Below are 115,343 nucleotides of genomic sequence, written 5' to 3' on the forward strand. Positions count from 1 at the left end.
AGTATACATCAGGCTCAAGAGTAACCAGTTCAGAGACCTATGAAAGATATATGGAAATTAATTATGCGAGAGATATCCAAGATGTCTTAACGTACAATTATTCGAAGTATACGTTCATTAATGATAGTCCAGATCGTCAACTTGAAGAAGATACGATCGAGTTCAGGCTGGACGGCGAAGTAACATGGACCGATACTATTACAGCAGAAGAAATCGCAGAACAAAACGCGTCGTATTTGAATCGTAACTTCGCCATGCCGGGTGATATCGACCACCATACAACCACACCAATATGGGCAGAAGCGTCTTATGATACCCTTCATGACACGGGGCATATGTCTACTGATGGTATGGTGAGAGACATTAGAAGACAAAATGCTGCTGAAGCGAAGCATCAAAGTGTTTTGCAGATGGAAGGACAAAATAGGTCTGCTTTTGAATATGCACAATCACAACAAGATGCAGGCTCATCAGCGAGGGATGCAATATCCAATGCGGTATCTACAAGTCTTAATAGCTTCCAAGAAATGGGCGATGAACTTGCAGAATCAATTCAACCAGAACATGTTTCGTTAGGTGCTGACCTTACTCCTTATATAGGGAATGCAAAGGGTGTTATAGAAGGAATCAGCGGAAAAGACTTAATCACGGAAGAAGAACTAGCCTGGTGGCAAAGGGCATTCGGATTTACAGGTCCAGTCCTTAAATTAGGAGAAAAGGGAGTAGGGTTTTTCTTCCGTGGTGGTAAGGGAAATGTATCATTTACCTATGATAGTAAAATTGCTAAACAAATGAATAATAGAGGGTGGAACGATAATCTAATTCAAAATACTTTACAAAACCCTCATAGAACTCAAGTGACAAGAGATACAAGATATAGACCTGATGGTACAAGAAACAATGACCCTGCTACTGCTTATATTAGAGATGATGGAAGTTATGTGGTAAGGAACGATAGAACAGGAGATATAGTCCAAGTTAGTAAAAGAAATGACCCAAATTGGGTACCTCCTTGGGATTAGGATTAAGGTGGTGAGTAGATGACAATAGAAGAAAACCTTTATGAAAAATATTCTAAAATAACTCATGTATCAGCAGGTGAATTGTATTTTGACAAAAATATTGCAGTTGATTTTATCGAGCAGTGTACCGAATTAGGTATTGCTATTATTGGAGTAGAGTTCTTCTACATTAAAAAAAATGGAATTATTCCTGTTATTCCCCCAAACGGGATAGACACTAGTGATATACTTGAAGAAAATGTTGATTGGAAAGAAGTTTTAAAAAAATGCAATTCATTTGCTCATTCTGTAATTTTAAAAGAGTTTTCGAATAATAGTGACCAATATTGCATATTCATAACTTTTGATAAAGCTGAATGGAAAAAGAAGTGATTCTATACCTTGATTGGCTCTATGCCTTTCAAGGTTTCTTTTTGACTTAATAGATGTTGAGTTAAAAAATATGGGTTATTGATTAGAGGGATTAACCGAAATCTGTCGAATCATCACTTAGTATAGAAGCGAGGTTTTATGATACATCAGGTCCAAGAGTAATAGTTTTAAGAAATTGGAGCCGACATTTGTAAGAGGGGATGTTTAAAGTGAAGAAAATACTCATTGTAATAAGCATTTTTCTTTTAATATTAGTTATTATTTTAGGAATAAGGTTAATTACAAACCCATTAGTACAATCGGAAGAAGAAATAAGAGAAAATATGTTGAAAGAAACTCCTATGGGAACGCAAATGGAAGATGTTATTGAATTTTTAGAGGGTAACGAAGAATGGGAAATTAAATCGATAAGGTACGAAAATGGTTTTTATCATCAAGGAATAACCCCAAGGAGAGAAATTGGCGAGAAATCAATAAGGGTTCATATGGGTTACTATAGAGCTTTTTATAAGTTTTTTCTTAGAACTGATGTAAGTCTATATTACGGCTTTGATGAAAATGGAGAATTAATTGAAATTTGGGTACGGAAAATGATTGGTTCGCTTTAAAATCATTTTATAACTACATGCAATACTATAATAGGACACTGACACTATTACAGTGGTAGTTATAGATTGGGAAAACATTCTTTAAGAACTGTACTGAGAAACACTAATTTATGTTGGTGTTTCTCAATTCTTTATGTATTGAAAGGTAGTGACTTCTTTATGATTAAGGAAAAGATTATCAATAATAGGAACCTGTATACTATCAGTTCATTATTAATAGCAATTCTTTCAATTTTATTGTGGTATAAGGGGATGAGCCTTACAACAGAAGTCTCTTATAAACCATACATTGAGTTAAGCGTAATTTTTTATTTTGTTCATATAATCTGTTTGATTAAAGCGGTTAGACTTAAAGAAAATAAAATATTGTTAATAATTAGTTTTATAACTAGTATTTATAATTTATTGTTAGTTTTAATTATTTTATATGCTGTATTAATTAGCTTTAATTATTGAGAGGCATTATGACCAAGACGCAGGTCTTATTGATATGCAGGGAAGGTTGAACGCTTCCTCAAGAGATATTACATGTAATGCCTGTAGAAGAAAGGAGGATTTGATGTGGAGTTTTGTGAAACACAATAAGATCATTTTGCTTTCAATTTTATTTGGTGTATTACCCTTCTTGATCCTTAGGTTATTAGTCAGATTTAATTATCAATTACCTGTTCCAACCTTCATTGACATCTTGTTAGATACTTTAGTGTGGGTATCAGTTCCTTTGCAGTCAATTTTACTTATTTTAGGTTTTAGACGTAGGTCTAATAAAGTATTGTTATTTATAGCTTTATTGTTATTTCTATTTAACATGCTTCTAGTATTATCGCTTATGTCTTTAGGTTTTTATTAATAAATATCTTACGAATTGTTTAAGCAGTCAGGTTTTATTGCATTTCTTAATGAATATAAGTTGTAAAAAACTGATGTATACTTACTAGTTTTTTATTTATCATAAGTGGGGTGATATAAGTTGAACGCACAACAAATTCAACAGAAAATAGAAGGTTATCATTATTGGGATGCACGGATGGTAAAATTAAGATCGGATTACTTTGGTTATGAAGTGAAGATAGTTTTTCAAGACACTGATGGCGAAGTAAAAATACATTTCTTGGGTTGTTCTAGAGTTTGTTTTACTACTAGTATTGAAGACAGACTACACCCTCTTAGAGAAATGAATTTATCACAAATACCTTATTTTATACAAGATATTGATATAACCGAATATGAAAAATGTAATAAATCCTTATTTAATTGCAGGGTAACTGCCCCACCTTTAGATATTGAAATTGTTTGTAATTCAATGCTGGTAAATAAAGAATAAGTATTATACCTTGATTGGACCACTGCCTTTCAAGGTTTTTTTGGAGGTTCCTTATGCCAAATGTAAAAATCGCGGTGGAGGAATTCACGTGAGATTTGTCGAATTGAGTTATTGATGAATTACTCACTAAAGAGTGTGATTTATAGTATTTATAAGAAAGCCAAGGAGGTAGAGTGTGAACCTTAAGGTTTATGTTAATAGAAAAAAATACAAGCAAAGTTTATTATCAACACTTCTTGGTCTTACATCGATAGGTTTTTATTTCTTTATGTGGGGAGTAGAAGGTTTTTTTACATTATTCTTCTTTCTTTATATTATATTTTATTTAGCGCATATAATTTTATTTATTAAAGCAATAAAATATCGTAATAACTTAATATTATTAGGTTTTAACACTATTGTTAGTATATTAAACCTCCCCTGTTTAGTAGTCATATTAGTCTTAATTTCTATAGGTATTAATAATTGATGATCAAAATAGAAATAGCAGGTTTGCAGGTCATATCACATCGGATTGGTGTTTCTCAATCGTTTAGTAAAGGCGGTAACTTATTATGATAAAAGAAAAAGTTTTAAATCGCAGTTGCCTCTATGCAAGCTGCTCGCTATTATTATCAATTCTATCAATTTACTTTTGGTATAAATCAATGATGCTAACATCTGAGGTCTTTTACAGGCCGGTCGAGCTAAGTGTAATATTATATCTTGTTCACATATTTTGTTTAGTTAAAGCGGTGAAATCAAAAGAAAATATCCTATTATTAATTATTAATTTTGTGATAAGTATATATAATTTGTTATTGATTTTAATTATCATCTATCTTTTTTAGTAGGTTTAAAATATTGAAATGATTATAAATAGTTTATATTTATTTTTATTAACGGTGAGGTACTACAGTTGCTAAGAAATTAAATACGAGTATGAGAGAGGTGTTTATTTGATTCACAACAGTGTAGTAAAAAAAGAAACTTTTAATGAGTTTAAGAACCAAAATGGAGTTTCTTTCATGAATCATGTAGCAAATCCCTGTAGTATAGAAGACTTTATAGCAGTAGCTAGTGTTTTATGCCCTGAAGTTATTGAAGTAAAAGGTTGTACCTTTATTTCGGACCTATATCAGAATAACATAGAAAGACTTGAGGAACAGTTTGAAAATGATAGAAAGAAAATTGAACAATTTGTTAATACATGGTCTTTGGGTGACTTCTTTTTAGAGGCATATACTGAATCAGTAGAAAATGAAAAGCTTATTAATCAATTTGGTGAAACGCTAGTTTATTTTTGGAGTCGGAGGGTAAAAGAGCTTTTTCCTGAGAAAAATATTGTGGTAGAAATTGATGACGGTTTAATGGGAGAAAGTGGGTTGGCTATTACGTTATATCAGATTTAATAATTACTTTATTGAATGGTAGTGAATATACAATCTAGAAGACTTGTCATTAGACGGGGCTTCCTTTCTTATAGGGACTCACATGAAGTTTGTCGAAAAGAGTTCCATTAATTAATTCTCTACGAACCACCAATACGATGTTATGTCATCTGTTAGCGAGTTAACTGATCGCCATGGAGATATCATTGAACGTTATCGATTAGAGGTGAGGTTATGGATTTATTGATTAAAATGAAACCATCTAGAAAGAAGAGAAAAGCAGGGGAAGTCTTTGTACTTCAACCAAAAGAAGGAATTTATTTTTATGGTAGGGTAATGAAGGTGAACATATCTATTCAAAGACCAGGTATGAGTGGCTGGAGTTTAGTGTATATATATCAGAACCCAACGAATGAATTGAAGTTGCCTAATCATTTAGATAATCGAGAGCTACTAATTGCACCTAAAATTGTGAACAACCAAGGATGGTTAAAAGGTTATTTCTGTAGTATTGGCCATATCCCAGTTAAAGATGAAGACTATAAAAAAGATTATGGTTTTTGGGATATTGTTACAAAGCAGTATTTAGATGAGGAAGGTAAACCTATAAGCTTTACACCTACTATTTATACTGATTTTGGTATTGGTAGTTATGGTTCGGTGGCATATGATATAAAGCAAGTAATTGACAAAAAGCCTAGCTTATTGAATACATGATCTCCCATTCCAAATAGTATATAACTGATGAAGTAAATTATCTTTATAAGCTTTACATCAGAAATAGGTATTTAAAATGAAAAATTTAAGCTTGATGGACTCTAGTTCATAAAGCTATTCTATGACTTGTAAAAAGGACTTTGATCGGCTATATGCCTTTCAAGGTTCTTTTTTGTGGAACCCCCCGTTCCGAACAATAACTTCCTCATCTTAATAAACTATAACTCTAATAACAAATCCTACCTAACAAATAATTAATAAAGGTAAGAAAAATTTTCCTGTGAGGGAGGAAATTTGTAGGAAAGTGTCGAAATGTTGTTTTGTAGAGATGAGTTGTAGTAACTAGAACCTTTATATTATGGATTATTAAAGTATAGAAAGAAAAGAGGGAGTAAGGTGGATCAAAATAATAGTTCAAATCATGATGATACTACTCAAGTAGATGAAGACACAAAAGTATATGATCGTCGTGCAATAGAGGAAGAGTTGGAAAAGAAACACGACGAATTAACATCTGATTACATCGGTCGAAACGATGAGTATTATAAAGATAAATTTAATAAATTTAAGCAAAAAGATACTAAGTTATCTTTCAATTTCGTTGCTTTCTTTATTGACATCTATTGGTTAGTGTACCGTAAAATGTATGGTTTAGCTGCAGGGTTATATATTGGTTTTTATGCCTTTGGTATTATATTAATGTTTGTAACTGACCTAATGGGTCTGGGTCTGGCAAATGATACTATAATCTTTATAGTAGGAATTCCTTTTGTTCTTTCTAAAGTTTTATTAGGTATGTTTGGTAATTATTTATACATGAAAAAGGTTGAGAAAAATATCTCATTAATTACCCGCTATACTGCTGAAGAAAAAGAACAACATAAAAAAGCCAGAACTAAAGGTGGTACGTCAATTATAGCAATCTTTATTACATTTATTATACTCTTTACATTTAATGGAACAATGGCATTCATAGGAGAAAATTCAGATGGCACTTTTGACTTTGAAAGTATGTCAGCTATCGAAATTGTACAAGTTACAACCGTTTCAGAAACGGATACAACACCTCTAGAACATGCACTAGACAATCAGTTTGATCAAAGTGACTGGGAGTCTTACCCTTTTGACGATGAGTGGGTGGAAGTCGTGTATACTGGTACCGGTTGGGACCAAGAAGATCATGTTGATGAAGTGGAAATTATATTTGATGTAAATACCGAAACGTATGAAGTTTGGTACTACCAGATTTCGCTTGATGGCACGCCATTAGCTCAAGAAGAACTAGAACATATGTATTTTGAAATCTTTAATTAATTTTATATTGTTTTAGAGGGTGGGTTATGGGAGGAAATAATAATAAAAACTTACTATGGCTTATTTTATTAGAAATACTTAAAAACAAGAAAGTAAAAATCGTGCTCATCTCTACACTAACAATCACGTTGTTATTGACACTAGTTATTACAATTTCCATTTTGCATTCTATTCATAAAAGTGAATTTGAACAAAAAGAAGCTATAAAACTTGACTCTATTATGATACTGGGATCACAAGGGGCAACTGGGTTAGAAAAAGAATCTATGACGCAAGATTTTCAATTGAGGACAAGAGGTTTTACAAAAAGTTTACAAATTATCCCGGAAAGAGATTCATTAATATTTAGTTATGGGTTAGATGCAAAGTCTTATCCTTATGCATATTTCAGTGGATTTGTTGAAATTAATGAACAAGGTGAAGATACAAAGTATAGGCTTTCAAGGGAACATGACTTTTCACCAGTCAGTGACAACTTTCATGTATACCAAGACTTTATTTTGACTGTTTCTAGTTCAGTCTTAGGTAATGAGATTGGAATTTTCGACCTTGATGCTGAAGAGTTTGTGAAGAGACAAGAGGTGAACGGTGATTGTCAAAGCTTAACTGGACTGAATGAGCAGGCATATGTATCGTGTGAGAATCGTGATGGTGATATGACAATATATGAAATTGATTTAATTCAGTTTACGATCGAAGAGACGATTCAAGTAAGGAATAGCCGTATAGTGGATATGACTTTGACGGAAGAACATGGGTTATTAGCCGCTATTGTTCAGAACGATAGGTATTTCCTAACGCAAATTGATGATACTTCAATGGACAAGCTTACTAGGATGGAAGATACGGAAATAACCCTAATAGCTGCAAACCAAAATAGTATTTATATGTTAAAGGAAGATTTGGGCTATGAGGAAAATACAAAATATGTAGCATCTTATGATATTGAAATGGATGATCATAAAATGGTTTCTTTAGAGGATGATATCGCAACAATAGATATAGAAGCGGTAGACGATCACATTTATGTAATCAGCCGAGATTTTGATATGGGTTATTATTTATTGGTTATGAACCATGATCTAGAAATTACAAATCAGTATCAATTAGAGAATATTTCCCCATGGAGAGTTGTTGTTGAACCCTAGGGTGTGAAAGAAAAGTTTCTAGAATTAGGGAGAGGTCTTATGGATTTAATCATTGGTATATTAGGATTTGCTTTTTTTATTGCAATTCATTTCATCCCATCTTATATAGCGATTAAGAGAAACAAGCATAACCGCGTCATGATATTTTGTATTAATGCTTTTTTGAGCTGGAGTGTGGTTGGGTGGTTTACAGCACTTTACTTAGCGTTAAAGGACGACCCACAAGACAAGATGTATAATGCAGTGAAACCAAAAAGAATGTAAGGCTCGTCACTAGGCGAGTCTTTTCTTTCGTTTGGCTTTAGTTATTACTTTTACGTTCTAGTCATAATATGAGTTTGTGTACAAAGGAAGGTGATTAAGGGTGGTTAACATGTCTTTTATCCTAAGAAGGTTAGCAGGAGGATTCATTGATCATGTGATTCTAACCTTGGTAATATTACCAATTGTCATATTCAGTGAACACTTAACTAATCAAGTTAATTTAGATTGGCCGAGCTTTTATACGTTAGTAGCTTTAATTGTTATCTTTTATTTTTTATATGGATTATATTTTGAAAATAAAACATCTCAAACAATTGGGAAAAGAGTCATGAAACTTCAAGTTGTCGATTCAAGAACTGGATCGACTGAAATATCAACTAAGCAATTAGTCATAAGGAATTTATTTCGTCCAATTGATTATGTTGCTGGCTGGGGTGTTATACCGATCATTCTCTTCAGAAAGAGGTTGGGTGAGTTTATCTCGCAAACTGAAGTTAAAAAAGTGCAGTAGAAACGTTCAGAAGTTACTGTTGTTTTGTATCGAGAAGGAGAGAGGAAATGGCTTTAGAAAATGAACAATTAATTTTAGTAGATAAATTGAATAAAGTAGAGCTAAGTGGCTTTGCTCGTTTAAATGAGTATCTTGTAAAAAATGGTGAAGGTGAGCAGATTTTAAGAATCGAAGAAAGAAGTAAACGGATTTCGACTAGGTTACTTTCTTCAGTAAGGCGTTCATTTGAAATGGTGGTATTCCAAGGGGATAGAGAATATATATAAGACTACAGAAACCATTTAGGCTAACTAACCATAAGTTGGATATTCATGATGATGAAGGTTTATTAGGTAGTATAGAAAAATCGTTTATAGAAAATAGGTATATCGTAAGGGATAAGGATCAAGAACCATGTTTTGAATTGTCCTCTAGTATTGTTTGGGCTCGTTCCTTTAATATTGAAAATATGAGTCGGGAAGAAGTAGGGGTTATTGAAAAGAAATGGCCTGATAATATTAATCGGTTAGTTAAAAGTGATAACTTCTTCGGTATGAAAATAGATCATCAGTTGTCAGTAGAATATAAAAAGATATTACTAGGAGCTATCATTTTAATAGATTTTATTCACTTTAATTAAGCTGATGTAAATAAAAGAAGACTCGCAGAATGGCGAGTCTTCTTTTGTAGTGATGATGGAGAAGTTTGTGAGTATAGATCAGCTCAAGAGTAACCGGTTCAGAGACCTATGAAAGATATAGAAATTAACTATGCAAGAGATATCCAAGATGTCTTGATGTTTTGGTTGTATTTCCCTTTATAAACTAGTTCATACCTCCTGTGAAAATTTCGCAAAACGAAATATCATACTTTAGTAGCGACATAGACTCATGCATTGATATCAAAGCTTTCGGACGCCTTTATATTCGCTATTTATACAACTTTTAGACTACTATTATAATTTTCTGAATATAATGAATATTAATCATGACAACCTATTTTTTCCAGTCTATAATTATAGTTAATTAATAGATTGGAGGGAATAATATGAAAAAGATGAGAAAAACGACATCTATTGTATTAGCCTCAACGTTATTGTTTGGAGGATTTCATACAAGTTATGCTTTAATGGAAGATGGAGATGTTCAGGTTCCAAGTACAGTTGCTCAACAAAAAGTTAAGGAGTTACCTGATCATGTACCAATTTTTGTGCAAGAAAAGCATGCAGAGCGATTTGGAAGTAGCGATGTGAATAGTGCAAAAGCATACTTGGGAACAAAAAAGAGTGAACATGGTATACAACAAGTAGAAGAAAACTTGAAGGCTAAGGAAGTTCAAGAAGATGAACTGGGAATGACGCATGTCCGGTTTGCTCAGGAAAAAGATGGAGTTCCAGTAGAGGGAGCGGAAATTATTGTTCATTTTAATGATGAAAATGAAGTGACCTCTATGAATGGTCATATTAGCGATGATTCCTTTTTAGATGGGTTTGAAACAGAACCTAGTCTAAGTGAAGAAGAAGCGATAGAACTTGCTAAATCTTCGGTAGGTGCGCCAGATGATTTAACGTATGAACCAGAGTCTGAACTTGTTATTTATCCTTTTGGTGAAGATCATTACCTAACACATAAAGTGAATGTGAATTTTATGTCAGGTGAACCGGGTAATTGGTATGTGTATGTTGATGCACATGATGGACAAGTTGTTGATCAGTTCAATGCATTACACCCTGTTGAAGAATACGAAGATGCAATGGAAGGCCATAAAGGTGTTGGAACTGGTGTTCACGGTGAACATCGAGACGAACTTCATATGTCACGAGTGAAACCAGATAAAGGTGGCACTATGTTTATGCTAGCGGACCATTCACATGAAGGATTAGAAGGTATATATACTTATGATTATAATACTGGAGAGCTAGCGGAAAATAATAGTGCATCTTTTAAAGATGAATACCACCATCCAGCGGTAGATGCTCATTACAATTCAGAAGTTGTTTATGAGTACTATAAAGATGAACATGATCGCAACTCTTTAGATGATGACGGTATGGCGATTATATCCTATGTAAATTACGGAACTGATTTTAATAATGCTTTCTGGAATGGGCGTCATATGACTTACGGAAATGGTGATGGCGATTTTATGGTTCCTCTATCGGCAGGACTTGATGTTGCTGCACACGAAATGACTCACGGTGTGATTACAAATACTGCGAACTTAGTTTATCGGAATCAACCAGGGGCATTGAATGAGGCATATGCTGATATTTTCGGTGCAATTATTGATGATGAAAACTGGGAGATTGGTGAAGATATTATGGGTCCAGGTGCTATTGCAGATGGGCGCACAGCTCTTCGCAGTTTAAGTGACCCAAGTAAGTTTCCGGTAAATGAAGCTTACATCCCTTATGGAAATGGCGATGGTTTATACCCATCTCACATGGATGAGTATTACGATTTGCCACTTCATTTGGATAATGGTGGTGTACACATTAACTCTTCAATTATTAACCACGCAGCTTATTTAACTGCACAAGAGATTGGAAGAGATGCTTTAGGTCAAATTTATTACCGTGCACTTGTTCACTATTTAACGCCTTATTCTGACTTCCAAGAAGCTCGTCAAGTGCTCATTCAGTCTGCCATAGATCTATATGGTGAAGGTAGTGAAGAAGCTTTAGCAACAGCTAGTGGTTTTGACCAAGTTGGAATTTATGAATAGTAAATAATAGTCAATCAGAGGTCTTAAGTCAAATGTGGCTTAAGACCTTTTTGTTTTTACTATAAATTCTCCATTGTCATGTTTGTTTTCGGCTTTTAATAAAATATTGTATGAAGTCAGAAAGCTGAATGGAGAGAGAGAATTGAGTTCACAAACAGGGCCGAGAATTTTCCGTATGGATGAGGAGCTTGTTGAAGATTATATAGGTAAGAAGTATTGGTATTATATAAAAAGTTTTACCGATATGAACAGAAAGCAGTCGAAGCTTTCATGGAATTTTGCTGCGTTTTTATTTGGGGTTATGTGGTTAGCTTATCGGAAAATGTACCGTCATGCAGTAGCTTTTGCATTTCTCAAAGTTGTTATAGTCGGCGTATTAGTTTATCGGCAGTTGCACGAACATTCTACAGACTGGTTTTTATTAGCTATAGTTGGTGTTATTTTTGCCACGCATTTAATTATTGGAGCTTTAGGAAATCAATTTTATATGGTTCATGTTTATCGCAATGTTAAAATTTTAGCTTACACACCCGTTTCAAGGGAAGCGCAAGTGACAGGAGCAGAAAAGACCGGGCAAACGTCTTTGTTATCTAGTGTTCTAGCGTTGTTAGCATTAGCGGTTGTCAGTATGGCGTTGTTGATCGTTGTGGATGCAATTGAAGACAGGATTGAAGAAGCACAACCTGTTGGAGTAGAGCCTAGAAGTTATTATTCACCGGTAGACATTGTGAGTCGTTCAACGATTGAAGGTGACGGACGCACGGTTGGTGAAGTGCTTGAAAATCAATTTATGTTTGGACAATGGAATACGAACGACCTTGAAGGAGTAACAGAAGAAGTTGTCTATAACGGAACTTTACTACAAAGAGATGAAATTTATGAAGTCACGCTAGTGTTTGAAGTAAACCCTCATGCTTATCAAGCAGTAATGTCAGAGGTGCTAGTGGATGGCTATTTGTTGACCGGTGATGAAGCCTGGAATTTGTTAAATAACTTGTTTAAGTAATACAATAGTTGTCATGAGAGCTTTTAGATGTACAAGGTGGTGAAGATCAAGTGTCAAAAGACATGTGGAATGAGAACTTTTCAGAAGAGAAGTTTATTTATGGTAAAGAACCGAACGAGTTTGTTAAAGCTTATAGCGGTGTAATTCCTGAAGGGGCAAAAGTCGCTTGTTTTGCTGAAGGTGAAGGGAGAAATGCTGTTTATTTAGCTGAAAAAGGATATGATGTTTCGTCTTATGACCAATCAGAGGTTGGGTTAGAGAAAACGAAAGAATTAGCTAAAGAAAGACAGGTTGATGTTAAAACGAATGAAAAAGACCTCATTATAGAGACGGTGGAGGCGAATTTATATGACGCGGCAGTTATGGTGTTTGGACATGTGCCAAAACAAAATCAATCGTTCTTCATTCAAAATTTAATTAGGTCTGTAAAGCCTGGTGGGTTTGTTATGTTTGAAGTATATTCACATCATCAACTCCCTTATCAATCAGGTGGTCCGAAGTCAGAAGAGTTGTTGTATCATCCTAAAGAAGTATTAGACTGGATAGAACCGTATAAATGCCTCCATTATTACTATGGTGAAGCTGAAAGGTATGAAGGCGATCGTCATTACGGGTTAAGTCATGTTATACAAGTTATTATCCAAAAAAATTAACGAATTGCCGCTAATAAGGCGGCAATTCGTTAACTATATTGAGATAATTCATAAGGCTCATTATAGGTGACATATGTTTTAGCGATTAGATCATGGAGCGAGCGTTTATCCTCTCTAAATACAACCATGAGCTTGACTAAAAGTATTATTTAGAGCGAGTCAGTCCCATATTTAATTATTGAATTTGCAAAAGCTTAAAAGGTTGATACATTTGTCCACCTTTTGTTTCGGCTGTTACTTCATTAATTAGTTTCATCAAGTCTTTCCCATTAATTAATTTAACTGATTGTGAATGGATCTGCTCTTCGAAATCACCTGTTGTAATGAAGAAAGCGATCGAAGCATTTGACTGTTCAAGTGATGACTCACATTTTCTCACTTCTTCTGGTGTGACGGTAATATTTTCGCCATTTCGGCAGACGACAGTTGCAAAGAAGTCATCAAACGAAACAATTAAATCTTCACAAGGCTTTCCATTTGGTTCTGTCACAAAAGCGTTATAACCCATTTGTACGAACAGATCACTAATATATTGTTCAAATTCATTGGGAGACATTTGTTTTAATTGTTTAAGCTCACCATGTTTTTGTAAGTATTGTCTTCTATATTCAATCATACGTGCCCGCTTACGCTCGTTTAAGTAGGAGCGAGCAAAGTAGATTAACACGAGTACACCAGCTGTTGCAACCCACGCAATACCTGGAATGTTAAATGTCCATTTAAGTAAGTCAAATGTTAAAGCTACTATAAATACACCTATTAGAATTGCGATTAATAGTGGATCTGCCTTTTTCCTTCTTTTATTCACACCTTTCACCTCTACATTATTATGTCCAAAAGAGATGAAATAACCCATTTTACCACTACCTTTGAGTAACATTCGCACGTTAGTTAACATAAACGGTGGGAAGTTGAGAAGATTTCCTTTTTAAAATGTTCCAAATCATAGTAGAATGTATGTGGTAATAAAGACATTAAGAGGTGTTTAAAATGCTAGTTAGAGTTAACTTTATGCTTTCAATATCTGTTTTCCTTTTAATTGTGTTAAATTATTTTACTAATACGGTAAACACGTCGCCACTACTTATTACATCATTAATAGGGTTATTAGTCTTATTAATTGGTGTTGAGAATTTTAAATCTGGTTCAAAGTTTAATGGCGTTTCTTTCATGGTGGCATCCGCATTATTGTTTGTAGTTGTTGTATTAATAGCCTTAGGTATTGTCTAATTATAATTCAAAGTAAAGATGGTAATGCATCTGGCAGTTTATATTAAATTGAGCGTTACATTTTGGGCAATGTGTCCCGTGGTTCGTGTATTCATGAATTGTTAATTCATTACCACATGAACCACATAAAATTGCTTTCGTATCTCTTTCATCCTTGGCCCATTTCTCGATCGCGTGGCTCGTATGTTCCTCATGGCACTTATAGCAAGGAAAATATTCTTTACAACATTTAAACTTAATCGCAATCCGATCAACTTCGGTGTTGTAATGGTTGCATCGCGTTTCTTGATCTATACTTCCGAATACATTTTTCCCATGTACAAGCATCATAACCTCTCCTTATTTTCTTAACTTTCTAATTGATAATAAAATCATCCCAACTCCAGCTATGGAGAATAAAAGGCTGATATAAAAAAGGTATGTAAATCCGAGCTCTATAACGGCCAATACTGATGTCACAAGCATAACAAAGGTAAAGAAAGAGGATGTTTGTAGTTCTCTCATGGCTCGGCTTGTTGACTTACCTCGCATTCGATCTACTATTACTAAAATTAAGAACAAAACAATCCCCGTTACAATCATGGTAGTCCATACATTACTGATTAGTTCCACGGTGCCTCACCTTCCTTTTCTACTAATTTATCATAGTTTTAAAATATAAACTTGCATTTTATGTTATTAATCGAAATTTAAAGAATATTGTCGAAATTCAATCTAAACCCTAGGTCAGGTATATATTACTCAATCTTTTGACTGTTTTTAAAGTTAATATGACCTCTACGTAATTTGTAGAATGTGGTGTAATCAAATAGAATAAACTTGGTTTTGTTCTTGGTGAGAGGGGTGTAAAAACTTGAAAGTTACGCTAGGGCAATTCTTACCTGAGTTAGGTGATAAAGGAAAGAACGCTCATGAAATGGTCGATATCATGAAGCAAGCAAGTAATGATCATGCTGACATTGTACTATTCCCTGAATTAGCTTTAACTGGATACTTCATACAAGATGTTAAGCATGAAATGGCTGAATCGATTGAGGGGCCACATATGACTTATCTAATGGATAAGTGTCGAGAATTGAAAGTTAATGCGGTAATTCCGTGGGCAGAACTTGGCGAGGAGGGACACGTTTATAATTCTGCAAGCCTAATTTCAAGTGAAGGTAATTTGTTAGGAATTTACCGGAAAGTCCATTTATATGGTACAGAAAAAGAGGTCTTTACTGCAGGTGAGCAGTTTAAAGTGTTTGATACACCACTTGGTAAAATTGGATTAATGATTTGTTTTGACTTAGATTTTCCTGAGTCAGCTCGTTCTTTAAAGTTGAAGGGTGCAGATATCATTTTAACGCCAACAAATAACATGGAACCTTACCAATATTACCAAAGGACTTATTTAAGGGCTAGGTCAATGGAAAATGAGTTGCCAATCGCTTTATGTAATAGAATTGGTCTTGAACGTCATACTAAGTTTTTTGGTGAGAGCGCTTGTTATGACAATAAGGGTCAAACTATAACAGAGTTAAAAAATGAACCAAATGTTGAAACTGCTGAGGTCGAAATACACGATGAAAAAGATCGAAACTTGCAGTATATCACTAATAGAATGCCCAATGTTTATAACTAATATATTAATATGGAGGATGTTATTTTTGTATAAAAATAAACTTAATTATGCGATAGCAGTGTTAATCGTAACTATGGGACTTTTGACCGCCTGTAATGGTCAGTCAAGTGAGGGTCAAGAACCTATAGTATTTGCAGATGCTGGTTGGGATAGTCTAATCTTCCACAATGAAGTAGCTAGTGTAATTTTAGAAGCCGGTTACGATTATGAAACTTCCCAAATAACAGGTTCAAGTACAGCCGTTTGGGCTGGTATATCAGATGGCGATATTGATGTACATATGGAAGTTTGGAAGGATAACTTGGAAGATATTTATTCTGAAGGAATTGAAAATGGTGATTTTCAAAAAGTATCTTTAAACTTTGATGACAATTACCAAGGTTTTTACGTTCCCACTTATGTCATTGAAGGCGATGAGGAAAGAGGGATTGATCCGGTTGCTCCAGACTTGAAGTATGTAGAGGACCTCCCAGAATATAAAGAAGTGTTCCAAGACCCAGAGGAACATTCAAAGGGTAGAATTGTTGGAGCTATTTCTGGTTGGACAGTTGATGAGATTTTACATGACGCATATTTACATTACGGGTTAGACGATACATTTAACTACTCTCGTCCAGGTTCTGAAATGGCAATAAATTCAGATCTAACAAATGCTTACGAAAATGGTGAACCGTGGATTGGCTATAACTATGAACCGAACTGGATTATGGGTCAGTATGATATGACACCGATCGTTGAAAAAGAGGAAGGGCCATTAGAAAGCATTGCAACACAAGATATTGAAATTGTTGTCACGAGCAGTTTACCTGATCGCGCACCAGAAGTAACAGAATTCCTAAGCAATTATCAAACAAGCAGTGATATTACAAATGAAGCTTTATCTTATATCCAAAATAATGATGCAACGCCTAGAGACGCTGCAATAAAGTTCCTACAAGAAAATGAAGAACTTTGGACAAACTGGGTACCAGAGGATGTCGTTGAAAAAGTGCAATCAGAGTTATAAAGTGTGAGGAGGCAAATTTTGACGAATGAAAAAGTAGTGGGAAAAGGTATAAGAGACTACATTAAACAACCAGTTTTCAACTCAGTCGCAGAAGAACGACAGCATAATAAACAAAAGCTAGCTGCTGCCTTTAGGTTGTTTGGAAAATTTGGCTTTTCAGAGGGAGTGGCAGGTCATATTACATATCGGGACCCAGAGTTAACAGACCATTTATGGGTCAATCCATACGGTATGCATTTTAAAGATATAAAGGCTTCGGACTTAGTGTTAGTCAATAATTTAGGAGAAGTTGTTGAAGGTAAATATTCTGTCCATAAATCGGCATTTGCGATTCACTCCGCTGTACATGAGGCTCGACCTGATGTGGTTGCTTCCGCACATGCACATTCAGTCTATGGAAAGACTTGGTCTGTAAGTGGCAGGTTGTTAGATCCATTAACCCAAGATGCTTGTGCATTTTATAATGATCATTCTATTTTTGATGAATATAAGGGAGTAGCATTAGATGAAGATGAAGGTGTGCGAATAGGCAAAGCGCTGGGTCAAAATAAGGCAGTGATTTTAAGAAGTCACGGCTTATTAACAGTTGGGCAGTCGGTTGATTCTGCTGCTTTTTGGTTCATAACAATGGAAAGGTCTTGTCAGTCCCAATTGTTAGCAGAATCGGCTGGAATCGTTAATCCAATTAAAACTCAGGATGCTGCTCACACTGCTAGTCAAGTCGGCCGAGAAATTGATGGTTGGGAAAGTTTTCAACCGTTATGGCAAAGAATAATAAAAGAAGAACCAGAATTACTGGAATAAAGTGTAATAAGGAGGTCGGAGAATTCGATCTCCTTTTTTTTGCGAAATTTGTATATTTCCGGGGAAATACCTAACCATTTGTAGATTAAACAAGAATTAATGTCTACCATTTCAACTTATCGACTTTTTCGTTTATAATAATAAGGAATATTCAAATAATTAAATTATTTCAAGGGGGAATATGAGTGATTAAATTTCCAAAGCCAACTGTAGAACAGTTTTTTCGTTCATATGTTATATCTAACTTTACTGTAAGTCCTAATGAAGACCGTTTATTATTTAGTTCGAATATAAGTGGGACGATGAACATTTGGGCTATGAATTTACCTGATCAATACCCATACCTTTTTGCTCATCAAGATGAATCTAGTAATTTCTTAAAGTTTGATCCAGAGGGACGCTATGTTTTAGCAGGGTTTGATCGTGATGGTGATGAAAATTATCAGATCTATGCCGTCTCACCTGAAGGAGGTTTACCACAACCTTTAGTTACAGGGGAGTCTGAAGAAAAGTATTTCTACTCACATCTATCTGAAGATGGTGAACGTCTATATTATGTGACATCTAAGGACAACCCAAGTTTCCTAAACACGCGCGTACGAAACTTAGAAACTGGTAAAGATGATTTAGTGCATGAAGGCGAACTGGGCCCGACGCCACTTTCAGCTGTTTCAGAGGATGAGAAGTCGTTCGTTTTCTCAACAACTTTAGCGAATACATACTCAATAGCGTTCGTTAAGACAGAGGATGGTGTTTTTGACTTAACGCCAGATCGTGAGAAAGTTCACGTTAGTGGTGGCGCTACATTCGTTGCAGATAACACAATCTATTTTGTAACTAATTATGAAAGTGAATTTAATTATTTAGCTAAGTTTGATTTAACGACTAAAACGTTTGATAAAGTATTGGAAATTGAGAACGAGAGTATTGAAGACCTTAAGTATGATAAGGAGCAAGAGCAGTTTTATTTAGTGACAGAAAAAGGCGTTACAGATTATTTGTATCGTTATGATGTTAAAAACGGAACACTGGAAAACATCGATGCACCAGTTGATGTCATTGAAAAAGTACAAGTCGCTAAATCTGGAAATGTCTATATATTAGGTCGCAGTGCCGTTATTCCACATAATATTTTTAAGTATAATGAGTCTGGTTGGAAGCAGATTACGGCTAATCGTGTGTTAGGTGTTAGCCCTGAAGAAATGGTTGATCCAGAAGTTGTGACATACGAGTCGTTTGATGGTATGGAAATTGAAGCTTTACTATTCCGTGCTAAGCCTGAGAATGATAATGGTCACACGGTCTTTTGGCCGCATGGTGGTCCGCAAGCAGCTGAAAGGAAATTTTATCGCGCTATGTTCCAATGTTTGCTTAACAGAGGTTACACCATTTTCTGCCCGAACTTCAGAGGAAGTACAGGTTATGGATCATCATTTGTTAAGTTAGTGGAACAAGATTGGGGAGAAGGGCCGCGTCTTGATAATGTTTATGCTATTGAGTGGTTGTTTGAACAGGGGATTTCAAGCCCTGAACGACTATTCTTAGTTGGTGGTAGTTATGGCGGTTACATGGCGTTACTTTTACATGGTCGTCATCCTGAATATTTCAAAGCAGTTGTTGATATTTTCGGCGTATCGAACTTATTTACGTTCGTGAACTCTGTCCCAGACCATTGGAAGCCTATTATGAAGCGTTGGTTAGGAGACCCTGAAAAAGATCGAGAGCGTTTTGAAAAGGACTCTCCTATTACGTATTTAGATGGAATGGAAAAACCGATGCTCGTTATTCAAGGGGCAAAGGATCCACGTGTTGTTAAAGAAGAATCAGACCAAATCGTCGACAAGCTTCGAAGTGAAGGGCGAGAAGTTGAGTATTTAGTGCTTGATGATGAAGGGCATGGCTTCTCGAAAAAAGAAAACGAAATTAACGTTTACCAAACAATGTTACAGTTTTTAGAGAAGCATCAAACAGTGAGTCAAAAAGTTTAACGTCATTTTAAAAGGAGTGGATCGTCATGTGGGGTTTATTCAGCTTTGATCGAGCGGAGTATCCGTTTGAACTATTTGGGCTTCCCCATATTGCGATGCTCCTTTTAACTTTTATTGTCGCAATTTATTTGTTTTCCAATCGTAAGAAGATTCGTGAACAGAGTACTGTCGTTTGGACATATAGTTTAATCGGAGTTTTAATTTTAGGAGAAGTTACGTTCCATGTCTGGTATTTCGTCCATGGAGAATGGGACATAACGGTTAATCTACCATTACAACTTAGCTCGATTTCGATGTATTTGTGTGCGGCTATGTTACTCACAAAAGATTATCGAATGTTTGAGGTTGCTTTTTTCGTCAGTATGACAGGTGCATTAATTGCGATGATTACTCCAGAATTATTTTTTGGTTACCCACATATGCGGTTCTTTCAGTTTTTTATCTCTCATATGGCAATTGTTTTGGCTTGTTTATACATGTTGTGGGTTGAACAATTCAAACCGACTTTAAGGTCAGTATGGAGAGCATTTGTAGCCCTTAATGTCATTGCTTTTGTCGTCTGGAACATTAATAATATATTAGGTTCAAACTACATGTTTCTAAATGGCAAACCTAGTAGTGCAACTTTTCTAGATTATTTAGGTCCATATCCGTGGTATATTTTGTCGCTTGAAGTGATCGCGATAGGGTTGTTTTTAATAATTTATGGGGGTTTGTATATTGGACAGAGAATAAAGTGAGAAAGCAGAGTTAAGGAGCTCTGCTTTTTTTATTTATGCATGATTTAAAGGGGGGCACCCTTGCTGAATTGGGCGAACGCTTAATTAATTGAGCGTTCGCCTAATTAATAAGGATTTCGCTTAATTATCATGATTTTCGCTTAATTATAGAATAGTTCGCTTAATTATTAAGAATTTCGCTTAATTCCAAAATAATTAGGCGAACTCACAATAGAAAGTGGATGCACCATCTGGAATAAATTGAAAAACTCAAACGCTCGACGCCCCTTGTATAATACATAGTAACAATAAAAAGTAAAAATTCTAACTTTTCATAAAAAAGCTTATTGACATATAAAGCGCTTACATTTACTATACATTTATAAGTTTGTTTACCAAACAAACAAAAACATCGATTGAAAATGTAAACGCTTCAATAAAAGAATTGTAAACGGTTTCTTCGGGGCGTTTTAGGACAAGGTTCACATTTAAGAGGGGGATAAAAATGGGAGCATCTATTACAGGCAATGAACAGAACTACCACCAGGCTAAATTGTGGCAGATTGCTTTTTTCGCATTAAACAATACTGCTACAAACATTTATTTATTTGCATTAGGTTTCGTCACTTATTATGCAACAGGGGTTGCAGGTTTAGCTGTTGTCGTTGTTAGTACAATACTAGCAGCAATGCGTGCGTTTGATGCCATTACCGACCCGTTGATTGGGTTTATCATTGATAAAACTGAAACCAAGTTTGGTAAGTTTATGCCAATCATGATAATCGGTAACATAGTGTTGGCATCATCTTTTTTCCTGATGTACAACATTCACGGATTACCTGAGAACCTACAGTTGTTTGCGTTTATATTCATTCATGCTATTTATATTATTGGTTACACGATGCAAACGAACGTAACTAGAGCAGCGCAAACGGTGTTAACGAATCACCCGAAGCAAAGACCGTTATTCTCGATCTTTGATTCAGTTTATAACATTTTACTGTTTTCGTTAGGACAAGTTTATGTATCCAGTTATTTAGTAGGTAAACACGGAGAGGACTTTCCATTATCATTATTCGTTGAATTAAATACGTTTGTAATTTTATTATCAGCATTATTTACTATTCTTGCTGTAATTGGTATTAAAGCTAAAGATCGCAAAGAATTCTATGGTTTAGCCGACTTATCAATGAAGGTTAGATTTAGAGACTTTTGGCCGATTATAAAAGGTAATAGACCACTACAAATGCTAGTGTTGTCTGCCTCAACGGACAAATTAGCAGCAACAATGATGCAACAACAAGTTGTGATGGTTATGTTGTTTGGTATATTGCTAGGTAATTTTGCATTAAGTGGAACTTATGCATTACTCACCATTGCTCCTAGTTTATTAATCACTTATATTGGTGTTGTTTATGCTAGAAAAGTTGGTCTAAAGAAGACATTAGTGCGTGCATCTTGGTTAGGTGTAATCGCGCTTACAGTATTATCAGTTATCTTAGTTGTAGCAGATAATCCATCAAGTGCTAATTTTGAAGCGATTGGATTCTTAACAATTGCGTTTGTTGTTCTATATAGTATTGGTCGCGGTGTTTCAACTTTAACACCATCAATTGTAATTCCAATGATTGCTGATACGTCAGACTATGAAACTTACAAAACTGGTCGATATGTGCCAGGGATGATCTCGTCACTATTCTCATTCGTGGATAAATTAGTTTCGTCATTGGCGCCAGCGTTGGCAGGTTTCATTGTAGCCCTTATTGGTTACCAAAATGAATTTCCGCAAATTGGAGAACCACTGACTGAGCCACTACTTTATGCGACAATTTTTGCAGCGTTTGGTGTACCAATCCTTGGTTGGTTAATATCAATTATCGCAATGAAGTTCTACAAGCTAGATGGTGAAACAATGAAAGAAATTCAGGCTAAAATTGCTGAGGTTAAAGAAGAAAAGTCTGAGGTTGCCTCAAGTTCAAATGATGGAGGCTCAGAAGATAAAACATTAGTTGCTTCAAATGAAGAAAAGAAATAACAATGTTAAAAGTGCCCTAGTCGATATGGATTAGGGCACTTCCTGTGTGAAAAAGGTGAGAGGTATAGCGCCTCTCACCTTTTATTCTTGATCAAAATATTCATAAGCCATGTAATCCAGTGTGTTAACATTCAGGTAATTTTTCAGTACATATGCAGCTCCACCTAACGCACATGCAAACTCTCCAAGTCTTGAAATGTGGATGGTTTCATAACTATTAATCTTGGACTTTAGTAAACCTTCCATTTCTTCAATAACTTGTGGATTCTCGTTAATTAATGCCCCGTTCAGTACAATTCTCTGCGGATTGAAAATATTGATTATATTATTCAATCCAATTGCTAAGTATTTTGAGAACTCTTCTAAGTCTCCTTTAAAAGAGTCTTCTGTAAGTAAAGTTTGATAATTGTCTTTTGCATTTTCGAATCGATTGCTTAACTTTTGCTTTAATACTTTTTCAGAAGCGTACTGCTCCCAACAACCTAAGTTCCCACATGTACACAGTTGGCCTTCGGGTTGGACAATCATATGCCCAACTTCACCAGCAAACCCTTCATAACCACGGTAAATTGTATAATTATTAATGATACCTAAACCAATACCAGAATAAAGCGTAATACAGAAAAGATCAGAGATGTTCTCGAAATAGACTTGTTCGCCAAAAGCGCTCAAATTAGCATTGTTATCGATATAGACTGGTACATCAATTTCGCTTTCTAATTTTTCCTTTAAGTCTGTGTTTGTCCATTGTTGTTTCGGTGTAAAAACAATCTCGTTATCATTATTAATAATACCGTGTATACCGACGCAAATGCCTGTTAAGCCAATAGGGTCATAGTCCGTGTTGAATTGGTCCATTAACGGCTTTAAGCGTTCTCTAACAATCGATATAAGTTGATCTAGGTCACCTTCGTTAGTCTCTATTACTTCTTTGTGGAATGGAAATCCTTTAAGATCAATAAAAACGGCACGGACCTCTGTCGTGTCTACATCAATCCCAATACTATATCCGGCATCACCGTTTATTTCTATTAAGATGGGCTTTCTACCTGGTGAATCAATCGAGCCAATTTTAGTTTCACGAACGATTCCTTCATCAATTAAAGCAGAAATTTGGGCAGATACAGTAGCTTTATTTAACCCTGTATCTCTAGCTAAGTCACTTCTTGATAATGTTTTTTCTTTAATAATTTGTTCGATTAAAATACGTCTATTTAAATTTTTGATGTAATGTGCGTCTCCGGTACTCAATAATCTCACCAACTTTGTGTAATCTGTTTACATCTTATCAGACGGAACCTTAAAATTCTATAATAACAGAATTTTCACAGAAAAAGGGGTTGAATTTAAAAGCGCTTACATTTATCATAGAATTAATAATTTGTTTAGTAAACAAACAAAAACAAACAACTCAAAAAGTGAGGGTCGTTATGAAGACATTTATTACAGATGGTTTCTTACTCGAAAATCAAAAAGCATACGATCTTTATCATGGATATGCTAAACATTTACCAATTATTGATTATCATAACCATTTAGTTCCAGAAGAGATTTTAGAAGATAAAAACTACAAAAACTTATACGAGATCTGGTTAGCTGGAGACCATTATAAGTGGCGTGCTATGCGTGCTAATGGTATAGAAGAACCATATGTTACAGGTGACAAATCAGATTACGAGAAATTTTTAGCTTGGGCCAAAACAGTACCACAAACATTAGGAAACCCGTTGTATCATTGGACTCATTTAGAGCTTTTAAGATATTTAGAAATTGATGAGTTATTAGATGAGAACACAGCTCCTGACATTTGGGAAGAAGCGAAGCAAAGGCTGCAAACTCCTGAATTGTCAGCACGTAATATTTTACGACATGATCAAGTTGAATTTGTAGGTACAACAGACGACCCAGTCGATAATTTACATGCTCATAAGGCTTTGATGGATGTTGAAGACTTCAAAGTTTCGCCATCGTTTAGGCCAGACCAAGGACTTGCAATTGATCAAGAGCAATTCATGGACTGGCTAGGTAAGTTAGAGGCTGCAACAGGCTACTCAATCTCAAATTACCAAGAGTTCCTTACTGCTTTAAGTGACAGGGTGAAATACTTTGATGAGATTGGTTGTCGCAGTTCAGATCATGGTATTAATGAAATGTTTTATAAAGAAGCGACAGAACAAGAAGTTGCAGAGATCTTCAAAAAGAGGTTAGAAGGTCAGTCATTAAATCAAGAAGAAGTAGAAAAGTACAAAACATTAACGTTAGTTCAATTAGGTGAAATGTACGCTGATTACGGTTGGGTCATGCAGCTACACATGGGACCTAAGCGAAACAACAATACGAAAATGTTTAACCGTTTAGGTGGCGACTCTGGTTTTGATTCCATTAATGATACAAAGCTAGCAAAGCCTCTTGGGGCGTTTCTGGATACACTGGAGCAGAAAGACAAGCTCCCTAAAACAGTCCTTTATAGCTTGAATCCGAATGATAATCCAATTTTAGCCTCAATGGCAGGAAACTTCCAAGGTGACGGTATTCGAGGAAAAGTACAGTTTGGTACTGCTTGGTGGTTTAACGACAATATTGATGGTATGAAAGATCAAATGAAAACATTAGCTAACATCGGTTTAATTAGTAACTTTGTTGGTATGTTAACAGATTCAAGAAGCTTTCTATCATTCTCTCGACATGAATATTTCAGAAGGATTTTATGTAGCTTAATCGGTAGTTGGGTTGAGCAAGGCCTTGCGCCTAATGACTCAGAATTGCTGCAACAGTATATAAAGAATATTTGCTATTACAATGCAAAAGAGTTTTTCAAAATTGATTAATCAAACGTTTGATTAAATTTTTACAGGAGGTGTTTTGATGAACTTACCATTCCCAACTGATTTATCAGGAAAAGTAGCGATCGTAACAGGTGGCAGTGGTGTATTAGGTGGTGTGTTAAGTGAAGCTTTAGCTTTAGCTGGTGCAAAAGTGGTTGTACTAGCAAGAACACAAGAGAAAATTGACCAAGTCGTTAATCGAATCCATGAGAATGGTGGAGAGGCGTATGGTTATAGTGTTGATGTGTTAAGCAAAGATTCATTAGAAAGTGTTCGTCAAGAAGTTAATGAAAAGCTAGGACCGTGTAACATTTTAATTAACGGTGCTGGTGGTAATCACCCGAAAGCGACAACAAGCCACGATTATTATCCAAGCGGCTCATTGCAAGATGATGAGAAGTCATTCTTTGATTTAGACCCAGAAGCAGTGGGCAACTTATTCGATATGAATTTCTTAGGGACATTACTTCCATCACAAGTATTTGGTCAAGATATGCTAGACCAAGAAGATGCTACGGTTATAAATGTTTCATCTTTGAATGCGATGAGGCCTTTAACGAGGATCCCAGCTTATAGCGGGGCAAAGGCTTCAGTAAGTAACTTTACACAGTGGCTAGCTGTTTACTTCTCTAAAGTTGGCATACGCGTAAATGCTATAGCACCAGGCTTCTTTTTAACTGACCAAAACCGTGATTTATTATACGAAAAGGACGGTAATTTGTCTGAACGTGCGGAAAAGATTTTATCACAAACGCCAGAGAATCGCTTTGGTGAACCAGAAGAGTTAGTAGGAACGTTGTTATGGCTTGTAAATAAGCAAGCATCAGGTTTTGTTAACGGTATTGTTGTGCCAGTTGATGGCGGATTTTCAGCTTACTCAGGAGTATAATCCTATAATAAATAAAAAAAGGAGAGGTATTAATGTTATATCCAATTTCGACAGAAACTAGAGGAACATTCGAATTAAACGGTGTATGGAACTTTAAGTTAGATGAAAACACAAGTTTAACTGAAGAGTGGAAGGATGAACCACTTAAGGATGCTCAGTTTGTAGCAGTTCCTTCTTCATACAATGATATTAGTGTTGAACAAAAGATCCGTAACCATGTCGGTTGGGTTTGGTATGAAAGGGAGTTTCACGTTCCGAATTATGCATTAGGTGAACGCCTTGTTTTACGCTTTGGTTCAGCAACTCACACAGCTAAAGTTTATATTAATGGTGAATTAATCGTTAAAAATAAGGGTGGTTTTCTACCATTTGAACAAGAGATTAACGAATATGTGCAAAGTGGAGCAAACCGTTTAACAGTAGCGGTTAATAACATTGTAGATGAATCCACATTGCCAGTTGGTTTATATAGTGAACGTGAAGTTAATGAGCTTGGTACAGTCGTTGAAAATAAGCCAAACTTTGACTTTTTCAACTATGCTGGTCTTCATCGTCCAGTGAAAATTTATACAACGCCAAAAACTTATATTGATGATATTACGGTTGTAACAGACGTTGATGGATCTACAGGTGTTGTTGATTATGAAGTTGAATCTGTAGGAAAAGCTGAAGATGTCCGAGTTAAAGTACTTGATGAAGATAAACAGGTGGTAGCAGAAGGAGCTGGAGCTAAAGGCCAAGTTAAAGTTGAAAACGTAAACTTGTGGGAGCCTTTAGATGCTTACATGTACGACCTTCAAGTTGAACTTGTTAATGATGGAGAAGTAGTTGACCAATACTTCCAACCATTTGGTGTTAGAACTGTTGAAGTTACTCATAATCAGTTCTTAATTAATGGCAAACCATTTTATTTCAAAGGGTTTGGTAAGCACGAAGATTCATTTGTTAACGGAAGAGGCTTAAATGAAGCAGTTAACGTTATGGACTTTAATTTAATGAAGTGGATTGGGGCGAACTCATTTAGAACAGCGCACTATCCTTATTCAGAAGAGATTATGCGTTTAGCTGACCGTGAAGGGCTAGTCGTTATTGATGAAACACCAGCAGTTGGCTTGCACTTAAACTTCTCTGCTTCATTACTAGGAGCTACCGAAAAGCGTGATACTTGGGGTGAGCTCCAAACTTACGAACACCATGAGCGAGTTATTAAAGATTTAGTGAATCGTGATAAGAACCACCCATCAGTTGTTTTATGGAGTATAGCAAATGAACCTGAATCTGACATGGAAGGTGCTTATGAGTACTTCAAGCCCCTTGTGGAACTGACAAAAGAAGTGGATCCACAAAATCGTCCAGTAACAGTTGTCACGATTTTAATGTCAACGCCTGAGACAGGTAAGATTGAAGAATTGCTAGATGTGCTTTGCCTAAACCGTTATTACGGTTGGTATGTCGAAAGTGGTAATTTAGAAGTGGCTAAAGTGAAGTTAGCAGAAGAGTTTGAAGGCTGGAAAGAGCGTTGTCCTGGAAAGCCAATCATCATGACTGAGTATGGTGCAGATACAGTTTCTGGTATGCATGACACTGACCCAGTGATGTTTACTGAGGAATTCCAGTCAGAGTTTTTACAAGCTAACCATGAAGTGTTTGATCAATTTGATAACTTTATCGGCGAGCACATTTGGAACTTTGCTGACTTTGAAACGAGCCAAGGTGTGATCCGTGTACAAGGTAACAAAAAAGGTATCTTCACTCGTGAGCGTAAGCCGAAGTTAGCGGCTCATCACATGCGTCAACGTTGGGCAGGTATTCCGAATTATCATTATAAAGGTTAAAAGGTGAAAGGGGAGTGCGACATGTACTCCCCTTAATCACTCAATGATGTTTGAAAGGAGAATGGACCATGAGTGATGTTATAACGATTGGTGATGCTATGATCACATTTGACCCAGCGACAACAGGACCACTTCGTTTTAATGATACTTTTAAGCGTAAAGTTGGTGGTGCTGAATTTAACGTTGCAATTGGCTTGGCACGTTTAGGTGTTTCGCCAACGTGGATTAGTCGCTTGGGTAAAGATGAGTTTGGAAGGTATATATATAATTTTGCCCGTGGAGAAGGTATTGATGTAAGTGAAGTAGAGTTAGTAAACGGGTATTCGACCTCTCTTAACTTTAAAGAGATTTTCAATAACGGGTCATCAAACACTTATTATTATCGTCATGAGTCACCAACCCAAGAGTTAACAGCTGACAGGTTGAATGAAGAACTGTTTAAAAACGCTAAAGTTTTACATGTAACAGGTGTATTTCCAGCGATGAGCGACCAAAACATTAAAACAGTTGAGCGTGCCATTAATCTTGCTAAGTTAAACGGTGTGAAAATCTCGATGGATCCTAATATTAGGTTGAAACTTTGGAGTGAAGAGAAGGCACGTCAAACACTTACACGTTGGATGAAAGATGTTGACTTTTTATTAACAGGCTTAGATGAAGCAGAATTATTATTTGGAACAAGTAGTGTAGAAGAAGTTATTGAAGTAGCTGAACGTTATGAAATCAGTCACTTATTTATAAAGGATGGGTCTGAAGGTTCAAAACTTTGGACTAATGGTAACTTGTATGAACAGCCAGCCCTTAAAGGTATTAATGCTGTAGATACTGTTGGTGCTGGTGATGGTTTCGATGCTGCTGCACTGTATGGGTTGGTTAATAATTGGAGCGCTGAAGAGACTTTAAAATTAGCTAATACAGTTGGTGCGATGGTTGTGGAAGTTTACGGTGATAATGAAGGTCTTCCTTACCTGGAAGATGCTATAAATCGAATGAACAATGTTAAAACAATTGAACGTTAAAGGGGTGGTATAGGTGAAAATGTATCAAGCATTAAAACGTATTGAGTCTGAGCAATTAGTGGCTGTCATTCGCGCTGATGATCATAAGCAAGCTTATCAATATGTTGAAGCTTGTATTCGTGGTGGCTTTAACTGTATCGAGTTGACTTATACCACTCCTAAAGTGGAAAAAGCAATCGAGCAATTGAAAGAACAGTATCCGAATATTTTGTTAGGTGCAGGGTCTGTATTAGAAGAAGTAACAGCGCAGTCAGCAATTCAAGCTGGAGCAGACTTTGTTGTAAGTCCAGGTTTTAATAAAGAAATTGCTTTTAAATGTAACTTAGAGCAAGTGCCTTATTTACCAGGGTGTATGACTGTAACTGAAATGATGTCAGCATTATCGTATGGTTGTTCAATCATTAAATTGTTTCCAGGTAGTCAGTTTGGTCCAAGTGCAATTAACCAGTTTAAAGGTCCATTACCACAAGTTTCTATAATGCCAACTGGCGGTGTTAACCTTGAGAACATTAATGAGTGGTTTGAACAAGGGGCTTTTGCCGTGGGTATTGGTGGTTCATTAACTCAAGGTAGTTTAGAGGACATTGAAGCAAAAGCAAGAGCTTTCGTTGAACAAGTTAAGGAATCGTAAGGAGTGAGTAAGATGGAGATGACTTTTAGGTGGTACGGTCATGATGATCAAGTCCCACTACAATATATACGTCAAATTCCAAGCGTAACGGGAATTGTTAGTGCAGTTTATGATATTCCAGTCGGTGAAGTATGGCCTTTAGAACGTATAGAAGCCTTAAAGCAAGAGGTGGAATCTAACGGGTTAAATTTATCAGTCATTGAAAGTGTACCTGTTCACGAAGATATAAAGTTAGGTCTTGAGACTCGAGATCATTATATCGAGAATTATAAACAGACAATTAGAAATTTATCTAAAGCAGGAGTTAAAACGGTTTGTTATAACTTTATGCCTGTGTTTGACTGGACACGTACTGATCTAGCTAAGTCATTAGAAGATGGCTCTAATTCATTAAATTATGATGAGTCGGAGTTAGAAGGCTTAGACCCGTTAAGTGGAGAGTTGACTTTACCAGGTTGGGATTTATCTTACCAAACAGATGAATTAAAGGGAATTATGGACCAATATAAAGAAATGTCAGAGCAACAGCTATTAGACAATTTAGTTTATTTTCTAAAAGAAATTATCCCAGTAGCTGAAGAAGAAGATGTACTTATGGCTATTCATCCAGATGATCCACCTTGGAATATTTTTGGCTTACCAAGAGTTGTTACTAATGCAGAAAATGTAAAGTATTTACTAAATGCTGTAGATAGTAAGCATAATGGTTTAACATTTTGTACAGGATCATTTGGTGCTGATCAAAATAACGACCTTTTTGAGATTATTGATGTGGCTAAAGACCGCATCAACTTCGTCCATTTAAGGAACGTTAAACGGTATGGTACGAAATCGTTCCAAGAAGTTTCACACCAAAATAAAGATGGATCACTTGATATGGTAGGGGTAATTAAAAAGTTAAAAGAAGTTGGTTTCAATGGACCGGCGCGACCTGACCATGGGCGTATGATTTTTGGAGAAGAAGGCCGTCCTGGTTATGGTTTATATGACCGTGCTTTAGGCGCTATGTATATCGCGGGTGTTTTAGATAGTATAAAATAAAAAATTGCTCCCAGTTTAAGTTTTTAACTTACTGGGAGCTTTTTTTATAGCTCTAAAACATAAGCTCTAACATTCACCCCATCATCAGCCGGTTGGAAATCGTGTTCGGGTACTCGTTTGAATCCAAACTGTTCATATAATTGAATTGCTGACTTCATGAACTCTCCTGTGTGTAACCCCATTTTAGTATAACCTCTTTGTTTCGTCCGATTGATGCACTCTTGCACAAGTGCTTTGCCAATTCCATGACCTCTTCCTTTCGGTACGACGGCAAGCATTCTTAGTTCTGGGTATTGTAAGGCATCGATCCACTCGTAAGCATCTGTTTCAGCAGGGAAAAGGACGACACTCCCTACTATTTCTTCACCTAATTGTGCCACGATTAAATCAACGCCTTCTTTAGTGTCGTTTTCTGAAGATAATGTTCCTTTTAAAGCGTGCCAATGTTCATTGGTTAGAACTTGTGAATAAGGTTCATAAGCTTCTACCCGTTGCTGTCTAATTAACGGGATCTCTTCTCGTCTAGCATCTCTAATTATAGCTGTACTCATATTATGTCGGCTCCTTATATAAAAACTTACTCGGTAATTTACTTAGTATATCGCGTTCAGGACGTTCATTCCATGCACATAGGTCTGGGCCTTTCGGTAAAATGTTAGGTTTTGCGTGATCTGGATTAATCGTAATAGATAAGTGGTAATGCTTTTTGATCGCATCAAAGTCTGTCGTGTTGCCGAATCCAGCTGTTTGGTACAAGTCACGAGCGTAGCCCCAAAGGTTTTTGTACTCTCGAATTAAATGTTTATTTGTGTTAAATGCCGTGTAGTAAGCGGCATCAAAACGCACAAGTGTAGTATATAAGCGGATATCAGCATCTGTAATATAATCACCTAACAGAAATCGGTTTTTCTCTAAGTGTTGATTAAGTTGATCTAGTCTAGCGAACAATTTGTCATAAGCTTGTTCATAGGCTTCTTGAGAATGGGCAAAACCACATTGATACACACCATTATTTACGTCATGAAAAATTGTATCATTAAGTTCATTAATTTGCTTTTGTAAATGTTCTGGGTATAGGTTCGGTGCATTCTCTTTATGATAAGGTGACCATACTGTCTCAAAGTAGTTTGTTAAGTTGAAGTAATCATTATTAACAACTCTTTTAGTTGTGAGGTCGACCACTGCAGGTACAGTAGGTCGGCCTGAGAAGCTGGGGTCTGAGTTTAAATATAATTCACTAATGTAGCGAACATTTAAGACAGGGTCGATACAGTCTTCATCTAACGAAAATTCCCAATCAACACGATCAATATTAGGTCGCATTGGACTAGCTGTACCTAATGAAATAACAGTGTCTAATCCTAACAGTTCTCGAACAATCACTGCTCTGTGAGCCCATGGGCAGGCGGGTGACCATAACAATCGGTATCGTCCAGGCTCAATTGGTAATCCACTTTCGTTACTAAATGGTGTCGTGAAGCGGTTTTTTTGCCTTTGAAAAGAGCCGTCTTGTGAAATTTCTTTAAGTTGTTTCACTGTTTTATGACATCCTTCCTTAAAATTTGGGTATGTACTAATAAAGAAGCAATACTACTATAATACAAACGTTACAATTTTATGACTTTCTTCTATAATTAAGTGGTTTTCTTTGAAAAACACTTTTCCAAATGAGTACAGTATAGTTATAAAGTGTAAAGGGGGAGTTGCATGAAGGTCATTTTAATCCACGGTTTTTTTCGTAATGATAAAGATATGCACACGATGGCTAATTATTTACAGAAACAAGGGTATGATTGCTTCACTCCCGATTTACCATTAACGTTTAATGAGTTTGATGTAATCGTGACACTTGTTGAGGATTTATTAGAAGGTGTCGTCCGGTCAGGAATTGGACCTGATGAGAAAGTGCATTTAGTTGGACATAGCACAGGTGGTTTGGTCATTCGGAAATTGTTAACTGATACGAAGTACTTAGACTACATCGGCCGCTGCGTTTTAATCGGAACGCCGAATAGAGGCAGTCAGCTAGCTGACTTAGCAAGTAAAGTTCGAGGTTATGTTGATGTATTTCGTACGGTAAGGTCTTTAAGTACTGAGTATCTCGATAATGTAGTATTTCAAAATGATACTGGTATTGAAATAGGTGCAATAGCGGGTGATAAAAGTAACTTAGCTTTCAACCCATTGATCCCAGGTGATAACGATGGTTACATTGAAGTTGATTCAGTTTACTATCCAGGTCTGAAGGATTTTAAAGTTTTACCATACGGCCATCGTAGTATTCATCACGAGGTAGAGACGTTTAAACATGTAGATAACTTTTTCAAGAGCGGCCAATTTATTCATTAAAATAAAAGTAAGCCATCAACCAAAAGGGGAAGGTTGATGGCTTTTATATATCTAACAAACTATTAGTCTTATAAGCTGCTATCTCTATGTTGTGCTAGTTTGAGTGCGATGATTAAAAGATTTTGAAAAACGAGAAGATTGAACTTGATGGCTTTACAACCTTTTTACTTGGCTGCGTGTATTGTTTTCTTTTATCTGTAACAATCGCTTCACGAAGCATGTGATGATCAAACATGTTATCGCCTCCTTATAGCGAATCCTTATCTTTCCATATTTAAGTATACCACCTTTTTCCGCTTTGTAAACATTTTGGCACTGAAAAACTTAAAAAAGTTACATTTTGATTAAAGTGTCTAATTATATAAAACTTTCTGACAATAAACAAAGTGTAAAGTTGGACATTATGTTATAATATTCAGAAAACAAACAATAATTCAATAATAGGACAAAATGTCGATTGAAGTTGTTGATCAAACATTGTAATTGGGGGGCCTGATTTGGCGTTCGCGAGCTTTGATTTGGCGTTCGAGGAAGTTATCTGGCGTTCGCGGGGCCTAATTTGGCGTTCGGAGAGATTATTTGGCGCTCGCGAACCTTAATTTGGCGTTCGACGAAATTATTTGGCGCTCAAAGGCTCTATTCTGGCGCTCAGGAGTATTTATTGGCGCTCACACTTTCCCGTAGCACCAAGTACATAGAAGCTCTTTTTCGACAAAGTTAGTGTTAGTATAACGCTAGTCATCTTTGTGAATAAATGGTAAAATAAAAATAATTTAACGAACGTATGTTTGTGTTTATTGATGTTAAAATAAAATAAAGAAAAAATAAAAGGGTGATCGTGCGTGAAAATCTTTCATACAGCTGATTGGCATTTAGGTAAGCTTGTCCAAGGAGTTTACATGACGGAAGACCAAAGATACATTTTGAAACAATTTGTTAATGAAATTAAAGAAGAACAACCCGATGTGGTCATTATTGCGGGTGACCTCTATGACCGTGGAGTACCGCCTACAGATGCGGTTCATTTATTAAATGATTGTTTAGCAGAAATTGTACTAGACTTAAAGATTCCAGTGGTGGCTGTGGCAGGGAATCATGATAGTCCAGGCCGTCTTAATTTCGGTAGTCAAATAATGAGAGATAACGGGCTACATATAACTGGTGAGCTATCATCTAGTTATGATCCTGTCGTTATAAACGATTCACATGGGGAAGTACATTTTCATTTAGTCCCTTATTGTGATCCGAGTATCGTTAGAAATAAGTTTCATGATGAACATGTAAGGTCTCATCATGAAGCAACTGAAAAAATAGTTAATCATCTGAAGAAGCATATGGATCAGAATGCTCGTCATGTGTTTGTTGGACATTTATTTGTAACGCCTCGCGGTGAAGAGAAAGAAAACACGAGTGATTCAGAGCGGCCTTTATCCATTGGTGGAGCTGAACATGTTGATGCCAATTTGTTTAAGCCATTTCATTATACGGCGCTAGGCCACTTGCATCAGGCCCACCATGTAGGTGATGAAAAGATTCGTTATTCAGGCTCACCGTTAAAGTATTCTATTTCTGAAGAAAATCATAAAAAGGGCTATTTAATCGTTGAAATGGATGGCGAAGGGCAAGTAGAAGTAGAAAAACGGCTACTAAAGCCGCGCCTGGATTTAAGGACGATTGAAGGGTATTTAGAAGATCTATTAAAACAAGATGTGAACGAAGATTATGTATTTGTGAAACTATTGGATGAACATACAGTTTTATTTCCAATGGAACAAATTAGATCAGTCTATCCCAATGCAATGCATATCGAAAAGCGGGTGCAAATTCAACAACGTACGAAGGAAGACGAACCCAAAATTGAAAGACATAAACTTTCAGACAAAGAGTTGTTTAAAGCATTCTATGAAGATGTGAAAGGTGAGGCACCATCGGAAGAAGTTGAATCGATTATGGAAGAAGTTTTTGAAGATTTGTTACAAGAAGATCGTTCTTAAGCTATTTAGAAAGGGGTTCGTACTATGAAACCATTAAAATTAACGTTATCGGCGTTTGGCCCATATAAAGACAAAGAGATTATAGACTTTGAAGAACTGGAAAACAACCGACTTTTCGTTATTTCAGGTAAAACAGGTGCTGGGAAGACGACTATCTTTGATGGTATTAGTTTTGCGCTTTATGGTGCAGCTAGTGGCGAAGACCGTGAAAGTGACCAGATGTTACGTAGCGACTTTGCACATGATGATGTTCATACAAGTGCTGAACTATTGTTTGAGTTAAACGGAGAAGTATACCGTATTTTACGTCAGCTTGGACACGTTAAACAAGGTAATAAAACAGCTACAGGTGATCGTTATGAATTTGTCAAAATAAATGGTAACAAAGAAGAGCCATGTGTAGACCGACAAATTGTTTCAGAAATTAATAAACGAGTCGAAGAGTTAGTGGGCTTAACGAAAGAACAATTTAGACAAATTGTTATGCTTCCACAAGGAGAATTTCGTAAATTATTAACGTCTAAAACAGAAAATAAAGAAGAAATATTAAGAAGAATTTTTAAGACAGAGGATTATCAGAAGCTTAATGAACATCTCCGTCGTAAAAAAGAACAAGCGCAAAAGGATAGTGAAGAAGAGCTTAATATGCGTAATCACTATATAAAAGAAATTAGCGCTAAGTTACCGAACCGTGAAGAGTCTTTATTATTTCAAGTTGTTAACCAAGCGTTTTATAACGTGAACCAAGTGATCGCTGGTATGGATGAAGAAAAAGTATTTTATCAAAAGCGTGTTGAACAACTAAGTAGTGAAAAGGAGCAACTTAGTAAACAACAAGAGAAAGTAACTGCTCAGTATCATGAAGCTAAGTCAATTCATGAGAAAGATCAAGAATTACAAACAAAGAGAAGTCAGTTAGTTGAATTAGAACGACAAGGGAAAGTAATCAAGGAAAAGGAAGAATCACTTAAATTAGCAGAGAAAGCTAGCCAAATTGAACCGTATGAAAAACAGCTAGAAGAAATTAGAGGTGAAGTCGAGCAAAAACAGCACTATGAAAAGCAACTACAAGAGCAACTATTAAAGGCAAAAGAAGCTTTAGCTAAAGCAGAGACTACTTACAATGAAGAAAAAAATAAAGAATCAGATCGTGAAAAAGCCAAGACTCATTTACAACAATTAGAAGATTTATACCCAAAGGTTCAATCATTAAAGCAACGAGAAGATAAGGTGAAGTATTTAGCTGATCAATTATCACAAAGTGAGAAAGCTTTAAAGCAATCAAAAGAGAACCTGCAGCAGTTGCAAATTAAAAGAGATGAAAACCAGAAACGCATCAATGAATTTGAAGAGGCTTTACAGTCACTTCATATGAAACAACAACAGTTGCAAGAAGAAAGAGAAAAGTATCGTTTATTTAAAAACTATATAGACCTTTTGAATGCTAAAGAAAGCTTAAATCAAAAGCTTCAACATTATGGTGATGAGTTTAAAGCTAAGAAAAAAGATCAAGAGCAACTTGAGCAACAATGGATTGAAAGTCAAGCAGCTGTACTAGCACATCAACTACATGATGGAGAGTCTTGTCCTGTTTGTGGTAGTTTAGAACATCCAAATAAGCAAATGAATACTAGTGAGGCACCAAGTAAACATCAATTAGAAGCTTTAAGAAAACAAGTGGATGAAGCCCAAGCAAATTACAGTCGAGTGGAAGGGCAATTAGAAGCTAAAGAGCATGAGATTGAACGGGCAGAAGAGCAAATTCGAAGTTCAGGCGAATCAATCGATCAGCCTGAGAAAACGTTAACGAAAGTTCAAGATTTAGGTAGTGAATTAGCAAAAGAAGTTAAACGATTAACTGATCAACAACAGCAACTTGAACAAATTAAAGAAGAAACAAATTCATTAGAAGAGCAAATTAAACAAGTTCAGGAGCAAAAAGAACAATATGAACGCCATTATTACAATTTAAATGCTGATCACCAATCAGAAGAACGTGCTTATTATGAGCATTTAGAAGTCATTCCAGAAAGGCTTCGTTCCATTAAACAAATTGAGGCTGAAATCGAATCGACTAAATCTGAGTTAAATCAATTAGAACAACAATGGGCACAAGCTCAAAAAGTTTTAGAAGAAGCTAAAAACAATTTAACAACAATAGAAACAACTTTTGAGAGCACACAAACTCATTTAGAAGAGCTAAAAGGCAAACGATTACGCTACGAAGAGATGTTTAAAGAACAATTAGCACAAGCTTCATTTGAACATGTTAATGATTATCAACAATCTAAAAAAGCTGAAAGTGAACGTCAAACGTTAAAGCGTGAAATTGATGACTATAAACAATCAATTAAAATGTTATCAGAACGGATTAAAGAGTTAGAAAAGCAGTTGGAAGGGAAGGATAAACCTGACCTTGAAGCGTTAGAAGAGCAACTTAAAAGTGTCAAACAGCAATATGAAGAAGTGTTTAACCTGTACAATATGAATGTAAGATATTTAGAAGACCTTATTAATTTAAGGGAGAAGATTGAACAAACTCATGAAGCCGCAGCTGAAAAAGAAAAGAAACTGAACCAATTGGCTGATCTTTATAACTTAGTACGCGGTCAAAATGAACAGAAGCTCTCATTTGAACGTTACTTGCAAATTGAGTATTTGGAGCAAATTATAGAAGCGGCAAATGAACGATTACGCAGACTATCTAACGGGCAGTATTATTTAGTTAGAAGTAGCAGGCAAGAAGCGAGAGGGCGTCAAAGTGGATTAGGGCTTGATGTTTACGATGCTTATACGGGACAAGCTCGTGACGTTAAATCGCTATCTGGTGGAGAGAAGTTTAATGCGTCACTTTGTCTAGCGCTTGGTATGTCCGATGTGATTCAAAGCTTTCAAGGTGGTGTATCAATCGAGACGATGTTCATTGACGAAGGATTTGGTTCATTAGACGATGAGTCGTTAAATAAAGCTATTGATACGTTAGTTGACCTACAAAAGTCGGGTAGGATGATAGGGGTAATTTCACACGTCCAAGAATTAAAGACTGCTATACCAGCCATTTTAGAGGTGAGAAAGACTAAGGATGGTTATAGTGAATCAGAGTTTGTTGTGAACTAGGACTGTTGTATGAATTCGAATGAATGTTCGCTTATTTAGTTTAAATCAACTGATTCATTGTATATAATGAAGGTGAGCAGTATTCCGTTTAAGCAAGGTAAGTAGGCCAAGCCTCCATGTCGTCTTTCATAGGCGAGAGAGGAGGTGATGCCTATGAGCGATCGAATATGGACGCTAATGTTAATAGTCATAACTATAACATTCGTCACCCTCGAAGCTCATTTTATTGTCATACCATTTATGTTTTTCATAAATGGCGGCAAAAAGAAACTACCTTGCTTATGCCGGAAGCAAGGTAGTCAGGAAACTTCATCAAGATAGTGCAGCCTACGCCTTGTACGGGCGGATACTGCTTATGAGGTAGGGTGTTAGTTGCACCCTATCTCTTTTTATTTTATGTTTTTAACAAAAAATGTATACATAATCTTATACTTTAAATATAATGGTGTTTTTCACTAATGTCAATTGAAGTACCTAATTTAATATGTTTGAGAAATATTAATCAAACGTTTGATTAATTAGGTTGCTTTTTGTTATGATGCTTGTGCGTTTCGATATACTTTGTTTGAAGATCTTTTATAATTGCTTCTTTAATCATAGGTTCTAACACCTAATCGCCTCCGTTTTTTTGTTCTAACTTAATTTTAAGGTAGAACGAGAGAACGCTAAACAGTACGGAGGTCGAATTGTAATAGTGCTTCAGGCTGAAATAATAATCATCCTTTTGCCTAAGTTGTGTAATAGTCTTCCAAAGCTGAACGCAACTTTCTCTTTGCGGCTTGTCCCCATCCTTTAACTGCATCAACTGTTGTTTGTTCCTGCTCAGCAATTTCTTTCAAGGAGTACCCTTTTAGAATTCTTTTTTCTACAAACAGCCATTGCTTATCGCTTAAGTTTTGACGAACTGTCGTCCAGAAGTGTGGATCGAAATGTTCGATTTGTTTGTTAAACGCTATTTGGTGGTCTATATATTCGTCAACCGTTTCTCGATCTTGTACTCGTTTATGTTTACGAATCTTATCAATTAAGCGACTTCGAATATAAATCGTTGCCATTTTAGGAAATGTCGGATCATGGCCATATTTTCTGTAGGCTTCCCATAAAGCAGTAACGCCTTCTTGATAAAACTCACCTTCATAATCTTTAATGAAAAGTTTGTGGATTTGGTAATGAATCATATTGTTATATTGTTTTAAAAGGTCTTCGAATTGCTTGTCTGTTAAATGGTTGTCCATAGTTTAAAACCTCAGTTGCAGGACAATTCAGACTCCCCATATACTTTTTTAAAAATGTTAAGTTGTTTTGTCACTTGGGCAAATAAAGTAAACTGACAAGGAATCTCAAATTTTCTTTCAAAAATTTGATCGAATTTGTAAAAAACGATCTGTTTTTATCGTTTTCGGAGTTTTTTGATCTAAAGTATCTTAGGTTGTAGAATTGGTCGAAATAACTCTCATATGTAAAATCGATCACACAAGTTAAAAAGTGTTAAAAAAACAGCCAACTGAAATGTCAGTTGGCTGTTTCCTTAAGCAAACGGGTATTCATAATTCAGTTCTTCATAAAATTGTACGTAATCAAGATAAATCATTAATAGAAGGTACCAATTACCGCTTTCAGGATCTTCAACTACAATATGGTCTTTACCTGCCTCACGTACGATCCCTTCAAAAATCATGGCGTTCCACTCATCATTGTTTTCAAACGTCATATAAAATGTCGCTTGCTTTCCTTCATTCAGGCGCAAAATGTTTTCAATGAAAGAACGTTCACGTGGAATTCCAGGTTGTGGCTGCTGTGGCCCATTCGGCCCGTTCCCATTATTGTTTTGCATCCATGGCGGCATTCCTTGACCAGGCCCCATACCACCCGGTTGTTGCATACCGCCTGGCTGTTGCATACCAGGTCCCATACCACCAGGTTGCTGCATGCCGGGTCCCTGTTGCATACCAGGTCCCATGCCTCCTGGTTGTTGCATACCACCTGGTTGTTGCATACCAGGTCCCATACCGCCCGGTTGCTGCATTCCCGGCCCTTGTTGCATTCCACCCGGTTGTTGCATTCCACCACCATATGGAGGCATACCGCCGCTTTGTCCTTGTTGACCACCCCATGGTTTATTACCAGTTGGTTTGTAGTCAGGCCCTTTCTTGTCGAAACCTATACCAGGTGCTTTTGGTGATTGGCCATACTTAGGTGGCATTTTATCACCGTATTTTGGCTGTTGGCTTTTCTTATCCCCTGGATGCTTCTTGTCTGGGTACCATCCTTGTTTAGAGTCCTTAGGATGATAAGGCTTCTTTGCGGGTTGCTTATGAGCAGCCCCTTTTGGTTGTTGTGGTGACTTGGATCTGTTCGACTCATTTCGCTGTTTGTCTTGATTGTTATTAGACTGATCCAAAAAATCAACCTCCCTCAATTATTTAAAAAATTAATTAATAACTCTTAACTTAATGAATTTCAGGACATTCGCCTGGGAATGGCTCGTAAAAACAATGTGCACCAAATTCTCCAGCGAATGGCTGACCAAACCATTCAGGCGGGCAATCACCTGGAGGTCTGAAGAACCATAGTGAAAATCGTCCAGGGTGAATTCTGTCCCCTTGAACTGCTCTTCTTGCAAGGCGGATTTCCTTTTCACGTGCACGTTGATAAAAATAAGACTCTTGAACAGCTTCAAATCCACCAGGGGATTGATAAATCATATCCGGCAAGGATCGAATTTCTTCAAAATCTAAACAGTCTGTTATTACTCGATTAACACCAACGTTTCCTACTAGAAGCATACCTTGTTCTCCGTCTTCTTCGGCCTCGGCACGCATGAGGCGGGCGAGCTCTCTAAGCTGCGCGTCTGTATAAGATATAAGTGCCAATTAACCACCACCTCTTTTACTCAATATCCATCACTATTTCATGTATATGTCGCAGATGGAAAATGATGAATACCTAGTTGAAGAAAATTGACAGGACAAGTAATAAAGTCGCATTTTTTGTAGGACAAGCTATGTGGCAAAGGTGTAAAAAAAAGCCTTAAGTCAACGAGTGACTTAAGGCTTCAAATATACTTATTATACATGCATGACTTTTTCTAATTCTTCACGTTCTTTGCGGTGTCCAATATAGAAGGAGCCGAACTCTGCAAAGCGAGCGCTCACTTCATCGAAACGCATTTCATAAATTAATTTCTTAAATTGTAATGTGTCATGGGCAAATAATGTTACGCCCCATTCCCAGTCGTCTAAACCTTGGCTTCCTGTAATGATTTGGCGAACATGTCCAGCATACTTACGCCCTGTCATACCATGTGTATACATTAGCTTTCCGCGGTCTTCTTTAGACATCATGTACCAATTGTCATCACCATCACGACGCTTGTCCATTGGGTAGAAGCATACGTGATTCCATTTAGGTAAAATAGGCTTTAAGCGAGCTTGGATCTCTGGGTCTGTATCAGGGTCTTTTCCTTGAGCCATATAAGTTGATAGTTCAACAACAGACACATAAGAATAAGGTTGTGTAAAGAACTCTGCCATTTTCGTTTTATTCAGAGCTGTTTCTAACTCTGTTAATTCTTCCATCGTTGGACGAACGTTCAAAAATAATAGGTCTGCTTTATGGCCAACAACTGTATAAAATCCAAAGCTACCTTGTTTGTCAGACTCAACATCTTGCCACGATGCCATTAAGTGGTTTAGTTCACTAATAGCTTGTTCGCGCTCTTCAGTGCTTGCTTTCTTCCAAGCTGTCCAATCGACTTGTCTAAAATCATGTAGCATATACCAACCATCTAAAGTTTCTACTGCTTCTGGCATTTATGTCACTCTCCTTAAGTCTCTTGTATTACTTCCACCAATAATATATCACAAGCTGCATTAGAGGTTAAAAGATATGGTTATGAACGTTTTGTTAACGGAAGGTCTTTATTACGCTTTTGCATTAACTCTAGTCTTGATTCATACCAGTTGAACTCTTGCTCGTTTAATGGTTGGTGAATGACATCAATTTGCTCAGAATGGAGTCGGCTTAATATTTGCTCTTTTATTTGAGAGACAGTTATTTTTTTATTTAGTAATTGTTCTAGAGAAGCCATAACTTCTGGATTAACGTTCGGGTAGTTAAATTTCGTTTGTTCACCTTTGATCGACTTATTGTAAAACTGCTTAAGTAGTTCTGCTCGTTGGCTCCCATCACCTTCAACGCATAAATAAATTTGGACAGCTGACCCATTTTTGACACGCCTTTGTGAAATACCGGCAAATTTTTGGCCATTTATACTTAAATCGTATGAGCCAGGGCAATATGATTGCTCGATTTCATAAGCTTCAATCATTGGTTGTTCATCTTGAAATAACCATTTTATAAATCCAACCATTGCTTCATATCCATCATGTATGTCGCTTTGTTTCGTATCTGGGAATATTAAGGAAATATTTAATACCCCTTCATCTAAAGCGACAGCAAGACCTCCAGAATTACGAATGATCACATTATAACCTTGTTCACTTAAATAATGAACGCCATCTTGTATGTGTGGTAAACGACTGTCAGGAATACCTAAAACGATTGTTGGTTCATGAACCCAATAGCGCATAACCGTTTCTTTTGACTGACTGACAGATAAGCAAAGCGCATCATCAGTTGCGAAGGACTGTGAAATGGTTGATAGGCTAGGATCACTATGATCTATAAACCTTATTTGATTAATGTCTAACAATTTATGATTCATCTCAGATCGTTCCTCTTCATATAAGCTGTCTTATATTATAACAAATCGTTGCAAGAATAGAAAAAGCACAGTAAAGAAACAGTTACAAATTGCTCGGTATAAGTGCTAAAATAGAAACAATATTAAGAAAAATTGAAGGTGATTGTATGAAAAAAATATTATTAACCGGATTTGAACCGTTTTTAAATTTTAAACTCAATCCAACGATGGAAGTCGTTAAGCATTTAGATGGAAGTACGATTAATGGCTATGAAGTTGTGACTAGAGTATTGCCAGTTGATTTTTCAACGAGTGGGAAAGAATTGCTTAATGCAATTGAAGAAACTAAACCAGATGCGATTGTATCACTTGGCTTAGCTGGGGGAAGGTCCAAGTTAACACCTGAAAGAATTGCAATTAATTGTAATGATGGCGGAGAACCGGATAATCATGGACGTGTCCCAAGTGGTGAACCAATTGTTGGAGGAGGGTCTGACGGGCTTTTTAGTACGTTACCGATCCGTGAAATGGTAAATGAGTTAAAGGAAAAAGGGTATCCAGCTGAAATCTCTAATTCTGCTGGGACGTATTTGTGTAACCATGTCATGTACCAAGCTTTAAATTATGTTAAACAACAAGGTCAACAAATTCCAACTGGGTTTATTCACATACCGGCCTCTCACGAATTGGCAATAGAACATGGGAAAGTCCCTAGTTGGTCACAAACAGATTTAAATGAAGCTGTTTCAGTTTGCTTAGCTTGTATAAAGGATGGGCGTTAATGGATTACTCATTGCACCCATTAGGTAATCAAGCTTTAGTTATTTCGTTTGGTGATGAAATTTCACAAGCTTTGCATGAGCAAGTAGTGGCAACTTATAAAAGTTTGCAACAAGCTCGCATTGCGTATGTGACAGACTTAGTTCCTACATATCGCTCTGTAGCTGTTTATTATAATTGGCGTGTCGTTTCATATTGTGAGGTCGAACAACGTGTTCAAGCATTAATGAAAACTGTTCAGTTAGAAGAAAGTTTAAATGAACAAAAGGTTATTAATCTACCTGTCTGTTATGAGGGTGAGTTTGCACCAGATCTACAAGCATTAGCTGAGTTTCACAACATGTCTCAACAGGAAGTCATTAAACGACATAGTGAACCCAATTATTTAGTTTATATGATTGGTTTTTTACCTGGTTTTCCATATTTAGGTGGGTTGGATGATGAGCTTGAAACACAGCGCTTGCAAACGCCACGAGCAGAAGTTTCTAAAGGAAGCGTAGGCATTGCAGGTAAGCAAACAGGGGTTTACCCAGTGTCATCACCAGGAGGTTGGCACATTATTGGCAATACACCGATTGAACTGTTTGATGTTAAACGAGAACAACCTGTTTTGTTTGAAGTAGGAGACCAACTGAAATTTTACCCAGTAACACGTTCAGAGTACGACTGGATTTATGAAAAGGGATGTATTGAAGACTTTATTCAATAAAGGTGGGACTAAGTTTGAAGATTGATATTAATGCAGATTTAGGAGAGAGTTTTGGTCAGTACACATTGGGTGATGATGAGAAGTTGATGAGTGTTATTACATCAGCTAATGTTGCATGTGGTTATCATGCTGGTGATTACCGAACGATTCCACAGTCAATTAAACTGGCAAAAGCAGCTAACGTTGCTATCGGGGCTCATCCTGGCTATCCAGACTTACTCGGATTTGGTCGACGGAACATGGACATCCCGGCTGAAGAAGTTTATCAGCTAGTCGTTTACCAAGTTGGAGCAGTGAGAGCTTTTTGTATGGTTGAAGGTGTCCCGTTACACCACGTTAAACCACATGGTGCTTTGTATAACGAAGCGGCTAAAAATCGAAACCTAGCATTAGCGATCGCACAAGCAGTAAAAGATGTTGATCCACGATTAGTGTTGTATGGTTTGGCTAATAGTCAACTAATTGAAGCGGCTAAGCAGCTAGATTTAGCATACGCACCTGAAGTATTTGCGGATCGTACGTATACAGAAGAAGGTCTTTTAACCTCCCGTCAATATGATGGTGCAGTAATTACTAGTCTAGAATCAATTAAAAAACAAGTAAGTGAATTGGTTTTTGAAGGAGTAGTGACGACTGCTACAAATAAGAAAATTCCAATGCAAGCAGATACTCTCTGTTTTCATGGGGACGGACAGTCTGCCTATCATCATGCTAAAGTCATACGTGATATGTTAGAAGCTGACCGTGTCAATGTCCAAGCAATTAATTATTAATCAAACGTTTGATTAATATGTTAGGTGATGTGAAATGGAGCAATTAATTCAAGTCAAAAAGCCAGGTTTGTTTCTATCCATTCAAGATCTAGGAAGACCTGGCTACCAGCATTTAGGTGTGCCAGTGTCAGGTGCAATGGATCGGTATGCCTTAATTATGGGAAATCGCTTATTAAATAATGAAGATGGTTTTGCCGCACTTGAGATTACGTTTGGTGGCACTGAATTGACTTTTAAATACGATGCTGTCATTTGTATCACTGGTGGAGACTTAGCAGCGCATATTGATTATGAACCTGTTCCTTTATGGGAAACGATCAAAGTTCAACAAGGGAAGCGGTTAACCTTTGAAAGACCGGTCCGCGGTATGAGGGCTTATCTTTGTGTTGCTGGTGGTATACAGTCAGAGAAGTGGTTAGGGAGTCAATCCACTTTTGAGAAAGGAAAGATGGGGAGTAGGTTAGAAGAAGAAGACGTTATTAAAGTAGGTCAAGTTGACGGTGATCAGCCTTATTTAAGAGCTTTGCGACGGGATTTACGCCCTATACTAACGCAAACAGTGACGTTGAGAGTGGTTGCGAGTCAGATCGAATCTCAGTTCACGACTGCTTCTGTATCAAAATTCTACCAATCTAGCTACGTGTTTAAAAAAGGTGACCGTATGGGGTGTATGTTAGAAGGTGCTTCTTTAGTCCATACTAGTACGGCTGATATCGTGTCGGATGTTGTTACTTATGGAACCATTCAAGTTCCAGCAAATGGACAGCCTATGATTTTGTTAGCTGATCGTCAAACTACTGGCGGTTATACTACTATAGGAACCGTGATCTCTGCTGATCATTGGAAGTTGGCACAAATGGCACCAGGTGCAACCGTTCAATTCGAAAAAGTGTCAATTAAAGAAGCGGAATGGTTGCAACAATTATGGCAACAATTTTAATGTTGTTTAGATTTAAATAGACAAGCTGTTTTATTTAAGTTCGAAAAAAGCTATAATAATTTTAAGACATAGAGATTGATAGAAAGGTCGGGAAAAATGGCATATCGTGATGAGAAATTACATGAAGAAAAGGTGTTTAAAGACCCTGTTCACCGCTATATTCATGTCCGGGATCGTGTGATTTGGGACTTGATTGGTACACCTGAGTTTCAGCGTCTAAGACGAATTAAACAATTAGGCACGACGTATTTGACTTTCCACGGTGCAGAGCATAGTCGTTTTAACCATTCCTTAGGTGTATATGAGATTGTGCGCAGAATTATTGAGAACTTCCGTGACCAACCGTTTTGGGATGATGATGAACGTATACTATGTTTGTGCGCTGCATTACTTCATGATTTAGGGCATGGGCCGTTTTCTCATTCGTTTGAGAAAGTGTTTGATTTAGATCATGAAGACTTCACGAGAGCGATTATTTTAGGTGATACGAAAGTTAATGAAATTTTACGCCGTGTAGATGAAAACTTTCCCCAAGATGTTGCCGATGTTATACATAAGACATATTCTAATAAATTAGTTGTCAGTCTCATCTCCAGTCAAATTGATGCTGATCGAATGGATTATTTACAACGTGATGCATACTTCACTGGAGTGAGTTATGGTCACTTTGATATGGAGCGTATTTTACGCGTCATGCGCCCTATGGAAGATCAAATGGTTATTAAAGAAAGTGGTATGCATGCTGTAGAAGACTATATTATGAGCCGATATCAAATGTATTGGCAAGTTTATTTTCATCCGGTAACAAGAAGTGCGGAAGTTATATTATCTAAAATTTTACACCGAGCGAAAGAATTATATATGGCCAATGAATATGAGTTCAAGCTGAAACCGACGCACTTTGAGAGCTTCTTCTTAAAAGAAGTGAGCTTAGAGGACTATTTAAAGTTAGATGAGAATGTGGTATTTTATTATTTCCACATATGGAAAGAAGAAGAGGATGCAATCTTATCTGATTTATGTCGTCGATTTGTTGATCGTGACTTATTCAAATATATTGAATTCGACCCTGGAAATCAGTACCGAGAACTTATGGACTTGAAAGAATGCTTTAATGAAGCAGGGGTTGATCCTATTTATTATTTAGAAGTAGATTCTTCATCTGATTTGCCGTATGATTTCTATCGACCTGGTGAGGAGGAAGAACGTCTTCCGATTCATCTACAATTGCCAACAGGTGAGTTAAAAGAGCTATCACGTCAATCTGATATTGTTGAATCGATATCAGGTAAGAAACGAACAGATCATAAATTATATTTTGCTAAAGATTTAATAGAGCAACTTCCAGAAGAAAGCGACATCAAGAAGCGGATATATGAAATTTTGAAAGGGTAAGGAGTTGTGTTCATGTTAGAGGATCACGCGAGGCTAATGGCGTTTTTTGAACAAGCACAAGAAGTAGTAGGTCGTAAAAGACTGCAAAAAATGGTGTATATCTTAAAAAAGTGTGGCTTTGATTTTTCTGAGCGTTATTCATTTCATTTTTATGGTCCTTATTCTGAAGAACTATCAACACGAATTGAAGAACTTTGTAATTTAGGATTCCTAGATGAAGCGAAAGAGAAAGAAAAAGGCTATTATCAATATCGTTATCATTTAACAGACCGTGGTGCAGGCTTCCTAAGTGAATCTGGTGTCACGACACCCAATATGGACGCTGTTATTCAAAAAATGGACGAACAGAGTTCGAAATTTTTAGAGTTAGTATCGACAATGTTGTATTTTGATAACTTCTCTAAAGAAGAAATAGAAGATAAGGTGCGTACAGTTAAAAGCCAACAAAATTATACTGAAGCGGATTTTGAAGAAGCATGGCGCTTTATCAATGATATGAAACACTAATATTAAGAAGGGGTGTGTAACCTCTTCTTTTTTGTATGGAGGTTTTTTTAATATGGTGAGTGTATTTTGGTATTTAACTTACTTATTAGTTCCCCCTATATTGTTAGGTGTTGCCGCCTTCATAATAGTGGATATTATTAGAAGGCCAAAACATATGTATTCGTGGTTTATTTTAGCTGGGTTGGTGGCTGTAATTTTTCTAATATTATCAACATGGTTTTAAACTTGGCTTTAGTCTAATTCCCCTTCCGTTTTCATAAAATATAAGAAACAGTTGATGGTGGAGGGGATTTAGTTGAAGAAACTGTTAGGTCGACCAACGTCTTTATTAATTATTATTACAGTGCTTGTCTTTGCTATGTTTTTACAGGTTGGATCGATGAGTACCCTTCCAGGACAACAAGTAGATTCCGTGAACCGAGCATTACCATTTATGGTTTTGTTAATCGGTTTATTTTTTTACTTAGTCTATATATGGTATGAATTGTTACGTCCGTATGTATTAGGTCATTGGTTAATTATTTCGGCGATTTTTGTATCAGTTCATTGGGGTATTGCGATTAGTTACCAACAGAAATCTATTGAACAATATCGTCAGCAAATAGTAGATTTGTTTGAAAGCCAGTTTGGTTATATTGATTGGGATTATATAGATTCAGTGACGACGTTATTCCTGTCTAGTCATATGAATCACCAATTGTATAATGTTAATACCTTTCTTATGTATATGAGTCTTTCTTTTTTTACCTCTATAGTTTTAGTGTATAAATTAGGTGAGTAAGAAGGTGTGGACAAGCAAGATATTTGCGCTTATAATATGAAACATTTACGATGAAGTTAATAGACTTAATATAGGAGTGACATAGTTATGGATCGTCAATTAAAAATCGTAGGTGTTTGCGGTAGTTTACGTAAAGACTCAGTTAATAAAAAGTTGTTAGACTTAGTAAAAACAATGCTGCCTGAGAACGTTGAATATGAGTATGCGGATTATTCAGATGTTCCAGTGTTTAATGAGGATATTGAAAAACCAGTTCCTGAAAGTGTACAAAGGTTAAAAGACCAAATTGAAGGTGCTGATATTGTTCTGTTTGCGACACCTCAATATAATGGTTCGTTCTCAGGACCGTTAAAAAATGCAATCGACTGGATGACTAGACCAGCTGGAGATAATTCAATCGGTGGAAAAGTTGCTGGTGTGGTTGGTGGTACACCAGGACAGAGTGGAACGATTCAAGCACAGCTTCATTTGCGTGAAGTATTAAGCCACTTAGGTGTTCAAGTGCCTGCACAACCACGCGTTATGATTAGTGGTATTTATGATATGTTAGATGACAATGGTAACCTTCATTTACCAGAAGTCGAAGTTGAAAACTACAAAAAGATGGTTGATGCACTACTTGTTCAAGTTGAAGCGAAATTAGTTCATGCATAAGCTTAGCAAAGTCGAATGGTTTACGAACCATTCGACTTTTTTGTGGATAAAAAGTCAATTGGTTAACTTAGTTGTGAATTTAAGTAGAAAAAGTGAATAACTTTGTGAATAAATTAGCTTATCCACAAAGCTTAATGGGTGAAAAATATTCGGTTAAAAAGTTATGCACAAGTGGAACCAATATAGGCATGTGTACATATGATGCTCTACAAAGGAGGGGGCATTATATGATGGAGTTAACCATTTCACATGGTTTATATGCTTTAGTGACACTTGTTGTCATATTAACTATGGTGTTCCGTAAAGGTGTTGTTTTACCGACATTAATTGGAACATTTTTAGTTGCGTGGGTTTATAGTGGTAGCTTAGTAACAGGCTTTACGTCAGTGTTTAACGCCAACTTAACAGCAGCTAAAGAGTTGTTTAGCATTTTCTTAATTATTACGTTTATGGTCGCACTCTTACACTCTTTAAAAGATTTAGGTGCAGACCAACAAATGATCGCACCAGTGCAAAAGTTTATGACGAATGGCCATGTTGCTTTTTTAATATTAATAGGTATAACATTTGTAATCTCACTTTTCTTTTGGCCAACACCAGCTGTACCACTAATTTGTGCATTGCTAGTGCCTGCTGCTGTAAGAGCAGGATTGCCAATTATGGCTGCAGCGATGGTAGTCGCCTTAGCAGGGCAAGGAATGGCGTTGTCCTCAGACTATATTATGCAAATTGCGCCAACATTGAGCGCTTCATCAGCTGGATTAGATGCTAGTGTAATTGCAGATAAAGCGTTAATTTTATCTCTCGTTTCAGGTACATTAGCTCTCAGCATCACTTATTTAATGTTTAAAAAGAAAATTAGAAAACCGACTGACCCGTTAAACAAAGAAGAGTTGAAAAAGTTGCCGGGTCAACAAGAAACATCAGAAAAGAACGAATCTCTTGCCAATCATAAATGGAGAAAAGTGTTTGCTATTTTAGTTCCTCTTGCCATGCTATGTATTATGATCTTTATGATTTATACCAAGATAACCGGGGGGCGTACAGGTGGCTTTGAAGGTGGTGATGGTGCAGCATTAATTGGTGGAGTTGCTGTATTACTACTTGCTTTAGCTTCATTAGCCTTTGGAAAAGTAAAGGCTTTAGATCGTATAAGTGAACATATTACAAATGGTTTCGTGTTTGCTTTTAAAGCTATGGGTCCAGTTATTCCAATTGCAGGGTTCTTCTTTTTAGGAAGTGGGGAATTCTCAGGGAGTATTATGTCATTAGGTGATGTGCAACCGCCTGCATTTTTATTCGAGTTAGTAGAGGCAGGACAATCAGCAATTCCTGAAAGTGCCTTTCTAACTGCATTTGGTATATTGCTTGTTGGCATTATTACTGGATTAGATGGGTCTGGTTTTTCTGGATTACCGTTGACTGGTGCGTTATCAGGAGCTTTGGCGACTGGTGGAGTTGATGCAACAACGTTAGCTGCTATTGGTCAGTTAGGTTCGATTTGGACTGGTGGAGGAGCACTTGTTGCTTGGTCATCGCTTGTTGCTGTAGCAGGATTTTGTGGCGTATCTGTCATGGAATTAGCCCGGAAAAACTTTATCCCTGTTATGGCAGGGTTGATTTTAGCTACTTTCGTTGCCTTGTGGATATGGTAATAAAAAAGGTTGGCTTTTATAAAGCCAACCTTTTGTTTATTTTTGCTCTAAACGGCGAATACGCTCATCTAAGTCAGGGTGAGATGAGAATAGACGTGCAACGCCGCCTTTATTATTAATTTTCATTGTTTGGATTGCACTGTCGTTGCTGTTGTCATTAACGCTAGCAACAGTGTTCTGTAATGAACGTAGTGCATGGGCCATTTTATCTTTACCAGCTAAGTCAGCACCACCTCGGTCTGCATGGAATTCACGGTAACGCGAGAATGCCATAACGACAAGGCTTCCTAAGATTGAGAATAAGATTTGGAATATGATGATCGCAGCAAAGTGCACAATCATACGCATTTCAGCACGTACGAAGTTTGCTACAATAGCTGCTACGATACGTGATAAGAAGACTACGAATGTGTTAATAACACCTTGCAATAAAGTCATCGTAACCATATCGCCATTTGAAACGTGTGCCACTTCGTGAGCTAACACACCTTCAACTGCATCGTCATCCATTGATTCTAATAGACCAGTTGAAACAGCAACTAATGAGCGTTTCTTACTTGGTCCTGTTGCAAAAGCATTGACCTCTTTTGAACGATAAATACCAACTTCAGGCATGTGCATTAAACCAGCAGCACGTGACAGACGGTGAACGCGCTCAACTAATTGGCGCTCTGCCGTTGATAAGTTATCATCAGGGTCTAATACGTGAACCTTCATCATTTTCTTAGCCATCCAACGTGACATACCTAAGGAAATAAAGGCACCAGCAAAACCAACTATGATACTAAAAAGAGCTAATGCTCCATAACTTCCAATATTGCCTGTACCATCATATAACGGCCCAATGTTTGTGTATGATGTGATGACAGACCAAACAATGACAATTGTTGTTAAAACGAGAATGTTTGTTAATAAGAAAAACAATATTCTTTTACCCACTAAATTCCCCTACCTTTCATGTTTGTCCTTGTATATTATATCACGAAAACGACATGAGGAAAATGAGTTGCAATTTAGAGTAAGAAAAGTTTCACATATTAAACAATTTAAATAATAAGTACATACATATGTTGTCTCAAGTCACCGTCCAAGCATAGGCCAACATATGATATGACATAGAACTATGTTCAAATATAGGAGGATTCAAATGAACCCATATTACTTTTATACAAATGATTTTGTTAGGGATCATTCGTGTACGTATGTATATGATCCGACGGCTAATCAAACGTTCACTGGACGTGACAACAACGACTGGGTCGAAGGTCAAGCGACGTGGACAGAAGGTGGGGAAGTAACGAAGTGTAACATTCCATGGTCTGACTTAGAGTACATGACAACGGCTGTTAGTAATCAAGCACCTTATGAATGTGGTGAAATGTTAAAGGTGAAGTTTCCTGAAACTGGTCGCGAAATTTTAGTGAAAGTTGTTGATACTGTAGACGGTTATCCGCCTCACCGTTTAAATTTACATCGTCAGGCTTTCTTGGCGTTAGGAGCGGATTTAGATTTTGGTATAATTGATATCGAAATTAAGCGATCACCAGAGTTAGAGGAAGAAATGTTTGGACGCTATTTGTTAGAAGTTTTGCAAATTGCTTACCCAAGATATGAAGTAACGGATTATGAATTTGTAGGTGAAGAAGAGATATCTGGTGATCGTCGTCGGGAAACATATGAGTTTATCGTAGAATCAGATGATGAACGCGTTAAAGTGAGAGGTCAAGTAACTTATAACCCACAAACAGACCGTGTCATATCATTTGATTTAGAAGAAGTGGAAACTGATCATAATAACGGTTAGAAGGAAAGCGCTCTTATAATTTTAAGGGCGCTTTTTCTGTTGTTCTCGTTAGTAATCTCTTGAAGGAATTACAATTGTAAAAGTCGAAATTGAACAGTATAGGGGTGGTATAGTGAACCATGTATTAATTGTAGGTGGAACAGGGATGTTGCGTGATGCAACCTTGTGGGTAGCTAATCAGGCTCGTTTTGTTTCAGTCATTGGACGTACTGAAGAAAAGATGGAACAAGTGACAAGAGATCAATCTAACGTTAACGCTATTTTGGCTGATTATAAAAATGAAAAACAGCTAATGTCAAAATTGCAAGAAGCACAAAAACTTTACGGATCATTTGACTTAGTAGTCGCATGGGTTCACAATATTCCGGGAAAAGACCCGTTATCTGTTATAATGAAATCAGTAAACAATAATAATGAGTGGTCCTTATTTCATGTGACAGGTAGTAGTGCCGATCTTGAGGAAATTAGAGCTAGTCTAGAAGTACCTAGCTACTGTCGCTATAGCCAAGTTCAACTTGGATTTATGGTGGATGAGTCTTTAAATAGATCAAGATGGTTGACACATAATGAAATTTCAAAAGGTGTAATAGACGCTATTAACAAGCAAAAAGATCAATATATTATTGGACAATTAGAACCTTGGGACCAAAGACCGTAAAGAGAGTGAACTAAATGGATTTTGTAGATATTTTATGGTGGATTTTAGTTATAGTACTGTTCTTATCAAGTTACGCTGGTATTATATTTCCGATTATTCCAGCACCGCTTGTTATTTGGGGCGGTTTTTTAGTCTATCATTTTGCAATTAATGATGAATCATTAACAGTGTTTTTTTGGTGGTCGATGGTTGTATTAACTGTGATTGTCATAGTAGCTGATATTATTGCAAATAGTTATTTCGTTAAAAAGTACGGTGGATCAAAACGAGGAGAATGGGCAGCTGCTATTGGTGTCATTGTTGGCTCTTTTATTATACCACCATTTGGTATTTTAATTGTTCCAACTATTGCAGTATTTGTCGTGGAAATGTTGCAAAAGCGAACTTATGAAGAAGCATTTAAAGCATCTATTGGGTCGCTGTTAGGGTTTTTAGGTGGTGCATTTGCAAAGTTTGTTGTCTTAACCGTAATGATTGTTTGGTTCTTTGTATTAGTAATTATTTAAGTTCCTATTATATGACTAAGTGAGGTAGTAGCTAGTGAAAATATTTTTGTTAGCGGTGTTGTTATTTGTTGTCGGGTGTTCTAATGGGCAAGAAGCTGAAGTTGAAGAGAATGTTCTAGAAGATTTATTAGGTGATTGGCATGGTGCGATCGAGGTGCCTGATGTTCCGTTAAATATCCAAGTGTCATTTGAAGAAGATGAAGATGAAGAGGTCATTGGCTTCATCAGTATTCCTGCACAAGGTATTGATCGGTATCCACTTTCTGATTTAGAGGTTGAGGAGGAAGTGGTAAGCTTTGAGATGGATATTCCAGGACAGTTTATTGAGTTTGAAGGTGAGTTAACTGAGAATGAAACGTTTGAAGGAGATTTTAATCAACAAGGGCACACCTTTGATTTTAAGCTTGAACGTGGTTTGCTTGCAGAAGAAGATGATCAAGAGGAAATTAATTGGCTGACTGTTGATACGGAGTTCGGGCCGTTACAAGGCGAGTTATTAGAACCAGAAGGAGAAGAGGCTCAAACAGTTGCTTTAATCATTCCAGGTTCAGGCCCAACAGATCGAAATGGTAATTCACCTGGCATGGAAAATGATAGTTTGAAAATGGTAGCTGAAACTTTAGGTGAACAAAATGTAGCAAGTTTGAGATATAGTAAACGTGGTGCTGGTGAAAATAGTGAAGTGACGATTCCAGAAGAAGAGTTAGCCATTGAAGACTTAGTGGAAGATGCAGTTAAATGGTTACAAAAGTTAGACGAAAAAGAGCAGTACGACCAACTAATCATAGTAGGTCATAGTCAAGGAGCGTTAATTGGGAGCTTGGCAGCGTTACAAGTCGATGTTGATGGTTTAGTTTCACTTGCTGGTGCTGGTCGACCGATGAGTGAAGTTTTACTTGATCAACTGGAAGGTCAATTAACAGGTGATTTACTAGAAGAAGCGGAAATGATTATTGAAAGTTTGCAAGAAGGCGAATATGTTGAAGAAGTTAGTAGTGAATTGTATAGCTTGTTTAGACCGACCGTGCAGCCATTTATAGCAACTTGGTTTACTTATAATCCAACAGAAATAGCTTCATCCATAACTGTGCCAACACTAATTGCACAGGGGACACATGATACTCAAGTGTTTGTTGAAGATGCGGAAAATTTAGCTGAAGCGTATCCTAATAATGACCTGGTCATTGTTGATGGTATGAATCATGTGCTGAAAGATTCACCAAGTCCAAATGATATGTCGTCATATGCTGACCCGTCTATTCCGTTATCGGAGGATTTAGTTGAGGAAATTAACCAATTTATTGAACGTTTAAGTCCCTAAGGCACATAGCTTTAGGGACTTTTTTTAACTCTAGTAATAGACTTTATTTAAGTAACGGCTGAGAGTGTTGGCGATTGCTTGCATTCCATACATTTCAACTTTGCTTTCAGCATCTGAATTGTAGTTCGTATTTGTATTGACATCATAAGTATATATGTTGCCATCTAAGTCATAAATGAATTCAATGCCAGCAAAATCAATTCTATTATCGCTTAAAAATGTTTCGTACTGCTGAATAATAGGGTGTTTGAAATCGCTAATGATTTGAAACTTTTCTTGAGTATTTTCTGTCGTCATGCAAAACTGATCCTCAATAGAACATGCGTCTGCAGGGCATAGTTCGAACCCATCTGAAGTATCAACTTTAACCGCATAGTAGAACTTCCCGTCAATAAACTCACAACGTGTAATTGAAGCATCAGGTGATTCAATATACTGTTGAAGCAAAGTGATACCATCAATAGGCTCTTCAAATTCACCGCTATATACGTAACTTTCCAAAGCCTCTACAGTTTGAAAGAGTTGTACACCTAACCCTTTTCCCGCACGGTTATGTTTTGTGATAAAAGGTTTTTCCATTTTGTGTGCTGCTTCAACTAATTGTTGTTTTCCTACAGTGACGATCGTTTTAGGCGTTTGTATGCCAGTCTTTTGCAATGCTGTGTATTGTCTTGCTTTGTTAATTTCAAGGTCTAACGCATGACTGCCGTTAAGGACAGTGCGATCGTGTTGCTCTAACCACGCTAATACAGCTGTTACTAGTTCAGGTGCATAACGATGATCACGCGTGTGGGAAGAAGCACTCATTCTATTGTAAAAGATTCCTTCGGGAGGTTCTTCTGTTAAATCAATTGATCCTTCGTTAATAAACCAATCTTCGTATGGTACATCCAGTTGGTCCAAAGCTTTGAACAAAGGTTCTGTCCACTCTGAATTTTCATGGATTACATATATTTTCTGTGTCATTACCCCAACTCCTTTAATTCCTATCTGTTTACTAGTATATTGTAAATGCGTTGAAAAGGAAACGGATTAGGCTTTAAATATCTTAAATTAATATAAAAACTACAGAATTCAAGTTTTATTTTAATTCAATTTACTGCTTTCAAACCTACCGATTTGTGCTACAATGGTACAAAAGTCTGAAAATTCGGCATATGATTAAAAGAAAGAGATCTCCAGCATGTTAATTGGGGGAATAAAATTGAAGTTGTTCGCAAAAGTATTAGTCTTTATTGGAATAGTCTCTGTTCTAATTGGGTTGATCCCGGTATTTTTTATTTACCCAAATGAGGATTGGGATTCGTTTTTGGAATTTGTAAATTACATGATGCTTGAAGCTGATGAGCGGTTACTATGGCAGGTTGGTGCTGTCATTTGGGTGCTTGGTATATGGAGATTGAGAAAAGAGAGGAAAAAAGGGAGAATCTTTTATTGATGAAGACTCAACTTACATAATAATCACTCGCCTAAGGAGAAGGCGAGTGGTTGTTAAATTACAGGTATTTGAATTTCGGATAAGAATTCCTCAGGTTTATAAGTGATGTAATGGTCAATAATTGTTCGTTCAATCGCATCACCATTAATGGTAAGTTGATTTTCTTTTATAAATTCCATTATTTGAGCATAGTACTGTTTTGAATTAATTCGTTCATCATTACAATACATACAGACGTATTGTCCTGCAGGTAATGTGGTTGCAATATCATCGGTAACGTTTTCTTCTTCAACGAGTAGAAATACTGAATTGTACTTTTTTCGTTCTTCACTTTGTAATTGATTAATAGGTAGAGTAACACCGACAGAACCGATGAAAATTGAGGACTTCAGCTTTGCGATGTTCTCTAAGCGCCTTAAAGAAATTTCAAGTTCAGAATGTGAGTTAATAGGCTTTTGAATTTGAATAATTTTACGTTCGCTAATTGGTTTAATGAAAGGTTTGCCTATGTTTTGGTTACTTTTAGCCCATTCAAGTTCAGAGATTCTGTTTTGCACTCGCTCGTTTATATTTTGTAACTCGTGAATTTTATTTTCAGTTTCTTGCTGTTGTTTTTTTAGTATATCTAGAAAGAAATTTAGATCTCGTTTATCAAATTGTTCTTTAATATCTTTTAATGAAACACCGAGGTTTCTAAGATAATTGATCGTATTTAGATGTTCAAACTGATCGGTAGAGTAATAGCGGTAATTATTGTTCTGGTCAACTTCAATTGGTTTAAATAAATCAATTTCATCGTAGTACCTTAGTGTCTTAACTGAGATGTTGTGTAGTTTGGCTATTTCTCCAATTGTAAAGCGGTCTTTCATGTTAGCCACCTCTAAAATCTATTCTACTGCATTTTTAATTTCATTTACCATTTCACTTATTGACTGAAGTCCACCATCTGCAATGTACCAGTATTCAGGGTTTAAATAGAATATTTGATTGTTTTGATAAGCAGTTGTATTTTCAATTAGACTGTTTTCAATTGTTTCTTGTGCTGTAGCTTCTCCCTCAACAACCGCATCACGGTCTATTACGAATAAATAATCTGGATCTTGCTCAACGATAAATTCAAATGAAATGTTTTGCCCGTGTGTTGCAACATCAATGCTGTCATCAACTGGTGTGACGCCTAACATATCGTGAATTAATCCAAAACGGGAACCAGAACCATAAGCGCTAACACTACCACCAGTTGCAAGTGTAATAAGTCCTGTTTGATCACTTGAAGATGTCAGCTCTTGAACAGCATCAACTTCAGCTTGAACCTCATCAATTGCTTCGTTTACTTCATCTTGAACGTTAAATATGTCACCAATTATACCAACATTACGTGAAATTGACTCCATGTAAGCTTCAGAATCCGTTTCAACGTAAACAGTAGGAGCTATTTCCTCAAGGTCTTCATAAAGATCCGCTTGCCTTCCAGATATAATGATTAAATCAGGATCCATTCCATATATTGCTTCAAAATCAGGTTCTTTTAAGCCACCAGCATGCTCATACTCATCAGACTCGTAATGAGATAAGTAAGAAGGAAGGTTATCTTTTGGAACACCAGTTACTGATAGGTCTAATGTGTCTAATGTGTCCAACATTCCTAAGTCAAATACTACGACACTTTCGGGATTTTCAACCACGGTTGCTTCGCCGAGTTCGTGTTCTATCGTAATAGTATTCTCATCTTGTGCGCTGTTCTCATCAGTTCCACAAGCAGCTAACGTTATTAAAACTAAACTAACAATAATAATTAATTTTTTCATTTTGATCACCTCATATTTTAATTTTTAACCGAAATACACACAAACTTTGCAACGGTTCATCTGTCGGATTGGAATGTCCATGTCGTATATTTCACGAAGTGTAGATTCTTCGATTATGTCATCAACTGGTCCTTGTTTAATAATAGCTCCATCTTTCAATGCAACAATGTAATCTGAGTAAAAGGATGCGAAATTGATATCGTGAATGACAATGACAACCGTCTTACCTAATTCATCTACTAATCTTCTTAACACTTTCATAATTTGTACAGCGTGCTTCATATCTAAGTTGTTAAGAGGTTCGTCGAGTAGAATATACTCGGTGTCTTGAGCGATGACCATGGCTATGTGAGCACGCTGTTTTTGACCACCACTTAACTCATCAAGGTACTGATTCTCTAAATCTTCTAATTCCATAAAAGCAATAGCTTCATTAATATATTCTTCATCTTCTTTTGTTAAATGACCTTGTGAGTAAGGAAAACGACCAAATGATACAAGTTCACGCACTGTTAATTTAACGGTAATATGGTTCGCTTGTTTTAAGATTGCCATCTTTTTAGAGAGCTCACGACTTTTCCATTCACTCATCTTCTTGCGGTCGATATTGATTTCACCAAGATCATATTGAATGAGTCGGCTTACTGCAGAAAGCAAAGTACTCTTACCTGCACCATTTGGCCCGATGAATGATGTCACTTTTCCTTTTTGAATGTTGACTGACACATCATCAACAACGGTTTTGTCACCATATTTTTTAGAAAGCTCTTTAACTTCAATCATGCTCGACTCTCCTTTAATAGTAGATAAATAAAGTACACACCACCAACGAAATTAATAATGACACTGATTGTAGTAGAGAAAGTAAAGGCTCTCTCAACAATGAATTGTCCTCCGACTAAAGCAATCACACTAATGAGCATTGCTCCGATAATCAGTTCACGGTGTCGATAGGTTTTAAGAAATTCGTAAGCTACATTGGCCACAAGCAACCCTAAAAATGTAATAGGGCCAACTAATACAGTGGCAATCGATATTAAGATTGCGACAATTATAAAGATTTGTTTCACAACGTAATCATAGTCAACACCTAGATTAATTGCCTGGTCTTTACCAAGTGATAAAACATCTAAGTATCTTGCAAATTTTAAAAAATATAAAGCAGTTACAACCATCCCGGCTAGTGCTATATAAAACAGGTCAGTATTGACGTTGTTAAAGCTAGCGAACATCTGGTCTTGAACGACTTGGAACTCATTTGGGTCAATTAACACTTGCATAAATTCTGATAGACTGCTGAAAAACGTTCCTAAAATTAACCCAACAAGTAAAAGGAAATATATATTTTGCCCTTCTCTTTTGAAAAGAAAACGGTAAAGCAGTAAAGCGAAAACAATCATTAAACCGACTGATAAAAAGAAATTAAAGTATTGATTCACGATTGTTAAATGAGTTGAACCAAAGACAAAAATAAGCCCTGTTTGAATTAATAAATAAAGAGAGTCTAAACCAATAATGCTCGGTGTTAAGATCCGGTTATTAGTTACGGTTTGAAAGATTACTGTCGAAAAGGCAATAGCGCTACCTGTTAATATAATTGCTAGTATTTTCATAGTTCTTCTTGGGAGTACATAATCCCAATGTTCTCCTAAATTCCAAAAAAGAAATAATGTCGTTAGAAGTAGGGCGATCGCAGCGAGTATGATTAGTTTGGTTTTGTTATGCATATGCCTTTCTCCTTAATAACAAGTAAATAAATATACCACTACCAATTACGCCCACTGTTAAGCCTATCGGAATTTCGTATGGGTAAATAACGACACGTCCTAAAATGTCACACGCTAATACGAACAAAGCACCTAAGACAGCTGTGTGCGGCAAGTTTTTGCGTAAATGATCCCCACGGTATATGGAAACAATGTTCGGTATGATTAAACCAAGAAACGGAATTAACCCTACTGTTAGAACGACTACCGAAGTTGCGACAGCGACTATAATTAGCCCTAAGTTGACGATTTGTTTATAATTCATGCCAAGGTTTGTAGAAAAATCTTCTCCCATACCAGCAATTGTAAATTTATTAGCGTAAAAATAAGCAATTGCAAGCAATGGAACACTTATGTATAACAGCTCGTAACGCCCTGCTAGAATCATAGAAAAATCTCCTTGAAGCCAAGCTGTCATACTTTGTATTAAATCATGTTGATAAGCAAAAAATGTTGTGATGGAACCGATAATATTACCAAACATAATCCCTACAAGTGGAATAAAGATTGCATCTTTAAACTTTATCTTCTCTAAGATCTTCATAAAGATCATCGTCCCTAATACAGCAAATGCCATAGCTGTAATAGCTTGCTGCATCGGGCTTGCTGATGAGAATACAAGCAGGGAAACAAGAATGCCTAACCTAGCAGAATCCATTGTGCCCGCGGTTGTGGGGGAGACAAATTTATTTCGACTTAGTTGTTGCATGATTAATCCGCATACAGCCATTGTTGCTCCAGCGATCAATATACTGGCTAAACGCGGAATTCGGCTTTGTAACATGATTTGTTGCTGTTGTTCAGTTAATTGAGCTATGTCCGTTAGACTTATGTTTGTTGCTCCTATAAACAGGGAAATGATGGACAACACAATTAAAACTGGGACTAAGTATTTTAACTTCATATGACACAAACTTTCTGCTCAAGATTCTCATTTTGAATAATTGATAATGATTATCAATTCCAAATAAAATAATAAACTCTCCAGTGGGTGGAGAGTCAACGAATAAATGAGAATTATTTTCAATTATTTTTTCATTTGTGCTTCATAAATGGAAAGTTGAGGACATATACTAAACGGTGTGTGCGTCTTGAAATAAAAAGGTGTTAATAATTTGTTCGTTATATAGTATAATTAAAGTGATGTGTTTTGGTGGGGCTCCTCTGAATTGTATTGTTTTTAAATACTTTGAATTTAAGGGATTTTAATGTACAATAATGGAGAGTGAAGAACACAAAAGGAGAAGCCATCGGTGCGGCAACACCAATGGCTTTGTACAATAGCTCTCTAAAGGGAGCGGCTCGCTACAGGTTTGGTAATCACCCATGCTCACCAGGCTAATGGGTGGTTACTCACTTTCCAACTGACAGAATGGCTGCAACTAATGATCCGAAAGAGACCATTAAGAAGAGCGTTTCAAAAACAGTCATAAGCATCACCCTCTTTCAGAGAGCCAGCCACCACCCATGAGAACCCTATTGTACAACTTTTATTGTAACATAAATTATAAGAAAATTTTGTATATTTGTAATAGATAATCCATTGGCCTTATAAAACCCTCTAAACAAGTATGTCTAGAGGGTTTTTGTTATGCTTAACTTGTATTTTTCGATAAGAATTGCCAACAAATGAGTTGATTTTATAATAATGATATAAGTCCAAGTTCATACATGATTTAAATTTAAACTGAGTTACATATAAAAGCTTTAAAAAAATCGTTCAAATGCCCTACAAAATTACGTGATCAATTATAATGTGTATAATTAGGGCTGCAGTCACAATACGAAGTAAAGGTTTAACGTGATCAGGATTTAATTTACCCGCTAAACGTACACCAACTTGCGCACCAATTAATGAACCACCAATTAAGGCAAATGTAATCGTCCAAATGATATGACCTGCTGCAATGAAGCTAATGGCAGCTCCAAAACAACTAGCGAATGTCGCAATTCTCATCAATCCAACTGCACGATAGTAAGCTATTCTCATGTATGAAAATACGTAAAACATGAGTGTACCTTGTCCAGGTCCAAATAAACCGTCATAAATACCAATCCCGAATAATAGAGGAGTTCCACGCGTTTTAAAACGAAAGTGGTTTTTGCCTGAGAAGTCCCCCTTACTAATAAATGAGAAAAGAAAGGCAAAGATTAAAAGGCCAATTGCTATTTTGTACATTAAATCAGGTGGTAGAGAGGAAGCGATCATACCTCCTGCGACTCCACCACCTAAACTAATAGGAATTATTTTTAACCCTTCTTTCATCGTCACACCTTTATGCCTTAACACCATTAGGAAGGTGACAAATGAACTGATTGAATTGGTTACTTTGTTAGCACCAATAGCCGAATGGACTGGAACACCTAGAGCTAGCATAGCTGGTAAACTAACAAGCCCACCACCACCGGCTAAAGTACCGAGAATAGTTGCGGTTAATCCGACGAAAAAAAGTATGACTAAGTCAAGCATGTAATCCACATCTTTCTGCTATTAATCTTTTGCTTTAATTAATTCTTTTAGTTCTTTATCGTTTTGTTCATGTAATAGATTAATAATCTTACTGCCTACAATTACACCATCACTATATTGAGTTAATTGCTTAACATGATCAGGCGTTGATACTCCAAACCCAGCTAAAACAGGGACAGAGCTTACAGATTTTAAGTGCTGAAAATGTTCACTTAAAGAGTCATCAAAAGATTGTCTTGCACCTGTAATCCCATTGACTGTAACGGCGTAAAGAAAACCTTGTGAAGCAGCTGCGATTTTTTCCATACGCTCTTTTGAACTTGTTAATGATACGAGTTGAATTTGAGCTATATTAGCCTGTTCGCGAGCCTTTTCAATTAAACTAGTTTGTTCAAGTGGTAAGTCAGGGATGATTAGTCCGTCGACACCAGCAACTTTTGCATCTAGCATGAATTGATCGACGCCATATTTATATATAGGGTTTATATAAGTCATGAAAATAATTGGAGCTTGGATTTTGATTCGTTCTTCTTTGAGTATATCAATAATATGAGGTAAGGTCACCCCGTGATCTTGTGCTCGTTTGCCGGCTTCTTGGATTGTTGGACCATCCGCAACAGGATCTGAGAATGGAATACCGACTTCAATTGCTGTAGCTCCAGCTTCGTCTAATTTTTGTAATGTAGGGATGAAAGAGTCTAACCCTCCATCTCCAGCCATAATATATGGAATGAATATTTTCTTTCCTTCATTAATTGTTTCATTTAAAGTTGCTTCAAGATAATCTTTTCCATACGTGACAGTTTGCATTTAGACAACCTCCTTACGAATTTAAGTGTTCTTTCACAGACTCGACATCTTTATCGCCACGACCGGATAGGCAGATGACGATCGTTTCATCTTTGTTCATCTCTTTTGCTAGTTTAATAGTTTCTGCAACTGCATGAGAGCTTTCTAATGCTGGTATGATTCCTTCAGATCGAGATAATAGTTGAAAAGCCTCTAATGCTTCATCGTCAGTAATTGCACTATATTTAACACGTTCGATATCTTTTAAATGACTATGTTCAGGGCCGACGCCAGGGTAATCAAGACCAGCAGAGATGGAACTTGCTTCTTCAATTTGACCTAACTCATCTTGAAGTAAATACATCATAGACCCGTGTAAAATGCCGACTGAACCTTTTGTTAAAGTTGCTGCGTGCTCACTAGTGTCAATTCCTTTACCAGCAGCTTCAACACCAAATAACTGTACATCACGATCTTCTACGAACGGATAAAACATCCCAAGGGCGTTACTTCCTCCGCCAACGCATGCAACGACAGCATTTGGTAGTGTTCCTTCAGCTTCAAAGTGTTGGCGCTTTGTTTCCGTTCCAATGACACTTTGAAAGTCACGCACCATTTTCGGAAATGGGTGAGGGCCTAAGACAGAACCCATAATATAATGCGTGTCTTCTACATTGGTTACCCAATATCGTAAAGCTTCATTTACAGCATCTTTTAACGTTGCGCTACCTTGGTCAACAGATTCGACTGTTGCACCAAGTAGTTCCATGCGAAAGACGTTGAGTTTTTGTCTTTTAATATCTTCAGCCCCCATGAAGATGACGCAATCTAAATTGAGTAAGGCACAAACTGTGGCTGTTGCAACACCATGCTGGCCTGCTCCTGTTTCTGCAACGACTTTGCGTTTCCCCATACGTTCAGCTAACAAAGCTTGCCCGATCGTATTATTAATTTTGTGTGCGCCTGTATGGTTTAAGTCTTCGCGTTTTAAATAAATTTTTGCTCCGCCTACTTCATTTGTTAAGTTTTCCGCAAAGTATAACGGATTTTCACGACCGATGTATTGTTTTAACATCTCTTGATAGCGAGCGTTAAAGGCTGAGTCTTGAATCGCTTCATTATATGATTCTTCTAGTTCATGAACGGCCGTCATTAATGTTTCGGGAATGAAGCGGCCGCCATACTGACCGAACATTCCATATGCGTTAGGTTCACTATAATTCATTATGAAGTCTCCTTTACAGTTTTAATAAATGATTGAATGAGGTTTATATTTTTTTGACCTTCTAACTCAACGCCACTAGATACGTCGACGACTTGTGGGTTTGTTTGATCAATCGCTAACTTAACGTTTTCTTGATTGAGTCCTCCTGCTAAGATGAAACGGTCTTGATCGAAAGGGAGTTCTTCAACTAAGAACCAATCAAACGTCGTCCCGTTACCGCCATGATATGGACCTGTTGCACTATCCAATAGTAAATAATCAGCATCGTTGTATTGTGTCGTTGCCTTCAAATCCTCTTCATTACGGATGCGAAAAGATTTTATATACGGGATTGTTAATTGCTCGCAAAACTCAGGTGTCTCATCTCCATGTAGTTGAACATAATCAAGACCTACTGTTTTAGCGGTCTGTTCGAGTTCTTCTAGTGAAGCGTTGACGAACACGCCCACTTTTTTCACGTGTGTTGGAATTTGAGAAGAGATGTGTTTCGCTTTCTCAACAGTGACTTGCCTTTTGCTCTCAGCAAATACGAATCCGAGAAAGTCTGCACCAGCGTTAACAGCTTCATTGGCGTGGGTCGTATGTTTTATACCGCAAATTTTTACTTGTGTCATTTCGTCACCTCCTAGACGATCAGTTGTTGTAATGCATCTGATACGTTGTCTGATCTCATGAGCGTTTCACCAACGAGAATGCCGTTTGCTCCAGCTTGGGAAACGCGCTTAGCATCTTCACTTGTTTTAATCCCGCTCTCGCTAATGATCATGACATTAGGATCCTCAATTTGAGAGGCTAGCCGTTCTGTAACAGCTAAATCTGTTTTGAACGTTTTTAAATCACGGTTGTTAATGCCGATTATTTTAGCGCCTAAAGCTGTAGCCACTTTTAGTTCTTCTTCGTTATGCACTTCGAACAACACTTCTAGACCAGATGTAAGTGCATAGTTGTATAAAGCTTTAAGCTGCTCTTTTGGTAGGGCAGCTGCAATGAGTAGAATGACATTAGCCCCAGCTCGCTTTGCTCGGTCGATTTGGATTGTATCGATGATGAAATCTTTGCATAAAACCGGAAGTTGAACAGTCTCTCTCACTTGCTTTAAATCTTCAATTGTTCCTTTAAAAAAAGGCTGGTCGGTTAATACAGAAATGGCTGTAGCTCCACTTTGTTCATACAACTTGGCTTGTTCTGGTGGCTCCATTCCGACATTAATGTCACCTTTTGAAGGAGAAGCACGTTTGATCTCTGCAATAATCGACAGTTGATTCGACTGGCGGAGTGAGTCATATAAAGGTGTGATGTTTTCGTTCAAACTAGCCTCTTCGTCTAATAAGGGTTGTGATTTTAACAGTTCTACTTCTTCTCGTTTATGGTCTAAAATTCGATCTAAAATAGTGCCCATTACGAAATCTCCTTTACGTTTCTCTTTTCACTATAATTAATTAAGTGGTTCAGTTTTTCTAGTGCACGACCTGATTGAATAGTTTCGCGTGCTAGCGCAACACCTTCTTGAATTGAGTTTGCAATACCAGAAGAAAATAAACCAATCCCAGCATTAAATAGTGTTGTTTCATAATAAGCGCCTTCTTTTCCAGATAATACGTCACGCAATATTTGTGCATTTTCCTTTGCGTCTCCACCGGTAATGTCTGTGTTGGAATAAGTGTTTAATCCTACGTCTTCTGGAGTTAGTGTAAAAGGAATTAGTTCACCTTCTTCTAATAAAACGAAATGGTTCTCACCAGCAAGTGAGGCTTCATCCATATATCCTGCTCCGTTGACGACGATACTTCTTTTACGCCCAAGCCGTTGTAATACAGCAGCCATTTTCATTAATTGATCGCGACGGTAGACACCTAAAAACTGTGTGTCTAACGCAACAGGGTTCGTTAGTGGACCGATTAAATTAAAGATTGTTGGGACGTTTAAATCTTTTCTAACTTTCATAATGCGTTTCAATCGATGGTGTACATATGGCGCAAACAAAAATGCAACACCATTTGTTTCGATTAATTGCTCAACTTCATCACTCGTAAAATCAAGAGCAACACCGAGTTCTTCTAGTACATCAGCACTTCCTGTACGACTGGAGACGCTACGGTTTCCGTGTTTGGCAACTTTAGCCCCTGCCCCTGCTAATACAAAGGCAGACGTTGTACTTATATTAAAAGTTTGTAAGCCGTCTCCACCTGTTCCGCAATTGTCCATGACACCGTTCAAATCTTTCTTGATAGGCATCGCTTTTTCACGTAGCACTTCTACAATAGCTGCAATTTCTTCTACAGATTCACCTCTAACTTTTAAGGCGGTGAGAACAGAAGCGATTTCACTGTCAGAGATCTCTTCACTAAATAAATGGTGTGCAACTGAAGTCATCTCTTGTTGAGTTAACCTGTTTCCTTCAACCAATTTTTGAAGAAGTTTCATTGTCATTCACCTCTCGCGTTTTATTTAAAAACTGTTTTAAAATTTGTTTGCCTTCATTTGTCCCGATAGACTCAGGATGAAATTGAATTCCAAACAGCGGGAATGTTTGATGCTCTATAGCCATTAGTTCACCGTCATCCATAGATGTGGCTCTTCGTTTGAAATAAGGTGGTAATGTTTGTTCGTCTATCACTAGTGAGTGGTAACGCATCACTTGTAATGGTTGACTTAAGTAAGCAAACAAGCCATTGCCTTTGTGTAAAATTAACGATTTCTTACCGTGCATAATGACACTCGACAGTTTCACGTTAGCTCCAAATGTTGCACCAATTATTTGATGACCTAAGCAAATGCCTAAAATAGGGATTTGTTTGTGGAGTTCATTAACGAGCTGAATCGATTTCTGATAATCTTCAGGCTTCCCAGGTCCAGGGGAAAGGACGATTCCTGTAATATTCATACTTCTTACTTGTGACAGTTCAAATTCCTCCGGTCGCCTTACTTCAACTGAATGACCTAACTCTTCGATATATTGGTAAATGTTATAAGTGAATGAATCATAATGGTCGATTAGTAAGATCAATTTAATTCACCTCCATAAGTGTTTTAGCTTTGTTTAATGTTTCTTCATACTCACTTTCTGGAATTGAGTCAAAGACAACACCAGCTCCTGCTTGCACATGCGCTAGTTGATCTTTTAGTATCATAGTTCGGATCGCTAAGGCGAAGTCGAAGTTACCGTTAATCGATAAATATCCAGCAGCACCTGAATACGGACCGCGTTTAGTTGGTTCTAAGTTGTTGATGATTTGCATTGCTCTAATTTTCGGTGCACCACTCACCGTTCCTGCTGGTAGACATGCTTTTAATGCATCAAGAGGCGTTACACTTTTATCTAATACCCCAGTTACTTCAGAGACGATATGCATTACGAAGCGGTATCGTTCGATGACCATATATTTTGTCAGTTCAATAGTTCCAGGTTGAGCCACTCGACCAATATCATTTCTTCCTAAATCGACTAACATTTGGTGTTCGGCTATTTCTTTTTCATCAGTTAATAGCTCATTTTCAAGCTTTAGATCTTCTTCTCTTGTATGACCTCTTTTGCGTGTTCCTGCAATTGGATTGGTCGTTACTTCGTTGTCTCGAACTTTAACTAAGCTTTCAGGTGAAGCGCCTAAGATGTGATAGTCATCGAAATCAATGAAATACATGTAAGGTGATGGGTTATTCTTTCTTAGTTGCCGGTAATAACTAAATGGATCACCTTCGTATTCGGCTGTTAACCGTTGTGATAATACCGCTTGAAATATTTCTCCTTCGTTGATTTGATCTTTTATTTGTTGAACTTTGTTTAAATATTCTTTTTTAGGGATATTTGATTTAAATGCTCCCAATGTAAAAGGCTGTTTGTTTATTGGTGTTGGTTTATTAATTTGATTAATCAACTGTTTCATTTCCGTTTCTAAATTAACCTTTTCATTTGTAATCCACTGGTCAAATATGAAGCAGTGGATGTTTTGTAATAGGTGATCATATACAATGACTTTTTCATAAAACATAAAATGAATATCAGGCATATTTAGATCATCATGCTGTCCGAATCCGATTGGTTCAAATTGTTTGGCAATGTCGTATGCAATATATCCAACTCCACCTGACATGAAAGGAATATCAAAAGGTAAAGTAAGTCCTTCTTTAACTAGTTCAGATAAGGACTGTATCGGATCTCCATGATTCGTACTGATTTCATTTGTTTGTAAATTGGTTTCAGTAATTTCTTCTCCAAAAGCTTTAAACTCGTAATAAGGGTTTTCACCGATCAATGAATAACGTCCAGTCTTTTCGTGTTTAAGTGAACTTTCCAACAAAAACTTTTTTTCTCCATTAAGTTTCTGGAAAATAGAAATAGGTGTATGTTGATCACCCTCTATAATTTCGTGTTTATATTGAACCATATGTTTAACCTCCTTAATTTGGGTATAAAAAAAGTCCCCTGCACACACAATTTGTGTATACAGAGGACGATTCGATCGCGGTACCACCTCTATTGAAAAGCATACAGTATATACTTTCCCTCTCATTGTTTCAGGTACGGGAAGAGCTTGAATTCTAAAAGGGGAAGACGTTTCAACTATAGCCCTTCCGATACCCTATCCTGTTAACGGTGGAAGTCCGAGTTGCCATACTGCGGTTCAGGCAACCTCTCGTAAGTCCATTCAACGATGTTGTTCACGCTAACTTCTCAGCACCGTTAGCTCTCTGTAATGACTTAACATTCGTCTACTCCTCTTACTCAACGATTTATTTTATTAATTTTATGGTTTTGTGAAAATAAAAAAGGGCCTTCTGTCCTTAAATTTCTAAGGACGGAAGACCCGTGGTGCCACCTTAATTGACTGGAAGATCCAGTCCGCTTAGCGCGTATCGAAGCTTAATGCTTGAATACGTGTCTCTTGTAACGATGAGACGTTCGCCAACCTTAGTAGTCGCTAGACGTTCGGTTGGAGGCTCAGAAGTCCATTCATTTAGTTCATTACACTAGTTCACAGCAACCACTAGCTCTCTGAAGTAACTGACTAAACTACTTCTCTTCATCAATGCCAATCCGTTTTAAGATTTGATACTTATCTTATGCTATCACTTTATGTTTTGTCAACCTTTATTATTCAAAAAATGAAACATAAGCCTAGAAAATTAGTCTGATTGTGTTTCCCAATTAATTCGTTTAGCATAATTTATAATAGGGAATATGTTATCTAGTAAAGTTTAAATGGAGGAGCATATGTTTCAAGTATTTAACAATAGCCTAAATGATTTTAGAAAAACTTATCCTAAACATATTACGTTCGCTTTAATATACACGGTTTTAACAAGTGTTCTTTTTATGCCGATTATTTCGTTTATTTTCAATAGAATATTAATGTTGATTGGTGCACCGACAGTTATTAATCATGATGTATATAGTATCGCATTAAGTTATTCTGGTGCTATCGCTCTAACTGTTGTTGGGTTAATGGTTTTTGCCTTAATATTTATAGAGTTTGGTGTTTTTATCGTTTTAGCTCAACAACATTTTTTCAATCAGTCGATTACTTTAGCTAACGCTTTTTTAACAGCTGTATCGAAAACGCCAAAGTTGATTAGTGTCAGTATTTTACCGTTAATAATGGTACTATTTTTACTTGTGCCGTTTGTGGAGACACCAATTGATCGGGTCGTTTATGACTTAAATATGGATATATTATATTCAGGACATTTATCGTTGTCTTATTTATCTATTGCGGTTTACTTTGGACTGTTAGTGCTTGTACTTTACATTATTTTAAGGTGGATCTTCGCGATTCATTATATCGTCATTGAAGGCTTAAATGTAAGAAAAGCAATTAAACAAAGTATGCGTTTAACAAAAGGAAATAAGAAGTCTGTATTAGTAAATGTAATTGCTATTAACTTGTTGATTTTCGCATTAAGTACATTGTTAATTTACCTTATATCACTAATTCCATCTGGCATGGTAGGCACGATTATTGGCGACTTAATTGAGCATTATTTAGTTACAATCTCAACTGTTATTGCTGCACTATCCACTTTAGTGTTAGTACCGATTAATATGATTATTTTAACGAGGTTGTTTTACCAATTTAAACAAGACTATGACGAAGTAACAGATAAATTAAAAGTTGTTGAAAGTAAAAAGCTTGCAAAGACAGAACGTAAAGCGTTTAAGTTCTTTAAAAGTAAACGTTATTTAGTCGTGCTGTTGTTAATTGTATACGTTACAGGGGTATTTGCTTATAACCAAACAGTGAGCGGGAATTTAGTGTACTTAGATTGGAGTGTAGAGGTTGCATCCCATCGTGGCGATTCAGTCAATGCACCGGAGAACTCGATGAGTGGTGTTCAGTCTGCTATTGAGAAGGGGATTAACGTCATTGAGATTGATATCCAGTTAACAGAAGACGGTGTCGCTGTGTTGCACCATGATATGAGCTTAATGCGGATGGCAGGTGAACCAGAGCGAATAAGTGAATTAACATACGAAGAATTGTCTGAGCTTGAGATTGGATCTTCGTATTCTGAAGAGTATGCTGGTGAGCCGATCCCGAAACTAGAAGATGTGATTGAAGTTGCCCAAGAAGCGGGTGTTCGACTTTTATTAGATTTGAAGCCGGATGATAATGAAGCAGAACTAGCACAGGAAATTGTACGTTTAATAGAAGAATATGAAGCGGAAAATGACTTCTACGCGATGGCATTTAATAACCAAGTCTTAAGAGAAATCCGCGCATTAAACGAAGATATTGAAATTGGTCAAATTTTGTTTACCGCAGTTGGTGATTTATCTCGTTTAGATGTGGATTTTTATACGGTACACCAAACGATGTTATCAGAAAGTTTAGTTGAAGAAGCTCGTCAAGATGGGCGAGGGGTATGGGTCTGGTCAACGAATATCGACCGGACGGCAAACCAAATTTTACAGTATGATGTCGATGGGATCATTACGAAAACACCAGATGTCGTGTTAAGGATGTTTGAGCTTAGAGAGTAGAAAGAGGCTGTATAATCAGCCTCTTTTTTTTCTTTACAAAAACATTTAAAAAAGTTAATATATAATCAAATCGTAATCGTTACGATTTGAAGTGAGAGGGGGGGAGACTTTGTATAAATGGATCATCATCGGAGGGGGAATTCAAGGGTGCACAGTAGCAACACACCTAATTAGGCAAGGCAAAGTAGATACCAAAGACTTACTTATAATTGATTCCTATGGAAAGCCCATGTCTCGATGGCGAGAATTAACTTCAAAGATTGAAATGCCTTTTTTACGGTCACCCTCTGTTCATCAAATAGATACAAATCCCTTTAGCTTACAGCATTATGCTAAGAAGTATAGTGATAAAAGTTTTTATGGTAAATATAAGAGGCCAGCGTTGGAACTTTTTAACCAACACTCAGATTATGTATTACATAGCTGTTCCATATTAGATTCGTGGCATGAAGGAGAGGTTTGTGAAGTAAAAAAAGAAGGAACTAGTTGGTGTGTTAGAACTAAAGATGGTGAGGTCTTCAACTCTAATAATTTAGTCATTGCCGTTGGGTCAAACCATGACTTACACATTCCTAATTGGGCTAAAAGTTATGAAAATGTTCATCATGTTTTCAGTCCCAGTATTACGGATTTAAGTGAATTAAGGCCACCAGTCACTGTAGTGGGTGGTGGAATTAGCGCTGCGCATTCAGTCATAAAGCTTGCGAAAATTTTTCCTGGTCAAGTCACATTACTTAAACGGAACTCTTTCAAAATTCATTTATTTGATAGTGATCCTGGTTGGCTTGGACCGAAATACTTGAACAGGTTCAACAAAGAAAAAGAGTTAACAAAGCGGAGAGAAATCATAACTAGCGCGAGGCACAAAGGGTCGATTCCAAGAGATTTATATTTTACTCTTTTATCATTGGAGAAAAAAGGGCAAATGTCTATAGTGACTGATCAAGTAAAAAGCCTAAGTTGTAAAGATGATCAAAAGGTTAACTTATTATTAGAAAGTAATCGAACAGTGGAAGCATCTTCAGTATTGCTTGCGACTGGTTTCAAACAAGGACTACCCAATCAAAAATGGTTATCTCGATTAATTACTGAAGAAAATTTGCCTTGTGCTCAATGTGGATTTCCTATTACTAATCAATTGGAATGGTGTTCACACTTATTTGTTACGGGGTCATTAGCTGAATTGGAAATTGGCCCTATTGCTAAAAATATATCTGGAGCACGAAAGGCAGCACAAATTATTGCAAATTCAAATTAGATAAAGAAGGTGATGACAATGGATAAACGTATTCCTGTTACTGTACTAAGTGGTTACTTAGGGTCGGGTAAAACGACATTATTAAATCAAATATTAAAAAACACTGATTGTCTAAAAGTGGCAGTCATTGTAAACGATATGAGTGAAATAAATATTGATGCCAGCCTTATTAAGAATGCCTCTTATTCAGCAACTGAAGAGAAGTTAGTAGAGCTTCAAAATGGTTGTATATGCTGTACACTACGTGAAGATTTAATGGTTGAAGTCGAGAAAATCGCAAAAAAAGGTGATATTGATTACATTGTGATAGAATCATCCGGGATATCAGAGCCAATCCCAGTGGCTCAAACTTTCACATATATTGATGAAGAATTGTCGATTAATTTATCGAGTTTTTGTCGTTTGGATACGATGGTAACTGTAGTGGATGGTAATAGGTTTTGGGAAGACTTCGCATCTGGTGAATCACTTTTAGAACGTCAAGAGGCGGTCTCAGATGATGATACTCGAGAAGTCGTAGATTTATTAATTGATCAAGTAGAGTTTGCAGATGTTCTAATATTGAATAAGGTAGATCTGTTAGAAGACGTTGATATTGAAGAATTAAAACGTGTACTCTTAAAACTAAACCCTGAGTCTAAAATATTAACTTCATCTTTTGCACAGGTTGAATTGAATGAGGTGTTGAATACAAATTCTTTTGACTTTGAGAAAGCTAGTCAAGCGGCGGGATGGATTAAAGAGTTGAATGAAGAACATGTCCCTGAAACTGAGGAATATGGAATCTCTTCTTTTGTTTATAAAAGTAAAAGGCCCTTTCACCCCAAGCGTCTTATGGATTTTTTAGAAAGTTGGCCACAAGATGTGATTAGAGCAAAAGGTTTCTTTTGGTTATCTTCTCGAAACGATGTTGCAGGTTTGTTATCACAAGCAGGTACGTCTCTAATGATTGAATCAGCAGGCGAATGGGTGTCTGCATATCCAGAAGAGGAGCAAAAAGCTATACTTGAAGAAGAGCCAGAAATAAAGGAAAAGTGGGATGAACTCCATGGTGATAGAATGACGGAACTCGTCTTAATAGGATTAGAAATGGATGAGAATCAGGTGAGGTCGATGCTTGATCAAGCATTATTAACGGATGACGAAATGCAAGCAGATTGGTCCAAGTTTGAAGATCCATTGCCAGAGTATGTATAAAAAGATTGCGCTTTGAATAGCGCAATCTTTTTTAGTTAATTTCTCTTCCGAAAATGTTTAGGTAGCCAAAGTAGTACGACATAAATACTGTAAGGAAAAGCGCTCCAACCATACTTCCGAAAAATACCCAATCACGCCTGCGAACTTTCATTTCATGATAGTGGGTGCGGTTACGGTCTCCTGTGAACCCTTTTGATTCCATCGCATTCGCCACACGTTCAGCTTTGCGAATGGCATTAGCTAATAACGGAATAGAATATCTCTTAAACTGTTGGAGCCTTCCTTTAATCCCTTTAGCACGACCAACACCACGTATTCGATGGGCTTGGCGTAAAATTTCAAGCTCGTGTTTGAAAGTAGGGAGGAAGCGGTATCCAGCTAAAACACCATAAGTTATTTTGGGTGGAAGTTTGAGTTGTTGCATTAAACTAAGCATTAATTTTGTTGAATCTGTCGTTAAAATGAACAGCAATGATAATGCGATAAAACATAACGATCTTAATGCTAAGCTAATCGATACCATTAAAGCTTCCGTCGTCACTTGAAAATACCAAAATTCAAATAAAATAGCTCCACCTTGGAACGATTCACTCGTATATAGCATTCGCGTCCAACTGAAAGACACGATGAACAAAACAAACGGCGAGAAAATGAGTAACCATCGTTTTAGTGATATATCAGTAAAAGCGAAAGTAACGAGAATAATAAAGATCAAATATACAAGTGGTGTAAAAATGTCGAACATTAAACCGAGTAAGACACCAGGAACTAAAATGGCTCCAGCCTTTACTGTAGGATTAATAGACGAGATCATATGTCTCACCTACTTCTTGCCCGTGCCGAAGACGGTCTGGTAGTCGTAACCTCGCGCGTTCTAGAAGCGCATCTTGTTTCCACAATTGGTGTGGATGGCCTTCAAAAGCCACTTGTTGATCGTTAATGACATAAACTTGATCACAATACAAATCGACTAAGTCCATGTCATGGGTTACAAACACAATTGTTGTTCCTTTAGCTTGAAGATCTTTTACAATCGTCATTAATTCATCTGTCGTTTGTGCATCTTGCCCAAAGGTTGGCTCGTCAAAAAGCAATAAATCGGGTGTTTCATCTAACATCGTCGCAACACTTAGTCGACGCTTTTGACCGCCACTTAAAGCAAAAGGGTTGCTCCATTTATGGGCACTTAACTGAAAGTTTTGAAGCAATTGTTCAGTCCGTTCTTTTATGACATCTTCACTATATCCGTTTAACGTCATCCCAAATGATACTTCGTCATAAGTCGTATCGGTGATGAATTGATGTTCAGGATTTTGAAAGACAAATCCCATATGCTGTCTAAGTTTTTGCTCTTTCCATTTTTGTAAGGAATGCCCTAGAAAGGTGATGTTCCCCTTTTTAGGCTTTAAAATACCAGCCATGAGTTGGAGTAACGTTGATTTACCTGCACCATTTTCACCAACTATAGCGATCATTTCACCTTTATTTAACGTCATATTAATGCTGTTTAAAATTAACGTCTTTTTACGACTAAAGCTAAGGTCATTAATAACCATGCTAGCTTCGGATGTTTCATTCTTTACTTCATTTTGAGGTTGTAACATCTGCTTTTGATAAACTTTAGGAATGAAAAGTCCTTCATTTTCAATTAATGTTTTGTTTGTTGTAAAAAGTGATTTTGGTGAATCATCAGCTACTAACTGTCCTTGTTTATTTAAGACGAGCACACGGTCAGTGAAGGTTAACCAATCATCAGCTTTATGCTCGATAATGAAGATCGATTTTTGAGTCTCGAGTTTTAAGTCTTTGATTAAATTAACAAACACTAAGCTAGATACGGGATCTAGGTTCGCTGTTGGTTCATCTAAAATAATCAGTTCAGGGTCTAACAATAGAACAGAAGCAAGGGCGACCTTCTGTTTTTGACCACCTGAAAGCTCATGAATGTTGTGATACTTGTAATCGATCATCCCGATCGTTTCTAATACTTGATCAATCTTAGGCGCGATTTCTTCTCTTGGTGTTTGAATATTTTCTAATGTGAAAGCTAACTCATTCTCAACTGTGATCATACAAAATTGACTCTCAGGATCTTGGAAAACAATGCCGACGTTTTGGTTAAGTTCACCTTTCTCAAAGTCTTTAATGTTATTACCTTTGAAGAAGATGTCCCCTGATGCGACACCTTCTACTGCCTCAGGATATAAACCATTTAAACATAATGAGATCGTCGATTTGCCTGAGCCACTTGATCCCATTAGTAAAACTGTTTCATCTTTATTAATGTTGAAACTGACTTCAGAGACTAATGGTTCATTTAATTGTTCATAATCGAAAGAGAATTGATCCACTTCTATCAGTGGTTTAAGCTGCGTCATTTCTTTCACGTTTCTTTTGCAGCTCCTTCCCTAATGCATAGCCACGAAGCACGCCGGTTTTAGCTAATTGGTCACTAATCCATTTACCTAGTAAGCCAGCTAATAGAGCACCACTGATTATTCTAATGATGAACATGACAGCTACTAATCCTATAGCATACGCGAAAAAGCCAGACTGATAGAAGTGCCATACGAAACTGAATACAGCGGCAAACACACCAGCTGCTATTAAGACGCGTAAACGGTAGTCACGCCATTTCGTTACTGCAAAGGCGAATTCAGCTCCTAAACCTTGAATCGCTGCTGAAATAATTAACATTGGACCAGCAGGGCTACCGATTAAAACTTGAACCGTACCAGCAATTAATTCTGAAGTAAATGCTGCACCTGGTTTTCGGATAATATAAGCTGCGATAATGGATACGATAAACCAAATACCAAAAATGAACTCATACCCAAGTGGACCTAAACCAAATGGTGTAAGAAAACCGACTAAACCTTGCCCAACACCATATGCTAAAAGGTAAATAACAGCAAAGACTACCCCTAGAATGGAAAGTAAAACAATTTCTTTAAGATGCCATTTATTTGTCATACTGAACCTCCGAATTATTTATTTGATGGACTGTTCGCTGAGATCGTGAACGTCATCGTCGTGTGCGATACTTTTTCTTGTACAGCAACAAAAGATTCTTCAATAGCGTTAAAGATATCTTTAACATCGCCATCTAGACGTGTCATATAGTGAGAAGCACTTACTTCAACACCACGAGCTTTTGAAAGGTCAATTTGTTCATAGATTTTATCCATATAGTCTTCACGACCTAAAGGATAAAGAGAGAATTTGCAACCAGCTTGTTGATCGATTGTTTGTGATTTTTCTAGATTCATAGGCTCATCAGACTCAGCCATATAAACATCAGCCTCATTGTCTCCAGGGCATCCGATTGAGAATGTGCCGCTCATCGCAACATGTTCACCGGTTTTAGCTGCGTGAAGGAAGATCGCTTTCGTTACGTCGAAAACGTGAACCATTTTTCCTCGTACACATGTTGTTACATCATCCGTGTCTTTCCACACCTTTGTGCTATCCACTTCATCTAATGCTGATAAAATAATGTCGACGAAGTTGTCACTCATTGGGTGTAAAGTGAATTGGCACCCCGCGATTCTGCTTGTTCCACATTGTTGATTAGTCATGAAAATCTCCTCCTTAAAATAGTGAATTCGTATAGTTGTTAGCCTCTTTAGTAGTCAATTCCCTTAGCTAACAATAAAAAAACTGCATCCCGTGGGAATGCAGTTCAGCTTGTGTTAATCATGAATTTAAGACATGAAGCTTCACCGCACTTCCCCACGCTAGTATTATCTAGTTCGGGTTATGAGGGTCAGGTTTACACCTTCTCAGCCACATTTGTAGCTCCCCTAGTGCTTGTAACTCACGTATGCAGTTTTGTTATACTTATAGCATAATAAATCTATCAACATTTGTAAACTAAAAAAGAAAGGTAACTTCTCATGAACCAAAAATTTGTTATTCAAAATACGGAAGAATTTGTACGGACAAAGCTAGAACAAGAGGGCACTGGACATGATTGGTGGCACATTGCAAGAGTTGTAGAATTGACAAAAACAATAGCTGAAGATGAAGAAGCTAATTTATTTATTTCTATTATGGCTGCATTATTACATGATTTGATTGACGATAAGCTTGTAGAAGATAAAGAAGCGGCTTTACATGAGGTTAAAAGTTGGTTGGACAGTCAACAAGTTGTTGAGCATGATCAAGTACATATTTTAGACATCATCCAAACGATTTCTTTTAAGGAAGCTCACAATCATTTAACTAGTTTAGAAGCACAAGTCGTTCAAGATGCTGATCGATTAGATGCGATCGGGGCTGTTGGTATTGCGAGATGTTTTGCATTTGCCGGAGCGAAAGGAAACTTAATCCATGACCCTGATGAGGAACCAGAAATAAATATGTCTCAAGAACAGTATCGAGAGAAAAATGGGACAGCTATTAATCATTTTTATGAAAAACTATTGAAGTTAAAAGAATTAATGAATACTTCAACAGGGTATCAACTAGCTGAAGAGAGACATCAGTTTATGGAACAATATTTAGAACAATTTTATAAAGAGTGGAAAGGTATACGGTAATTTAAGGTTAGGTTTACGGCAATTAGTGGAATACTAATAGTTAGAGAATTTTAGCGGAGGAAGGTGATGGTTATGTTAACGTATATGGATTATATAAATCAGTTAGATCAAAACTCACACGAGTCATACGCATTAGTTAATCCACATACGAAAGAAGAAATTGTTAGGATCCCAGAGTGTCCAGATGACCAGATGGAGAAAGCGATTCAAAAGGCTGAAATTGCATTCGGGAAGATGAAAAGCATGCCAGCATATGAACGTTCAGAAATATTAGATCGATCAGCCCGAGTGGTATCAGATTATAAAAATTTATTTGCTGAAACGATTGCAAAAGAATCAGGTAAACCGATGAAATACGCTTTAGGTGAAGTAGATCGTACCGTGCAAACGTTGAAGTTTTCAGCTATTGAAGCACGTAAGCTTGAAGGTGAATCAATTCCATTAGATGCAGCCCCGAATGGAGCGGGAAGAGATGCTTATACAATTTTCGAACCTATTGGTGTTATTGGAGCGATCACACCATTTAACTTCCCATTAAACTTAGTCGTTCATAAAGTAGGCCCTGCCATTGCCGCTGGAAATTCGATTATAGTCAAACCAGCAGAAAAAACACCTCTTTCAGCAATCTTACTTCGTGAGGCGTTAGTTGAAGCAGGCCTTCCGGAAGATGCTTACCACGTCATAACAGGTGATGGTCCGAGACTTGGACAAGTGTTACTAAAAAGCAACGTAATCAAAAAGTTAACATTTACAGGAAGTCCTGAAGTTGGGCGTGAGATTAAGTCGCAAGCAGGATTGAAAAAAGTAACACTGGAATTAGGTAACAATTCGGCTTTATATATTGATAAAAGTCAACAAGACCGTGTGAAAGACATTGCTAAACAAGCTGTAACAGGTGCATTTTCTTACAATGGACAAGTATGTATAAGTACACAGCGCATTTATGTCCATAAGAACCTAATTGATCCATTCTTAGAAGAGTTTAAGAGTGAAACAGAAAAGCTCATCTACGGTGATCCGTTAGATCAAACAACAGACCTATCTAATTTAATCGATGAACCATCCCAAGAAAGGTTATTAGAGTGGATCAGTGAGGCTGAAAAGAGTGGTGCGAAAATTGTTACAGGTGGTACGCAAGTGAATGGAGGACTTAAGCCGACGATTTTAAAAGATGTAAAACCTGAATCGAAAATTTATAAAGAAGAAGCTTTCGGACCAGTCGTCATTGTTAATACAGTCGAAAGTGGAGAAGAAGCACTTGAGTCGATTAACAATAGTCAATACGGCTTGAATGCAGGTGTGTTTACAAATGATATGAAACAAGCACTTCAATTTGGTCATGAATTAAATGTAGGCCAAGTTCTTATTAATGACTTACCAACGTTAAGGTTTGACCACATGCCCTATGGGGGTAGGAAAAACTCTGGGTATGGTTATGAAGGTGTCAAATACGCGATTCAAGAAATGGTTAATCGTAAAATGATTAGTTTAAATTATACGTTTTAGAGTATGGTAATCTCTCCTATTGAAGGAGAGATTATTTTTGTGACATATTACTTTGACAGACAAAGTAATATGTTGTAAAGTTTACTTAAAGAGGTGAAAATAATGGCTAGTAATATATCAACGGATTTAATACGCGGGCATACTTCAACGATTATCTTAAATATTCTCAGACAAGGTGACAGTTATGGTTATGAGATTTATAAGAAGATTATTGAATTAAGTGATCAACAATATGAGTTAAAGGAAGCAACTTTGTACACAGCTTTTCGCCGTTTGCAGTCAGATGGTCTAATAGAAGCTTACTGGGGAGATGAAACACAAGGCGGTCGAAGGAAGTACTATCGTATAACCGATGAAGGGTTAGTGCGGTATGAAGAAAGTCGAAAAGAATGGGAATTTGCTAAAGAGGTTTTAGAACAGCTTATAAAGGGAGGAAATAACATTGAATCTTAATCAGGAAGTTAAAAAGTATGTTGATGATTTATTTAATGGAGTAGGGGAAAGTCAACAGCTATTTGACTTAAAACAAGAGTTAGTAACGAATATGCATGAAAGAATTCAAGATTATAAATCCAAAGGTATGACAGATGAGGAAGCTTTAAAGGAAGCTCAAGCTTCACTGGGAGATCTAGGTGGATTAGTTGAAGATATGCGAGAACATGGGAAAGATCAAGTTAGACAAGAAGTTTACTCATCTATGACAAATCGAATTTCAATCGGATCTTTAGTAATTGGTACTGTACTCATATTGTTTGGATTATTAATGTCTGTAAGTATGTTTTTCATGGAAGTTGAGGCTGTAGCTATACCCGGAACAGGTATTTTTGCCGTTGTAGGGGGTGCCATTTTAACTTATGGGTTACTGGCTAAGGAAACAGAGAAGTATTATGCTATGAGTAGTGTTCGAGCGGTACTTTACGCATCTGCAATTGGAACAATTTTATTTGCCATATTTGTAGCTTTAACTTCAGGGTTAGCAACAGGTGAGATGTTTGTTGCGATTACCTCGTTTACAGTCTTTTTTGTAATTGGGTTTGGCTTGTTATTAGCATTATTTTTAACAACAAAAGTACGTCGCCGTAAAGATTAGCTTAATTAAACTATTTTCATCGTATGATGGTCATGGTTAATATCTTGTTGAATAGGTTTTTCATTAGGGTAATTAATGAAAATTAATAGAATAACAACACACGTAACCCCTAATAAGATCAACTCATGCTTAGAATTAAAGCGTGAGTTGTTCTTTTTTATGAGAGCCGTCATCATAAATAATGATGTCCCGGTAAGGAGAAGAAGGCCAATTAACAAAATAAATAATCCTTCTGATAGCGGGAGCATGACAACTAACATCGCTCCCATCATGGCAGCCATAATACCAGTAAACGTTCCTTCAAGTTGAGCAAGTCCATCTGAAAACATTCCCATAAAAACTCCTGTTAAAGCTGCAAACCCACAGCTAACTAACGTACTCACAAGCAGACTATAATCGAAAATAATGCCAAATAAAAAGCCATAAACAAACCCAAACGTCATGCTAACGACCATTATAAGAACCATCATCGCCATACTAAAGGCACGGTACTTGTTTTGGTATAAGGCAGAAAAGACTACTAGTAAATTAAGAATAATGATCAGAAATGAGAAAACTTCAGCCGTCATATAAGTTGTCCTCCTTTGTCTAATAAATTTTATGAGTGAAGTTGGAAGTTATGTTAAGTAATTGAACAGTACGTGGTGGGGGTATGATTGTTACGAGAAAATAGGCGTTGAGTTAATTGACAAATATACTATAGGGGGGTATAGTAAAGTTAGAAACACTTAGGAGGTGTTCTTAATGTCACAAAATGAAAATATAGATCCAAAGATGGTTTCTGATGAGGAGCCAGTCGTACCGCGTACGAACTCCGAAAAAGAACAAATGCTTAATCGATTAAAACGAATTGAAGGGCAAGTGCGTGGCTTACAAAAAATGATTGAAGAAGATCGCTACTGCGTAGATGTTTTAGTTCAAATATCAGCAGTCAATGCGGCACTAAATAAAGTTGGTTATTCGATGATGGAACGTCATGCAAGAATGTGTGTTCACCAAGCAGTTAAGCAAGGTGAAGGGGACGAATATATGGAAGAGTTAATGAAAGTCGTGCAACAATATACGAAGTAAAGGGAGGTGCAACTAATGAAAGAAACAAAGTTAAACGTAGAAGGTATGACGTGTGCCGCTTGTTCAACACGAATTGAGAAAGTCCTTAACAAAATGGATGGGGTTGAAGCAAACGTTAACCTTTCAATGGAACGAGCGGATGTTAAGTATGATGAGGACCAAGTCTCTGTCGACGATGTCGTTGAGAAAATTGATAAATTGGGTTACGGCGTAAGAGAAGAAAAGGTTGAACTTGATATTAAAGGGATGACATGTGCAGCATGCTCAACTCGTATTGAAAAAGGTCTATCTAGAATGGACGGTATTAGTGAAGCAAACATCAACTTAACAACAGAATCAGGAACCATTTCTTATACCCCTGGGATGGTATCGGTAGAAGACATTCAAGAGAAAGTTAAAAAGTTAGGCTTTGAAGCTCTGTTAAAGCAAGATCAAGAAGAGAAAGAGTCTTCAAAAGAGAAAGAAATTCGTAGCCAAAAGACTAAATTTATAATTGCAGCGATTTTCTCTGCACCTTTACTATTAACGATGCTTGGTCATTTACCGTTTGCACCGAACTTATCAGCACCTGCCTGGATTGAGTATCCGTGGACACAGTTTGTATTAGCAGCTGTCGTTCAGTTTTATATCGGTGCACAGTTTTATAAAGGTGCATACCGATCTCTTATTAATAAAAGCGCCAACATGGACGTATTAGTCGCATTAGGTACGACAGCAGCATTTATGTACAGCTTCGTTCAATCAGTGTTATGGCAAATGGGTGCTGTACACCATGCGGAACTTTATTACGAAGCAAGTGCGATTATTATTACACTCGTTGTACTGGGTAAGTATCTAGAAGCAGTCGCCAAAGGGCGTACAACAGTTGCGATTACGCAATTGCTAAACTTACAGGCAAAAGAAGCAACCGTGTTAAAGAACGGTGAAGAAGTTCAAGTTCCAGTAGAAGAAGTTCAAGTCGGTGACCACATCGTCGTTCGCCCAGGTGAAAAAATTCCGGTAGACGGTGAAGTGGTAGAAGGGACGACTTCGATTGACGAATCAATGATTACTGGTGAAGCAATCCCAGTTGATAAACAACAAGAATCAACAGTTATAGGTTCAACGATTAACAAAAACGGTACGATTACAATGGTTGCAGAAAAAGTCGGAAAGGATACAGCTTTAGCAGGCATTATTAAAATCGTTGAAGATGCTCAAGGGTCTAAAGCTCCTATCCAAAGAATGGTTGATAAAATTTCAAGCATTTTCGTGCCAATCGTTGTCGTTATTGCGATTGTAACGTTTGTTGTTTGGTTCTTTATCGTTAATCCAGGGGTATGGGCACCTGCTCTGACAGCCTCTGTAGCGGTATTAGTTATTGCATGTCCATGTGCATTAGGACTTGCAACACCAACTTCAATTATGGTTGGTACAGGACGCGGGGCTGAAAATGGCATTCTGTTTAAAGGTGGAGAGTATTTAGAAGGCACTCAAGGTATTCAAGCTGTATTGTTAGATAAAACAGGTACCATTACAGAAGGTCGTCCACGTGTTACAGATGTAAAAACAATCTCAGGTGATGAACGAGATTTTGCTTTAATTGCAGCAGCTGAGAAGCGCTCTGAACACCCATTAGCTGAAGCGGTTATTGCTTATGCAACAGAACAAGGTGTAGAAGTTAACAACCCTAATCAGTTTGAAGCTATTACTGGCCACGGTGTTCAAGCATCGATTGACGAATCAGACGTATTAGTTGGAACTCGTAAATTATTAACAGAACAAGGTATTGAGGTTACTCAAGCAGAAGAAGTATTACAACAGTTTGAAGACGAAGGGAAAACAGCTGTTTTAGCGGCAATAGATGGACAGTTACGCTTTGTTATTGCTATTGCAGATACTGTTAAATCAACGTCTAAGCAAGCAATCGAAGCGTTACAAAATGACGAAATTGACGTTTATATAATGACAGGTGATAACAGAAGAACAGCAAGTGCCGTTGCGCGTGAAGTCGGCATTCCTGAAGCCAATGTAATCGCAGAAGTATTACCACAGCATAAAGCAGATCAAGTAGAAAAACTACAGCAAGAAGGCAAGAAGGTTGCTATGGTTGGAGACGGTATTAATGATGCTCCTGCATTGGCAATGGCTGACATTGGTATGGCGATTGGAACAGGTACAGATGTAGCAATTGAAGCGGCTGATGTAACATTAGTTGGTGGCGACTTAAACAATATTCCAAAAGCAATCAAATTAAGCAAAAAGACAATGCGAAACATTCGCCAAAACTTATTCTGGGCATTCTTCTACAATTCAGCGAGCATACCAGTTGCAGCATTAGGATTCTTGGCACCTTGGGTAGCTGGTGCAGCAATGGCGTTTAGTTCGGTTTCTGTATTGACGAATTCGCTTAGACTTAAACGACAAAGAATTTGATTATGAGCCACTTCCGATTAGGGGGTGGCTTATATATTTGATTTAATAAGGCTGCCCCTAGTCAAACGTGATGTTTATAACAATTAAAAAGATGACCGCAATAAGCGATCACCTTTTTAAAATTTTATCGGGTAGGACTGTGTCCGTTACCGTTGCCATTACCATTGCCGTTCCCATTTCCACCACTATTATTCTTCGTTAGCACCTTCAATCCTTGTCCCATATCAGATGCTAATACAAAGTTTCGGTCGACAAATACGCCCCAAACATCTGCTTGGTCTGATTTGTATTGCCCTACTTGAACGGGATCTGATGGGTCAGTGATGTCAACAGCATAAACACCACCAGCATAGTGTGAAAGGTAAAGAGTATTGCCTCTTACTTTAGGGTCGTGAACAGTGTTTGCAAAAGTTGGCCCATCTTCAACTTGGAACGTTAAGTCTGTCGTGAACTCGCTTAGTAGTTCTGGATCAGTCGGGTCTTTAATATCAAAGATACGTGTATAACCGTAAGCTTCTTCATATCCTTCGCGAACTGGAACATAAACTTCTCGAGTTTCAATTAAAACGTTGCCACCTTGTGCCAAAGCTGCAGAATGAGCAGAGCCTTGTTGATCAGAGGCGAAGTCTGTGCGTCCTAAGTACTCAGGATTTTCAGGGTCTTCGATGTTAAAGATCATCGTTCCTAAATCCCACATCGATACATAGGCGTGTCGAGCGTTGTTATCGGTTATTACGCTATGAGCAAACACAGGTCGCGTGTTACCATCTGGAGACTCCCAATTATATCCATCAAACTCGTCTGATACTTCCGGCAAGGATCTTGGGTCAAACTGCCATAGATTTTCGGGATTAGACGGGTCAGATACGTCTACAATTTGAAAATCGTGCTCTTCACCACCACTGTATAGGTCAGCATAAGGGTTAGCAGTTAAAACGAGTGCGCGATTACCTTGAGTCGTTAAATAAAGTTCATGTGTACCATTTGTGTCAGCATAAACTTCTGAGTAACCAAGTTTCTCTGGGTTGTACGGGTCTGTTACATCATAAAGCAAAAATCCTCCAGAAGTGTCTGCATTACGGTTTAATTGTTGAACACTGACGACTGCTAAATCACCATTAAATTCTGGTGTGTTTACAGACTTTACAATGACCTTTTCATGCCATGTGCCTGGAACGTCATCATGAGCGAAAACTGCTACTTCTTCAGGGTTTTCGGGATCTTGTAAGTCAAAGACTCGAACACCACCATCGCCGCCACCTGCTGTATGAGTACCTACATAAGCAAATCCTTTATGTGAGTATACATCAGCGGCATTGTTTTGGATCCCATCTCGGATTTGTTCCAGTTGTAAAGAAGCGGCTTCATCAAGAAACTTTAAGTTTTTATCGCCTTCTACATGTGGAGTTCCTAAATCTTCTAATTCTTCTTCTGTAAATAATGTTCTTTCACCTTTGTTTAAGTCTGAACCATCGAGGTAATCATGTGCAAATGTAGTAGGAGTAAAAACTGAGAAGACTAAAGCTCCCGACAATGCAGAGGTAACAAGAAGATTTCTTTTCTTCATAAACATTCCTCCATTACAAAAATTAGTGAATATTCACTCTATTTAATAGTTTAATAGATTTGGAAGAAATAGTTAATATGAAGATATACTCATTATTTCGACAGTCTAAATAACTAGAAAATGTAAATGTTTTACACGAAAAGTGACCGCGTGAAGGCGGTCACTTAAGTTTTTTAAGATTTACGTCGGTTATGTTGATGTTGACTCGCACGTTGATCTGCAGCTTCTGCTCGACGTTGAGCTTCGATGTCAGCACTGTCAGCTAATTCTTCTGCAAACTCGACATCACGCGCTTCTAGCTGTTCACTTTTAGGCGTTTGACCTAAGGGTTTGCGGCTTTTTCTTTTATGTTCATCTCTACCCATCTCCATATCACCTCTCTTGTTAATTAGTACAAATGTAGTATGCGAAGATAAAGGGTGAGTTATGTTAGACAATCTGTTTTTTATACTATTACTTTAGTCTGAATAGTTTGAATTGTATCTTGAGTTTCGGCATAATTAAGTGTATAGAGTGTATTTGAAAGGGTGGGATTATGAAGGTTAATTTTGACGAAATCATTAATCGCGACGCAATAGGAAGCTATGAAAAAGTTGACTTAAATGAAATTCATTATTTAGCTAATCAAGAGGAGTTAAACGACGCCAAACAAGATGAACAAAAGGTGTTATTTTTAGGAATCGATCTACAAAATGACTTTATAGAAGGCGGTGCTTTAGGAGTACCAGGGTCATATGAAGATGTCTATAGTATAACGCGCTTCATTTATCGCAACTTAAGTAAGATCACAAGTATTGCTGTATCGTTAGACACCCATAATATGAAACAAATTTTTCACCCTGCTTGGTGGGTTGATCCAAAAGGGAACCACCCTGATCCTTTAACAATAATTACTGTAGAAGATGTTGAATTAGGTAAATGGAAGCCGTTGTATAAGCACGAACAAAGCATTCAATATGTAAAAGGATTAGAGCAACAAGGTCAAAAGCAACTGTGCATTTGGCCATTTCATTGTATAGAAGGAACACCAGGTGCCGCATTAGAAAGCCAGTTTTCGAGAATGATTCATTTTCATTCGATCATCCGTAATACAGAAGTGAAGAAGGTTGTTAAAGGATTAGATCCTCTTAGTGAGAAATATGGGATTATTGAACCTGAGTATAGTCAGGATAACCAAACTGATTATGGTTTACTTAATTTTATTAGTGAATTTGACAAAGTAGTTGTTGCTGGAGAAGCGGAGTCACATTGTGTTTATGAATCAGTAAAACAATTAGCAGAGCACTTTGCATCAAATGAGAGTTTTACAAATAACATTTACGTACTAAAAGATGGGATGAGCTGTATTCCAGGTTTTGAAGATGAAACGTATGATGGTTGGAAACAATTATCTGACAAATACGGTGTTAAACTTGTAGAATCAAGTGAGCTTATTTTGTAGGAATTGTATCAATTCCCCAGGAAATAGCTAGAATTTGTCGTTGGAAGGAGAATGGCGTTGCGGACAATTGGAATTATTGGCGGAATGAGTTGGGAATCGACAGTTTCATACTACCAAGAAATCAATCGTGAAGTAAAAAATCGATTAGGTGGATTACATTCTGCTGAATGTATCATCTATAGTGTCGATTTTGCAGAGATCGAGAGGTACCAGTCGGAAGGAAGATGGAGTGAATCAGGAGAAAGGTTAGCAGAAGTGACGAAAAAACTTGAAAGCGCTGGAGCAGAGCTCATCATTTTAGCAACAAACACAATGCATAAAGTAATTGATTATGTTGAAGAAATAACAGACCTTCCAGTGATCCATATTGCGGATGCAACTGCTGAGAAGATGAAGGGAGATCGGGTTCATTCGACAGCTTTATTAGGTACGAAATATACGATGGAGCAAGGTTTCTATAAAGATCGGGTTCGTAAATATAGTATAGATGTTATTGTTCCAACTGAAGAGGAACAAAAGAGAGTAAATGATATCATTTTTAATGAGCTTGTTTTAGGTGAACTGAATCAGCAGTCGAAGCAATATTATTTGCAAGTGATCGAACGATTAAAACAAGATGGAGCAGATTCTGTTATATTAGGGTGTACTGAAATAGGACTACTCATAAACCAAACGAGTCTAGACATACCAGTTTATGATACATCAAAGATCCATGTCCAAAAAGCAGTTGATTATGCGTTAGGGAGTATAAATGTTAACTAACTAATTACCGCGCTTTTTTCGCACCCATTCATCACAAAACCATAGAACAATGGCGGCAAACAATGCACCAAAAAAGAATGGATACATACTTGTCCAATAGGTTATAAAATCGTTAAACAACGTACTTGGGTCGGCAAGAATACCGAGTATGAAAATAAAGCTTACACCAGACAAAACATGAAACCAAAAAGAATATTGTCGACGTTTAACTTCAGTCATTTTCTGAGTTAACCAATCAGAAAGGACAGATGCTGGAATACCGTAAGAGAATAGACCGCCAACAACATAAAGCGCGATGATTGGTAATAAAACCGATAGAAAAATTCCACCACTCGTTAAATATAAAACAGCGGTTAGTGTCGGTGTTATTATAATCGAAGCGAGTAAAAAAGCGAGAAATTTTCTAAGAAGCATTAAAACCACCTACTTGATTAAATATAGCATTATCATATCATGGATGTTAGTGATTCGATAGATTGAGAGGTTTTATTTTGAGGAAGATCATTTTATCTACTTTAATTGTTCTATTTTTAATGGGAATTGATCAACAAGTTAGTGCCGAAGAAGAAGGAGAAGTGTCGCTAGGCATAATGGTACAGGGTGCTGGTGATTACAGTGGTAATATGTCTTTTACAATGTCACGTGAATATGAAAATACGAGTACGACGACACAAAGTATTTCAGAAAGTTTTCAGCCGACTATTGGACACTTTCCAGGTGTGACAGTGGAGGTAGTCAACAAGCCTGAAGCTTTAGATGTTAATGTAGACGAAGGAGATCAGCAAAGAATCGAAATATCAGGTGACATCGAACCCGGTGATGAGGTGCGTGTAGATTTATTAATTGATATGCCAACATATGTTGATGGAGGACAAAGGAGCGGTAGTAGCGGAGCAGGTTTCTCTGGAAGGCTTGCCCTATTTGCTCAAAGAGATAATATATATGTTCAAGTGGTGAACGTTAATTATCAGTTTCCGCAATATAATAACGGAACTGAACAGAGTCATTTGCAGTTAAATCATTTTGATGAAGAGCGTGTTGCCGAATACATCGAGCCAACCTTAACCGGTTCTAATGTTTTGACTAGTGGTCGGTGGCTCGTCATTGATGAGGGAACTAATCATGAGCAACTAAGAGACAGAGATAATAAAGCCGACTTAAATGATGCTGTAAGAGGTGATTTAAACATCGCTTATAATGTTCAGTTAAACACTTCACCTAACATTTTGACATACGTTGCGATCGGGGTAGCTTTTATATCGCTTATTGTTAGCGTGTCATTAGTTATGTATATAAGAAAGTTTAAACTACAATAAAGTAAAAAGAGGAAAGCCGGCGTTCGCTTTCCTCTTTAAAAGGTTGATTAGACAATTGATAATCCACGTTCGATTAACGTGTTAAACTCTTCATTCTCTCTCTTTAAGTTATTTAATTCTTCTAGTAAAGTTTGCTTTAAATCTGTTTCAGCAAGCTCACTTAGTAACTCCACCATTTCTAGACGAAGAAGCCAATCTTTAGGGTGGTCTTCCTTAAGTTGTTCATGGATCGGCTGTAAGTCAGCAACTAAATTGTTAGAACTATTGTCTCGGATGGCTCTTACACGGGCATAAAGCTCATTAAGTTCTACTTGTGTCTTTTCTGGAATCGGCGTTTCTTGAGCTTCATCGACAGTGTAGTAATTTTCACCGTCAGCCGCACCTGCATAAACAGAAGTGATGTCAGTTCCAACGGCTAAATCAAATGCGCCCCACTCAGGTTTGAAAAGGACTTCTTCCCCTTTAGTTACAGTGCAGTCTTCTAATGAGATTACTACTAACTTCTCATTATGGTGAACTAGATCAGTAACTGTTCCATTCACTTGAATCCCATTTTCATAGTTCAGTTCAGTATTATTTCCAATCTGAACTCCGATATCTTTAAGCTGATCATCGCTTAAGTCTTCAAGTGGTTTTTCAAGCCCTGTAATTTGACCAATTGGTGCACCGAACCCGTCAGCATGGACGTCAGTTCCGTGGTTTTCTAATTGTTGGTCACTTGCAGCTAAGGCTGTCTCACCAGTTGTTTTTAAGTAGATTGCTTCTCCTTGATCATCTTTTAACAAGTCGGTGAACACACCAGTCACTTGAAGACCTGAGCTAAATACAGCTGTAGCGGTATTAGCAGAACGAACGGCTTTCTCTAAACTTTCTGTCCCTCCTTTCATAAACGACATCGTTTTCGCAAATTCTTCAGCTGCATCGAGGAGCTGCTTGAAGTCTTTACATACGAATAAATGAGGCTGGGGCTTTGTAATATCAAAACCTGTGTTTATGACTTCATCCATATCAAATGGCAATTTTTCAACTTCATCACTTAATGCATTGGAACCTTCGCCGACAGAAGATAGTAAGCCAGCCCCGTAAATTTTAGGGTCATCAAGGTCACCTACTAGTCCGAATTCTACTGTCCACCAGTAAAAACGACCGACGATTTGTGCTTCTGAAAGCTCTGTGATCTTCGCTTCGCATTCATCAACTTCTTGCTTAGCTTGGTTAATTTCTTCTTCAGTAGCATTACCTTTTTCTAATAGATTCGAGTAACTTCGAACAGCTTCAAAATGATCATGTTCTTCTTTTGTCGCAATTGCTTTCATACCAATTTCACCAAATCGTTTAACGAATGCTGAGTACTCAGGGTCAGCTAAGATTGGTGCGTGGCCAGCAGCTTCATGAATAATGTCTGGAGCTGGTGTGTAAAGTATGTTTTCTAACTTACGTATTTCATTTACGACAGGTAATATACCTTTTGCTTGAAATTCAAAGAAGGCAACTCCTGGGATGAAGCCATCGATTGTTGCAGCTCCCCAACCAGACGGTGCAAGACTTTCATTCATTTCATCAACGTTAGGAATTTTATCTATTGAAATGGAAGAGGCTCTTAAACCGTCAGTATATGCTTCGTGAGCTGTATCTTTTAATAAATTATGGTTTTGTCGCATGACATAACGCCATACGGCATGGTTAATAGCAGTGTAATGTTCATAATGTTGTTCGGCTGTGTATTTTCTTAAATGTTTAGGTACGGATTTCTTTTCAACTGTTTGCATGGTTGCACTCCTTTTTATCACTTTTACGCTTGTCCACTTGAACGCTTTTACTTGATAAAGTGACGAGTATTTAAAAACTAATATATCATTTTACGTTGTAGATTAGCAACCATTATTTTAAATTTAGTTGACTAAGTTTTATATTTCATATATAAGTAGTTTAATAGAGTGTTTAGGAGAGTGTTATATGGTTGATCAGAAAGTTTATATCGTTAGGCATTGTGAAGCAGAAGGGCAAGAACCGAGTAGTCAATTAACAGAACAAGGTGAGATACAGGCGTATAGATTGCGTGATTTCTTTAGTGAACAGCGTGTCGATCAGATTATAACAAGCCCATTTGAGCGTGCGATTCAATCTATTATGCCAACAGCACAAGAACATCAACTGGACTTATATATAGCGGACGATTTACAAGAAAGGAAATTAAGTAGTGAAAACTTATCCGACTGGATGGAGCGATTAGAGCAAACGTATCAAGATTTTGACTTGAAGTTTTCAGGTGGGGAATCAAGTAGAGAAGCGGCCGATCGGGCAGTTAAAGTTTTGACTGATATAAAATTAAGCCAAAACAAAGCGACAATTGTTGTTTCACATGGTGGTCTTATTTCATTGATTTTAAATCATTTTGATCCATCATTTGGGTTCGAAGGCTGGAAGCAGTTAACGAATCCTGATATTTATGAAATTAACTTAACTCGACGTGAAGTCAAACGTATTTGGGATCAATAAAAAAAGAGCTATGCGTTATAGCTCTTTCATATGGTGAATTAATTTATGTGGGTCAGAATCCATAATTATTAAATCTTTATGTAACTGATCAACAAAACCTTGTTCAATCATATGATCAAACAGTTCAAGTAGTGGTGTGTAGTAATCGTTAATATTGAGAAGTGCACATGGCTTTTCGTGATAACCAATTTGTGCCCATGTTACGACTTCAAACCATTCTTCTAGCGTACCAGCACCACCTGGTAAGGCAATAAAAGCATCGGCAAGTCGTGCCATCATTGCTTTTCTGTCGTGCATCGTTTCGACGACATGTAATTCGGTAAGTGCATCGTGAGCTATTTCAATCGTTTTTAGTTTTTCAGGGATAACACCAATTGCCTTCCCACCGTTTTTTAACACACCTTCAGCGACAGCACCCATACAACCGACGATAGCACCGCCGTAAACGAGCTCAATGTTGTGTTGTGCTAAAACTTCACCTAGCTGTTTAGCTTTCTTCATGTAAACAGGATCACGACCTTTTCGTGAACCACAGAATACTGCTACACGCTTCATCGAATAACTCCCATTCCGTTATGATGTTTATTATTTTTATTCAATAACAATAAGCTTTATGTAAATAAATTATACCATTTGATTTAATTTAGCATGAACATAATCAAGAACAAAATCTAAGGAAGTGAAAATATGTTTATTCGAAATTATGAACCGAGAGATGAGGAAGGTTGGCTAAGGTGTAGGGTTTTATCTTTTCTTAACACAGCTTACTATGATAATGTTTTACAACATAAAGAGAAGTATCACAACCGATCGATTGAAATCGTAGCTGAAAAGGGTGGGGAGATTGTTGGCTTATTAGATTTGGAGTTGGAACAAAGTGAAAGGCAAGTATGTACGTTAAGAAATGGGTTAGGTGCTATGATGTGGCACATTGCAGTCCATCCAGACTATCAACGAGAAGGTGTTGGGAAGCAATTACTTCAATATGCTGAGAGTCAATTAAAGGGTCAAGGTTATGAATACTTAGAGGCATGGACAAGAGATGATGACTGGGTTAATCATTGGTATGAAAATCAAGGGTTTCAAAAGGCTAACTCCTATTATCAAGCATTTATTAGTGGTGAGCAAAGGCATGAATTCATTGGATCGAAACATTCAGAAGTCACTGTATTATCTGCGTTTGCTCACTATATGGGACATGATGAAAGTGTTATTAATAAATTTGAGCGAGTTTATGAGTGTAATGGTTATGTTAAAACGTTAAAATAGAACGAGTAGCTCCTTATAGTATCACTAAGGAGCTACTTCTTTTTTATGATGGCGTTAATGATTTGGATGATTAGAGAAAGAAGCGCCACCACAAATGAACCGAACCCTAACATGACTAACAAAAATCCGTACGTTTCCACTAAAAGCAACACCTCCAAAGTTTTCCTCTCGCTATCGGGTTGTCTATATTGTAAAACAAGAACATATGTTCGTAAAGTTAATCGAACAAAAAACGACTTATGTCCTATTTAGCTGTGTAAAATACATAACAGTTGAGCATTATATTAATGGCGTGTATATCGAGTAGTCGCGTTTAATAAAGTAGTGGTGTGGGTAAATTTAACAGTAAAGACACTTTTTTAACGAGCGGAAATAATAGAAAGGGGTATGTCTCGTGAAAATGAATGTGACACAAAAGTTGATTAAAGAGCATCTAGTCTCAGGGCAAATGAATCCAGGTGAAGAGATTGGGCTAAAAATTGATCAAACGTTAACACAAGATGCAACAGGTACTATGGTCATGTTAGAGCTTGAAGCTATGGGTGTTGATCAAGCTAAAACAGAAGCATCAGCACAGTATGTAGACCACAATTTAATTCAAGATGATTATCGAAATGCAGATGACCATATGTTTTTACGTAGTGCGGCTAATCGTTTCGGTCTTTATTATAGCCGTCCTGGTAATGGTGTTAGCCACCCGGTTCATATGCAGAAGCTAGCTGTGCCAGGTAAGACGTTACTCGGTTCAGATAGCCATACGTGCGCTAACGGTTGTATGGGGATGCTTGCGATGGGTGCTGGTGGTATTGATGTTGCCTTAGCTATTGCAGGAGAGCCTTATTACATTAAAATGCCACAAGTTTGGGGCGTTAAGTTAACAGGAAAGCTTCCGGATTGGGTTAGTGCTAAAGATGTTATTTTAGAAATGTTACGCCGTCATGATGTTAAAGGCGGTGTTGGAAAGGTCATTGAATATTACGGTCCTGGTGTTAAAGAATTATCAGCAATGGACCGCCATGTCATTGCCAACATGGGAGCAGAACTCGGCGCAACGGCAACCGTTTTCCCTTCAGACAAAGAGATTAAAAACTTCTTAAAAGTACAAGGAAGAGAAGAAGATTGGGTTGAAGTGACCGCTGACCGTGGAGCGAGCTATGACCTTCATGAAGAAATTGACTTATCGAGTCTTGAGCCGTTAATCGCAAAACCATCAAGCCCAGGTAACGTAGTACCAGTTACTGAAGTGGCAGGCGAACCGATTTATCAATCTTATATCGGTTCATCAGCTAACCCAGGTTACCGAGACTTTGCCATTGTTGCAGAGGTTGTTAAAGGAAAGCATGTAGCACAAGGCCTTTCGTTAGATATTAACCCATCATCTCGACAAATTTTAACGCAATTAGTCGATGATGGACATATTGCAAGTCTTTTGTCGGCTGGTGGAAGGCTTCACCAAGCTGGTTGTAACGGTTGTATCGGAATGGGGCAAGCGCCGGCATCTGGGCGTAACAGCTTAAGAACAACGCCTCGTAACTTCCCAGGACGATCAGGTACTAAAGAGGATAGCGTGTTTTTATGTAGCCCAGAAACAGCAGCAGCTTCAGCGTTAACGGGGGAAATTACCGACCCAAGAACGTTAGAAATGGATTATCCTAAAGTAAAAGAGCCGACAAAAGTTGATTTTGAAAAAGAAAAAGGTATGTTAGAAGAGCCATTAACATCAGCTGATGGTTTAACAGTTGAGTTAGAGAAGGGGCCTAACATTAGTTCAATTCCAAACATGGCTCCATTACAAGACAACTTTGAGGTACCTGTCTTATTGAAGATGGGCGATAACATTTCAACTGATGAAATATTAGCCGGTGGTTCGCGTGTTTTACCTTACCGTAGTAACTTGCCGAAAATCAGTACATTTACATTTGAAATTGTTGATGACAATTACTACGAGCGTGCTATGGAGCTTCGTGACGATGGAGGCCATGCGGTTGTCGGTGGATACAACTACGGTCAAGGCTCTAGCCGTGAACACGCAGCGTTAGCTCCACGCTATCTAGGATTAAAAGCTGTCATTGTGAAAGACTTTGCTCGTATTCACTTGCAGAATTTAATTAACTTCGGCATATTGCCATTAACGTTTGTAGACGAATCAGAATTCGACAAAATCGAGCAAGGCGCCGTATTAGAATTTGAAAACGTTCGTGACAAGATCCAAGAGTCAAACGAATTTGAAGTTGGCGTTAGAGGTAAAGCTGAAAAAGTTAAAGTAAAGCATAGTTTAACAGATCGTCATTTGGACATAATACTAGCAGGAGGCATTATTAATTGGGTTAAAAACAAACAACAAGAAAGTGGTGTCTAAATGGGTTCACAACAGTTTCGTTGCAAAGCATGTGATGGTGCTGGACTATTAATGGACGATGAAGAATGGCGCTACACGTGTACTGTCTGTAGTGGAGATGGTTATGTTTCGAAGTATGAAAGTCAACAAGGAAGCCGTATTAATGAAGTTGATGAAAACAATCGAATATTAGATTAATCCTGTAAAGACAATAAAAGCACTGATCATCTTATGATCAGTGCTTTTATATTTAAGATTCTTGGTAAAGGAAGTAGTCGAAGTCTGCGTGTAGTTTTTCTCCAGAAGTATCTTGACATTGCATACCAACAAATGCCCCTGTAAAGAAACCTCCACCTTGAATGTAGTCATCCGATAGCTTGTAAGAGTGAAAATCAATAGGAATTCTCACCCAATGATCTCCATCAAAAGAATAGTGATAATGGTATAGATTAGTACTTACTTCTACACGTAAGTAAATGTAGTTAGTTTCATCTGGAATTGCTATAACTTCGTTTTTAAGTGGTCGATCAAATTCAAAATTATCGCAAACTGTAAGGTCAAGAATTCTCCCTTTCTCTTCATGCCATGTAACTTGTAAAGCTGACCAATTTTGTGTGTTGTAATAATTAACAAGGCCTGCAGCTTGTTGAAATGATTGCGGATTAAAACTCAATTTCGTTTCAGCAGTAAAGTTAAAATGTTCCCAGCGTCTTGCAATAAAAGATTGTGTAAATTTAGATGTTAAAGATTCATTTCCATACAATCGTAAATGACCAGGTAGCTCTGTTAAAGACATATTATTTTCTAATGGAATTCTTAGTGACTGAAAGTGTGGGTTTAATTCTTGCTGGTTAAAGTCATCTTTTCTGGGATAATCTTTTTTCCACTTCACTTCTTCTATGTCAGGCCCTTTAATTTGTAACGATGGTTCATTTCCACCAACAACGTATGGCCAGTCATTTTTCCATTCCAAACGTTGTATAGCTGTTTCTCTTCCTAATGGGCAGAAACCTCTAGGATCTAAAAGAGGTTGTTCATCTTTAGGTAATGGGCGACCTGTAAGATGAACAAGGAACCATTCATCGGTGTGTGTTTTCACAATTGAAGCATGCCCTGCTTTTTGTAAAGGATTTCTAGGGTATGGAAAAGATGTTATTAACGGATTTTCTGGGTGAACTTCATAAGGACCATACAAGCTTTTTGAACGAGCTATAGTTGCTTGGTGATCGTATTTTGTACCGCCTTCAGCTGTTAGTAAGTAGTAGTATCCATTCTCTTTATAGATGTGAGGTGCTTCTGTTAGCTTTACATCTGTTCCTTTAAAAATCACTTTTTTATCACCTATCAGTTTCTCGTCTTTAACACTATATTCTTGTAGCACTATACCATAAAAATTATGGTTGGGTAGTCGGTGGTCCCACATCATATTAACAAGGTACTTTCTTCCGTCATCATCATGAAATAAAGAAGGATCGAAACCAGAACTGTTTAAGGTGACTGGCTCTGACCATTCACCATCAATTTGGTTACAGGTAACAAGGTAATTATGACAGTCTTTCCACTGACCTTCAGTTACTTTAACATCAGTATAGATAAGCCAAAACTTTCCATCACTATATGATAGAGCAGGTGCCCATACACCACCAGAATCAGGGTTACCTTGCATGTTTAATTGACTTATTCGGTTTAAAGGTCTTGAAACAAGTCTCCAGTTTTTTAAGTCTTTTGAATGGTATATACCTACACCAGGAAACCATTCAAATGTAGAGACAGCGATGTAGTAATCTTCTCCAGCTCGACATATGCTTGGGTCAGGGTTGAACCCCTTCAAGATTGGATTTTTAATGTTTGACATATTCTTCACCTCTAATTATAGATTTATTGGTTAACATTTAATTTGTAAGTTGATTTTTCGAAAAGAAACTATCAGTTACAAAGGCAGACACTCCTAAAGCGGCTGACTTTTTTTCTAACATAGAAAAATGAAGCTGTAAGTCTTTCTGGTGTGATACTAATGGGTGTGTACTTATGTTTTGTTTTAAAGGTTCTTCAAGCCAATTCTGTAGTGTAGCTAAACGATTACCAATGATGATCTGCTCAGGGTTATAACTGTTAATGATATTATTTAGCCCGACTAATATATAGTCGCTTAGTTTATTAATTATTTTAAGGGCTTGTTCGTTTTCATTTTCAGCTAGTGAGATTAGCCATTCTAATGTTTTTTCTTCTGGATTGCCTTTAATGATATTGTACTCGAGAGCCATATTAATAAGAGATTGTTCAGAGGCATATAACTCCCAACACCCTTTATTTCCACAATTGCATAAAGGACCATTCATATTAATAGTCATATGTCCAACCTCTCCTGTAAGTCCATTGTGCCCTTCATGAAGCTTTCCGTTTAATATGAAACCAGCACCGATACCGATACCAATGCTAATGTAGACAATATCATTATACGGTTTTCCTGCACCGAATTTCTTTTCACCATAAGCCCCGGCATTTGCTTCGTTCTGAATGACAACAGGGGTATTGTACTTTTCTTCCACTAACTTCTTAAGGTCAACATTTTTCCAGCTAATGTTAGGAGCCATTAATACTCTACCGTTTTTTACTAAACCAGGAACTCCAATACCTATTCCTATAACTCCATAAGGGCTTTTGGGGAGTGAAACAATTAGTTCATCAATGATTGAGTAAGTTTCATTAAGCGTTTCTTCAAATGTTAAGTTACCAATCTTGGTAAATTGTTCATTGTGAATGTTCCCTTGCAGATCTGTTACAACGGCCAAGATATAGTTAACTCCAATATCAATACCCAAAGAGTACCCTGCTGATTCATTGAATAAAAGCATTACAGGCCTGCGCCCACCACTTGAAGTACCTGGGCCCGACTCGAGAATTAAATGTTGGTCTAGTAAATCGTTCACAAGAGAGGAGACAGTTCCTTTGTTCAACCCAGTCTTGATAGCGGTATCCGCTCTAGAAATGGGGGAGTGCTCTCTAATACAGTTTAAAACTAAAGACTTGTTCCTTTCTTTCACTACGTATTGATTGTAAGTTGTTATCATAATGTAATCACACTTTCTTTAAAATATTAGACTAAATAAATAATGTCTGCCAATTTAAACTATTTCAATAATTTTATTATACACTTTGTTTATCCACTAGACAAACAATGTTTACCATGGTAATATTTACTTAATGTTTGAAAATGAAGATTTTTCTAATAATTTTAAGGGGGAAGAAGATGAAGAAATTTAAATGGTTGTCTGCTTTTTTGATTTTATTGTTAGGTAGTCTTTTATTATTTGCATGTAGTGAAGATGGTGAAGGTGATGAGGAAGTTGGCAGTAGTGAAGACGATGAAGTAATAGAATTCATGCACTTATGGCCAGAAGGAAGTTCAGCCCAGCATTATAGAATAGTCAATGAAATTATTGAGGACTTTGAGGAAGAACATCCAAATAAAACTGTTGACTTACAGGTTTACAGTAATGAACAATACAAAGATCAAATAACAGTATTATCTTCTGCTAATGAACTGCCTGATGTAGGAATGACATGGGCGGCTGGTTATATGGAACCTTTTGTAAGCGGTAACATGTTTGCGGAACTTGATGATATGTTAGATGAAGGTCTTCGAGATGAATTTGTTGCGGGAACTCTAGAGGCGTTTGAATTAGATGGTGTCTCATATGGCCTTCCATTGGAGTTAAATACAACTTATGTTTTTTATAATAAGAACATCTTTGATGAGCATGGCTTGGAAAAACCAGATACGTATGAGGATTTACAAGAAATCATCTCAGTTTTAAATGAAAATAATGTTGAACCTATATCTTTAGGTAATAGAGATCGTTGGACAGGTTCAATGTGGTACATGTATTTTGCAGACCGAATTGGTGGTTCTGATGTCCTTACAGAAGCAATTAATGGTGAAAGGTCTTTTGAGGACCCAGCTTTAGTAGAAGCAGCAGAAAAGGTACAAGAGATGGTAACAAATGACTCATTTAATAGTGGGTTTAACGGAATGGCAAATGAAGAAGCAAGTAGTATGTTTATGAATGATCAAGCTGCAATGTATATGATTGCAACATGGGATTTACCGAACTTTACAACCAATGAGGATATACCACAAGAGTTCAGAGATTCTGTTGATTACTTTAAATTCCCAACTGTTGAAGGATCAGGTGATACGAATAGTTTTGTAGGTGGTCCAGGAGTTGGGTTGTTTGTAAGTGAAAATTCAGAGGTTAAAGATGCTGCTTTGGAATTTTCGTCTTTCTTTATACAGGAATGGGGAGAAAGGTCAGTTACTGAAGCTGGTGTTATTCCAGGTACGATAGTGGATGGTGAATCGTTAGATCTTCCAGATATGTATGTTGAAGTTTTAGAAGATCTCGAAAATGCAACAAACTTAACACTATATGCTGATGTGCAAATGAGTGCGGGTGTTGCTGATCGACACTTAGAGTTAATTCAAGCGTTATTTGGATTAGAAATTACAGCTGAAGAGTTTGCAGAAGAGCATGAAAATGCACTTTCAGAAGAATAGAAAATACTGATTACAATTAATAGGGATGAACTAATGCATACCTTACTTCATCAAATGAAAATACATCAATGAAAGGGTGGATTAGTCATCCCCACTTCTTTATATGGGGGTGAGAATGGTGAACAAAGTCATGTCAAATAAGTGGTTTATAATCCTTTACTTATTTCCTGCGTTTTTTCTAGTAGCTGTTTTAATTTTTATTCCACTATTACTAACAGGATATTATGGGCTTATGGATTGGGATGGAATAGGTGAAATGGAATTTATAGGTCTTGAAAACTACATTAACGTAGTTCAAGATCCTAGGTTTTGGGAAAGTGCTGCACATTCATTTTTATTAGCTTTATTTTCGACTTTAAGCTTAGCAATTTACTTAGCTATTGCGATGATCTTAGCTTCCAAAATTAAAGGTGCAGATTTATTAAGGAAAATTTATTTAATACCGATGCTATTATCTTCGGTTGCAATTGCACAACTATGGATTAAAGTGTACAACCCGTCTAATGGGATGTTAAATACAGTTCTTCATTGGTTCGGAGTTGAAAATCCACCACTATGGCTAGCTGACCCAAATATAGTTTTATATTCAATTTTTATCCCTATATTGTGGCAGTATGCAGGGTTTTACATTTTAATATATTTTGCAGCTTTAAAAAACATCCCAGATACAATTGTTGAGGCAGCAAAAATTGATGGTGCTTCACCTTTGCAAGTTGCTCTTCAAATTAAACTTCCATTAATTATGGGTGTTGTTAAAGTAACTATAGTATTAGCAATTGTTGGTTCTCTTAAGTATTTTGACTTAATTTATGTAATGACTGGAGGAGGACCTAATGGTGCAAGTGAAGTCATGGCTTCTTACATGTATAAATTAGCCTTCTCAAACAATGACTTCGGTTATGGTAGCTCTGTAGGGTTTATGCTACTGCTAATCACACTTCTTGTAACAATTATTGTTAGGAAGTTCACCGCTTCAAAAGAAGAAATTCAATATTAAAGGGAGGTTTTGTGATGGGACGTTTAGGTTATTTCTTTTTATACCTATGCCTAGGAGTAGTCGGTGTATTTCAAGTCTTTCCTATTGTATGGTTATTTCTATTTTCCTTAAAAGATAATCGCGAAATATTTGCGGGATCCCCTTTTGCGCTCCCAGAGGAAATTAGATGGGAAAACTACCTAAGAGTATGGGAAGGTGGTATAGGTCTATACTTCTTTAATAGTGTTTGGATTACAGGTGTAGCAATTTTCCTAACAGTTTTATTTGCTAGTATGGCTGTGTTTGTAATTACGAGAATGAAATGGAAACTTAGCGGTTTAGTTTTAGGGTTATTTATGATCGGTTTAATGATCCCAATTCATTCTTCATTAATTCCGTTGTTCAATATGTTTTTGAATATCAACCTTATTGATAACCCTTGGTCTATTGTTATTACATATACAGCCTATAATTTGCCGATTACGATGATGATACTACTAGGCTTTTATTACACTATACCTAGAGAGATTGAAGAGGCTGCAATTATAGATGGCGCATCACTACATAGGCTGTTTTTTAAGATTGTATTACCAATATCCGCACCTGTTATGTCCACTACAGTAATCATTAATATGATCTATAACTGGAATGAATTTGTCTTTGTTAACACGTTTATAAGTTCGGACCAATATAGAACGTTAACAGTTGGTATACAGAACTTTGTTGGTCAGTATATGACCGACTGGGGTGCAATTGGAGCTACTCTTGTAATAAGTGTACTGCCAATTTTAATAGCATTTTTATTTTTTAGTAATAAAATTGTGGATGGTATTTCCTCCAGTGCTGTAAAAGGGTAATTACACATTTACTCATGTAACAAATCGTCTATTTCACTATGTAGTTTGCTTGTCGAATTTATTAAAAGCTTGTATTGCAAAATGAACTGTAATGAATGCATAAAAGCTAGCACCAAATATAAAAAATAGAGCTGGCAACAAGTAGGTAAGGAAATAAAATGAAGCTAAACTGACTACAATTAGAAAAGATTGTAATGGGCTAATAAGCATTGTAAAAAAAGAATACTTCAATACTTGAAAACCTTTTATATGAAAATGCACGTAAGTTGGAAAGAGATAAAATAGAAATAATAAAAATATAAAAACCCCTGCAATTAATGGTACAGACGTCCAAGTCAATATCTCACCAATGTTTGTGTATAAAAAGAAGATGTTAAAAAGAAATATGAATGCTATACAGTAAATGAAAAAGCCTATGCGATTACTCTTCCAAAACTCTTCTTTATAGTACTTTAAGAAAGTATTAAGTATAGGGAGATCGGTTTGACCTTTCAGCCATTGTCTAATAACTGAAAACATGGCAATGGTTGCTGGGAATAAACCTAATATTACAGCTCCAAAGATGGTAAAGGTAATCCATAACAATTGAATGTAAGCAAAACGAGTGACCCACTCCAGAGCACTATATAAAGCTCTACTCATAATAATCCCCCTAGAACCGACAAAATTTACACATTATTCTAAAAACATGTTAATATATAAAGCTTTATTTGTCTATTTAATAATTTGTTTAACCTAAAACAATAAAAGATGATGGAGGGATAAGAAATGACTTATCTAAAAAACATTGAAACTATTAAATTTGAAGGTTTAAATTCTACTAATCCACATGCCTTTAAGTTCTATAATCCAAGTGAGGTAGTTGGTGGAAAAACTATGGAAGAACATTTGCGTTTTAGTGTAGCTTACTGGCATACATTTACAGAAGATTTATCTGATCCATTTGGAACGGGGACAGCTATTCGCCCATGGGATCATTACTCTGGTATGGATTTGGCAAAGGCAAGGGTTGAAGCAGCCTTTGAATTTTTTGAGAAGTTAGGAGTACCGTATTTCTGCTTTCATGATGTGGATATTGCACCAGAGGGCGATAGTTTAAGAGAAACAAATCAAAACCTTGATACAATTGTTGCTATGATTAAGGATTATATGAAAGATAGTGACACTAAACTGCTGTGGAATACAGCGAATAACTTCACAAATCCTCGTTTTGTTCACGGGGCCGCATCATCTAACAATGCAGATGTATTTGCTTATTCTGCTGCCAAAGTAAAAAAAGGTTTGGAAATAGGTAAAGAGTTAGGGGCAGAAAACTATGTGTTTTGGGGTGGAAGAGAAGGTTATGAAACTTTATTAAACACTGACTTAGGGTTAGAGTTAGATAATTTAGGACGCTTTTTCCACATGGCAGTAGATTATGCCAAAGAGATTTCTTTTGATGGGCAATTTCTTATTGAACCAAAGCCGAAAGAACCGACGACTCATCAATATGACTTTGATGTAGCAAGTGGATATGCGTTTTTACAGCATTATGGATTACAAGACCATTTTAAGTTTAATATTGAGGCGAATCACGCTACATTGGCTGGCCATACATTTGAACACGAGTTACGCTATGCGCGTGTTCATGACATGTTAGGATCAGTAGATGCAAACCAGGGACATCCGTTATTAGGATGGGATACAGATGAATTTCCGACTGACTTGTACTCTACAATTTTAGCAATGTATGAAATTTTAAAGAATGATGGACTAGGCAAAGGTGGTTTAAACTTTGATGCAAAAGTAAGAAGAGGGTCATTTGAGTTTGAGGATTTACTTCATGCACATATTGCTGGAATGGATAGTTTTGCTGTTGGATTAAAAGTTGCACAAAAACTAATAGACGACAAAGTGTTAGACGGTATTGTCGAAGATCGTTACGCTTCTTACTCTGAAGGGATCGGTAAAAATATTGTCGATGGAAAGACCAATTTTGCGAAGCTAGAAGAGCATGCCTTGAATTTAAAAGAAATCAACAATACCTCAGGTAAGCTAGAACAGATCAAGGCAACAATAAATCAATACTTACTAAAGACATTCGCTGGAGAGTAATTTTTCAGATGTAGGAGCTGAGATAACATGAAGTATGTGTTGGGTGTAGACCTAGGTACTAGTGCTGTCAAAATATTGTTAGTGAATGAACATGGCGATGTAGTTAATGAAGTTTCAAAAGATTATCCTGTTATACAAAAAAGATCAGGCTATAGTGAACAAGAACCAGATGTTTGGGTTGAAAAAACGGTAGATGGTTTGTCCGAAGTAGTTAGGAGTTTTCAGGGCAACCCTGAAGACATAGAAGGAATAAGCTTTTCTGGTCAAATGCATGGGCTAGTATTATTAGACAATGATTTATATCCATTACGAAATGCTATATTGTGGAATGATACTCGTACATCAAAAGAGTGCGAACAAATTTATAATGTAGTAGGAGAAGACCAATTACTTAAATTGACTAAGAACCCTGCATTAGAAGGGTTCACACTACCAAAGATTCTTTGGGTGAAAAATAATGAGCCAAACTTGTTTGCTAACGCGAAGACATTTGTACTTCCAAAAGATTATGTACGGTTGAAGTTAACTGGTAAACTTCATATGGAACATTCTGATGCAGCTGGTACACTGCTTTTTGATATTGCGAATAAAGAATGGAGTAATGAAATGTGTGATTTGTTTGGACTAAGAGATCAGTTTTGCCCTCCATTAGTCAAATCACATGAGGTTGTGGGCTCGTTATTACCAGATATAGCCGATGAAATTGGGTTAACTTCAAATACTAAAATAATTGCTGGTGGTGCTGATAATGCTTGTGGTGCTATTGGCTCTGGTGTTTTAGAGGAAGGAAAAACTTTAGCGAGCATAGGTACGTCGGGTGTAATTCTTTCTTATGAGTCTAGTCATGAGAAAGATTTCAAAGGATTAGTTCATTATTTTAACCATGGCGTAGAGAACGCTTATTATACAATGGGAGTTACACTTGCAGCAGGGGATAGCTTAAGTTGGTTTAAGGATGTCTTTGCACCAGATGAAGATTATGATGACTTGTTAGAAGGTATTGATGACGTTCCCCCAGGTGCAAATGGTCTTTTATTTACCCCATACCTTGTTGGTGAAAGAACGCCACATGTTGATGCAAATATTAGAGCTAGTTTTGTTGGCATGGATCGATCGCATAAGCGAGATGATTTTGTCAGAGCGGTTTTAGAAGGAATTACATTTTCTTTGAATGAATCAGTGGAAATCTTTCGTAAACAAGGAAAGAAGATAGAGACTGTTATCTCGATTGGGGGAGGTGCCAAAAACGATGCTTGGTTGCAATTACAAGCCGATGTTTTTAATGCTAAAGTTGTTAAACTAAAAAATGAACAAGGACCTGGAATGGGAGCTGCTATGCTAGCTGCTTATGGATGTAATTGGTTTGACTCGCTAAGGGCTTGTGGAGAAGAGTTTTTAAGAGTAGATAAAGAATTTAATCCAAACATAAGTAATGTTCGTAAATACAAGGAACTTTTTGAGATTTATCAAGATATATATCAAAATACAAAGGAACTTCAACATAGACTGGTGAAGTTTAGGAATTAAATAGGAAGTATTAGGAATCCTGGGTTAATCTTAGGATTCCTAATTATTTTCTGCGCTTAAGCGAAATAAGGTTTGTTGTTTATAGGGTGTGTTGGCATCTAGCTTTATACTAGGTAAGTCGTTATGCATAATAGACCCAGGAGATGCTTGTGTTTCAAAACATATCCCTAAATATTTCTGGGAATCTCTTTCCGATAACTTAACATCGTGATTTAAATTATTTGCAGTGTACAATATCATTCCAGGTTGAGTCGTATGCATTGTTAATTTCCTACCACTTTTCTCTTCTTTTACTGACAGTTGTTCATTAGTAGAACGGTCAAAAATAAAATAATGATCATAGCCATTATTAGCAAGTTTGATTTGTTGATGCTTAGACTTAAGACCACTTTCAAGTTGGCGCCACTTTAGAAAATCAAATGGAGTATGAAGTACATTCATAATACCAGTGGGGATTAATTCATTGTCTAATTCTAAAAACTTCTGGCTATTCACTTTAAGCCAGTGTTGGTCTATTGTATCTTTTAAATCACCGGATAAATTAAAATACGTATGATTGGTTAATGTAAGAAATGTATCTTCATTCGCTATAGCGTCATAATCTATAATGATTTCATTGTTATTTGTTAACGTATATGTGACAGTAACTCGAAGGTCACCTGGGTAGCCATCTTCTAAATTAGCTCTTTTATGAGAAAGTGATAAACCAACTTGATCTTGATCTTGAAATGGCTGAGCATCCCATAGTGTATTATGAAACCCTGTTGAACCACCGTGTAAGTGATTGTTGCCGTCATTCTTTTCTAAATTATATGTATGGTTATTAATATGAAATTCAGCCCCAGCAATTCTGCCGGCAACACGTCCAATAAGTGCGCCTAAATAATAAGGATCCTTTTTATAGTCTTCTAAATTCTTATAACCTAGCACTATGTTTTCGAATATACCATTTTGATTTGGTGCCATAATTTTAGTAATTCTACCGCCGTAATTTAAGAGATGAAGACTTACTCCATTGTTGTTTGTCAGTTTAAATTGTTTCCAACCACCTTGTGATAATTCTTCCGTTTCTATCTGCATTGTTATCAACCCCCCATTTTCTTATTCTTACGTTAATTATATCATTTTATAGAGTATAAGAATTAAGTGTAGGGGTTTAAAGCAGTTTATTTCTCAACTTTCTAGGTGTTTTGCTATGATATTAATAATAAAGGAGGAATTAAAAATGAATGAAGAAGCAGTATTTGAACAAGCGAGGTTTTGGCGTCAAAACTTAGTGAAGCTGTTAGAAAGTATGACAGAAGAAGAACTAGATCAGATTCCTTCAGGTTTTAACAACAACCCACGCTGGAATCTTGCTCATTCCGTTGTGACGTGGGACAGTGTCATTACCAATGCATTAGGTCAAGATAGTCAACTGCCTAGTCATTATGGGGAATTGTTTGGTCGAGGGACTAGCCCGAAAGGTTGGGGTCAAAATGTTCCATCTAAAGATGAGTTGGTAGAACAAGTACAACAACATGCGAAACGTTTAGAAGAACTTGCATCAGGTAAGTTAGACCAGGAAATTGGTTTTGAGATGCTTCACTTAAAAACGGTTGAAGAGGCTTTTCTATTCTTAACTTCTCATGAAGCACTTCACGTTGGAACAGCGAGTGCACAAAAGCAAGCAACGAAATAAAGAATTTGAAAGCAGGGGCGTGAAGTTTTTTGCCTCTGCTTTTTTTGTTGATCTAGAGGTTTTTAAGACCCTTTATAGAAAATATATAACATAATAAAGGTTTAGAGGTGAAAGGCATGAAAAGTCCAGTTCAAACTAAGGTTGGTGCAATTTTTATCCCTGTAAAAGATATTAAAAAGGCGAAAGAATGGTATTGTGACTTATTAAATATTGAGACCCCTAATGAAATAATAGCCGATCATTTATTTGTTATTGATTTAGACTATGATCTAAAGGTGGTACTCGACTCAAAGATATATGAAAAACGGATTATAGATGATGTGCCTTTATTTCATTTTAATACTAGCAATATTGAAACGGCTTATAAGTATGTACAATTAAAAGGGATTGAGGTTTTAACAGCCATTCAACACGATCATTTTTTTAACATTCGAGATTTGGATGGTAATGTCCTAATGATATGTAAATGTTAAAACTTATTATCTTTGTAAGCATTCTTTAACACCATCTGTTAAAATAATGAAGAACTAAGGTGAAAAGAGGTGACAACATGACGTGGGAAATTTTAAACGTAATTGGAACGATGGCCTTTGGAATTAGTGGTGCCATTGTTGCCTTGGAAGAAAAGTATGACCTGTTCGGTGTTTATTTATTAGGTTTTACAACAGCTTTTGGTGGTGGTTTAATACGTCATGTTGTATTAGGTTTGCCCGTTTCTGAAGTTTGGGAACAAAGCATGTTGTTCTTTATAGCTTTTATAACATTGACGTTAATCTTTTTTATACCGTTTCATTGGTTCTTTACTGGTTGGGAAAAATGGGGTGCTTTCTTTGACTCAATTGGGTTGTCGGCATTTGCGATCCAAGGGGCATTGTTCGCAGTAGCAGCGGGTTATCCACTCCCAGCAGTTATTGTCGGAAGTGTTTTGACTGGTACTGGTGGCGGTATGGTACGTGACTTGTTAGCTGGAAGAAAGCCACTTGTATTACATAAAGAAATTTACGCTATGTGGGCTGTGTTAGGTGCTCTTGTGATTGGACTTGGAATTGCTGAAGCGATGTGGGAGTTAATGGTCTTATTAGTTCTAATTATTACTCTTCGAATGTTATCGGTCATCTATGATTGGCGCTTACCGAGTAGAGGAGATTGGTTAAGGTTCTTAAAACGCTTGAAGAAAAGTTAATAAATGTTAACATTGCTGCCCCCTAAAATAACTAACCATCCTTTATAATATTGGTAGGCATAAAGAATTAAAGGGGCGTTCTACAATGGCTTGTTCAGTCAAATTCTTTAAACAGTTTCCGATCTTTCACGATTTATCTTTTGAAGAATTAGAAGAGGTAGGCAAAATTGCACACCACCGTAAGTTTAAGAAAGGTGATGTCATTTTTCGAGAAGGCGAGAGAAGGGAATCGGTATACTTTGTCATCCATGGATTGATTAAAGTTTATAAAGTGAGTGCTGATGGTAAAGAACAAGTCATTAACTTAATTCATTCAGATGAAATGTTTCCCCATGTCGGCTTTTTTGATCAAACACCATACCCTGCAACGGCTGTTACACTAACAGATGTTAATGTAATAGCTGTTCCAATAGAGGCATTTGAAAACCTTTTACTGCAAAAGCCTCAAATTTCTATCAAAGTTATGCGTGTAATGGGTAAGAAAATATTAGAACTTCAAGACCGAATCCAACAAATGAGTACTCAAACAGTCTTTGAACGTACAGTAACAACACTTATTCGAATTACTGAAGAAATGGGGAAACACCGTCAAGATGATTCAATTTATGTTCATATTCCGCTTACAAACAGTGACTTAGCGAATATGATCGGCGTTACCCGAGAATCAGTTAACCGAACGTTTAATAAGTTACGAAAAGAAGAGTTAATCTCTTATAATCGTAATGAAATCATCGTTTACAACATGGAGGATTTGAAAAGTTACCAAATGACATAGTTTTAAGAACTAACACCTTCGATGACAGGGTATCTGTTGTCGGGGGTGTTTGTTTATTATGAGCTGCTAGTGTTATTTACAAAAGAAGTATATCTGGTATAATTTACGAAAATTCTTAAAATATAACAATGTAGTTGTTCTGAATAAGGGGAGAAATGAGTGAGGCAAGGTAGAAATGGTCACAATGATGAAAGAAATGATCTGTTCCACCGAGGATTGATCGGGAATCCTGGTTGTATGCTTGTTTTAATTGTATTAATTATTGTTATAAGTATCATCGTTAATTATTTCGACTAATGGTCACGTAGTAAACGTGTGGTTTTATTTTTTGTTAAGTTAACTGCTGTTATTGTATTGAATTAATCGAAGGTGGACCATCAGGTCATTAGTTTCGCTAAGTTGTAGTTATTTTCCTTAGTAAGTTTAGAAGAAGCGTAACCAATAATGGCTACGCTTTTTTCTATGCGCGTTTGGCAATTCCTTCAATTTCAACTTTAACGTCTTTTGGTAAACGGCTGACTTCGAAGGCAGCACGTGTTGGGTAAGGCTCTTCTAAGTAACTTGCATAAATATCATTGACTGTTGCAAAATCTTCCATTGAATCTAAAAGGATTGTTGTTTTCACTAGGTTAGTATAATCGAGTCCTGCTTCTTTTAAAATGGCACCAACATTTTTCATCACTTGATGTGTTTGTCCTTCAATGCTGTCACCGACAACTTCCATCGTTTCTGGGTTAAGTGGAATTTGACCAGAGATATAAAGCGTGTTGTCCACTTCTACTGCTTGAGAATAGGGTCCAATTGCTGCAGGTGCCTGATCTGTTGAATAAACTTTTTTCATGGTAAAACATCTCCTTTCTATATAACTCTATATTAGCAAAAGTTTAGTGTGGAGATAAGGATATAAAGTTATTTAGTAAAAAAGCAGGTTTAAAAAATTTTGAATTTTTAATATAATCAGATATAAGCGTAACAATAGGAGGGGTAAATTTTGAAAAAAGAAGAACTCATTGCACCGGATAACTATAATATTGTAAGCGAGTTTGAACAGTATTTGACAGACCCTGATCGAAAAGCGATTGTTTGGGAAGATGAAAACGGTAGTACAGACCAAGTGACATACGAACAATTGTTTAGTCGAGCTAATCAGTTAGCTAATGTTTTCGTTAGCCAAGGACTTGAAAAAGGTGACAAAGTGTTAGTGATGATTCCGAGATTAATACAAGCATATGAAGTTTATGTAGCGCTACTTAAGGCAGGACTAGTCGTTATTCCAAGTTCAGAAATGTTACGTGCTAAAGATTTAGAATATCGTATTCAACATGGTGATGTGAAAGCAGTTGTTACATATTACCCGTATATTAATGAATTCGAGCAAGTCAATAAAGTTTCACAGCTTAAAAAGTTCGTGTTAGGTGAAGCAAGTGACGGGTGGGCTCATTTAGATGAGTTAGTTGAACATGCACCAACTGAATTCAAAACGGCAAATACAAAAAGCGATGATATGGCGTTTTTATCTTATACGTCAGGTACTACTGGCAACCCTAAAGGTGTTGTGCATACACATGGCTGGGGCTTTGCCCATTTAAAAACAGCTGCGTCAAATTGGTTAGGAATTAATGAAAAAGATTTAGTATGGGCAACAGCTGGTCCTGGTTGGGCGAAATGGTTGTGGAGCCCATTTTTATCAGTGTTAGGTTCAGGAGCAACTGGTTTTGTTTATAATGGTAAGTTTTCTCCTACAAAGTATTTAAAGTTGCTGCAAACTTATGGTGTTAATGTTTTATGTTGTACACCAACTGAATATCGTCTAATGGCTAAAGTTGAAGGGTTAGATGGGTATGACTTAGGTCAATTGCACAGTGCAGTTTCAGCTGGTGAGCCGTTAAATAGAGAAGTAATAGATACATTTGAGAAGTATTTTAACCTAACTGTAAGAGATGGATATGGTCAAACAGAGAATACATTGTTAGTTGGTATTACAAAAGGGATGGAAGTGCGCCCTGGTTCTATGGGTAAACCAACCCCTGGCAATACAGTTGAAATAATTAATGAAGATGGGGAACCTGTAAAAGAAGGTGAAGTAGGTGACATTGCCGTTCACCAGTCAACACCAGCATTGTTTAAAGAGTATTATAAAGACCCTGAGAAAACGAGTGCGACTTATCGTGGTGAATATTACTTAACAGGTGATCAGGCAAGTAAAGATGGTGACGGGTACTTCTGGTTCGAAGGTCGAAGTGATGATATTATCATTAGTTCTGGTTACACAATAGGACCATTCGAAGTAGAAGATGCCCTAGTCAAACACTCTGATATTCAAGAATGTGCTGTTGTAGCAAGCCCAGATGCAGTACGAGGTGCAATCGTGAAGGCTTTCATCGTGTTAAAAGACAATGTTGATGAAAAGCGAGATGGATTTGTAAGAGAGCTGCAAAATCATGTGAAAGATTTAACTGCACCGTACAAATATCCACGCGAAATTGAATTTGTAAAAGAGTTACCGAAGACAACGTCAGGTAAAATTCGACGCGTAGAGTTAAGAAAGCAAGAGATGAGTAAATCATTATAATGGGATGGAAAAACTGCTCAAAACTTTATAGGTTTTGAGCAGTTTCTTTTGATTGTGCAGTTAGTTTTATCGGCTCTTGGGCGGGTTTATATCAGCGCTCAGCAAAAATTATCGGCGTTCGGACTAGGTTTATCAGCGCTCGAACAAATTTATCAGCGTTCGGATTAGGTTTATCAGCGCTCAGACCAGATTTATCAGCGTTCACACTAATTAATGATAAGGATTAACGTGTACATAAACATCTTGCACTTCGTGGTGGTCTTCCATTAATTTTTCTTTTACGCGTGCAGCTATACTGTGTCCTTCATCGACTGTAATGTTTGGATCGACACTGATTTTCACATCGATAATGACGTATGAGCCGTGAGTTCTTGCGTTTAACATGTCTAAGCGTTCAACGCCGTCCACTTTCATCGTTGTCATTTCGAATTTCTTCGTTCGTCCTTCATCTAAAACAGTTTCTAACGTAACACTTACCGCATCGCGTCCAATTTTAAAGCCCATCCACATGACGAGTAGTGCAATAAATGCACCGGCTACTGGATCAAAGTACTGTAAGAATGGTAGGCCATAGTGGCTTCCAATCATAGCTGCCCCAATACCGACTAATGCAATTAACGATGAAATGGCATCTGAACGGTGGTGCCAAGCATCAGCTATAATGGCAGGGCTATTAATTTTATCACCGAGCCGTTTTTTATATTGAAAAAGCGCTTCTTTAACGATTAATGAGAAAATAATGGCATATAACGCGATCATGCCTGTTTCGGATTGTTCATTAGAGAATAAAGTTGAAATAGCATCAAGTAAAATTTCAACCCCGACTACTACGAGTAAGATTGAGACGATTAGTGTCGCGATGTTTTCAGCTTTACCATGACCATAAGGGTGTTCTGGGTCTGGTGGTTTTTGAGCTGCTCGAATACCGACAAGTACCGCAATGGAACTGACGACATCAGATGCTGAGTGAAAGGCATCAGCTATTAGTGCTTTACTGTTACCAAGCACACCTGCGATTCCTTTTACCACTGCTAATATTAAGTTGGCCACAATCCCTACAATTGAGGCAAACTGTGCTTTTTTAGTTCGGTTCTCCATAAAACAACCTACTTTTCGTCGATTATATTTTTTATCATACCAATAAATAAAAGGTTCAGTCTAACTATTTTTAACATTGTTTATGAAACTTTAGGCTTAAACCACATATGATGACTACATAGTAAAAAAATATGAGGAGACGATACATCATGTGTGGACTAACAGGGTGGTTGAATTGGAATCAAACGAGTGCGGAACAACTACCAATACTTAAGGAAATGACAGAAACATTAACGCATCGAGGGACAGATGATCAAGGTTTCTTCATGAATAGTCATGTCGCATTTGGTCATCAAAGGCTTGCGGTAATTGATCCTGAAAAAGGTAAGCAGCCAATGACAGTCAAAAAAGCAGGTTGTTCTTATACCATTGCTTATAATGGTGAGTTGTACAACACAGAAGATTTACGGAATGAGTTAGTTAAAGATGGTTTCACGTTCAACACGACATGTGACACAGAAGTGTTAGTCATGTCTTATGTAAAGTGGGGCAAAGAATGTCTAGATCGTTTAAACGGGATTTTTGCTTTTGCCATTTGGGATGATGAGCAGGAGGAATTGTTTATTGCACGTGACAGGCTCGGTGTTAAGCCAATGTTTTATAGTGAAGTTAATGGACAATTGTTATTTGCTTCAGAAATAAAAGCTTTACTTAAACATCCAAACATACAGCCTATAGTAGATCGTGAAGGTCTTTCAGAAGTGTTGGGGCTTGGTCCTTCACGAACACCTGGGCATGGTTTATTTAAACAGATCAACGAGTTAAGAGCAGGGCATGCTTTATCATGCTCGACGACAGGTGTGAAGATTTGGCGGTATTGGAATTTGAAAAGTGAGGAGCATACTGACAGCTTTGACGAGACGGTTGAGAAGGTGCGTTTCTTATTTAAAGATGCGGTTGAAAGACAGTTAGTATCTGACGTACCATTATCGACCTTTCTGTCAGGTGGTATTGATTCCAGTGCTATTACAGCTATTGCATCTAACTACTACAAAGAAAATGGTAAAGGAATTTTACCGACGTTTTCGGTCGATTACAAAGGGAATGATCAATATTTTGAAAAAAGTAAGTTTCAACCGAATTCAGATGCTGATTTTAAATCGTTAATCGTCGACCGATTTAAAACGAACCATGAGGACTTGTTTATTAGTGAAGAAGATTTAGCTGGATATTTGAAAGAAGCGGTATTGCTACGGGATCAACCTGGTATGGCTGATGTGGATTCGTCATTATTATGGTTTTGTAAACAAGTCAAAAATGAAACGACTGTAAGTTTATCAGGTGAATGTGCTGATGAGATTTTTGGTGGTTACCCTTGGTTTCAAGATGATTTTAACCAAGATGGAGAAGGCTTTCCATGGATTAGATCCCTCCAGTTAAGAGAAGATCTGTTAAATTCAAAATGGAAAAACAGACTTAATATTCAAGACTATGCAATGGAACGATATAAGCAAACGGTTAATGAAACACCTTTGCTTACAGGAGAAGCCCCTAAAGAGCAAAAACGTCGTGAAATGTTTTATGTAAATATGCAGTGGTTTATGGCGCAGTTGCTCGATCGCAAAGACCGAATGAGTATGGGCGCAACACTTGAAGTGAGAGTTCCCTTTGCTGACCACCATTTAGTCGAATATGTCTGGAATGTTCCTTGGGAGATGAAGCAAGCGGATGGATATGAGAAAGGTTTATTACGAAAAGCGCTAGAAGGATATTTGCCAGAAGAAGTTTTGTATCGAAAGAAAAGTCCTTATCCTAAAACGTTTCAACCGAAATACACTTCATTAGTTGTTTCTATGATGGAAGAAGTTCTGAGTAAACAAGATGCACCATTATTTGAATTACTGGATAAAAATAAAGTTGAGCAGTTAGTTCATACACAAGGTGAGGAGTTTAAAGAACCTTGGTATGGTCAATTAATGACAGGTCCACAATTGTTAGCTCATTTATGGCAGATTAATGCTTGGCTAGAAC

Annotated in this window: 119 protein-coding genes, 1 riboswitch and 2 other annotated features (1 of these 122 running past the window's edge); of the genes, 75 read left to right on the plus strand and 44 right to left on the minus strand. The window is 37.0% G+C overall.

Annotated features, from left to right (window positions below):
* The 16 genes from AHA02nite_RS08600 to AHA02nite_RS08675 form a co-directional block, all read left to right on the plus strand.
* A partial coding sequence (locus tag AHA02nite_RS08600) for a colicin E5-related ribonuclease (protein WP_246118837.1) occupies window positions 1-1,022 on the plus strand: 1,022 nt, incomplete at its 5' end.
* Between the two features lie 18 nt (window positions 1,023-1,040).
* Window positions 1,041-1,394: a hypothetical protein gene (locus AHA02nite_RS08605; protein WP_146816350.1), complete on the plus strand. Its 354-nt coding sequence runs from the start codon at window positions 1,041-1,043 to the stop codon at window positions 1,392-1,394.
* 209 nt (window positions 1,395-1,603) lie between these two features.
* Entirely contained in the window at window positions 1,604-2,002 is a 399-nt protein-coding gene (locus tag AHA02nite_RS08610; protein WP_170236025.1) for a hypothetical protein, read from the plus strand.
* Window positions 2,003-2,561: 559 nt separating this feature from the next.
* Window positions 2,562-2,852 (plus strand): hypothetical protein, encoded by a 291-nt coding sequence (locus tag AHA02nite_RS08615; RefSeq protein WP_146816354.1) that lies wholly within the window; start codon window positions 2,562-2,564, stop codon window positions 2,850-2,852.
* A gap of 120 nt (window positions 2,853-2,972) precedes the next feature.
* Window positions 2,973-3,326 (plus strand): hypothetical protein, encoded by a 354-nt coding sequence (locus AHA02nite_RS08620; protein ID WP_146816356.1) that lies wholly within the window; start codon window positions 2,973-2,975, stop codon window positions 3,324-3,326.
* 1,007 nt (window positions 3,327-4,333) lie between these two features.
* Window positions 4,334-4,717, plus strand: a complete 384-nt coding sequence (locus tag AHA02nite_RS08625) for a hypothetical protein (protein WP_146816358.1) — start codon at window positions 4,334-4,336, stop codon at window positions 4,715-4,717.
* Window positions 4,718-4,930: 213 nt separating this feature from the next.
* The gene (locus AHA02nite_RS08630) at window positions 4,931-5,413 is read left to right on the plus strand and encodes an immunity 26/phosphotriesterase HocA family protein (protein WP_146816360.1); all 483 of its coding nucleotides are present in this window, start codon (window positions 4,931-4,933) and stop codon (window positions 5,411-5,413) included.
* 396 nt (window positions 5,414-5,809) lie between these two features.
* Complete coding sequence (locus AHA02nite_RS08635) at window positions 5,810-6,727, plus strand: DUF2628 domain-containing protein (protein WP_146816362.1); 918 nt, start codon at window positions 5,810-5,812, stop codon at window positions 6,725-6,727.
* 26 nt (window positions 6,728-6,753) lie between these two features.
* Complete coding sequence (locus tag AHA02nite_RS08640) at window positions 6,754-7,875, plus strand: hypothetical protein (protein ID WP_146816364.1); 1,122 nt, start codon at window positions 6,754-6,756, stop codon at window positions 7,873-7,875.
* A 39-nt stretch (window positions 7,876-7,914) separates the two neighbouring features.
* The gene (locus tag AHA02nite_RS08645) at window positions 7,915-8,139 is read left to right on the plus strand and encodes a superinfection immunity protein (RefSeq protein WP_170236027.1); all 225 of its coding nucleotides are present in this window, start codon (window positions 7,915-7,917) and stop codon (window positions 8,137-8,139) included.
* 109 nt (window positions 8,140-8,248) lie between these two features.
* Complete coding sequence (locus AHA02nite_RS08650) at window positions 8,249-8,650, plus strand: RDD family protein (protein ID WP_146816367.1); 402 nt, start codon at window positions 8,249-8,251, stop codon at window positions 8,648-8,650.
* Between the two features lie 47 nt (window positions 8,651-8,697).
* On the plus strand, window positions 8,698-8,916 hold the full coding sequence (locus tag AHA02nite_RS08655; RefSeq protein ID WP_146816369.1) for an LURP-one-related/scramblase family protein: 219 nt from the start codon (window positions 8,698-8,700) through the stop codon (window positions 8,914-8,916).
* Window positions 8,917-8,951: 35 nt separating this feature from the next.
* A complete protein-coding gene (locus tag AHA02nite_RS08660; RefSeq protein WP_170236028.1) occupies window positions 8,952-9,269 on the plus strand; it encodes a phospholipid scramblase-related protein in 318 nt (105 codons plus the stop codon).
* Window positions 9,270-9,676: 407 nt separating this feature from the next.
* The gene (locus AHA02nite_RS08665) at window positions 9,677-11,353 is read left to right on the plus strand and encodes a M4 family metallopeptidase (RefSeq protein ID WP_246118838.1); all 1,677 of its coding nucleotides are present in this window, start codon (window positions 9,677-9,679) and stop codon (window positions 11,351-11,353) included.
* Window positions 11,354-11,495: 142 nt separating this feature from the next.
* On the plus strand, window positions 11,496-12,359 hold the full coding sequence (locus AHA02nite_RS08670; RefSeq protein ID WP_146816373.1) for a DUF2628 domain-containing protein: 864 nt from the start codon (window positions 11,496-11,498) through the stop codon (window positions 12,357-12,359).
* 50 nt (window positions 12,360-12,409) lie between these two features.
* Window positions 12,410-13,012 carry a class I SAM-dependent methyltransferase gene (locus AHA02nite_RS08675; protein WP_174758188.1) on the plus strand — a complete coding sequence of 201 codons (603 nt, stop codon included), beginning with the start codon at window positions 12,410-12,412 and terminating at the stop codon, window positions 13,010-13,012.
* 175 nt (window positions 13,013-13,187) lie between these two features.
* On the opposite strand, the gene AHA02nite_RS08680 is transcribed toward AHA02nite_RS08675, so the two are convergent.
* Window positions 13,188-13,868 (minus strand): restriction endonuclease, encoded by a 681-nt coding sequence (locus AHA02nite_RS08680; RefSeq protein WP_218025411.1) that lies wholly within the window; start codon window positions 13,866-13,868, stop codon window positions 13,188-13,190.
* A gap of 134 nt (window positions 13,869-14,002) precedes the next feature.
* On the opposite strand from AHA02nite_RS08680, the gene AHA02nite_RS08685 reads away from it, so the two are divergent.
* Window positions 14,003-14,242, plus strand: a complete 240-nt coding sequence (locus AHA02nite_RS08685) for a DUF3953 domain-containing protein (RefSeq protein WP_146816377.1) — start codon at window positions 14,003-14,005, stop codon at window positions 14,240-14,242.
* On the opposite strand, the gene AHA02nite_RS08690 is transcribed toward AHA02nite_RS08685, so the two are convergent.
* A complete protein-coding gene (locus AHA02nite_RS08690; protein ID WP_146816379.1) occupies window positions 14,243-14,569 on the minus strand; it encodes a CHY zinc finger protein in 327 nt (108 codons plus the stop codon). It abuts the gene before it with no gap.
* 526 nt (window positions 14,570-15,095) lie between these two features.
* On the opposite strand from AHA02nite_RS08690, the gene AHA02nite_RS08695 reads away from it, so the two are divergent.
* The 6 genes from AHA02nite_RS08695 to AHA02nite_RS08720 all read left to right on the plus strand — a co-directional run bounded on the left by AHA02nite_RS08695 (window position 15,096) and on the right by AHA02nite_RS08720 (window position 22,418).
* Window positions 15,096-15,866 carry a carbon-nitrogen hydrolase family protein gene (locus AHA02nite_RS08695; RefSeq protein WP_146816381.1) on the plus strand — a complete coding sequence of 257 codons (771 nt, stop codon included), beginning with the start codon at window positions 15,096-15,098 and terminating at the stop codon, window positions 15,864-15,866.
* A 16-nt stretch (window positions 15,867-15,882) separates the two neighbouring features.
* Window positions 15,883-16,872: a glycine betaine ABC transporter substrate-binding protein gene (locus tag AHA02nite_RS08700; protein ID WP_146816383.1), complete on the plus strand. Its 990-nt coding sequence runs from the start codon at window positions 15,883-15,885 to the stop codon at window positions 16,870-16,872.
* Between the two features lie 18 nt (window positions 16,873-16,890).
* Window positions 16,891-17,676, plus strand: coding sequence for a class II aldolase/adducin family protein (locus AHA02nite_RS08705; protein WP_246118839.1), 786 nt, complete (start codon window positions 16,891-16,893; stop codon window positions 17,674-17,676).
* 185 nt (window positions 17,677-17,861) lie between these two features.
* Complete coding sequence (locus tag AHA02nite_RS08710) at window positions 17,862-19,664, plus strand: S9 family peptidase (RefSeq protein ID WP_146816385.1); 1,803 nt, start codon at window positions 17,862-17,864, stop codon at window positions 19,662-19,664.
* 26 nt (window positions 19,665-19,690) lie between these two features.
* Window positions 19,691-20,404, plus strand: a complete 714-nt coding sequence (locus AHA02nite_RS08715) for a YwaF family protein (RefSeq protein WP_146816387.1) — start codon at window positions 19,691-19,693, stop codon at window positions 20,402-20,404.
* Between the two features lie 484 nt (window positions 20,405-20,888).
* The gene (locus AHA02nite_RS08720; RefSeq protein ID WP_146816389.1) at window positions 20,889-22,418 is read left to right on the plus strand and encodes an MFS transporter; all 1,530 of its coding nucleotides are present in this window, start codon (window positions 20,889-20,891) and stop codon (window positions 22,416-22,418) included.
* 81 nt (window positions 22,419-22,499) lie between these two features.
* On the opposite strand, the gene AHA02nite_RS08725 is transcribed toward AHA02nite_RS08720, so the two are convergent.
* A complete protein-coding gene (locus AHA02nite_RS08725; RefSeq protein ID WP_170236030.1) occupies window positions 22,500-23,669 on the minus strand; it encodes an ROK family transcriptional regulator in 1,170 nt (389 codons plus the stop codon).
* 179 nt (window positions 23,670-23,848) lie between these two features.
* Between AHA02nite_RS08725 and uxaC the strand changes: the two genes are divergently transcribed.
* The 6 genes from uxaC (at window position 23,849) to uxuA (ending at window position 30,658) form a co-directional block, all read left to right on the plus strand.
* Window positions 23,849-25,246 (plus strand): glucuronate isomerase, encoded by a 1,398-nt coding sequence (gene uxaC / locus AHA02nite_RS08730; protein WP_146816393.1) that lies wholly within the window; start codon window positions 23,849-23,851, stop codon window positions 25,244-25,246.
* Between the two features lie 37 nt (window positions 25,247-25,283).
* A complete protein-coding gene (locus AHA02nite_RS08735; RefSeq protein ID WP_146816395.1) occupies window positions 25,284-26,132 on the plus strand; it encodes an SDR family oxidoreductase in 849 nt (282 codons plus the stop codon).
* Window positions 26,133-26,164: 32 nt separating this feature from the next.
* Complete coding sequence (uidA, locus tag AHA02nite_RS08740) at window positions 26,165-27,967, plus strand: beta-glucuronidase (RefSeq protein ID WP_146816397.1); 1,803 nt, start codon at window positions 26,165-26,167, stop codon at window positions 27,965-27,967.
* A 68-nt stretch (window positions 27,968-28,035) separates the two neighbouring features.
* Complete coding sequence (locus tag AHA02nite_RS08745) at window positions 28,036-28,986, plus strand: sugar kinase (RefSeq protein WP_146816398.1); 951 nt, start codon at window positions 28,036-28,038, stop codon at window positions 28,984-28,986.
* Between the two features lie 19 nt (window positions 28,987-29,005).
* The gene (locus AHA02nite_RS08750) at window positions 29,006-29,617 is read left to right on the plus strand and encodes a bifunctional 2-keto-4-hydroxyglutarate aldolase/2-keto-3-deoxy-6-phosphogluconate aldolase (RefSeq protein WP_146816651.1); all 612 of its coding nucleotides are present in this window, start codon (window positions 29,006-29,008) and stop codon (window positions 29,615-29,617) included.
* A 12-nt stretch (window positions 29,618-29,629) separates the two neighbouring features.
* Window positions 29,630-30,658 (plus strand): mannonate dehydratase, encoded by a 1,029-nt coding sequence (uxuA, locus tag AHA02nite_RS08755; RefSeq protein ID WP_146816400.1) that lies wholly within the window; start codon window positions 29,630-29,632, stop codon window positions 30,656-30,658.
* Between the two features lie 44 nt (window positions 30,659-30,702).
* Here the strand turns inward: uxuA and AHA02nite_RS08760 are convergent, their stop codons facing one another.
* Entirely contained in the window at window positions 30,703-31,209 is a 507-nt protein-coding gene (locus AHA02nite_RS08760) for a GNAT family N-acetyltransferase (protein WP_146816402.1), read from the minus strand.
* 1 nt (window position 31,210) lies between these two features.
* Window positions 31,211-32,194 carry a glutathione S-transferase family protein gene (locus AHA02nite_RS08765; protein WP_146816404.1) on the minus strand — a complete coding sequence of 328 codons (984 nt, stop codon included), beginning with the start codon at window positions 32,192-32,194 and terminating at the stop codon, window positions 31,211-31,213.
* Window positions 32,195-32,365: 171 nt separating this feature from the next.
* Between AHA02nite_RS08765 and AHA02nite_RS08770 the strand changes: the two genes are divergently transcribed.
* Window positions 32,366-33,007 carry an esterase/lipase family protein gene (locus tag AHA02nite_RS08770; protein ID WP_146816406.1) on the plus strand — a complete coding sequence of 214 codons (642 nt, stop codon included), beginning with the start codon at window positions 32,366-32,368 and terminating at the stop codon, window positions 33,005-33,007.
* A 112-nt stretch (window positions 33,008-33,119) separates the two neighbouring features.
* Here the strand turns inward: AHA02nite_RS08770 and AHA02nite_RS15375 are convergent, their stop codons facing one another.
* Window positions 33,120-33,242, minus strand: coding sequence for a hypothetical protein (locus AHA02nite_RS15375; protein ID WP_281284097.1), 123 nt, complete (start codon window positions 33,240-33,242; stop codon window positions 33,120-33,122).
* Window positions 33,243-33,849: 607 nt separating this feature from the next.
* Here AHA02nite_RS15375 and AHA02nite_RS08775 point away from each other — a divergent pair.
* From AHA02nite_RS08775 to AHA02nite_RS15120, 3 genes are all read left to right on the plus strand, one after another.
* Window positions 33,850-35,001 (plus strand): exonuclease SbcCD subunit D, encoded by a 1,152-nt coding sequence (locus AHA02nite_RS08775; RefSeq protein WP_146816408.1) that lies wholly within the window; start codon window positions 33,850-33,852, stop codon window positions 34,999-35,001.
* Window positions 35,002-35,025: 24 nt separating this feature from the next.
* Window positions 35,026-38,118, plus strand: coding sequence for an AAA family ATPase (locus tag AHA02nite_RS08780; protein WP_146816410.1), 3,093 nt, complete (start codon window positions 35,026-35,028; stop codon window positions 38,116-38,118).
* A 153-nt stretch (window positions 38,119-38,271) separates the two neighbouring features.
* Window positions 38,272-38,439 (plus strand): hypothetical protein, encoded by a 168-nt coding sequence (locus AHA02nite_RS15120; protein WP_170236032.1) that lies wholly within the window; start codon window positions 38,272-38,274, stop codon window positions 38,437-38,439.
* Window positions 38,440-38,846: 407 nt separating this feature from the next.
* Here the strand turns inward: AHA02nite_RS15120 and AHA02nite_RS08785 are convergent, their stop codons facing one another.
* From AHA02nite_RS08785 to AHA02nite_RS08805, 5 genes are all read right to left on the minus strand, one after another.
* Window positions 38,847-39,353: a sigma-70 family RNA polymerase sigma factor gene (locus tag AHA02nite_RS08785; RefSeq protein ID WP_146816412.1), complete on the minus strand. Its 507-nt coding sequence runs from the start codon at window positions 39,351-39,353 to the stop codon at window positions 38,847-38,849.
* Between the two features lie 293 nt (window positions 39,354-39,646).
* Window positions 39,647-40,144, minus strand: a complete 498-nt coding sequence (gerQ, locus tag AHA02nite_RS15450; protein ID WP_407642736.1) for a spore coat protein GerQ — start codon at window positions 40,142-40,144, stop codon at window positions 39,647-39,649.
* A 424-nt stretch (window positions 40,145-40,568) separates the two neighbouring features.
* Window positions 40,569-40,991 carry a cell wall hydrolase gene (locus AHA02nite_RS08795; protein ID WP_146816414.1) on the minus strand — a complete coding sequence of 141 codons (423 nt, stop codon included), beginning with the start codon at window positions 40,989-40,991 and terminating at the stop codon, window positions 40,569-40,571.
* 195 nt (window positions 40,992-41,186) lie between these two features.
* Window positions 41,187-41,930 (minus strand): hydrogen peroxide-dependent heme synthase, encoded by a 744-nt coding sequence (gene hemQ / locus AHA02nite_RS08800; protein WP_146816416.1) that lies wholly within the window; start codon window positions 41,928-41,930, stop codon window positions 41,187-41,189.
* A gap of 80 nt (window positions 41,931-42,010) precedes the next feature.
* A complete protein-coding gene (locus tag AHA02nite_RS08805) occupies window positions 42,011-42,844 on the minus strand; it encodes a lipoate--protein ligase family protein (RefSeq protein WP_146816418.1) in 834 nt (277 codons plus the stop codon).
* Between the two features lie 146 nt (window positions 42,845-42,990).
* Here AHA02nite_RS08805 and pcp point away from each other — a divergent pair, with 146 nt between their 5' ends.
* The 9 genes from pcp (at window position 42,991) to AHA02nite_RS08850 (ending at window position 51,017) form a co-directional block, all read left to right on the plus strand.
* Window positions 42,991-43,605, plus strand: coding sequence for a pyroglutamyl-peptidase I (gene pcp / locus AHA02nite_RS08810; RefSeq protein ID WP_146816420.1), 615 nt, complete (start codon window positions 42,991-42,993; stop codon window positions 43,603-43,605).
* Window positions 43,605-44,312, plus strand: a complete 708-nt coding sequence (gene pxpB, locus AHA02nite_RS08815) for a 5-oxoprolinase subunit PxpB (RefSeq protein WP_146816422.1) — start codon at window positions 43,605-43,607, stop codon at window positions 44,310-44,312. The genes pcp and pxpB overlap by 1 nt, the downstream gene beginning before the upstream one ends.
* A gap of 14 nt (window positions 44,313-44,326) precedes the next feature.
* The gene (locus tag AHA02nite_RS08820; protein ID WP_146816424.1) at window positions 44,327-45,085 is read left to right on the plus strand and encodes a LamB/YcsF family protein; all 759 of its coding nucleotides are present in this window, start codon (window positions 44,327-44,329) and stop codon (window positions 45,083-45,085) included.
* 34 nt (window positions 45,086-45,119) lie between these two features.
* On the plus strand, window positions 45,120-46,025 hold the full coding sequence (locus AHA02nite_RS08825; RefSeq protein WP_146816426.1) for a 5-oxoprolinase subunit C family protein: 906 nt from the start codon (window positions 45,120-45,122) through the stop codon (window positions 46,023-46,025).
* Between the two features lie 96 nt (window positions 46,026-46,121).
* A complete protein-coding gene (locus AHA02nite_RS08830) occupies window positions 46,122-47,420 on the plus strand; it encodes an HD domain-containing protein (RefSeq protein WP_146816427.1) in 1,299 nt (432 codons plus the stop codon).
* A gap of 12 nt (window positions 47,421-47,432) precedes the next feature.
* A complete protein-coding gene (locus tag AHA02nite_RS08835) occupies window positions 47,433-47,927 on the plus strand; it encodes a YwgA family protein (RefSeq protein WP_146816429.1) in 495 nt (164 codons plus the stop codon).
* 295 nt (window positions 47,928-48,222) lie between these two features.
* Complete coding sequence (locus tag AHA02nite_RS08840) at window positions 48,223-48,708, plus strand: hypothetical protein (protein ID WP_146816431.1); 486 nt, start codon at window positions 48,223-48,225, stop codon at window positions 48,706-48,708.
* Between the two features lie 87 nt (window positions 48,709-48,795).
* Window positions 48,796-49,362 (plus strand): NADPH-dependent FMN reductase, encoded by a 567-nt coding sequence (locus AHA02nite_RS08845; protein WP_146816433.1) that lies wholly within the window; start codon window positions 48,796-48,798, stop codon window positions 49,360-49,362.
* 230 nt (window positions 49,363-49,592) lie between these two features.
* Window positions 49,593-51,017 (plus strand): hypothetical protein, encoded by a 1,425-nt coding sequence (locus AHA02nite_RS08850; protein WP_146816655.1) that lies wholly within the window; start codon window positions 49,593-49,595, stop codon window positions 51,015-51,017.
* Between the two features lie 36 nt (window positions 51,018-51,053).
* Here AHA02nite_RS08850 and htpX read toward each other — a convergent pair whose 3' ends face one another.
* Complete coding sequence (gene htpX, locus AHA02nite_RS08855) at window positions 51,054-51,956, minus strand: protease HtpX (protein WP_146816435.1); 903 nt, start codon at window positions 51,954-51,956, stop codon at window positions 51,054-51,056.
* A 208-nt stretch (window positions 51,957-52,164) separates the two neighbouring features.
* Between htpX and AHA02nite_RS08860 the strand changes: the two genes are divergently transcribed.
* The 4 genes from AHA02nite_RS08860 (at window position 52,165) to AHA02nite_RS08875 (ending at window position 55,306) form a co-directional block, all read left to right on the plus strand.
* Window positions 52,165-52,821, plus strand: a complete 657-nt coding sequence (locus AHA02nite_RS08860) for a DUF3889 domain-containing protein (protein WP_146816437.1) — start codon at window positions 52,165-52,167, stop codon at window positions 52,819-52,821.
* Between the two features lie 112 nt (window positions 52,822-52,933).
* Window positions 52,934-53,479 (plus strand): Rossmann-fold NAD(P)-binding domain-containing protein, encoded by a 546-nt coding sequence (locus AHA02nite_RS08865; RefSeq protein ID WP_146816439.1) that lies wholly within the window; start codon window positions 52,934-52,936, stop codon window positions 53,477-53,479.
* A gap of 14 nt (window positions 53,480-53,493) precedes the next feature.
* Window positions 53,494-53,985, plus strand: coding sequence for a DUF456 domain-containing protein (locus AHA02nite_RS08870; RefSeq protein WP_146816441.1), 492 nt, complete (start codon window positions 53,494-53,496; stop codon window positions 53,983-53,985).
* Between the two features lie 34 nt (window positions 53,986-54,019).
* A complete protein-coding gene (locus tag AHA02nite_RS08875; RefSeq protein WP_146816443.1) occupies window positions 54,020-55,306 on the plus strand; it encodes an alpha/beta hydrolase in 1,287 nt (428 codons plus the stop codon).
* A 30-nt stretch (window positions 55,307-55,336) separates the two neighbouring features.
* Here the strand turns inward: AHA02nite_RS08875 and AHA02nite_RS08880 are convergent, their stop codons facing one another.
* Window positions 55,337-56,272 carry an ATP-grasp domain-containing protein gene (locus AHA02nite_RS08880; RefSeq protein ID WP_146816445.1) on the minus strand — a complete coding sequence of 312 codons (936 nt, stop codon included), beginning with the start codon at window positions 56,270-56,272 and terminating at the stop codon, window positions 55,337-55,339.
* A gap of 238 nt (window positions 56,273-56,510) precedes the next feature.
* Between AHA02nite_RS08880 and AHA02nite_RS08885 the strand changes: the two genes are divergently transcribed.
* Window positions 56,511-56,744, plus strand: coding sequence for a hypothetical protein (locus AHA02nite_RS08885; RefSeq protein WP_146816447.1), 234 nt, complete (start codon window positions 56,511-56,513; stop codon window positions 56,742-56,744).
* A gap of 53 nt (window positions 56,745-56,797) precedes the next feature.
* On the opposite strand, the gene AHA02nite_RS08890 is transcribed toward AHA02nite_RS08885, so the two are convergent.
* From AHA02nite_RS08890 to trpE, 14 genes are all read right to left on the minus strand, one after another.
* Window positions 56,798-57,613, minus strand: a complete 816-nt coding sequence (locus AHA02nite_RS08890; RefSeq protein ID WP_146816449.1) for a MerR family transcriptional regulator — start codon at window positions 57,611-57,613, stop codon at window positions 56,798-56,800.
* Window positions 57,614-57,631: 18 nt separating this feature from the next.
* Window positions 57,632-58,552, minus strand: coding sequence for a siderophore ABC transporter substrate-binding protein (locus AHA02nite_RS08895; protein WP_146816451.1), 921 nt, complete (start codon window positions 58,550-58,552; stop codon window positions 57,632-57,634).
* Between the two features lie 24 nt (window positions 58,553-58,576).
* The gene (locus AHA02nite_RS08900; RefSeq protein WP_146816458.1) at window positions 58,577-59,335 is read right to left on the minus strand and encodes an iron ABC transporter ATP-binding protein; all 759 of its coding nucleotides are present in this window, start codon (window positions 59,333-59,335) and stop codon (window positions 58,577-58,579) included.
* Entirely contained in the window at window positions 59,332-60,279 is a 948-nt protein-coding gene (locus tag AHA02nite_RS08905) for an iron chelate uptake ABC transporter family permease subunit (RefSeq protein ID WP_146816460.1), read from the minus strand. The genes AHA02nite_RS08900 and AHA02nite_RS08905 overlap by 4 nt, the downstream gene beginning before the upstream one ends.
* The gene (locus tag AHA02nite_RS08910; RefSeq protein WP_146816462.1) at window positions 60,272-61,222 is read right to left on the minus strand and encodes an ABC transporter permease; all 951 of its coding nucleotides are present in this window, start codon (window positions 61,220-61,222) and stop codon (window positions 60,272-60,274) included. Before AHA02nite_RS08910 ends, AHA02nite_RS08905 begins: the two co-directional genes overlap by 8 nt.
* A gap of 449 nt (window positions 61,223-61,671) precedes the next feature.
* Window positions 61,672-61,755, minus strand: a complete 84-nt coding sequence (locus AHA02nite_RS15455; RefSeq protein WP_370871972.1) for a putative holin-like toxin — start codon at window positions 61,753-61,755, stop codon at window positions 61,672-61,674.
* A 292-nt stretch (window positions 61,756-62,047) separates the two neighbouring features.
* Window positions 62,048-62,788: a sulfite exporter TauE/SafE family protein gene (locus AHA02nite_RS08915; protein ID WP_146816657.1), complete on the minus strand. Its 741-nt coding sequence runs from the start codon at window positions 62,786-62,788 to the stop codon at window positions 62,048-62,050.
* A gap of 21 nt (window positions 62,789-62,809) precedes the next feature.
* Complete coding sequence (gene trpA, locus AHA02nite_RS08920) at window positions 62,810-63,598, minus strand: tryptophan synthase subunit alpha (RefSeq protein WP_146816464.1); 789 nt, start codon at window positions 63,596-63,598, stop codon at window positions 62,810-62,812.
* A 13-nt stretch (window positions 63,599-63,611) separates the two neighbouring features.
* Window positions 63,612-64,802 carry a tryptophan synthase subunit beta gene (gene trpB / locus AHA02nite_RS08925; RefSeq protein WP_146816466.1) on the minus strand — a complete coding sequence of 397 codons (1,191 nt, stop codon included), beginning with the start codon at window positions 64,800-64,802 and terminating at the stop codon, window positions 63,612-63,614.
* Window positions 64,802-65,416 (minus strand): phosphoribosylanthranilate isomerase, encoded by a 615-nt coding sequence (locus AHA02nite_RS08930; RefSeq protein WP_146816468.1) that lies wholly within the window; start codon window positions 65,414-65,416, stop codon window positions 64,802-64,804. The genes trpB and AHA02nite_RS08930 overlap by 1 nt, the downstream gene beginning before the upstream one ends.
* 11 nt (window positions 65,417-65,427) lie before the next feature.
* Window positions 65,428-66,201, minus strand: a complete 774-nt coding sequence (trpC, locus tag AHA02nite_RS08935) for an indole-3-glycerol phosphate synthase TrpC (protein ID WP_146816469.1) — start codon at window positions 66,199-66,201, stop codon at window positions 65,428-65,430.
* Window positions 66,201-67,226, minus strand: a complete 1,026-nt coding sequence (gene trpD, locus AHA02nite_RS08940; RefSeq protein WP_146816471.1) for an anthranilate phosphoribosyltransferase — start codon at window positions 67,224-67,226, stop codon at window positions 66,201-66,203. Before trpD ends, trpC begins: the two co-directional genes overlap by 1 nt.
* The gene (locus AHA02nite_RS08945) at window positions 67,201-67,809 is read right to left on the minus strand and encodes an anthranilate synthase component II (RefSeq protein ID WP_146816473.1); all 609 of its coding nucleotides are present in this window, start codon (window positions 67,807-67,809) and stop codon (window positions 67,201-67,203) included. The genes trpD and AHA02nite_RS08945 overlap by 26 nt, the downstream gene beginning before the upstream one ends.
* A 1-nt stretch (window position 67,810) precedes the next feature.
* Entirely contained in the window at window positions 67,811-69,187 is a 1,377-nt protein-coding gene (gene trpE, locus AHA02nite_RS08950) for an anthranilate synthase component I (protein ID WP_146816475.1), read from the minus strand.
* Between the two features lie 59 nt (window positions 69,188-69,246).
* Window positions 69,247-69,538: a binding site (T-box leader), on the minus strand.
* A 53-nt stretch (window positions 69,539-69,591) separates the two neighbouring features.
* Window positions 69,592-69,839 (minus strand) — a binding site (T-box leader).
* A gap of 175 nt (window positions 69,840-70,014) precedes the next feature.
* Here trpE and AHA02nite_RS08955 point away from each other — a divergent pair.
* From AHA02nite_RS08955 to AHA02nite_RS08965, 3 genes are all read left to right on the plus strand, one after another.
* Window positions 70,015-71,781: a glycerophosphoryl diester phosphodiesterase membrane domain-containing protein gene (locus AHA02nite_RS08955; RefSeq protein WP_170236033.1), complete on the plus strand. Its 1,767-nt coding sequence runs from the start codon at window positions 70,015-70,017 to the stop codon at window positions 71,779-71,781.
* Window positions 71,782-71,890: 109 nt separating this feature from the next.
* Window positions 71,891-73,039, plus strand: a complete 1,149-nt coding sequence (locus AHA02nite_RS08960) for an FAD/NAD(P)-binding protein (protein WP_170236034.1) — start codon at window positions 71,891-71,893, stop codon at window positions 73,037-73,039.
* An 18-nt stretch (window positions 73,040-73,057) separates the two neighbouring features.
* Window positions 73,058-74,236 (plus strand): GTP-binding protein, encoded by a 1,179-nt coding sequence (locus AHA02nite_RS08965; RefSeq protein ID WP_146816481.1) that lies wholly within the window; start codon window positions 73,058-73,060, stop codon window positions 74,234-74,236.
* 31 nt (window positions 74,237-74,267) lie between these two features.
* Here the strand turns inward: AHA02nite_RS08965 and AHA02nite_RS08970 are convergent, their stop codons facing one another.
* From AHA02nite_RS08970 to AHA02nite_RS08985, 4 genes are read right to left on the minus strand one after another with little or no spacing between them, the layout of a single operon-like run.
* Window positions 74,268-75,050, minus strand: coding sequence for an energy-coupling factor transporter transmembrane component T family protein (locus tag AHA02nite_RS08970; protein ID WP_146816483.1), 783 nt, complete (start codon window positions 75,048-75,050; stop codon window positions 74,268-74,270).
* Window positions 75,034-76,614 carry an ABC transporter ATP-binding protein gene (locus tag AHA02nite_RS08975; protein ID WP_146816659.1) on the minus strand — a complete coding sequence of 527 codons (1,581 nt, stop codon included), beginning with the start codon at window positions 76,612-76,614 and terminating at the stop codon, window positions 75,034-75,036. Before AHA02nite_RS08975 ends, AHA02nite_RS08970 begins: the two co-directional genes overlap by 17 nt.
* On the minus strand, window positions 76,601-77,209 hold the full coding sequence (locus AHA02nite_RS08980; protein ID WP_146816485.1) for an ECF transporter S component: 609 nt from the start codon (window positions 77,207-77,209) through the stop codon (window positions 76,601-76,603). The genes AHA02nite_RS08975 and AHA02nite_RS08980 overlap by 14 nt, the downstream gene beginning before the upstream one ends.
* Window positions 77,210-77,223: 14 nt before the next feature.
* Entirely contained in the window at window positions 77,224-77,814 is a 591-nt protein-coding gene (locus AHA02nite_RS08985; RefSeq protein WP_146816487.1) for a YkoF family thiamine/hydroxymethylpyrimidine-binding protein, read from the minus strand.
* Between the two features lie 134 nt (window positions 77,815-77,948).
* A riboswitch (TPP riboswitch) is annotated at window positions 77,949-78,051 on the minus strand.
* A gap of 81 nt (window positions 78,052-78,132) precedes the next feature.
* Between AHA02nite_RS08985 and AHA02nite_RS08990 the strand changes: the two genes are divergently transcribed.
* From AHA02nite_RS08990 to AHA02nite_RS09005, 4 genes are all read left to right on the plus strand, one after another.
* Window positions 78,133-78,777, plus strand: a complete 645-nt coding sequence (locus AHA02nite_RS08990) for an HD domain-containing protein (RefSeq protein ID WP_146816489.1) — start codon at window positions 78,133-78,135, stop codon at window positions 78,775-78,777.
* A gap of 66 nt (window positions 78,778-78,843) precedes the next feature.
* Window positions 78,844-80,283: an aldehyde dehydrogenase family protein gene (locus tag AHA02nite_RS08995; RefSeq protein WP_146816491.1), complete on the plus strand. Its 1,440-nt coding sequence runs from the start codon at window positions 78,844-78,846 to the stop codon at window positions 80,281-80,283.
* 102 nt (window positions 80,284-80,385) lie between these two features.
* Entirely contained in the window at window positions 80,386-80,736 is a 351-nt protein-coding gene (locus AHA02nite_RS09000) for a PadR family transcriptional regulator (protein ID WP_146816493.1), read from the plus strand.
* Window positions 80,726-81,373: a permease prefix domain 1-containing protein gene (locus AHA02nite_RS09005; protein ID WP_146816495.1), complete on the plus strand. Its 648-nt coding sequence runs from the start codon at window positions 80,726-80,728 to the stop codon at window positions 81,371-81,373. Before AHA02nite_RS09000 ends, AHA02nite_RS09005 begins: the two co-directional genes overlap by 11 nt.
* A gap of 5 nt (window positions 81,374-81,378) precedes the next feature.
* Here AHA02nite_RS09005 and AHA02nite_RS09010 read toward each other — a convergent pair whose 3' ends face one another.
* Window positions 81,379-81,942 (minus strand): hypothetical protein, encoded by a 564-nt coding sequence (locus AHA02nite_RS09010; RefSeq protein ID WP_146816497.1) that lies wholly within the window; start codon window positions 81,940-81,942, stop codon window positions 81,379-81,381.
* A gap of 175 nt (window positions 81,943-82,117) precedes the next feature.
* Here AHA02nite_RS09010 and AHA02nite_RS09015 point away from each other — a divergent pair, with 175 nt between their 5' ends.
* Window positions 82,118-82,444, plus strand: a complete 327-nt coding sequence (locus tag AHA02nite_RS09015) for a metal-sensitive transcriptional regulator (protein ID WP_146816499.1) — start codon at window positions 82,118-82,120, stop codon at window positions 82,442-82,444.
* 15 nt (window positions 82,445-82,459) lie between these two features.
* Entirely contained in the window at window positions 82,460-84,859 is a 2,400-nt protein-coding gene (locus AHA02nite_RS09020; RefSeq protein WP_146816500.1) for a heavy metal translocating P-type ATPase, read from the plus strand.
* Window positions 84,860-84,983: 124 nt separating this feature from the next.
* Here the strand turns inward: AHA02nite_RS09020 and AHA02nite_RS09025 are convergent, their stop codons facing one another.
* Both AHA02nite_RS09025 and AHA02nite_RS09030 read right to left on the minus strand, forming a co-directional pair.
* Window positions 84,984-86,426 (minus strand): LVIVD repeat-containing protein, encoded by a 1,443-nt coding sequence (locus AHA02nite_RS09025; RefSeq protein ID WP_146816502.1) that lies wholly within the window; start codon window positions 86,424-86,426, stop codon window positions 84,984-84,986.
* Between the two features lie 173 nt (window positions 86,427-86,599).
* Window positions 86,600-86,797: a YfhD family protein gene (locus AHA02nite_RS09030; RefSeq protein ID WP_307724922.1), complete on the minus strand. Its 198-nt coding sequence runs from the start codon at window positions 86,795-86,797 to the stop codon at window positions 86,600-86,602.
* Between the two features lie 164 nt (window positions 86,798-86,961).
* Between AHA02nite_RS09030 and AHA02nite_RS09035 the strand changes: the two genes are divergently transcribed.
* Both AHA02nite_RS09035 and AHA02nite_RS09040 read left to right on the plus strand, forming a co-directional pair.
* Window positions 86,962-87,867 (plus strand): cysteine hydrolase family protein, encoded by a 906-nt coding sequence (locus tag AHA02nite_RS09035; RefSeq protein ID WP_146816504.1) that lies wholly within the window; start codon window positions 86,962-86,964, stop codon window positions 87,865-87,867.
* A gap of 57 nt (window positions 87,868-87,924) precedes the next feature.
* Window positions 87,925-88,629 (plus strand): aspartate/glutamate racemase family protein, encoded by a 705-nt coding sequence (locus AHA02nite_RS09040; protein ID WP_146816505.1) that lies wholly within the window; start codon window positions 87,925-87,927, stop codon window positions 88,627-88,629.
* Here AHA02nite_RS09040 and AHA02nite_RS09045 read toward each other — a convergent pair whose 3' ends face one another.
* Window positions 88,630-89,043: a hypothetical protein gene (locus tag AHA02nite_RS09045; RefSeq protein WP_146816507.1), complete on the minus strand. Its 414-nt coding sequence runs from the start codon at window positions 89,041-89,043 to the stop codon at window positions 88,630-88,632. It lies immediately after the preceding gene.
* 77 nt (window positions 89,044-89,120) lie between these two features.
* On the opposite strand from AHA02nite_RS09045, the gene AHA02nite_RS09050 reads away from it, so the two are divergent.
* Window positions 89,121-89,945, plus strand: coding sequence for a hypothetical protein (locus tag AHA02nite_RS09050; protein ID WP_146816509.1), 825 nt, complete (start codon window positions 89,121-89,123; stop codon window positions 89,943-89,945).
* Window positions 89,946-89,992: 47 nt separating this feature from the next.
* On the opposite strand, the gene AHA02nite_RS09055 is transcribed toward AHA02nite_RS09050, so the two are convergent.
* Window positions 89,993-91,714, minus strand: coding sequence for an aromatic amino acid hydroxylase (locus AHA02nite_RS09055; RefSeq protein ID WP_146816511.1), 1,722 nt, complete (start codon window positions 91,712-91,714; stop codon window positions 89,993-89,995).
* A 187-nt stretch (window positions 91,715-91,901) separates the two neighbouring features.
* Here AHA02nite_RS09055 and AHA02nite_RS09060 point away from each other — a divergent pair, with 187 nt between their 5' ends.
* Window positions 91,902-92,444, plus strand: a complete 543-nt coding sequence (locus AHA02nite_RS09060; RefSeq protein WP_146816513.1) for a histidine phosphatase family protein — start codon at window positions 91,902-91,904, stop codon at window positions 92,442-92,444.
* Window positions 92,445-92,459: 15 nt separating this feature from the next.
* On the opposite strand, the gene AHA02nite_RS09065 is transcribed toward AHA02nite_RS09060, so the two are convergent.
* Entirely contained in the window at window positions 92,460-92,999 is a 540-nt protein-coding gene (locus AHA02nite_RS09065; RefSeq protein WP_146816515.1) for an LOG family protein, read from the minus strand.
* Between the two features lie 132 nt (window positions 93,000-93,131).
* On the opposite strand from AHA02nite_RS09065, the gene AHA02nite_RS09070 reads away from it, so the two are divergent.
* The gene (locus AHA02nite_RS09070; protein WP_146816517.1) at window positions 93,132-93,713 is read left to right on the plus strand and encodes a GNAT family N-acetyltransferase; all 582 of its coding nucleotides are present in this window, start codon (window positions 93,132-93,134) and stop codon (window positions 93,711-93,713) included.
* 32 nt (window positions 93,714-93,745) lie between these two features.
* On the opposite strand, the gene AHA02nite_RS15460 is transcribed toward AHA02nite_RS09070, so the two are convergent.
* On the minus strand, window positions 93,746-93,865 hold the full coding sequence (locus tag AHA02nite_RS15460; protein ID WP_407642737.1) for a putative holin-like toxin: 120 nt from the start codon (window positions 93,863-93,865) through the stop codon (window positions 93,746-93,748).
* 242 nt (window positions 93,866-94,107) lie between these two features.
* On the opposite strand from AHA02nite_RS15460, the gene AHA02nite_RS09080 reads away from it, so the two are divergent.
* On the plus strand, window positions 94,108-96,072 hold the full coding sequence (locus AHA02nite_RS09080; RefSeq protein ID WP_146816521.1) for an aconitate hydratase: 1,965 nt from the start codon (window positions 94,108-94,110) through the stop codon (window positions 96,070-96,072).
* Window positions 96,073-96,249: a hypothetical protein gene (locus tag AHA02nite_RS15125; protein ID WP_170236035.1), complete on the plus strand. Its 177-nt coding sequence runs from the start codon at window positions 96,073-96,075 to the stop codon at window positions 96,247-96,249. It abuts the gene before it with no gap.
* 52 nt (window positions 96,250-96,301) lie between these two features.
* Here AHA02nite_RS15125 and AHA02nite_RS09085 read toward each other — a convergent pair whose 3' ends face one another.
* The gene (locus tag AHA02nite_RS09085; protein ID WP_146816523.1) at window positions 96,302-97,906 is read right to left on the minus strand and encodes a glycoside hydrolase family 43 protein; all 1,605 of its coding nucleotides are present in this window, start codon (window positions 97,904-97,906) and stop codon (window positions 96,302-96,304) included.
* Between the two features lie 37 nt (window positions 97,907-97,943).
* Window positions 97,944-98,981 carry an ROK family protein gene (locus AHA02nite_RS09090; protein ID WP_307724923.1) on the minus strand — a complete coding sequence of 346 codons (1,038 nt, stop codon included), beginning with the start codon at window positions 98,979-98,981 and terminating at the stop codon, window positions 97,944-97,946.
* A gap of 320 nt (window positions 98,982-99,301) precedes the next feature.
* Here AHA02nite_RS09090 and AHA02nite_RS09095 point away from each other — a divergent pair, with 320 nt between their 5' ends.
* The 3 genes from AHA02nite_RS09095 (at window position 99,302) to AHA02nite_RS09105 (ending at window position 102,442) form a co-directional block, all read left to right on the plus strand.
* Window positions 99,302-100,609 (plus strand): extracellular solute-binding protein, encoded by a 1,308-nt coding sequence (locus AHA02nite_RS09095; protein ID WP_146816527.1) that lies wholly within the window; start codon window positions 99,302-99,304, stop codon window positions 100,607-100,609.
* A gap of 118 nt (window positions 100,610-100,727) precedes the next feature.
* Entirely contained in the window at window positions 100,728-101,606 is an 879-nt protein-coding gene (locus AHA02nite_RS09100) for a carbohydrate ABC transporter permease (RefSeq protein ID WP_146816529.1), read from the plus strand.
* Between the two features lie 14 nt (window positions 101,607-101,620).
* Window positions 101,621-102,442: a carbohydrate ABC transporter permease gene (locus AHA02nite_RS09105; RefSeq protein ID WP_146816531.1), complete on the plus strand. Its 822-nt coding sequence runs from the start codon at window positions 101,621-101,623 to the stop codon at window positions 102,440-102,442.
* A 36-nt stretch (window positions 102,443-102,478) separates the two neighbouring features.
* Here AHA02nite_RS09105 and AHA02nite_RS09110 read toward each other — a convergent pair whose 3' ends face one another.
* Window positions 102,479-103,084 (minus strand): YesL family protein, encoded by a 606-nt coding sequence (locus AHA02nite_RS09110; RefSeq protein ID WP_146816533.1) that lies wholly within the window; start codon window positions 103,082-103,084, stop codon window positions 102,479-102,481.
* Window positions 103,085-103,210: 126 nt separating this feature from the next.
* Here AHA02nite_RS09110 and xylA point away from each other — a divergent pair, with 126 nt between their 5' ends.
* Together xylA and xylB are read left to right on the plus strand one after the other, a co-directional pair.
* Complete coding sequence (gene xylA, locus AHA02nite_RS09115) at window positions 103,211-104,536, plus strand: xylose isomerase (protein WP_146816535.1); 1,326 nt, start codon at window positions 103,211-103,213, stop codon at window positions 104,534-104,536.
* 27 nt (window positions 104,537-104,563) lie between these two features.
* Window positions 104,564-106,063: a xylulokinase gene (xylB, locus tag AHA02nite_RS09120; protein ID WP_146816537.1), complete on the plus strand. Its 1,500-nt coding sequence runs from the start codon at window positions 104,564-104,566 to the stop codon at window positions 106,061-106,063.
* 39 nt (window positions 106,064-106,102) lie between these two features.
* Here xylB and AHA02nite_RS09125 read toward each other — a convergent pair whose 3' ends face one another.
* Window positions 106,103-107,143 (minus strand): aldose epimerase family protein, encoded by a 1,041-nt coding sequence (locus tag AHA02nite_RS09125; RefSeq protein ID WP_146816539.1) that lies wholly within the window; start codon window positions 107,141-107,143, stop codon window positions 106,103-106,105.
* Window positions 107,144-107,288: 145 nt separating this feature from the next.
* On the opposite strand from AHA02nite_RS09125, the gene AHA02nite_RS09130 reads away from it, so the two are divergent.
* The 5 genes from AHA02nite_RS09130 (at window position 107,289) to AHA02nite_RS15130 (ending at window position 109,999) form a co-directional block, all read left to right on the plus strand.
* On the plus strand, window positions 107,289-107,744 hold the full coding sequence (locus tag AHA02nite_RS09130; protein WP_170236036.1) for a DinB family protein: 456 nt from the start codon (window positions 107,289-107,291) through the stop codon (window positions 107,742-107,744).
* Between the two features lie 116 nt (window positions 107,745-107,860).
* Window positions 107,861-108,217 (plus strand): VOC family protein, encoded by a 357-nt coding sequence (locus AHA02nite_RS09135; RefSeq protein ID WP_146816543.1) that lies wholly within the window; start codon window positions 107,861-107,863, stop codon window positions 108,215-108,217.
* Between the two features lie 77 nt (window positions 108,218-108,294).
* Complete coding sequence (locus AHA02nite_RS09140) at window positions 108,295-108,927, plus strand: trimeric intracellular cation channel family protein (RefSeq protein ID WP_146816545.1); 633 nt, start codon at window positions 108,295-108,297, stop codon at window positions 108,925-108,927.
* 85 nt (window positions 108,928-109,012) lie between these two features.
* On the plus strand, window positions 109,013-109,702 hold the full coding sequence (locus AHA02nite_RS09145; RefSeq protein WP_146816547.1) for a Crp/Fnr family transcriptional regulator: 690 nt from the start codon (window positions 109,013-109,015) through the stop codon (window positions 109,700-109,702).
* 159 nt (window positions 109,703-109,861) lie between these two features.
* Complete coding sequence (locus AHA02nite_RS15130; protein WP_170236037.1) at window positions 109,862-109,999, plus strand: hypothetical protein; 138 nt, start codon at window positions 109,862-109,864, stop codon at window positions 109,997-109,999.
* A gap of 163 nt (window positions 110,000-110,162) precedes the next feature.
* Here AHA02nite_RS15130 and AHA02nite_RS09150 read toward each other — a convergent pair whose 3' ends face one another.
* Window positions 110,163-110,543: a RidA family protein gene (locus AHA02nite_RS09150; protein WP_146816549.1), complete on the minus strand. Its 381-nt coding sequence runs from the start codon at window positions 110,541-110,543 to the stop codon at window positions 110,163-110,165.
* Between the two features lie 150 nt (window positions 110,544-110,693).
* Between AHA02nite_RS09150 and mbcS the strand changes: the two genes are divergently transcribed.
* Entirely contained in the window at window positions 110,694-112,274 is a 1,581-nt protein-coding gene (gene mbcS / locus AHA02nite_RS09155; RefSeq protein WP_146816551.1) for an acyl-CoA synthetase MbcS, read from the plus strand.
* A gap of 210 nt (window positions 112,275-112,484) precedes the next feature.
* Here the strand turns inward: mbcS and AHA02nite_RS09160 are convergent, their stop codons facing one another.
* On the minus strand, window positions 112,485-113,372 hold the full coding sequence (locus AHA02nite_RS09160; RefSeq protein WP_146816553.1) for a cation diffusion facilitator family transporter: 888 nt from the start codon (window positions 113,370-113,372) through the stop codon (window positions 112,485-112,487).
* Between the two features lie 149 nt (window positions 113,373-113,521).
* On the opposite strand from AHA02nite_RS09160, the gene asnB reads away from it, so the two are divergent.
* Window positions 113,522-115,343, plus strand: partial view of an asparagine synthase (glutamine-hydrolyzing) gene (gene asnB, locus AHA02nite_RS09165; protein ID WP_146816555.1) — the 5' portion only. Its footprint extends 26 nt past the window's final position; the window shows 1,822 of its 1,848 coding nt (coding positions 1-1,822); it begins with the start codon at window positions 113,522-113,524; its stop codon lies beyond the right edge, outside the window.

The organism is Alkalibacillus haloalkaliphilus (genome assembly GCF_007991275.1).
Lineage (GTDB): Bacteria > Bacillota > Bacilli > Bacillales > Alkalibacillaceae > Alkalibacillus > Alkalibacillus haloalkaliphilus.

Coding starts and splice junctions, on each gene's coding strand:
- AHA02nite_RS08905 (WP_146816460.1), bottom strand. CDS start 60,279: ATGCATAACAAAACCAAACTAATCATACTCGCTGCGATCGCCCTACTT.
- AHA02nite_RS08665 (WP_246118838.1), top strand. CDS start 9,677: ATGAAAAAGATGAGAAAAACGACATCTATTGTATTAGCCTCAACGTTA.
- AHA02nite_RS08825 (WP_146816426.1), top strand. CDS start 45,120: ATGGAGCAATTAATTCAAGTCAAAAAGCCAGGTTTGTTTCTATCCATT.
- AHA02nite_RS08805 (WP_146816418.1), bottom strand. CDS start 42,844: ATGAATCATAAATTGTTAGACATTAATCAAATAAGGTTTATAGATCAT.
- AHA02nite_RS09010 (WP_146816497.1), bottom strand. CDS start 81,942: ATGACGGCTGAAGTTTTCTCATTTCTGATCATTATTCTTAATTTACTA.
- AHA02nite_RS08860 (WP_146816437.1), top strand. CDS start 52,165: ATGAACCCATATTACTTTTATACAAATGATTTTGTTAGGGATCATTCG.
- AHA02nite_RS08995 (WP_146816491.1), top strand. CDS start 78,844: ATGGTTATGTTAACGTATATGGATTATATAAATCAGTTAGATCAAAAC.
- AHA02nite_RS08930 (WP_146816468.1), bottom strand. CDS start 65,416: ATGACACAAGTAAAAATTTGCGGTATAAAACATACGACCCACGCCAAT.
- AHA02nite_RS09160 (WP_146816553.1), bottom strand. CDS start 113,372: ATGGAGAACCGAACTAAAAAAGCACAGTTTGCCTCAATTGTAGGGATT.
- xylB (WP_146816537.1), top strand. CDS start 104,564: ATGAAGTATGTGTTGGGTGTAGACCTAGGTACTAGTGCTGTCAAAATA.
- trpD (WP_146816471.1), bottom strand. CDS start 67,226: ATGAAACTTCTTCAAAAATTGGTTGAAGGAAACAGGTTAACTCAACAA.
- AHA02nite_RS08650 (WP_146816367.1), top strand. CDS start 8,249: ATGTCTTTTATCCTAAGAAGGTTAGCAGGAGGATTCATTGATCATGTG.
- AHA02nite_RS08910 (WP_146816462.1), bottom strand. CDS start 61,222: ATGAAGTTAAAATACTTAGTCCCAGTTTTAATTGTGTTGTCCATCATT.
- trpB (WP_146816466.1), bottom strand. CDS start 64,802: ATGAATTATAGTGAACCTAACGCATATGGAATGTTCGGTCAGTATGGC.
- AHA02nite_RS08750 (WP_146816651.1), top strand. CDS start 29,006: ATGTATCAAGCATTAAAACGTATTGAGTCTGAGCAATTAGTGGCTGTC.
- AHA02nite_RS09045 (WP_146816507.1), bottom strand. CDS start 89,043: ATGCTTCTTAGAAAATTTCTCGCTTTTTTACTCGCTTCGATTATAATA.
- AHA02nite_RS09150 (WP_146816549.1), bottom strand. CDS start 110,543: ATGAAAAAAGTTTATTCAACAGATCAGGCACCTGCAGCAATTGGACCC.
- trpE (WP_146816475.1), bottom strand. CDS start 69,187: ATGGTTCAATATAAACACGAAATTATAGAGGGTGATCAACATACACCT.
- AHA02nite_RS08990 (WP_146816489.1), top strand. CDS start 78,133: ATGAACCAAAAATTTGTTATTCAAAATACGGAAGAATTTGTACGGACA.
- AHA02nite_RS09125 (WP_146816539.1), bottom strand. CDS start 107,143: ATGCAGATAGAAACGGAAGAATTATCACAAGGTGGTTGGAAACAATTT.
- AHA02nite_RS09060 (WP_146816513.1), top strand. CDS start 91,902: ATGGTTGATCAGAAAGTTTATATCGTTAGGCATTGTGAAGCAGAAGGG.
- AHA02nite_RS08720 (WP_146816389.1), top strand. CDS start 20,889: ATGGGAGCATCTATTACAGGCAATGAACAGAACTACCACCAGGCTAAA.
- AHA02nite_RS08630 (WP_146816360.1), top strand. CDS start 4,931: ATGGATTTATTGATTAAAATGAAACCATCTAGAAAGAAGAGAAAAGCA.
- AHA02nite_RS09030 (WP_307724922.1), bottom strand. CDS start 86,797: ATGGAGATGGGTAGAGATGAACATAAAAGAAAAAGCCGCAAACCCTTA.
- AHA02nite_RS08880 (WP_146816445.1), bottom strand. CDS start 56,272: ATGACACAGAAAATATATGTAATCCATGAAAATTCAGAGTGGACAGAA.
- trpC (WP_146816469.1), bottom strand. CDS start 66,201: ATGGGCACTATTTTAGATCGAATTTTAGACCATAAACGAGAAGAAGTA.
- AHA02nite_RS08835 (WP_146816429.1), top strand. CDS start 47,433: ATGTTAGAGGATCACGCGAGGCTAATGGCGTTTTTTGAACAAGCACAA.
- AHA02nite_RS08645 (WP_170236027.1), top strand. CDS start 7,915: ATGGATTTAATCATTGGTATATTAGGATTTGCTTTTTTTATTGCAATT.
- AHA02nite_RS08760 (WP_146816402.1), bottom strand. CDS start 31,209: ATGAGTACAGCTATAATTAGAGATGCTAGACGAGAAGAGATCCCGTTA.
- AHA02nite_RS08975 (WP_146816659.1), bottom strand. CDS start 76,614: ATGACGCAGCTTAAACCACTGATAGAAGTGGATCAATTCTCTTTCGAT.
- AHA02nite_RS08900 (WP_146816458.1), bottom strand. CDS start 59,335: ATGATTGAAGTTAAAGAGCTTTCTAAAAAATATGGTGACAAAACCGTT.
- AHA02nite_RS08915 (WP_146816657.1), bottom strand. CDS start 62,788: ATGCTTGACTTAGTCATACTTTTTTTCGTCGGATTAACCGCAACTATT.
- AHA02nite_RS15455 (WP_370871972.1), bottom strand. CDS start 61,755: ATGCTTATGACTGTTTTTGAAACGCTCTTCTTAATGGTCTCTTTCGGA.
- AHA02nite_RS08970 (WP_146816483.1), bottom strand. CDS start 75,050: ATGATCTCGTCTATTAATCCTACAGTAAAGGCTGGAGCCATTTTAGTT.
- AHA02nite_RS09065 (WP_146816515.1), bottom strand. CDS start 92,999: ATGAAGCGTGTAGCAGTATTCTGTGGTTCACGAAAAGGTCGTGATCCT.
- AHA02nite_RS08770 (WP_146816406.1), top strand. CDS start 32,366: ATGAAGGTCATTTTAATCCACGGTTTTTTTCGTAATGATAAAGATATG.
- AHA02nite_RS09070 (WP_146816517.1), top strand. CDS start 93,132: ATGTTTATTCGAAATTATGAACCGAGAGATGAGGAAGGTTGGCTAAGG.
- AHA02nite_RS09095 (WP_146816527.1), top strand. CDS start 99,302: ATGAAGAAATTTAAATGGTTGTCTGCTTTTTTGATTTTATTGTTAGGT.
- AHA02nite_RS08715 (WP_146816387.1), top strand. CDS start 19,691: ATGTGGGGTTTATTCAGCTTTGATCGAGCGGAGTATCCGTTTGAACTA.
- uxaC (WP_146816393.1), top strand. CDS start 23,849: ATGAAGACATTTATTACAGATGGTTTCTTACTCGAAAATCAAAAAGCA.
- AHA02nite_RS08615 (WP_146816354.1), top strand. CDS start 2,562: ATGTGGAGTTTTGTGAAACACAATAAGATCATTTTGCTTTCAATTTTA.
- AHA02nite_RS08870 (WP_146816441.1), top strand. CDS start 53,494: ATGGATTTTGTAGATATTTTATGGTGGATTTTAGTTATAGTACTGTTC.
- AHA02nite_RS08680 (WP_218025411.1), bottom strand. CDS start 13,868: ATGGGTTATTTCATCTCTTTTGGACATAATAATGTAGAGGTGAAAGGT.
- AHA02nite_RS08785 (WP_146816412.1), bottom strand. CDS start 39,353: ATGGACAACCATTTAACAGACAAGCAATTCGAAGACCTTTTAAAACAA.
- pxpB (WP_146816422.1), top strand. CDS start 43,605: ATGGATTACTCATTGCACCCATTAGGTAATCAAGCTTTAGTTATTTCG.
- pcp (WP_146816420.1), top strand. CDS start 42,991: ATGAAAAAAATATTATTAACCGGATTTGAACCGTTTTTAAATTTTAAA.
- AHA02nite_RS09110 (WP_146816533.1), bottom strand. CDS start 103,084: ATGAGTAGAGCTTTATATAGTGCTCTGGAGTGGGTCACTCGTTTTGCT.
- AHA02nite_RS09025 (WP_146816502.1), bottom strand. CDS start 86,426: ATGAAGAAAAGAAATCTTCTTGTTACCTCTGCATTGTCGGGAGCTTTA.
- xylA (WP_146816535.1), top strand. CDS start 103,211: ATGACTTATCTAAAAAACATTGAAACTATTAAATTTGAAGGTTTAAAT.
- AHA02nite_RS08955 (WP_170236033.1), top strand. CDS start 70,015: ATGTTTCAAGTATTTAACAATAGCCTAAATGATTTTAGAAAAACTTAT.
- AHA02nite_RS15375 (WP_281284097.1), bottom strand. CDS start 33,242: ATGTTTGATCATCACATGCTTCGTGAAGCGATTGTTACAGATAAAAGA.
- AHA02nite_RS09015 (WP_146816499.1), top strand. CDS start 82,118: ATGTCACAAAATGAAAATATAGATCCAAAGATGGTTTCTGATGAGGAG.
- AHA02nite_RS08780 (WP_146816410.1), top strand. CDS start 35,026: ATGAAACCATTAAAATTAACGTTATCGGCGTTTGGCCCATATAAAGAC.
- AHA02nite_RS08895 (WP_146816451.1), bottom strand. CDS start 58,552: ATGAAAAAATTAATTATTATTGTTAGTTTAGTTTTAATAACGTTAGCT.
- AHA02nite_RS09035 (WP_146816504.1), top strand. CDS start 86,962: ATGAAGGTTAATTTTGACGAAATCATTAATCGCGACGCAATAGGAAGC.
- AHA02nite_RS09085 (WP_146816523.1), bottom strand. CDS start 97,906: ATGTCAAACATTAAAAATCCAATCTTGAAGGGGTTCAACCCTGACCCA.
- AHA02nite_RS08850 (WP_146816655.1), top strand. CDS start 49,593: ATGGAGTTAACCATTTCACATGGTTTATATGCTTTAGTGACACTTGTT.
- AHA02nite_RS08890 (WP_146816449.1), bottom strand. CDS start 57,613: ATGAAAGACCGCTTTACAATTGGAGAAATAGCCAAACTACACAACATC.
- hemQ (WP_146816416.1), bottom strand. CDS start 41,930: ATGCCAGAAGCAGTAGAAACTTTAGATGGTTGGTATATGCTACATGAT.
- AHA02nite_RS08655 (WP_146816369.1), top strand. CDS start 8,698: ATGGCTTTAGAAAATGAACAATTAATTTTAGTAGATAAATTGAATAAA.
- AHA02nite_RS08685 (WP_146816377.1), top strand. CDS start 14,003: ATGCTAGTTAGAGTTAACTTTATGCTTTCAATATCTGTTTTCCTTTTA.
- AHA02nite_RS09140 (WP_146816545.1), top strand. CDS start 108,295: ATGACGTGGGAAATTTTAAACGTAATTGGAACGATGGCCTTTGGAATT.
- AHA02nite_RS08690 (WP_146816379.1), bottom strand. CDS start 14,569: ATGCTTGTACATGGGAAAAATGTATTCGGAAGTATAGATCAAGAAACG.
- AHA02nite_RS15125 (WP_170236035.1), top strand. CDS start 96,073: ATGGGTTCACAACAGTTTCGTTGCAAAGCATGTGATGGTGCTGGACTA.
- AHA02nite_RS09055 (WP_146816511.1), bottom strand. CDS start 91,714: ATGCAAACAGTTGAAAAGAAATCCGTACCTAAACATTTAAGAAAATAC.
- AHA02nite_RS08980 (WP_146816485.1), bottom strand. CDS start 77,209: ATGACAAATAAATGGCATCTTAAAGAAATTGTTTTACTTTCCATTCTA.
- gerQ (WP_407642736.1), bottom strand. CDS start 40,144: ATGCAGCAACCGGGCGGTATGGGACCTGGTATGCAACAACCAGGTGGT.
- AHA02nite_RS09130 (WP_170236036.1), top strand. CDS start 107,289: ATGAATGAAGAAGCAGTATTTGAACAAGCGAGGTTTTGGCGTCAAAAC.
- AHA02nite_RS08830 (WP_146816427.1), top strand. CDS start 46,122: ATGGCATATCGTGATGAGAAATTACATGAAGAAAAGGTGTTTAAAGAC.
- AHA02nite_RS08745 (WP_146816398.1), top strand. CDS start 28,036: ATGAGTGATGTTATAACGATTGGTGATGCTATGATCACATTTGACCCA.
- AHA02nite_RS09000 (WP_146816493.1), top strand. CDS start 80,386: ATGGCTAGTAATATATCAACGGATTTAATACGCGGGCATACTTCAACG.
- AHA02nite_RS09145 (WP_146816547.1), top strand. CDS start 109,013: ATGGCTTGTTCAGTCAAATTCTTTAAACAGTTTCCGATCTTTCACGAT.
- uidA (WP_146816397.1), top strand. CDS start 26,165: ATGTTATATCCAATTTCGACAGAAACTAGAGGAACATTCGAATTAAAC.
- AHA02nite_RS15120 (WP_170236032.1), top strand. CDS start 38,272: ATGAGCGATCGAATATGGACGCTAATGTTAATAGTCATAACTATAACA.
- AHA02nite_RS08605 (WP_146816350.1), top strand. CDS start 1,041: ATGACAATAGAAGAAAACCTTTATGAAAAATATTCTAAAATAACTCAT.
- AHA02nite_RS08845 (WP_146816433.1), top strand. CDS start 48,796: ATGGATCGTCAATTAAAAATCGTAGGTGTTTGCGGTAGTTTACGTAAA.
- trpA (WP_146816464.1), bottom strand. CDS start 63,598: ATGCAAACTGTCACGTATGGAAAAGATTATCTTGAAGCAACTTTAAAT.
- AHA02nite_RS08700 (WP_146816383.1), top strand. CDS start 15,883: ATGTTATTTTTGTATAAAAATAAACTTAATTATGCGATAGCAGTGTTA.
- uxuA (WP_146816400.1), top strand. CDS start 29,630: ATGGAGATGACTTTTAGGTGGTACGGTCATGATGATCAAGTCCCACTA.
- AHA02nite_RS09020 (WP_146816500.1), top strand. CDS start 82,460: ATGAAAGAAACAAAGTTAAACGTAGAAGGTATGACGTGTGCCGCTTGT.
- AHA02nite_RS08640 (WP_146816364.1), top strand. CDS start 6,754: ATGGGAGGAAATAATAATAAAAACTTACTATGGCTTATTTTATTAGAA.
- AHA02nite_RS08965 (WP_146816481.1), top strand. CDS start 73,058: ATGGATAAACGTATTCCTGTTACTGTACTAAGTGGTTACTTAGGGTCG.
- AHA02nite_RS09105 (WP_146816531.1), top strand. CDS start 101,621: ATGGGACGTTTAGGTTATTTCTTTTTATACCTATGCCTAGGAGTAGTC.
- AHA02nite_RS09135 (WP_146816543.1), top strand. CDS start 107,861: ATGAAAAGTCCAGTTCAAACTAAGGTTGGTGCAATTTTTATCCCTGTA.
- AHA02nite_RS08735 (WP_146816395.1), top strand. CDS start 25,284: ATGAACTTACCATTCCCAACTGATTTATCAGGAAAAGTAGCGATCGTA.
- AHA02nite_RS08985 (WP_146816487.1), bottom strand. CDS start 77,814: ATGACTAATCAACAATGTGGAACAAGCAGAATCGCGGGGTGCCAATTC.
- AHA02nite_RS08625 (WP_146816358.1), top strand. CDS start 4,334: ATGAATCATGTAGCAAATCCCTGTAGTATAGAAGACTTTATAGCAGTA.